Below are 115,343 nucleotides of genomic sequence, written 5' to 3'. Positions count from 1 at the left end.
CGCCATCTCCACCAACCCCTACGGCGGAGGCGGCTGGTGGTGGCACCCGGCCGGCAACGCATGGATCTGCCAGAGCCTGTTCGAGCACTACGAGTACACGCAGGACACCGCCTACCTCGAAAGGATCTACCCCCTCGTCAAGGGCGCCGTGGAGTTCTGGCAGACCCGCCTCATCACCACGACCGTCACCGACGCGTCCGGCGCCTCCCGCGAGGTCCTCATCGCCGACAGCGACTGGTCGCCCGAGCAGGGTCCGCTCGACGCCAAGGGCATCACCTACGCCCAGGAACTGGTGTGGAACCTCTTCAGCAACTACCGCACCGCCACGCAGGTCCTCGGCAAGGACACCTCCCACGGCGCGACCGTCGACGCCCTGCGCCGGCGCCTGTACCTGCCCGTGGTCAGCCCCAAGACCGGCTGGCTGGAGGAGTGGATGTCGCCCGACAACCTCGGTGAGACCACCCACCGCCATCTCTCCCCGCTCGTCGGCCTCTTCCCCGGCGACCGGATCCGCCCGGACGACTCCACGCCGAAGGACATCCTCGCCGGCACGACGGCCCTGCTGACCGCCCGCGGCATGAACAGCTACGGCTGGTCCAACGCCTGGCGCAGCCTGTGCTGGTCACGGCTGAAGAACGCGGAGAACGCCTACCAGCTCGTCATCAACAACCTGAAGCCGTCGGCGGGCGGCAGCAACGGCACCGCGCCGAACCTCTTCGACATCATGGACATGGGGGAGGGCCGCGGCATCTTCCAGATCGACGCCAACTTCGGCACCCCCTCCGCGGTGGTCGAGATGCTGGTCTACTCGCGGCCGGGGCACGTCGAGCTGCTGCCCGCGCTGCCCGCCGCGTGGGCGGCAGCGGGCTCGGTGTCCGGCGTGGGTGTCCGCGGCGGCTTCGTCGCCGACCTCAGCTGGAAGAACGGCAAGGTCACCCGGGCGACGCTGAAGAGCGTCGGCGGCCGTGACACGACCGTCGTCGCGGGCGGCTCCACACGGAAGATCAGCCTCAAGCCCGGACAGTCCGTCACCTTGCGCAACCTCGGCTGACGCGGACGCACCCCGCCTGACCGGCTGGTTCGGTCGGTCAGGCGGGGCGACGGCGCGCGGGCAGCGGCGCGGCGGCGCCGTTCGCGGCGGTCAGGACCACCCCCCGGCCGCTACCACGGCGGCACACGAGCCGCCGCGGTGCCCGCCCCGTACGACAGGTCAGCGGTCCCGCCCCGCCCGGAGGGAAAGGCGCGTGGCGGGCGGCGCCACCGCACCGGGCCGACGGGATCCGTGATGCCGCCCCGACCGCCTCCATCGCACCTCAGCCAGAGCCGGCGAGCCCAGCCCGCCGCGGACGACGAGAAGAGTGGAGATCGACGATGTCCCCCGACAAGGAAAGAACGCCAGCGGGTTTCCGGTCCCGCCGCAGGTCCCTGCATGCCGTGGCCGGCGCGCTGACCGCCATGGCGCTCACGCTCGTCCCCCTGAGTACCGCGCACGTGGCGACCGCCGCGACCCCTCCGCCGAACGGCAAGGGCACCCGGGTCAGCGCCTGGTCACCGAGCATGACCACCGGCGGTCCCTCCTTCAGCGACCAGACCCTCCGGATGGTGGTGCACAGCAGCGTCGCGGGTTCCGGCGCCCGGATCACCCTGTCCAACCGGTACAGCACCACCCCGCTCGACGCCACCGCGGTGGACGTGGCCGTCCAGGCGAGCGGCGGGTCGGCGGTGCGCGGCACCTTCCGGAACGTCACCTTCGGCGGTTCCCGCCACGTCACGGTCCCGCCGGGCGAAGAGGCGGTCAGCGATGTCGTCCCGATCTCGGTCAGCGCCGGGGAGAACCTGCTCGTCAGCCTCTACGTGCCCGGCACCACGGGCATGTCGACCTGGCACTCCGACGCGTTCGACACGACCTACATCGCCTCGGGCAACCACACCGGCGACGACACCGCCGACGCGTTCGGCACCACCACGACCTCGTGGTACTACCTGGCCGGTCTCGACGCCGTGTCGCCGACCGCGAAGGGCACCGTCGTCGCCTTCGGTGACTCCATCACCGATGGCTATCACTCCTCCACGGGCACCTACACCCGGTGGCCCGACTTCCTCGGACGCCGGCTGGAGGACCAGGCCGGCCCGCAGAGGCTGAGCGTCGTCGACGCCGGCATCGGCGGCAACCGGGTCCTCACCGACGTCCCCAACCTGTGGCAGGGGGTCAGCGCCCTCAAGCGCTTCCGGCACGACGCCCTCGGCCAGCCGGGCGTGCGGGACGTGATCCTCTTCGAAGGCATCAACGACATCGGCAACAACGCGGGCCCGGGCGGCGGGGCGCTGACGGCCGAGGACCTCATCGACGGCTACCGCACCCTGATCGACGAGGCGCACGCGGCCGACGTCGACGTCATCGGCGCGACCCTGATGCCCGACGAGGGCAACGGGTACCACACGCCCGCCGCCGAGGCGATCCGGCAGAGCGTCAACCGGTGGATCCGCACCAGCGGCGCCTTCGACGGCGTCATCGACTTCGACAAGACCATGCGCGATCCGGCGCACCCGGCCGCGCTGAACCCCGCCTACGACTCGGGTGATCACATCCACCCCAATGACGCGGGCATGAAGGCGATGGCCGACGCCATCGACCTACGGCTCCTGCGTACCTGACACAGGCAGGCGCCGGCCCGTCGGGAGGTGGCGCCCACGAGTCGGAACGGGACTCGTGGGCGCCACCATTCCGTTCCGGGGCAGCGCGGCGGGCCGCCGCCTCGGGGACGACCCGCCCACGCCGGTCAGCGCCGCTGAGCCGTCCGCGCCGCACCGTGCCTGCGTTGCCGGTGCCCGTATTCGGTGATGGCCTTCCACAGGTCGCGGCGGTCGACGTCCGGCCAGTAGTCGGGCGTGAAGTGCAGTTCGGCGTACGTGGCGTGCCAGGGCAGGAAGTTGGAGGTGCGCTGCTCTCCTCCGGTGCGCCACAGCAGGTCGACGTCCGGCAGGTCGTGAGGGTCAGATGCCGGGCGAAGTCCTCCTCGCCGATGGCGCCGGGATCCAGGTCGCCTGCCTGTGCCGCGCGGGCGAGGGCCGCGGCGGCGCGGGTGATTTCGTCCCGGCCGCCGTAGTTGAAGCAGAGGGTGCAGGTCAGGCCGGTGCGGGTGCGGGTGGTGGTCTCCTTGCGGCGCAGGGACTCGACGAGATCCGCCGGCAGTTTCTCCGAGCGGCCCGACCAGCGCAGATGCACATCCAGGGAGCGGAAGGGGTCGTCATCCAACTCGTGCCGCAGGAGACCCATGATGCCTTCGACTTCCTCCGTGTCGCGCCGCCAGTTCTCGGTGGAGAACCCGTACACGGTCAGATGGGACAGGCCGATCTCCAAGGCGCCGTAGACCATCTCGTGCAGGGCGTCGGCGCCGGCGCGATGGCCCTCGGACCGGGGCAGACCGCGGTGTTCGGCCCAGCGGCCGTTGCCGTCCATGACGATGGCCACGTGGGCCGGCATCGCCTCGACCCCGATCCGCGGGGGCCGGCAGCCGCTGGGGTGCCTCGGCGGCTGCCGGAATTCCGTCGCCCCTGGAGGCGGGCCCCCCGCCGTCCTGGGTCCGGTCGCCGTGGGCCGTCGTGGCGTGGCGGGCATCGTCACCGGGGTCAGGCTCCATGCCAGGGACGACCGGATACGGGCGGGGACCAGGACGCGGGCTCGCGCCACCGGTGAGGGACGGGCCTGGGAGCGGAGCAGGGCGGGGCCCGCTGCCTCGACGGCGTCGAGCTGGGCGAGCAGCAGACCGGTCAACGTGGTGACGGTGACGGCGGGGCCCGGGTGCATGCCGTGGGTCAGGCCGGGCTGGGTCACCCATCGGCGGGCGAGGCCGGTCAGTTCGGCGACCAGGGCCGCGGTGGCGGTGCTCCACCGGCCGTGCCCGAGGTCGTCCTCGGCCCCGGGGAACTGCTCCAGGATCTCGCGGGGGAGCAGGACCCGGTTCTCGGCCAGGTCGGCGGCCAGGTCGGTGAGGGTGTCGGTGAGCCGGGCGCCGTGGATGAACTGCTCGTAGCCCGCCTGCCGGTCCAGCCGCAGGAGCACCGGTGCGCCCGCCCGGTCGAAGAGGTCCCGGAACAGGTCGTACACGGGGGCGACATGGCCGCGGCTCCAGGCCCGCCACTGGGCCCAGTCGTCGAAGTGCCGGCGGTGCACGTCCCCGAGGGACACCACCATGCCGTCCCGGAGGCCGGACAGATCCAGATGCCACCGGGTGGCGGCGTCCACCAGGGCGAGACGAACCGGGTCGGTACTCGTCCCGGAGACCAGATCGGCCTCCAGCGCGGTGATCCAGCTCTCCGCGCGGGCGGCCCGCTCGGCATCTGTGGCATCCCGGTCGTCGATGAGATCGTCGAGGTTCGACACCGCTGCCCAGACAGCCCAGCACGCCGGGCGCAACACGCGGGGCAGCAGGCGGATGAGGGCGTACGCTCCGGGATCCTCCCCGCGGGTCACACGGCGGCAGGCGCGATAAGCGGCCCGCACGGAGGCGTCGGTGTGGCCCGCGGGCAGGGGTGCGGGCCGGTCGGCACCCGCCCCCGCAGGGTCAGCCGCCGTACCTGCCGACGTACCTGCTGCCGGCCGTAGCGGACGCCGGTTCCGACGGAGGCGTTCTCGAACTCGGGGCATGCCCATGTATGACTCCAGCTGACGACATGTGCCGGCCGACAGGTGTGGGTGCCGCGAACGTGTCAGCCGGCGGCCGGAGTACCGGCGTCGGCCGTCCGGTCCCCGCTCGCCCGGCGTGGTCCCGGCAGGGACGGCCGGCTCGCCGGTGGCAGGGCGTTGCGGGTGCGGCGGTGGAAGGCGAGGAGACCGGTCAGTGCGGCAGCGGCGAACCAGCCGGCCTGGATGGCGATGTGGTCGGGTACGCCGCTGGTGGAGAAACCCGCGGCGGTGCTGGCCTGCATGGCGCCGTAGGAGGGCAGGAAGCGGATGACGGGGCTTTCGCTTCCGGAACTGGTGATGGGGTTCTGCAGGCCGAGATCGATGATGCTCGTCATCAGGATGGCGAACATGCCCTCGACCTCCCGGCGCATCACGGCGCCGAAGCCGACCCCGAGGACGCCGTAGGTCATGGCCGCGCTGAACAGGGCCAGGGCGAGCAGGAAGGGCTGGCGCGGCGTCCAGATCAGGCAGGTGATGGCGGTGGCGTAGGCGGACACGGCGGCGGAGGCCAGGGCGAGGGCGGCGACCTTCGCCAGGACGAGATGCGTGCGGGGATAGCCGGCCATGGCCAGGCGGCGGTCGAAGTCGTGGCCGGCGAAGGTGGCGGCGAACATCATGAACCCGGTGATCAGGGTGACGGCGTTGAGCGCGCCGCTGATCTCGGTGATCTCGTTGCCGCGCGGGGCCAGCATCTCCCCGGTGGCCCGCAGCCTCATCCGGGCCGGGGAGTCGGGCATGATCAGGTACGCCAGCATGGTCCACAGCGGGATGAACACGGCGACCAGTGCCATCGCGAACCGATTGCGTACATGCTCGGTCAGCGCGTACCGCGTCGCGGTGACGAACAGCGCCGGCTGCCGCCTCATGCCGCGCTCACGGCGAGCCGGAGCTGTCCGTCCCTCAGGCGCCAGAGTTCGTCCAGCCGTTCGGCGTCGTACGCGAGATGCGAGACGACCAGGACCGAACGCCCGGCGTCGCGCAGCCGGGCGGCGAGAGCCCAGAACCGCTGGTAGGTGTCCCAGTCGAAGCCCTGATAGGGCTCGTCCAGCAGCAACACCTGCGGGTCGTGCATCAGTGCCAGGGTCAGGTTCAGTTTCTGCCGGGTCCCGCCGCTGAGCACCCCGGCGCGTACATCGGCGTACTCGGTGAAGCCCAGGACGTCCATCGCCTCCTCGGCGTGGCGCAGGTCGGACAGGCCGAAGGCGGTCCGGAAGAACTCCAGGTGCTGGCGGACGGTGAAGGCGTCGTTGAGCACGGTGTGCTGCGGGCAGTACCCGAAGCGGCCGTGGTGGCGGACGGTGCCTCGGGTCGGGCGCAGCTCACCCGAGAGGATCCTGAGCAACGTGGACTTGCCCGCCCCGTTCTCGCCGACGATCCCCACCACCGCACCGGGACGCAGATCGAAGCCGACCCCGCGTAGTACCGGACTGCGGCGGTAGGCGTGATGCACTTCCCTGACCTTCACCGGGTCGCTCCACCGGTGACGTCCAGGCCGGTCCGTACGGCGGTCACGGCCCGGACAGCCCGGCGCCCAGGACACCTCATAGCCCCTCCAGCAGGTCGGTCGTGGGTGGCCCGGCACCGCCGCGCGTGCGCGAACGGCGCGATGTGGTGGGCGAGTTGGTGCCACTCCGTCCGGGCGCCGCAATGACCGTACAGTCGGCTAAATGTCTTTTTGACGTGCCGGTCGGCTAATCCCCTCGATCGGGTGACGATACGTGTTCGACGTGTCCCAGCCCCGGCCTCGGCCGCCCACGTGTGGCCGGGGAGGGCCGCTGCCGCCTCCTGTCGACCGCAGTCACACCTGCCTCATGCCTGGTGCGGTGTTTCCACTCAGCCCCGGTCCGTGCTCAAGCCGGCCGCGAACGCGGGCCCGCCCTCCGTCCTCGCGGAGTCCGGGGCGGTCAGACCTCCGAGTCGACCGGGCGGGCGGCCGGTGCCCCGGCGCGGTCCGGCGCGGTGGCGTGGTCCGGTGCGGTGGCCGGAACGGGAAAGGTGAGCCTGCCCGCGAGGTAGGCGAAGACCGGGCCGAGCGCGTTCATCGCCACCACCGACACCCACGCCGCGTAGGGGTTGCCCGCGTGGAAGCCGAACCCGCCGAAGAAGGTGGCGAAGTAGGAGGCGAAGCCGAGGAACATGGCCGGCACCAGAGCGAGGACCCGCAGCCGGCCCGCGTACATCAGGACGCTGTTGACCACCAGGATGATCAGCGCCAGCACCGCGTCCTGTGCGATCCGGCCGCCGCCGAGGCTGCCGCCGAGGTGCTGGTCGAGCAACACGATCACCAGGGCGAAGGCCGATCCGGCCGGCATCGCGGCCCACATCCGCCGTGCCACGGCGAGGCCGGGCCCGCCCGCCAGGAAGGTGCCGGCCCAGGAGATGAAGATCGCCCAGGGCGGCAGGTCGAGCGCGGTGCCGCCGATGAACGCCGTGGTCGCGGCGAGGACGGAGGCCGCGATCTCGTGGGGGATCCGTTCACGCATGGCTCGGCTCCGTGGTGCGGCTGTTGCGGGGAAACAGCAGATCGGTGTGGCGGACGGTGCGGGCCACGACACGGCCCGACTTGATGACGGCGGTGCGGGCGGGCCGGTCCAGCAGGGCGTCGGCGACGCGCCGGGTGTCCAGGACGACCAGATCGGCGCGTGCTCCGGCGCGCAGTCCGTAGCGGTCGGCGATGCCGACGACCTCGGCCGCCTCGGTGGTGGCCATCGCGAGCACCCGCGCCAGGTCCTGAGGGCTGGACAGGTGGCTCGTCTGCGCCAGGAACAGACCGATGTCGAGCATGTCGGCGTTGCCGTAGGGGGTGAACGCGTTGCGGATGTTGTTGGAGGAGTAGGCGCAGGTGACACCCGCCTCCCACAGGTCACGCACGGGCGCGATCCCGCGCCGGACGTTGTGCGCGTCGGCCCGTCCGCCCAGGTGCATGTCGGTGGCGGGCAGCGGTACCACCGCGACGCCCGCCGCGGCGAGTTCGCCCAGCACAGCACGCCGGTCGGCGGGTTCGCGGCCGGCCAGGGACGTCATGTGGCCGAGTGCCACCCGGCCCCGCAGCCCGGACTCGACGGTCACCTCGGCTATGTACTCGGCGAGCGCGAAGCGGGGGTCCTGGGTGTCGTCGGCGAAGTCCGCGTGCAGGTCGGCGGGGACACCGAACTCCCGGGCCAGTTCGAAGACGAGGTCGACATGGCGCCGGCAGTCGTCCACGGTGGCCTCGTTGTACGTGCAGCCGCCCACGACGTCCGCGCCCGCCCGCAGCGCCTCCCGCAACAGATCGAGGGTGCCCGGAGCCTGGAGGATGCCCTCCTGCGGGAAGGCGACGACCTGGATCTCGACGGCGTCGGCGTACTCGTCCCGCAACTCCAGCATCACCTCCACGCCCAGCAGCCCGACGATGGGATCGACGTCGGGGTGTGCCCGCAGCAGCGTGGTGCCGTTGGCGATCGCGCTGTCGAGCACGGCCCGGGCCCGGTCGCGGACGGTCCGCGGTGTGAAGCCGCGTTTGAGCGCCCCGGTGACGGCGATGGCCCCGGCGAGTGTGCCCTCGGTGTCGGGCCTCTCCCGGTCCAGCAGGGCCTTGTCGAGGTGCACGTGCGACTCGATCAGACCGGGGATGACCACGCGTCCCTGACAGTCCAGTTCCTCGGCCGGTGCCGCGGCCGCGGCGAGCCCGGGTCCGACGGCGGTGATCAGACCGTCCTCGATGAGGATGTCGCAGGTGGGTTCGTCGTCCGCGAGGCGCGCGCGGCGCACTATGAGGTCGGGCATCCTTCGTCTCCTGGGGGTGGTGTCCTGCGGATGCGCGGGAACGGCGGGGCGCGTCCGCGGGGGTGCCGCGTGCTGGGCGGTGTGGTGCCGTGCGCAGCCGTCGGCGCGGAGAGCTGTGTACGGCGGTCGGCGGTCGGCGTGGTGCCGGGTACGGCGGTGCCGATCGCCTCGCGGGGTCCTGTCGTCGTCCCTCTCCGGCGACGTGCTGCGGCACTGCGTGCCGCATGGGAGCGACCCGATGTCGACGACGGGCCCAACGCCTCTGCGGCCAGGGGGTGTTCAGCTGAACGAGTAGATCGATGTGTCTGATGCCTGCGCGACGCTGCAAAGGCCGGATGGTCGGACCAGGGCCCGACCTCAGGCACCCTACGGGCGCGTCGCCACGGGAGTAAACGGACGACGGCGATGGTTACGGGCGTTTCACTTGACGGAAACAGAGAACGCGGGCGGCGACCACGTGTGAGTCGGGCCGCGCTGGGGTGTGCCGTCCGCCGAAGGTTCCTGCGCCGCCCGCCGCGGGTCCCGGTCCGCGGCGACAAGTCGTCCCGCTCGGCGTGGAGTTGGGGGCCTGGGCCGGTCCGGGCGGCCGCCTCTCGCTGCTCCGCTTCGGTCGGGTCGGGGCGGGCCGGGTGCCGGAACCGGTCTGCGCCGAGCGGCCGGCCGGTACTCCCCGACGTCATACGGAGGGTTGTCTTCCTCTTATCTCTATAGCATCATGCCGAGTCAGGACGCGATTCCTATAGGAAATGGGGTGCGGTGTGGAGGGCAGTCCGAGCAAGCCGGCCGACGAGTCACCGGGTTCCACCGGGCCGGAGCCGGTCGCGGTGGTGGGGCCCGGCTCCGTCGGGCTGGCACTCGCGTCCCGGCTCGCGCTCCAGGGACATCCGGTGACGCTGTGCGGGCGCCCCGGTTCACCCCCGGTGCCGGCGGTCACGCTCACCGACCGTCAGGGCACCCGGACCGTCGCGGTGGACTGGCAGGACGAGCCGTCCCGGGTCGGCCCGTTCCCCTGGGTGGTGGTGGCGACCAAGCTGCACCAGGGCGACGCGACGTGCGACTGGCTGGCCCGCCTGGTCGGCACCGACACCCTGGTCGTCGCCGCGCAGAACGGCGTGGAACACCGCGAACGCCTCGCCTCCCGGGTCGGGGCCGGTCAGGTCGCCCCGGCGCTGGTCCACTTCAACGCCGAACGCGGCGGCCGGGACCGGGTGGAGATCCGGCAGGACGGCCCGGGTCTGGTGGTCGGGGACGACCCGCCAGGACGCCGGGCCCGCCTGCTGCTCGAACCGACGGGACTCGGGGTGGAGACCGTCACGGACTTCACCACGGCGGCTTGGCACAAGCTGATGGTCAACGCCGTCGCCAACCCGGTCACGGCCCTGACCTGCCGACGGGTCGAGGTGTTCGGCGAGCCGTCCGTCCGGGAACTCGCGCGCACCATGCTCGGCGAGGTGTGCGCGGTGGGCCGGGCCGAGGGGGCGCGGCTCCCGGACGACGCCGTCGACGACGTCCTCGCCTGGATCGACGCCCGTCCGGCCGGCGCCGGTTCGTCGATGCTCAGCGACCGGCTGGCCGGCCGGCCGATGGAGTACGACGGGCTGCTCGGTGCCGTGGTGCGCCGCGCGCGGACGCACGGGCTCGCGGTGCCGGTGTGCACGGCGGTGCTGGCGCTCGTGTAGGCGGCCGACGAGGCGACGAGCAGGGCCTCCACCACCTGAGGCGCCCCGGCCGGAGCCCCCCGGCCGAACGGATACCGGAACAGGCCGCGGACACCGCGGCGACGAGGCAGGAAAGAAGCAGACAGCGCATGGCGAAAGTGATCAAGGCAGAGGCGTACCTCGCGGACATCGAGGTGGAGACCGTGCGTACGGACGCGGCACAGGCGTTCCTCAAGCAGGAGACCCTCTTCGTCGAACTCACGGCGGACGACGGACTGACCGGCACCGGCTACTCGTACACGATCGGCACGGGTGGCAGGGCGGTGCTCTCGATGCTGCGGGAACACCTGCTGCCCACACTCGTCGGACACGACTCCCGCGAGGTCGAGGCCGCGTGGCGGAAGATGTACGACAGCACGCGTGCCACCATGGTCGGTCCCATCACCGCGCTGGGGCTCGCCGCGGTCGACCTCGCGCTGTGGGACCTGCGCTGCCTGCGGGCGAACGAACCGCTGTGGCGGGTCGCCGGCGGCCACCGCCCGGCGGTCCCGGTGTACGACACCGAGCGTGGCTGGCTCCAGCTCGACGAGGCCGCACTGGCGGCCGGTGCGCTGGAAGCGCGTGAGCAGGGGTTCTCCGGCGTGAAGATCAAGATCGGCAAGCCCACCGCGGGGGAGGACGCGGCCCGCATCCGCACCGTCCGTGAAGCCGTCGGGCCCGGCCTGGAGATCATGGTGGACGCGAATCAGGTCTTCACCCCGGCCGAGGCCGTGCGCCGGGCCGCCCGCCTCGAACCGTACGACGTGAGCTGGTTCGAGGAACCGCTGCCCGCCGACGACGTCGCGGGCCACGAGCGCCTGGCCGCGTCGACCGCGGTGCCGGTGGCCGTCGGCGAGTCCGTCTACTCGCTCGCGCACTTCCGTGAATACCTGCAACGCGGGGCCGCGGGAATCGTGCAGCCCGACGTCTCCCGCATCGGTGGCATCACGCCCTGGCTGAAGGTGGCACACCTCGCGGAGGCGTTCGGCGCCGAGGTCTGCCCGCACTTCCTGATGGAGATCCACGTGAGCCTCGCCGCCGCCGTGCCCAACGGCCGTTTCGTCGAGTACATCCCCCAGCTGCGCGCCGTCACCACCCGCCAACTGCGGATCACCGACGGACTCGCCCAGGCCCCCGCCGAGCCCGGGCTCGGCATCGCCTGGGACCGCGACGCCATCGACGACCGGCGCGTCGCCTGAGCCCGTCGCCCCGCCCGCCGACGCGACGTCCCACCTGTCGCACCACCCGCGGCGACTCCCCGCCCGCCCCGGCTCTCAGCCCCAGCTCCCAGCCCTTGCCCCGCAGTCAGGAGGACGACGATGTCCACCAGCCTTGTCAAGGAATCCGCAGCAGCGGCCTCGACGCACCGCCGCAGAGTTCTGCTGGCCTCGCTCGTCGGCTCCGCCCTGGAGTGGTACGACTTCTACCTGTACGGCACAGCCGCGGCCCTGGTCTTCGGCAAGGTCATTTTCCCTTCCTTCGACACGACGGCCTCGCTGCTGGCCTCGTTCGGCACCCTCGCCATCGGCTATCTCGTCCGTCCGCTCGGCGGCCTCGTCTTCGGCCGCCTCGGCGACCTGGTCGGCCGCAAGAAGGTGCTCATCCTCACCCTGCTGATCATGGGTGGCTCGACCTTCGCCATGGCGTTCGTGCCGACGTACGCCACCGCGGGGGTGTGGGCCCCGATCATCCTCGTCGTCCTGCGCGCCGTCGAGGGCCTGGGCGCCGGCGCCGAGTACGGTGGCGCCGCGATCCTGGCCAGCGAATTCTCCGCACCCCGGCGACGCGGTCTGTACGGCTCGGCGCCGAGCGTCGGCGTCTACATCGGCATCCTCATGGCATCCGGTGCCTTCGCGCTCGTCACCCAGCTCCCGGAGGACCAGTTCCTGGCCTGGGGGTGGCGCATCCCCTTCGCGGCCAGCGCGGTGGTGATCGGGGTGGCCCTGTTCATCCGGATGCGGCTGGCCGAGAGCCCGGCCTTCGTCGAGGCGCAGGAGCGCACCCGGGAGGAAGTGGTCTCCCCGGTGCGGGACGTCCTCAGCTCGGAATGGCGGGCCGGCCTCGTCGTCTTCGGGTTGCAGACCGCACAGAACGTGGTCGCCTATCTCAACCTGACGTTCCTCGCCGCCTACCTCACCGGCACGTTGAAGCTGTCCAGTTCGGTCGGCCCGGTGGCCGTCACCGTCGGTACGGCCGTGACGGTCCTGACCCTGCCGGTCTTCGGCCGGCTGACCGACCGGGTGGGCCGCAAGCCGGTGGCGCTGGCGGGGGCGGTCTTCTCCGCCGTCTTCGCGTTCCCGTACTTCTGGGTCGTCGACCACGTCCGGACCCCGCTCGCCATCACCCTGGTGGTCGTGGTGAGCATGGGGATCGGTGTGGGGTGCATGTTCGCCCCGCAGGCCGCGTACTACACCGAGTTGTTCACGGCGCGCTCCCGGTTCACCGGGCTCGCTCTCTACCGGGAGATCGCGGGCGCCGTGACGGGCGGCCTGACACCGCTGATCGCGGTCGCCCTCGTCGCGGCGGCGGGGGGCCGCTCCTGGGGCGTCTCGCTCTTCGTCATCGGTGCCTGTGCGATCGGTGCCCTCGCGGTGGGTCTCGGCCCCGAGACCCGCGGCCGGGACCTCTCCGTGACCACGGTCGCCGAACTGAGTGCCTCGACCGGCACCTACCGCTGACCCCACGACAGATCCGGCGACCGGGCCGAGCCGGTCCGGGCGGCTCGACGAGCAGAGGAAGAAGCAGCATGCGCATCGACCGAACCGGCGGTCCGGGCCGGAAGGCTCCGGCCGGCGAGGGCCCCGGACCGCAGGACCGGGCGCGCGGCGCGGAGGGAGTCCGATGACCGACGACAGGAACCCCATGAGCCGGCCCTCGGCCGCCGAGTTCGACGGCAGCGTCGCCGTGGTGACCGGCGGTGCCTCCGGCATCGGCCTGGCCACGGCACACGAACTGCACGCCCGCGGAGCCCGGGTCGCCGTGCTCGACCTGGCCGTCCCGGACACCCCCGGGTCCCCCTTCCTCCACGTTCCCTGCGACGTGCGGGACGACGCCGCGGTCCGTGCCGCCGTCGACACCGTGGTGGCGCGCTTCGGGGGCCTGAACGTCCTGGTCAACAACGCCGGCATCGGTGCGCAGGGAACCGTGGAAGACAACCCCGTGGACGAGTGGCACCGGGTGCTCGACGTCAACGTGGTCGGGATGGCGCGGGTCTCCGCCGCGGCCCTGCCCGCCCTGCGCAGGGCCGCGGCGGGCGGCTCGGGGCACGCGGCGATCGTCAACATGTGTTCCATCGCCGCGACCGCGGGACTGCCCCAGCGTGCCCTCTACTCGGCCAGCAAGGGAGCCGTACTGGCCCTCACGAGGGCCATGGCCGCCGACCACCTGCATGAGGGCATCCGTGTGACCTGCGTGAACCCGGGCACGGCGGACACCCCGTGGATCCAGCGCCTGCTCGCCGCTGCGGACCACCCCGACGAGGAGAGGGCGGCCCTCGCGGCCCGCCAGCCGAGCGGGCGCCTGGTCAGTGCCGCCGAAGTCGCCCACGCCGTCGCCTATGTGGCGAGCCCCCGCTCGGGTGCCACCACCGGCACCGACCTCGCGGTGGACGGCGGCATGCAAGGGCTGCGACTGCGCCCCCGGTGACACGTGTGCGGGAACCTGGAGTGTGGCCCTCCTCAGCGAGTACCGCCCCGTCGGTCCGACGGGCGCGGGGGCGAGGTGTGCGGGCGGTGCCGCACCCGGCTGGAGCGCAGGTGTGCCGCCATCGCCTCCGCGGCCCGCTCCGGACTGCGCCTCACCACCGCGTCCAGGATCCGCTGGTGCTCGTCGATGGTGGGGCCGGCCGCTCCGGGGGCGCTGTTCAGCCGGAACATGTGCAGGTGGGCATGGAGACGGCTCACCGCGTCGGCGAGCAGGGGCCGGCCGGCCGCCCGTGCCAGCGCGTCGTGGAACTCCTGGTCCAGCAGCGCGAAGCGACGGTAGACCGAGTAGTTCTCCCCGGTGTCGGGATGGCGGCGCATCCGCTCGACGACGGACGCCAGCAGCCGCAGGTCGTCCTCGCTCGCGTTCTCCGCGGCGAGCGACGCGGCGCGGGGTTCGAGCAGCAGCCGCATCTCGAACAGGTCCGTCAGCGCATCGGGGTCGAGCAGGTCCGTGGCGCGGTAACCGGCGTTCGGGCGCTTGACGACCAGGCCGTCCGACTCCAGCCGGGCCAGCGCCTCGCGCACCGGGGTCGCCGACACATCGAGCTGACGGGCCAGGCCCTCGATGCTCACGCGGGCCCCGGGTGCGATCTCGTGGTCCATGACCATGGCCTTGACGGCTTCGTACACCCGGTCGGTCAGCACATCCTGTCGGTTCCTGTCCGTCATGCCATGGATCATAGAGAATCCGCTGCTCAGACAGTGACCGGAGGCTGCCCGGCGGGCGGCGCACGAGGCACCCGGCGCGGGCCGGTGAACGGCGGGCGGGCCGGTCCTCGCGGACCGGCCCGCCCTTCGTCCCTTCGCTTCCCGCGCTACTTGCGCTTCAGGGTGAAGTTGCTGGTGACCGTCGCTCCCTTCGTGAGCTTCACCGTCGTCATGGTCGGCTGGTAGCCGTCCTTGGCGACGATGACGGTGAGGGGGTTGTTACGGACGTCGAGCCACAGGGCGTACGTGCCGTCGGAGGCCGTGGTCAGCGTGTACGCCGAGGCCCAGCTGTCGATCTGCACCGTCGCCCCGGCCAGCGGCGCGGTGGTGCCGGTGGCGGTGGCCCCCAGGACCTTGCCGGTGATCTTGCCCCAGGTCTTGGGCGGGTTGACGTGCAGGCTGACCGGGACGCGCGGCACGGAGTAGGGCGTGTCGGTGCCCAGGCCCAGGTAGGCGGTCAGGTCACCGGGCTGGGTCACCTCGGGGACCGAGGCGTCCAGGGAGACGGTGACGGTCGCGCTCGCACCGGGCTTCAGGGTGAGCTGCTGGGTGCTCTCGCCCAGCCAGGTGACGTCGCCCGAGCCGGTCTGGTCGTAGCCGGGCAGCAGCTCGACCCTGGGCGTCGGGGTGCCGGGAGCGCTGCCCCCGCCGACCTTGTAGAAGCCGGGGGCGCCGCCGCCGCGGTACGTGGCGACGGCGGGGTTGGGAAGCGCGCTCCAGGTGCCGGACTGGGGGTCGAACGCCTGGCTCCGGTTGGTCAGCGCGTTGTTGCTGACACCGCTGGCCAGCAGCAGCCGGCCATTGGCCGCGGTGGAGGACGAACCCCACTGCGTGGCAGGCATGTCCGCGAGCTGGGACCAGCTGTCGGCGGCCGGGTCGTAGACGTAGGTGTGGGCGATGTCGTTGTTGTTCGAGCCCAGACCGCCGGCGCAGTAGAGCAGGCCGTCGATGGCGCCGCACGCCTGCCAGGAGATCGGCTCCGGATAGGCGGCGATCATGGACCAGCTGTCGGTCGCCGGATCGTAGACACTGGCGTCGGTGGTGCCGCAGGACGTGGCGGCGCAGCCGCCGACCATGTAGAGCTTGCCGTCGAGGACGGCGGTGCCGGAGGCGGCGTACGGCTTGGGCGCGGACGCGCCGGTGGTCCAGTTGTCCGAGCCGGGGTCGTAGATCTCCAGCTTCGGGTCCGGGCTGCCGGTCGGGCCCCAGCCGCCGGCGGCGTAGAACTTGCCGTCGATGAAGCCGTGCGCGGGGTCCTCGCGGGTGTCGGACGCGCTCGCCAGCTTCGTCCAGCTGCCGGCGACCGGGTCGAGGACGTACATGTCCTTGCTGTCGGCCGATCCGGTGTACCCGAAGGCCGAGTAGATCTTGCCGTCCTGGGCGCTGACGGCGTTGTCCATGATGGCGGCCGGGAAGTCCGGGGCCGCCTGCCACGGGGCCGTCGGCCGGGGCGGCGGTCGGCTTGGCCGTGCCGCCGGTGGCGTGGGCCTTGCTGGACAGCGCGGTGAAGTCGCCCTTGACGGTCTGCGGCGCGGCACCCTTGCCCTGCTGGGTGAAGCCGCCGGCCTGCTCGCCGAGCTTGACCGTGGCGGGCGCGCCGCCGGTGTTCTTCACGGTCAGGTTCTGCGTCCTTGCGCCGCCCCAGGCGACGGTGGCGGCGACGGAGGCGGGCGTGACGGTGATCTTTCCGGCCTGGAGCGTGAAGTCGGCCTCGACCGTGCGTGCTGTCGGCGCCGACCTGCACCGTCTTGTCCAGCGAGGTGTACTTGCTCTTGGCCGCGGTGAAGGTGTGACCGCCGAAGGTGGTGGAGAACAGCGAGTAGAAGCCGTCGGTGAGGTTCGGGTCGTCCGGGGTCGCCACCGTCGTGACCTGCTCGGCGGGCTTGTCCTGGCTGGTGACGGTGGCACCGGCCACGCCCGCGTCGGTGTTGGCGTCGGTCACGGTGCCGACCACCAGGGCACCCGGGGTGGGTGTGACCGCGCGGTCGCCGACGAAGACGTTGTCGACGGCCCAGAACCAGCCGAAGTGCGAGGCGAAGCGGAAGCGCAGCTGCACCGCGGGCTTGTCGGCGAAACCGGCGAGCGGGACGGTGATCCGCTGACCGGTGAGGGACGCCCCGGCGGTCCACACCTTGGTCCAGTTCGCGCCGCCGTCCGCGGTCGCGTCGACTTCGGCGGTCTGGTTGCTGAACTGCTGGTACTGCGTGTTGAACGCCAGCTCCGGGTCGTCCTTGCCGGTGAAGTCGTAGACCGGGCTCACCAGCGAGGAGTCCTGGGTGGCGGCGCCGCCGAAGTGGTCGCTGTCGGCGATGGCGAACGCGCCGTCACCGCCGGTGTGGTTGCCGCGGTTGCCGGGGTCGTCGAACTCCCAGCTGCCGGTGGTCCCGTCGGCGTTGACCACCTGCCAGCCCTCGGGCGCGGCGTCGGTGGCGTCGAAGGGTTCGGTGCTGCCGGTCTCGTCGACCCGGTACCCGGGCGTGCTGCTCGCCCACGAGTCGACGGGAACCGAGAAGCCCACGGTCTGCGCGGCGTCACCGACGTCGATCTTCTTGGTGACGGCCCGGTAGCCGGTGGTGGCCGTCGCGACGTGCAGGGTGTAGGTGTGCCCCTCGGGCAGGTCGAGGCTGTAGGAGCCGGTGGCCGGGTCGGTCCACACCGAGCCGGGGACGCCGTCCGCGGTGATCTTGGCGTAGAGCGGCCAGCCGTGGCCGGAGCCGTCGGTGACCTTGCCGGCGACGGTCCGGCTGGGCACGGGGGTGAGGGAGAAGCTCTTGGTCAGCGTGGCACCGTCGTCGACCACGACGCCGTCGGCCGAGCCGGTGGCGTAGCCGAACGCCTCGACGGAGATGTCGTAGTTCCCGGTGGGCAGCGTCAGGGAGTACGCGCCCGAGGCGTCGGTGTGCGCCACGTTGGTGCCCGCGGTGACGGTCGCCCCGCTGACCGGCTTGCCGGTGGCACCGTCGGTCACGTTGCCGGAGAGCACGCCGTGCGGACCGCTGCGGAACGCGGACAGGCCGGTGGGCGTGCCGAGGCCGGTCGGACCGTCGTAGCCGGTGGTGCCGTTGCACAGGTACGCCGGGGAGCAACTGCCGTTGCTGCCGGTGGTGATGTCGTTGATCCCGGTGCTCGCCGCGTACGGGTAGGAGTTCGGGTAGGTGCCGGCGACCGGGGTGCCGGCGACGGCGTACACGGACGCGATGATGGGCGCGGAGACGCTGGTGCCGCCGTACACCGCCCAGCCTCCGTTGCCGTAGGTCTGGTAGACCGCCACGTCCTCCGCGACGGCGGAGACGTCGGCGAGTGCCCGGTTGGCACAGCCGGTGTCGTGCTGGAAGGCCGGCTTGGGCTCGTACAGCGAGCAGCCGGAGCCGGCGAGGCTCCAGGCGGACTCGGTCCAGCCGCGCGGCGTGGAGGCGTCCCGGGTCAGCGTGGTGCCGCCGACAGCGGTCACGTACTGCGAGGCCGCCGGGTAACCGACGCCGTAGGCGTAGTCGCCCGTGGACGCGGTGATCGCGACACCCGGGTGGTTGTAGTGGGCGTCCAGCGTCGTGGTCTCGGACGGATCCTCACCGCCCCCGCCGCGGTAGTCGGTGCCGTAGGAGTTGGAGACGAACTTCGCGCCGAGCGCGACCGCCTCGTCGACCGCGGCGGAGAGGCTTTCGAAGCTGTTGTCGTCGGCCTCGACCAGCAGGATGTGCGCGCCTGGCGCAATCGCGGAGACCATGTCGAGGCCGAGCGAGATCTCCCCGGCCCAACCCGGGTCGGGGGTGGGGTAGTTCGTTCCGCCGCGCTGGTCGACCTTGCTGAAGCAGCCGTTGGCCGTGGTGCAGGCCGGCAGCCCGTACTGCGCGCGGTAGACGGCGAGGTCCGCCTCGGCGGTGGGGTCGTCGAAGGCGTCCACGATGGCGACGGTCTGCCCGCTGCCGCCGTCGGTGGGCAGGTCGTAGGCGCTCTGGAGATCACCGGCGCCGTAGCCGTTCGGTGTGTCGGCCGCCCGTATCAGGCCCTTGACCGACCTGACGTCGGTGCGGCGCTGGGCGAAGCAGGTGAAGTGATTGCGTTCGGGGACGTCGCAGGCGGACTCGAAGCGGGGGTGGCTGTCGGTGGTGGAGGTGGTCGAGGCGGGGGAGACGGAGACGGCCGCGGATCCCGCGGCCGAGACCGGTGCCTGGAGGCCGAGCACCGCCATCGCGCCCTCCAGCCGCGACGAAGCGGAGGAATACCGGGCGGACTCGCCCGAAACACCTTTGGCCGGATCGCGGTCTCGGCGGAGCACCACCGATGCGACTTCCGGCCACCCGCCCGCGGACCCCGCCACCTGTCCACCGACCCGGCCACGGCCGCCGGGAAAGCCCAGCGGCCCCGTCGGCACGCACACGTCCCATGTCCTCGACCGGGACAACACCGATTCCGGTCCACGACTGCGGTGAGCGGACAGCGGAAAGCGAAAAGCAGATGGGTGCGGCGGTCGGCCCGCACGGTCCCGAGGCGCGGGGAAAATCGCGTGGTGCGGACCGTGCCTGGCACCTGGGCGGGAAAGGCCGCGGGGCCATTGGTGTTCGGACCGTCGAAGAATTCGAACGATTCGAACGTCGTCGGCGGGGGGTGCGGGAGGATTTCCTCACCGAGGTGCTCCCGCCGATCGGATCGGCGGACGCGGGAGCACCCCGCTGCGCGTCGAAAGCGTTCATCACCCCAGTTCAGTGGCCGGCCTCGCGGTAGCCCGCCCCTGGCCGTCACCGTCTGGTCGAGCGGGCCGAACGGTCACACCGGCACCGTCCCGACCGGTTGGATCGCCGTGTTCCGTGAGTGGGGTCCCGCCCCGCCCTCGTCCTTCTTTCTATCCAGTCCCATAAGGAACTCTGGCCCCTGGGAAAAGAAAAGCCGAGCAAGTCGAAATTTCGTCAAGCAATGCGAGGGATGTTTTCCGGACTTCATGTCGCGGGGGAACCACGAAATCGTTTCGCCACATCTACGATCGCAAGCTATGACCGACATACCTCGGGACATGTCCGCCGACCGTGCGCGCTGGCAGACATGTGTCAAGCTCGCCCGCGAACTCCTCCTCGTCGGATCCGACGGCGAGGATCTCAAACTCAGCTATCTCCACACCCTGATCGACACGGGACACCTCGGCCCCACCCGCCACCCGCGCAAGAAGATCCTCGTCATCGGCGCCGGTGTCACCGGCCTCGTCACCGGCCGATTACTCAAGGACGCCGGCCACGACGTCACCATCCTCGAAGCCAACGCCAGCCGCGTCGGCGGGCGCATCAAGACCATCCGCGCCACCGAGCACCACCAGCCCTTCGACGACCCCGCCCAGTACGCCGAGGCCGGCGCCATGCGGCTGCCCGACTTCCACCCGCTGGTCCTGGCCCTCGTCGACAAATTCGGGCTCGGCCGCCGCCAGTTCTACAACGTGGACGTGGACCCCACCACCGGCAGCGGCTCCGACACCCCCGTACCGCCGGTGACGTACACCTCCTTCACCGGCCGGACCTGGACCTACGGCGACGAGAGCCCCGACTTCCGCGAGCCCGGCAAACGCGGCAACTCATGGATCCGCGCCAACCGGGTCCAGGTGCGGCGCACCGAGTACGACACCGCCCCCGAACGGATCAACGAGGGTTTCCACCTCACCGGGGACGAGGTCCGCGCGCCCGTCGTGAAGTTGGTCGACGACGCGCTGGAGAGCGTGCGCGACTACTACTCCGACGTCGTCGACGGCCGACGCGTCAACAAGCCGTTCGACGCCTGGGTCGAGGGCTGGGCCCGGGTGATCCGCGACTTCGACGGTTACTCGATGGGCGGATTCCTGCGCGACTACGCCGGGTTGAGCGACGAGGCGGTCGAGGCCCTCGGCACCCTGGAGAACATGTCCTCGCGGCTCCACCTCTCCTTCTTCCACAACTTCCTGAGCCTGGGCGACATCAACCCCACCGCCCGCTACTGGGAGATACCCGGCGGCAACTGGCGCCTGCCGCACGCCCTCCATCAGGGTCTGCGTGACGAGGTGCAGCTCGGTCACCGGGTGATCCGGCTCGAATACCACGACCCCAGCCGCGACGCCGACCCCGAGGGCACCGGTGCCGTCGGACCCGACGGGTGGGGCGTGGCCGTGCAGACCGTCGCCGAGGACAATCCCGCCGGCCCGACCCGCCTGTGGACCGCGGACCTCGCGATCGTCACCATCCCGTTCTCCGCCCTGCGCTTCGTCGAGATCGTCCCCTCGATGTCGTACAAGAAGCGCCGCGCCATCATCGAGACCCACTACGACCAGGCCACCAAGGTGCTGCTTGAGTTCAGCCACCGGTGGTGGGAGTTCACCGAGGACGACTGGCGCGAGCAGCTCGACAGCATCGCACCGGGCCTGTACGAGTTCTACCGGCAGCACACCGAGGCGGACACCGAACCGGCCATCACCCTCCCCGACCCGGACGCCGGTCTGCTCGGCGCCGCCGCCAAGAGCGCGAGCGTCAGCGAGGAGATGCGGACGCTCAACCGCAGCATGCCGCTGCGCGGGCCCGCCGTCCGTCCCGCCACCCACTGCTTCGGAGGCGGCTCCGCCACCGACAACCCCAACCGGTTCACGTACTACCCCTCGCACCGGGTCGACGGCAGCACCGGCGGGGTGGTGCTCGCCTCGTACTCCTGGTCCGACGACGCCGCCCGCTGGGACTCCATGCGGAACGCGGAACGCTACGTCTACGCCCTGCGCAACCTCCAGGCCCTGCACGGCCGCCGCATCGAGGTGTTCTTCACCGGACTGGGCGCCACCAAGAGCTGGGCCCGCGACCCGTACGCCTTCGGCGAGGCCGCCATCTACACCGCGCACCAGATGACCAGCTTCCACCTGGACGTCTCCCGGCCCGAGGGCCCGGTGCACTTCGCCGGCGAGCACACCTCCCTCAAACACGCCTGGATCGAGGGCGCCCTGGAGAGCGCCGTCCGGGTCGCCCTCGCCGTCCACCGGGCGGCCCCCGTCACCGTCCCGGGCCCGGGACACGAGGAGGGTTCATGACCGGCCCGTGCACGGTCGGCCGCTACCTCGCCCTGCGGCTGGCCGAACTGGGCATCACCCATCTGTTCGGCGTCCCCGGCAACCACCTGGGCCCGTTCCTGACCACCCTGCGGGCCGAGGGCGACATCGAGTGGGTCGGCACCCCCACCGAGGGCGGCGCGGGCCAGGCCGCCGACGCCTACGCCCGCATCCACGGCGTCGGCGCGGCGGCGGTCACCTACAGCGTCGGCGCGTTCAACCTGCTCAACGCCTGCGGCGGCGCCTACGTCGAGCAGGTGCCCCTCATCGCCGTCAACGCCTGCCCGCCGTACGAGCAGTGGCAGAACTACCGCGCCCTCGGCCTGCTCACCTCACACATGAGCACGCGTCCGGAGAGCAACCTGGACGTCTACCGGCAGGTCACCGTGGACGCGCAGGTCATCTCCAACCCGGGCCTGGCCCCCGCTCAGATCGACGCCGCGCTCACCGCGTGCCTCACCGAACGCAGGCCGGTCTACCTGGAGGTCATGGAGGACCTGTGGGACGAGCCCTGCGCCGAGCCCCGGGGCGCGATCGTCCGCGGCGAGCGGCCGTTCAGCGCGCGCAACCAGACCATGCTGGACGACGCCGTGAGCGCGATCATGACCCTGATCGCGGCGCACCCCGGTCCGGACGGCACACCCCGGCCGATCCTGTGGGCCGGTGAGGAGATCGAGCGGTACCGCCTCGGTGATCCGCTCACCGAACTGGTGGAGGTCACCGGCGTCCCGTTCTGCACCAGCCTCGGGGCGAAAGCGGTCGTCGACGAGGACCTGCCGCAGTTCCACGGCGTCTACAACGGCCGGGCCAGCCACCCGGACGTGCACCGGATCTTCAAGGACTGGGCCACCTGCCGGATCGGGCTCGGCGCCTGGTCCACGTCGAAGAACCTCGGCGGCGAACAGAGCGTCGGCACCGACTGGGTGATGGCGGCGCACGGCGGCGTCAGCGTCGGCACCTCCTACTTCCCCGACGTCCAGCTCGACCGGCTGCTGCCCGCTCTCCAGGACGCGCTGGTCAAGGGCTACGGCCCCAGCGGGCTGGCCGCCGACTACTACGCCGAGGCCCACACCCACCAGCCCGCGGCCTCCGCTGTCCGCCCGGCGGGCCTCGCCGACCACCGCGCCGCCCTGCGCACCGGCGCCGCGCCGTCCCGGAACGCCGAACGACTCACCTACGACGGCGTGTTCGACCGGATCAACCACTTCCTCGGCCTGGAGACCCGGCAGAACTGGACCGTCGTCTCCGACGCCGCGTTCTCCCTCATCGGCTCGATGAACCTGTCCCTGCCCGCCGGCGGATTCCTGTCGCAGATCAGCTGGCTGTCCATCGGCTGGTCGGTGGGCGCGGCCACCGGCGCCGCACTCGCCCCCGAGCGGGGACACGCCCGGCCGATGGTGTTCGTCGGTGACGGCGCCTTCCAGGAGACCTGTCAGGAGATCTCCACCCACACCAGGCTCGGGCTGCCGTCGGTGGTGTTCGTCATGGACAACGGACACCTCTACGGGATCGAGCAGATGCTGGTGCACCCGTCCTACTACGCGAAACCGGACACCGCGGAGCCGGGTTCCGCGGACCGGAGTTCCGCGGAGCCGGACGGTGCCGAGTCCGACGGTGCCGGCCCGGACGGCCCGGACTTCTACAACGTGCTGCACCCATGGCACTACGACCGTCTCGCCGATGTCTTCGCCGGTCCGAAGACCCCGGCGAGCGGGGTCAGCGTCGCCCACACCGTCGAACTGGACGACCTGCTGGCCCGCCTCACCGACCCGGCCGACCCGGTCAACGCCGGACCGCTGCTGGTGCGCGTCCGGCTGGACCGGCACGACTACCCGCGCGCGATGGCGTACAAGGTGCCCGGCCAGGCCGCCGCGGCGCCCTTCACCACAGTCGAAGACCAAAGGGGCAGGTAATGGCTGATCTCAACGTGCTGATCGCGTTCGACGCGGCCACGATGGTCGAGCAGTATCCGAGCGCGTCCAGGAACCCGGACGCGCCGACCCTGGTCGACGAGCGCCTGATCTACATGACGACACGCCACGACCACATCATCGGCACCTCGGGCGCCGAGCTGAACCTCCGGGCCGAACCGGGGGACACCATCCGGTGGCGGGAGACGACGCTGTCGCTCAACACCGACTACAAGGCCCTGCTGTACCGGTACGTGAGCAGCGACACCCAGCACCAGCTCATCCGGACCCCGGAGATCGAGGTGATCGACGGCGTCTACCCGATGCCGACGGAGGGGACCGAGGGCAGTCCGCAGTTCGTGACGCAGACCTACCAGGACCACTACTGGCGGACGACCGTCCGGAGGGCGGGCAAGGTCGTGTACCACTTCTACTTCCAGGTCCTGGACCGTCACCGGCAACTGAAGGGGTATTTCCAGTGGGACCCCTTCATCACCATCGACAACCCCTGACGGTCACGAGGTGAGGGTCGGCGGCCGACGCGGCCGCCGACCCGCCGGCCCTCCGCCGGGCGGGGCGGTCGCGGTGAGTCCCGCGAGCAGGGTGACCGTGCCGCGAACCCGGCCGTGCCCGTCGGCGGCACGGGCCGACCTACAATGGGGATCATGAGCCGTTGGCAGGAATTGACCGGGGGGAGTTCCGGGCAGGACTACGCCGCACGGTTCGCGGCCCTGGCCCGTGGCGGGCAGGACGTGCACGGTGAGGCACGGCTGTGCGCCGCGCTCGTACCCGTCGGGGCGCGGGTGCTGGACGCCGGCTGCGGTACCGGACGGGTCATGATCCGGCTGGCGGAACTCGGGTACGACTGCGTCGGCGTGGATCTTGACGCGTCGATGCTGGCCGTCGCGCGGCAGCAGGCGCCGGAACTGCCCTGGTTCCAGGCCGATCTGGCGACGTTCGAGCCGGACCGGCTCGGCATCGCGGCGGACTTCGCTCTCGTGGTCGCCGCCGGGAACATCTTCCCGTTGCTCAGCGCCGGCACCGAGGCGACGGTGGTCGAGCGCCTGGCCGCGGCCCTGCGCCCGGGCGGTCTGCTGGTCGCCGGCTTCGGCCTGGACGAGGCCCACCTGCCGGTGCCGCCCGGCATCACGCTGCCGGAGTACGACGACTGCTGCGCCGCGGCCGGTCTCACCCTCGTCGACCGCTTCGCCACCTGGGACGCCGGCCCTTACGACGGCGGTGGCTATGCCGTCAGCGTCCACCGCCGGTGAGGACCCGCGGAACACCTTGATCACCCGCGCCCCGGCGGCGCGCCGCCGAACCGCGGCGGATCTCGCGGGCCCGTTCAGCCCTGCGCCCCCCTGAACGACGCCAGGACCTGTCGGGCGTGTGCCGACCACCCGGCGGCCTGTGCCGGGGCGAGTGTGGCGAGGTGTTCTTCCATCTCGTGGACGGTGCGGGCGGAGCCCGCGTCGTCGCCCCTCGTGGCCTGCCAGGAGGCCAGCGCCAGATGGGCACTGGCCCAGGTGCCGAGGTGTGCGGTTCTGCCCCGTTGGAGCACGAGGACGCGCCCGTGGTCGACGGCCAGCCGGAATCCGCGGGAAGCCGCACCGTCACGCCGGCAGTTCATCGAGGAGACACCCAGCAGCATCGCTGTCCGGGCGCATGCCTCGTGCACCTCGTCCCGCGGGTGCTGCCCGGCCAGCCACAGCAGGCTGCCGCACATGTCCTCCAGCGCCTGGGACACCTGCTCCGGCTCCAGGAACGGCCTGTTCCCCGACATCAACTCGTCGCGGCGGCGGGCGAACGAGGCGAGCAGCCGGCGCAGGTGCCTCGGCTTGACGCTCCGGACCTCCGCCAGATCCGCGAGCCGCAGGTCCAGACCCCGCAGCATGAGCGAATGGGCGTCGGTGCCCAAGGACGCGGGGATCTTCGCGGCGTCGGGATGCAGGAGACCCTGCCAGCGGTAGTCGTTCTGCTCGGCGAACTGCCGCCGGGCGGTCGCCAGGGCGTGCGCCGCGCCGTCGAGGTCCCCGGACCGGTGCAGCGCGACGGACAGTGCACCGCGCAGCCGGGTCGTCTCGGCCACGAGGTCGGTGCGCCCGCCGTCGATCAGACGCTGGTAGTCCTCCAGCGCCCGGGTCGCGAGGGGCAGCGCCTCGGCGACGTGGCCGAGGCGGACCAGACCGTTGGCCCGGCGCTGGCGGGCGTCGGCGAGGCCCTGGAGCGAGCCCTCGCCCCGCCGGAAGAGGGATTCCGCCAAGGTGGCGATGGTCTCGGCCACCGCCAGCGCCTCCTCGTGCTCGCCCAGGTTGCCGAGCGCGGCGTTCAGCGTCTGCAGGCAGCCCACCCGGGCCCTCTCGTCCTGCGGCCGGGTCGACGCACCCAGCAGGTCCAGCGCGGCCCGCGCCTGTCGGCAGGCGACCTCGGGGGCCCCGCTCCTGCGGTGCAACACCGCTCGCCCGTTGCGGATCAACGACCCGACCAGGTGGGTGTCCGCGTCCTGCGCGGGGGCCGCGTCGAGGATGCGCTGCGCCTGGTCGAACTCCTCGGCGGCGGCTGCCGCGTCGCCCGCCTCCAGGAGGGCGGTGGCGAGTTTCTGCCGGGCGTCGGCCCGTTCGATGACGCAGCTCCGCTCACCTTCGGCGGCACTGACCCGGTCCCAGACCTCGACGGCCCGCCGGGCCAGGGCGACGGCGCTCCGCGGGTCCTCCAGTCCCCGGGTGAGGGTCGATTCGTGGTCGTGGGCCTTGGCCAGCTGACGGGCGTACTCCATCCGGCCGTCGCGCAGTACGGTCTCCTCCAGCACGGAGCGGGCCGACCGGTAGGCCGCGAGCGCCTCCTGGGGTCGGTCGGCATGCTCATGGCACTGCCCGGTCAGGAACAGGGCGTGCCCCAGCTCGCCGGCGAGATCGTGGTGGCCCTGCTCGTGGACCAGGGGCTCGTACCGGTCGACCGCCTCCTGGGCGTATGCCGCCTTGTCCTGCGGGCTCTCGGCCGTGCCGGCCCTGTTGAGACGGAGCCGCGCCCGGACCGCGTCCAGGTCGGGGCGGCCGGGGGAGACGGCGGCCTCGATCAGCTCGTCGGCTTCGCCCCACGAGGCAGCCGCCTCGGCGTGCCGTCCGGCCAGCTCCAACTCCCCGGCCCGGTTCGCCAGCGCCATGGCCAGGCCCTCGTCGTCGCCCGCGGTGCGCATCTCGGCGACGGCCCGCTCGAACAGCCTCAGCCGCTCGCCCGGATCGGCCACGGCGTTGGCCTTCGTACCGAGGGCCATGCCCCGGATCGTCGCCGTCTCGGACGAATCCTCCATCGTGGCCGCCGAGTCGACGATCAGGTCACAGATCTCGATCGACTCCGCGGGCGAGCCCGACAGACGCACGACGATCGCCAGGGAATGGAGCACCGTGAGCCGCAGGGCGCGGGCGTCCGCCGAATCGAGGGTCTCCAGGGCCCGGGCGCTCGCCCGGTAGGCCAGCACGGCTCCGGGCAGATCGCCCAGACCATGGCGGACCCGGGCCGACTCCGCGGTGATCAGGGCTCGCAGGTGGGCCGCATCGGGGGTGTCCACGGTGTCGAGGACGCGAGCCGCCTCGGTCAGCGCCCGCAGGTCCTCCATGGTCTGCGAGGCCCGGCTGCCCCGGCCGCTCGGCCAGAAGCGGACGGCGTCCCCCGGGTCCCGGCCGGCCGCCCGGTACGCCTGACCGAGCAGCCCCCGGGGGTCCCGCCAGGACGCCCCGCCGGGCAGTCGGCGCACATACCCACCCGTCACGGCGGGCCGTGCGCCGCCGCTCGCCGACGGCCGGGACGGAAGCGGTTCGCCGTCCAGCGTGATGCCGCATTCCCGCGCCGCCGTCCGCGTCAGGTGGTGCGCCACCTCCCGCAGCGACCCCGGGCGGTCGGCCGGGTCCGGCCGGAAGCAGGACCGCAGGAGTCCGGCCACCCCGTCCGGCATGGCGACGGGCCCGCCGGAGTCGTTCTCCCCGTGCAGGAACATCTCCAGCGCGGCCCCGGCGACGGTTCCCGAGGGCCAGGTACGGCCGCCGGTGAACATCTCCAGTACGGTCACCGCCCAGCTCCACACGTCGGCCGGCCGGCCCAGCGACCGGCCCTCCGCCTGTTCGGGGGAGGCGTAACCGGGCGTGACGCCCTCGGCGACGGCCCGCAGCGCCGGCGGCTGCTTCTCCGGGGAGTCCGCCATCACCTGCCGCAGCACCGAAGCGAGGAGTTCGCCGGCGGCCTCGTCGATACCGTCGCCGGGCCGCGCGAGGGCCCGCACGACGAACTCGGTGCCGATGACGTCCTGAGAGTCGCGTTCGGTGATCGCCGCCAGTCCGAAATCGGTGATCCTCGCGGTGGCCCGGTCGGTGAGGAGCACGTTGCCCGGCTTGGTGTCGAGGTGGAGCAGGCCATGGGCATGCGCGGCGTCCAGACCCCGGGCGGCCTCCACGGCGACCCGCAGCACGGTGTGCAGCGTCCGCCGCGGATCACCGGCGTAGAGGCGGCCGTCCGCGATCCACTCGGCCAGGGATCCCCCGCCGACGTATTCGCTGAACACCGCCATCCCGTTGCCGACGGTGCGGGTGAAGTGGCACGGGACGATGTTCGGGTGGGGCGGCAGGCTGATCCAGCGCTGCGCCTCGGTGAGGAAGCGGCCCTGCTCCACCGGATCGTCACGGCGCACGCGTTTGACCGCGTAGTGCTCCCCGGTGCGCCGGCTCACCACCAGGACCACCTCGCCGAACCCGCCGTGCCCGAGCCGCCGTTCCACGACGAACTCCCCGAGGACCGTCGTCCCCTCCTGCCACGGTCCGTCACCGCTCGCACGGGCGGACCCGGACGGCCGTCCGGAGCGTGAGCCGTAGGTCGGCATGAGCGAATCCTTCCGGGTGGGGAACGGAGGGGAGGGCGGCTGCCGCGGGTGGTCGGGGGCCTCGCCTACACGGCGGCCAGCGCCGCGCCGAACGCGGCGGCGGTGGGGAAATGGATGCGCGGGGTGTCCCGCAGGGCGTCGTCCACCACGCGGGCCAGCCGCGGCGGTACCTTCCGCCCCCGTGCGGCCAGCGGCACCGGCGGGGTGTTCCACGCGGTCAGCCAGGGGTCACGCCCCGGCGCGAAGTCCCGGGGGACCTGCCCGCTCAGGACGAAGTACAGCGACGCCGCGACCGCCCACACGTCCACATCGGGTCGGGCGTACTTGAAGTTGGCCACCTGCTGCCTGGGCATGAACGCGGGTGTCCCCGCCGACGCACCGGTGCGGGTCACTCCGCTCGCGCCGGCCAGTTCGTACGACTTGGCCAGGCCGAAATCGGCGATCTTGACCTGGAGGTCGCCGCTCCCGCCTTTCAGCAGGAGGTTGAGCGGCTTGATGTCACGGTGCACGACACCGGTGACCGGCACCTCCCGCCCCTGGGCGTCCACGGCCCCCAGCGGTGCCGAGTGCGCGTACTGGAGGCCGTCGAGCACGTCGAGGAACAGCCCGACGGCCGTCTCCGCCGGCAGCGGCCCCTGACGGCGGACGAGGTGATGCAGACTGCCGGACTCGCACAACTCCATGACGAGGAAGTACCGGCCGTCGGCGTGGCCGCTGGCCAGAGTGCGCACCACATGGGCGTGGACGAGGGCCTCCGCGGTACGCAGTTCCCGCAGGACGCGCGGGTCCGCGCGGGGCGGAGCCGACGACGCGTCACCACCGGACCGAAGGACCTTCACGGCGCACCGCTCGCCGCTCACCCGGTCGACGGCCTCGTACACCGCCCCCATCCCGCCGCGGCCCAGCGGCCGGCCGGCCGCCCACCGGTCGAGGACGAACGGCTGGCTGGTCAGGTCCATCGGCGCTCTCCTTCTCCGCGTGAATCGCAACCAACACCGCGATCCGCGCCGACTCGTATAGTAGGGGGACCCTCTTGCGGACCGGGCGCATTCGCGAACAAACCCCGCGCCGAGAGGGGAACTCGGCGTACTGCCAGGGCGGTTCAGGGAGGACCAGGAATGTCCAGGGAGCACTCGGCGGATCCGTTCAGTACCTTCCTCAACGCGACCAACCGGTCGGCCGCGTCGCCGGGGCCGGACCAGGGGCAGTCCACCCCGCCCCTGCCGCCCGTCGCGTCGTCGGTACTGCGCGCCCTGCCCGGAACGGCGCACGCGCAGGTCGGCCGGGTGGGCGGCGACCTCGGCCTGACGACGCTCCAGATCGCGGACGCCGTATCGCTGCTGGTGCGCCTGGAGTTGGTGGTGGTCGGCCGGGACGGCACCGACGACACGGTGGAACTCACCGCGAAGGGCCGGGCGTTGCTGGAGGAGCTGTAGCACCCAGGTTCGGCGGCCGACCGGAAGACGCAGCACCCGTTGGAGTACGCGGCAGGTGAGAGGGGCGCCAGATGCAGGACTTCGTGGCGGCGGGCGCGCTGGGGGCGCTGGTCGGAGGGGCGGAACTGGCGTCGCGCTATCGCGACCGCCCGTCGGCCCTGCTGGGCGTCGCCAGCGCGTGGCTCTACGTACTCCTCAACGCGGCGGCGAGCAGCGGGGTCCTGTGGGTCGTCCACGTCTTCGGCTGGAGGTTCGGGACCGCGTCCGCCGACCAGGCGGCGGCACTCCAGGTGCTCGTCTCCGGGCTGGCCGCCCTCGCTCTCTTCCGCAGCTCGTTGTTCACGGTCCGGGTCGGCGACCAGGAAGTCGGCGTCGGTCCCAACCTCATCCTCGCCATGCTCCTGGGCGTGGCCGACCGGGGTGTGGACAGGATGCGGGCCAAGGACCGCTCCCAGCAGGTCACCCGCGTCATGCGCGGAGTCCGCTTCGACAGGGCCCGCGTCGCCCTGCCGGCCTTCTGCCTGGCCCTGCTGCAGAACCTGCCCGAGCAGGAACAACGCGACCTCGCGGCGGCCGTCGAAGCGCTGGGCACCAGCGAGATGACGGACACCCAGAAGTCCTACGCGCTCGGTCTTCTCCTGATCAACATCGTCGGCCCCGAAGTGCTGCAGAGCGCCGTGGGCGCGCTCGCCGAGGAGATCAGCGAACCGGCGCCGCCGGCCGCCCGGACATCACCTCAGAGCCGTACGGGCACGGACTCGATCACCGCCTGAGCACGCGGGGGTCGCCGGACCTCAGCCTCGAAGGCCGGTGTTCTGGCGTCGGCGTGTCCTGAGCGCGGCGGCCACGAACGACGCGACCACCGGTCGGCGGTCCTGCTCGTTCCAGGCCAGCACCAGGCGGCTGGGCGGCGCGTCGGTCACCGGGACGCACACCAGACCGGCCGGGACCGTTTCGACCAGCGAACGGGGCAGCACCCCGATCATCCGGCTCACCGCGATCATCTGGAGCATCTGGGTCACGTCGGCGACCTCGGGACCGGTGCCGTCGCCCTGGGGTATTCCTCTTCCGCGGGGCAGCGTCTCACCCTCCAGGTCGGACATGAGCACCGAGGCCCGCCCGGCCAGCCGGTGCCCGGACGGGACGATGACCACGCGGTCCTCGGCGTGCAGCGACTCGTGGGCCAGGCCGTCGAGATCGTCGAAGGGTACGTAGAGCAGACCGACGTCGGCCCGGCCGTCGCGCAGGAAGTCGGTGCGGTCGGCGGGGCCGCTGAACAGGATGTCCACCCGGCGGGCGTCGGGCCGGCGGGCGTACTCGGCCAGGATCCCGGACAGCAGCCCGGCGTCGCCGCCGGGCTTGAGGACGAGCCGCAGGTGGGCCTGGACGGCACCGGCCCGCCGGGCTTCCTGGACGGCGGCGCCGACCGCGTTGAGCGCGTGCCGCCCGTGCTCCTGCAACGCCTTCCCGGCCGGGGTGAGTTCGACGTGCCGGCTGGAGCGGACGAACAACTGGACGCCGAGCCTGGTCTCGATCCGCCGGATCGCCTTCGACAGCGCCGGCTGAGCGATCGACAGCCGGACGGCGGCCCGGCCGAAGTGCAGCTCGTCGGCGACGGCGATGAAGTAACGCAGCTCTCGGGTCTCCAGCTCGATCATGCCTCCAGGTTATCGCTGAATATCGAACAGATCTTGGACGCCGTCGGCGTACGCCCTCAAGAATGGGCACATGATCAACCACACGATGATTGTCTCCTTCGACCAGCCGCTGCCCGACGCCGAGCTGGATCAGTACCTCGCGGATATCGAACGGGTGATGCTCGACAGCGGTCTCGTGCAGTCGGTCGTGGCCCGGCGCCACCTTCCGATCCCCGGCGAGGAGGCCATTCCGGCGCTGATCGCGACCGCGATCGTGCAGTTCGCCGTGGCCGACACCGACACGCTGACGAAGTCGTTCACCGCGCCCGGTCTGCACGAGCTCATCGAGCACTGGCAGGCGCGGCACCCGTACAAGGTCGCCTGGGCGAACCACGAGCCGCTGGCATGAGCGAGGTCTCCGTCTCCCGGAAGGTGGGACTGGTCACCGGCGCCGGCAGCGGGATCGGCCGTGCGACGGCGCTCCAGTTCGCCCGCAGCGGTGCGGCGGTCGCCGTGCTCGACATCGACGCGGGCACGGCGGCCGAGACCACCGAGATGATCAGGAACGACGGAGGGGAAGCGCTCGCCGTCACCGTCGACATCGCCGACGAACACTCCGTACGGGCGGCCGTCGAACGCACGGTCACCGCGTACGGCGGTCTCGACTTCGCCGTGAACAACGCCGGGACGGCCTCCCACCACCGGCGACTCGACCAGCTGACCCCGGAAGAGTTCGAGCGGGTGGTCCACGTCAACCTGACCGGGACCTTCCTGTGCATGAAGTACGAGCTGCCCCTGCTCACGGGCGGCGGCGCGATCGTCAACATCGCGTCCAACGGCGGCCTGTACGCGATCCCGCACGCCCCCGCCTACGTGGCCGCCAAGCACGGCGTTGTCGGGCTCACCAAGGCCGCCGCGGTCGACCACGCCCCGGACGGCATCCGGGTCAACGCCGTCTGCCCCGGCCCGACCCGAACCCCCATGTTCGAGGAGGTGGCGGCCGGCACCGACATGATCGCCCAGCAGGAGGCGATCACACCGCTCGGCCGGATGGCCGCGCCGGAGGAGGCCGCGGCGGCCGCGGTCTGGCTCTGCTCGGACGCCGCGTCCTACGTCACCGGGATCGCGCTGTCGGTCGACGGCGGCCGGCGGGCCTGAAGGACATCGGGGCCGGGGGACGGTGATCCGCGGGAGCCGGGCATGTGCGCCGGCCACCACGACCACGGGCTGCCCGGGGTGATCGTGGGTGATCCGGGGCCACCGGCCGAGGCCGCGCCGATGGGCGACGGCCGCCGGTGAGCCGGCCGGCCGTCGCCGGGTGGCCGCTTCGCGCGGATCATGCCGGTGCCGCTCTCCCCGCGGGGAGAGCGGCACCGGCATGATCCGTCGAGCCGTGGCGGCGCGTCAGTCCAGCGGTCCCGGCTCCGGCTTGCTCTGCTGCCCGGTCTCCTCGTGGCTGAGGAAGAGGTCGAAGCCGTCCTGCCCGGTGCCGTCCACCCGGACCGGGGCGGCCACCGGCGGGTAGCCGGAGGCGACCAGGGTGTACTCGGTGCCGGCCAGGTCCGGGAAGGAGTACTCGCCGTCCTCGCCGGTGGTACGGGTGGCGACCACGCTGCCCGCCGGGTCGAGGAGCGCCACCCGGGCGTCGGCCAGCGGCGTGCCGTTCTTGCTGCGTACGGTGCCGCGCACCACGGCGGCCGGGGCGAGGAACACGTCCTGTGCGGTCGCGATGTCCCCGACGGCCAGCGCCAGGGCGGTGGGCCGGTGACCCTCGGCGCTCACGGTCAGGACGTACTCCCCGGCGACCAGGTTGGCGAAGCGGTAGCCGCCGTCGGCACCGGTGATCGTGGAGTCGGCCACCTCTCCGTACGGGTCGGTCGCCACCACCAGGGCGCCGGCCACCGGCTGGTCGCCGGAGCGTACGGAGCCGGCCAGACCGCCGTTGCCGGCCAGCACGAGGTTGTATTCGAGGGAGAACTCGCCGACCGAGAGGGTGGCCACCTGCGGCTGGCGTCCGGTGGCCGAGCCGACCAGGACGTACGAGCCGGCGGTCGGGACGTACACCGCGTAGCGGCCCAGCGAGTCGGCGGTGGAGCGGCCGAGCTGACGCCCCGTCGGATCGATCAGGGTGACCACGGCACCCGGCACCGGTGCGCCGCCGCCGTAGGTCGACACCTGGCCGCTGACCATCACGTCGGTCGAGACCGGAAGAGGCATGGTGCTCGTGGTCCCGGGCTGGGCCGGCGGCTCGGCCGCGGCCGGTGCGGTGCGCTCGGGGGCGGCGTCGGCGGACCTGCCCGCGGCCTGCATCTGGGCCATGGGGCTGCCCTTGCGGTAGAGCGTCACCGCGAGGAGGGCCGCGGCGACGAAGAAACCGGCCGCCCACCAGTAGGAGGTGGCGTAGCTGTGCAGCGCGGCGTTGGCCTGAACCAGCGGAGTCACCGGCAGATGGTGCTTGATGTAGTCGGTCGCCGAGGACGCCGCCAGGGTCGAGAACAGCGCGGTGCCGATGGAGCCGCCGACCTGTTGCATGGTGTTGATGGTCGCGGAGGCGACACCCTGGTCCTGCGGGGCGACACCGAGGGTGGCGAGGCTCATCGCGGGCGGCATCACCATGCCGATACCGGCGCCCATCATCAGCAGGGGCGGCAGCACATCCGCGGTGTAGGTCGAGTGCAGACCGAGACCGGTGAGCCAGACCAGACCGCCGGCCGCCAGCAGCGCACCGACCGGGACGATCGGCTTGGCGCCCAGCCGCGGGACCAGCACGATCGTGGCCAACTGTGCGAACACCATCAGCATCCCGATCATCGGGAGGAAGGCAAGACCGGTCTTGACCGGCGTGTAGTGCAGTGTTTCTTGCAGGTAGTAGGTCAGGAACAGGAATATCCCGAACATTCCCGCACCGGTGACGAACACCGAGAGGAAGGAAGCCGCGCGGTTGCGGTCGGCCAGCACGCGCAGCGGCAGCAGCGGATGCTTGGCCCGGCTCTCCCGGACGCCGAAGGCGGCCAGCAGCACGACACCGGCGGCCAGGAACGCCCAGACCATCCAGTTGCCCCACGGGTGGGTCTCCGCGTTGGCGAAGCCGTACACGAGGGAGAACACACCACCCGCGGCGAGCACCGTGCCCCACAGGTCGAGGCGCGGGCTCTCGCTCTTCGAGGGACGGCGGATGAACACGGCCGCGCCGACCACCGCGAGGACCGCGATCGGCAGGTTGACGTAGAGGGTGTACCGCCAGTTCAGGTGCTCGGTCAGCACACCGCCCAGCAGCAGGCCGACGGCGCCGCCGCTACCGGCGATCGCACCGTAGACACCGAACGCCTTGGCGCGTTCCTTGGCATCGGTGAAGGTCGTGGTCAGCAGGGACAGCGCGGCGGGTGCGAGCAGCGCGCCGAACACGCCCTGCACCGCACGGCCGACGATCAGCATCGTCAGGTTCTGCGAGGCGCCGGCCACCGCGGACGCCACGGCGAACCCGATCAGACCTATCAGCAGGGTGTTCTTGCGGCCGAAGAGGTCCGCCAGCCGGCCGCCGAGCAGCAGCAGGGAACCGAACGCCAGCGAGTAGGCGGTGACCACCCACTGCCGGCCGTCGTTGGAGAAACCCAGGTCCTGCTGGGCGGACGGCAGGGCGATGTTCACGATCGTGGAGTCGAGCACGACCATCAGCTGGGCGAGGCCGATCACGCCCAGCACCAACCACCGACGCTGGGAGTGGTGGTGTTCCGCACCGTGGGCTGACGAGGACCTCGCCGGTGCGGCGTCGGCGCGCGCGTCGACAGAAGTGGATGACATGTGTGAGGTCCTCCGGAGTTACAGAATCAGTTGCGAACGAGCACCGGAAGGACCACGGTGTCCAGGAAGTGCTTGAGGTAGTCGGTGTCGGCTTCGCATCGCTCGACGAAGGGCCGGGCGAAGACCGCGCCGACGAGCATGTGCGGGAGGTAGAGGGCCGTCGGGGAGTCCGGCGCGATCTCGCCCCGGGCCACGGCCCGCTCGACGATCTCCCGCAGCATCTGCAGCTCCGGCTCGATGACGGCCTCGTGCAACGCCTCGGCCAGGTCGGGGTTCTTGTGCACGGCGGGAGCGATGACCTGGCTGAGTTCGACGTCCTTGCGCGCGCCGGTGAAACGGCGGGCCAGCTCATGGAGGTCGCCCGTCAGCGAGCCGGTGTCCAGGCTGCTGAGATCGAAGGGTTTGCAGTGCCTGAGCGCCGCGGCGACCAGTTGGGGTTTGCCCTGCCACTGCCGGTACAGCGTGGCCTTGCTGCACCGCGACCGGGCGGCGACGGCGTCCATGGTCAGGGCGTCGTAGCCGGACTCGCGCAGCTCGTCGAGAACGGCGTCGTAGAGCTCACCCTCGCGCTCGGGGGTGAGTCTGCTCCGGCGGGGCGTCGCCTCGGTCCTGGCGGCTGCCCGTATCGCGCCCATCCGACGACACCTCGCTTCTTCGTGTCCAGGGGCTGTCGATCCATTAACGGATCGAAACTGTTTCGTACTCGCCGAGCGTAGGTTCCCGATGAGTGAAATGCGAACAATCGTCTGGCTCCGAGGAGGGCGCATAGGAGCAGAAGGGGGCCCACACGTGTCGCGGCGGTGGACGACCGCGCGCATGGGGCCCGTGTTCTCCGGTTCTCCGTGGCCGTACGCCGTCGGAGAGCGTTCGGCCAGGGTGTCCGCTCTCACACGTCGCCGCTCCCGCTCGGGCAGCCGATGCCTGGGGGAACCGTGCCGGCCACCGGGTTTGCCGGCGTCCCCACACCTTCGATCCGGACCTCCACCCGGTCGCCGGGCACCAGTGGCCCCACTCCGGTGGGGCTGCCGGTGAGCAGGGCCTCGCCCGGCCGAAGGGGTGTTCGGCGGGTGACCGAGGACAGCAGCGCACCCACGTCGAAGACCGTGTCCACGGTGGACACCTCCTGGACCGCCCGGCCGCCCACCACCGTACGCAGCCGCAACGCTCCGGCGTCGAGTGCCGCGACCCTGCGTCCGGCCCGTGCGGCGCCCGGCGTGTGCGGCGCACCGGCGTGCCGACCCCGCTGGGGCACGGGCGCCGCCGGAGTTCCCCGGCGGCGCCCGTCTTCCTCAGTCCTCCACCCACATCCTGCGGACGTAGGCTTCGTGATCGTCCAGCAGGCCCGCTTCACGGTCCGGCTCGCGGACGACGGTGCCGCCGCCCTTTTCCAGCATCACGATCGAGGCGAGCAGCAGGCCGCGCAGCAGATCGTGCATGAGGACGTTCTTGGTGGCACAGCAGGTGTCGTACAGGCCCTGGGTGAACGCCTGGAACGTGCTGATGTCGACGTCCGCGCCCCCGCGTTCGTTGGGCGTCAGTCCCGTGGGCAGTTCCAGCAGTTCACCGGCCCCCGGGCGAGGGACACATAGAGTTTTCCCACCTTCAGCGCCGGGTCCCAGAGCGTCCTGGTCCGGTCGGCCGTCTCGAATTCGTAGCTCAGTGGTCCCACCTCAGTCTGATGTCCTCGTCAGGGCACTGCTCGCGCAGATGCTGGATCCGCGCCTCGACCGCCGCCCTGAACCGTGGATCGATGTCCGAGTGGGTGTAGCGGAAACCGATCGGAGCGTTCGCCCGCCGCCGGCAGCGCGGGCAAGCGCTCCGGCGGTTCCCGACCGAGCGGACCGATCAGATCCCTCTCTGCGCGGTCCCCCGCACCTGCGGCTCGTTCTCGTGCACTTTGACCTCGAACCAGGTGGTCTTCCCGCGTCCCGCCGGTGAGCTGCCCCAGGCCGCGGAGAGGGCCTCGACGATCAGTAGTCCCCGTCCCGACTCGGCCTCCACGTTGCGCGCCTCCTCATCGAGCAGCATGGTCGGCACCGGCGGGTACGGGTCGCTGTCGCGCACCTCGACCCTGATGCGGTCCGGATAGACGCGCAGCCGCAGGTCCACCTCGCTGTGGGCATGGATCAGCGCGTTCGTCACCACCTCGGAGACCAGGATCTCCATATCGTCGAGTGCCGGCAGCAGATCCCAGGTTCGCAGTACGCCCCGGAGGAAGCGACGGGCATGGGCAACGCCGTGCAGGTCGTGCCGCTGCACCGACATGCGCGCGACCCGCGCCCGGTCGCGTGAAGACCCGCCCTCGTACCGCATCAGCACCAGGGCGGCGTCGTCGCCGCGGGCCTCCGGGGAGCGGTCGCCGCCGACCATGGCGTCGGCCAGCCTTTCCAGATCCTCGCCGCCTTTGCCGGTCAGCAAGCCGGCCAACTGCTGCACCGCGGCGTCGTAGCCGAGCCGCCGCACATCCAGCAGGCCGTCGGTGAAGAGCGCGGTCACCGATCCCGGACGCAGCTCGGCCGCCGCCTCCTGATACGTGGCCGACGCATCGACCCCCAGGGGCGGCCCGGCCACCAGCTCCGGGCGCAGCACGTCGTGGCGGTGCCCGATGAGCGGCCCGGGGTGGCCCGCGCTTGCGATCGCGGCACCGCCGGTCGCCACGTCGACCCACACGCAGCAGCACGTCGCGAACAGGTCGGTGTCCAGGCCCGACAGCAGCCGATTGCTGCGCTCCAGCACGATGGCCGGGGCGTGCCCTTCGGCGGCGTAGGCCCGCACAGCGCTGCGCAGTTGGCCCATCAGTGCGGCGGCCTCCAGGTTGTGGCCCTCCACGTCGCCCACCACGAGGCCGATGCGCCCCTCGGGCAGGTTCAGTACGTCGTACCAGTCGCCGCCCATCTCCACACCCTCGGTCGCCGCATAGTAACGGGCAGTGGTGACTGCCTCGGGAATGTGCGGCAGGCCGCCGGGGAGCAAGGTGCGCTGGATTCTGCGCGTGAGAACATGCTCGACCTCGTGAGACCGGGCGCGCCCCAGGGACTGCGCGACCTGCTCCAGCATCAGGGTCAGCAGCGCGGTCTCCGCGGCCGACAGTGGTCGCCGCGCCACAGCGAACTCAATGGTGCAGCAGCCCATCACACATCCGCCGTACAGCAGAGGGAAGTAACCTCTCGCCCGCCGGTCGAGCTCGACCTTGACGTCCGGATACACCTGCGCCAACTCCGCGCCCGAGGCGAACATCCGGACCCTGGCGGTGCTGATCGTGTCGGTCTCGGGAGTGCGGCGCGACAGTGGCGTCCCCTCGATGTCGCGGACCACCTCGCGAGGCAAGCCGACCGCCCCCACCACGTGCAACCGCGCCTTCTCGGCCAAGGACAGCACCGCGGCACTGCCGCCGAAGGCCCGCACGACCCTGGTCTGCACTATCGCGAGGATGTCGGACACCTGCGCCGCGCCGGTCAGCTCCGTGGCGAGCCGCTGCAACTGGTACAGGTAGCTGCTGCGGGCTGCCGCCATCGCGACGGCTTCCCGCAGCCGCCGCCCCAGGTCCGGGTCACCGGCGGCGTGCTCCGGTTCGGCCGGGATGAACACCGGGACCACGGGGGCCGTGACGGCTTCTGCTCCCCCGGCCAGTTCCTCCAGCTCGGCGGCCAGCCGGTCGGCGACCGCCTGCAGATACTCGCGCTCCTCGTGCCGGACCGGCCGCGGTGGCACCCACCGCAGGCCGATAGTGCCGAACAGGTTCCGCGCGGTCCGGATCGGCACGGACGCCACCGCCATGGGAAACGGGATGGTGATCTGCATCGGCAGCGGCGACCGGCGAGCGCCCTCCCACATGTCGGCCTCGTCGAACACCATGAGCTTGCCCGTACGGTACGACCACGTCGTCGGCCACCACAGGTCATCAACGTTGAAGCCGGCCGCGATGCCGAAGCTCAGGGGCGAGTCCACGACCATGGACGCGGCGAGCATACGGCGGTTCTCGGTCGGGAGGTAGGCGGAACAGGTGCTCGCGCCCAGCCTGTAGTAGACGTCCAGCAGTGCGGACGCGATGGCGCCACCCTCACGCGTACCCGGTTCGATGATGCCGGACGGCGGCTGAGTGAAGGGTTCCCGGTCCATGAGATCCACTGTTCGGCTCAGGTACGGAAGATGCACTCGTAGCGGGTACACCCGTTCCGCTCAGAATAATTACATTGCGGAGTAAGATTTTCACAATCGGACAAGCGCGGCGACATTTAGGCTCATCAGTGGACACCGACTGACTAGTCCCACCTCCGCACGGCCCCCTCCAAGCGTCCGCCCGCCTTCGATGCGTTCTTCGGACCTACCGACCTGCCGCTGTGCGCGGACGGACCGACTCGGGGTCTGGTCGGGTCGTCACCGATCGCCGAGCACCAGCGCGGCCACGGCTCGCTGTATGGCGCATCAGCCGGCCGTACAAGTCGCCTTGGCCGCCTGCCCGCATCCACGACTTCCGTTGTTCCGCAGGAAGCGGGCACCTCGTCCCGATTCCGCGGGGAGACAGGCATGTTGGGGCCTCAGAAGGGCACCGGCCGGACAGGACCCCGCTACGACGACGCGGCAACCGAGAGCTTCCGGGCCGTCGCGGAAGTGGAGATCGGCACCCGCGCTCGCGGCCGAGTGGGCGGCGTCGCCCGCCGCGTCGGCGGCCACGGCCGCCTGGTCGGCGGCATCGGCGGCGAGGTCGGCACCCTTGGCGGCGTCGCGGGCGTCCTCGGCCGCCTGCCCGGCGGCAGACGCGTCGTCGGCGTCGACCGCGGCGGCGGCGGCCGCGTTGCGTGCGCGGGAGGCCGCCTGGGAGGCGCCGGACGCGGCGGCGGCCGCCCGGGAGGCGGCGTTCGCGGCGACGCGCGCCGAGTTGTTCGCGGCGTTGGCCGCGTCGATCGCCTTCTGCGCGGAGGCGGCGGCCTGGGACGCCGCCGTGGCGGCGCGCTTGGCGGCCCGCGCGGCCTTCGCGGTGTCGTCCTTGGCGGCCTCCGCCTCGGTGGCGGCCTCCAGCGCCGCGTCCTTGGCCAGCTCGGCGGCCTTGACGGCCTTGGCGGACTCGGTCCTGGCGGCCGCGGTCTGCGCGGCGGCTTCCTTGCCCGCTTCCTTCGCCTGCTGGGCCAACTGGGCGACGGTGGCGTGCTCCTGGTCCTTGGCGAGGGCGACGAACTGGCCGACCTGCAAGAACTCGGTGATGTCCGCGGCGCTGCCGCGCAGCGCGAGCTGCCCGGCCGCCCGTACGTTGGTGCCGCCGGCCCCGATGATCTGCGTGACCTGTACCCGCTCGTCCTGCTCACGCTGCGCGTACTGCGTCTCGTTGAGGAACGCCCTGACGTCCTCGGCGGAACCGGCCAGCGCGGCCCGCCCCGCGTCCTGCACATGGGGGCCGCCCGTGTCGATGATCTGGGCGACCAGGACCCGGTTGTCCTGCTCCATCGGGTCTTCCCAGCCGTCGTCCAGGAAGTCCTCCAGCGTGGCGGCGGACCCGGCCAGCGCGGTGCGGGCGGCGGTCAGCAGCTCGGGGCCGGCGACCGAGGCGAGCTGCGCGGCACTCACCCGCTCGTCCTCGAAGGACAGGTCGTCCGCCACGGCCAGGAACGCCTGCATGTCGGCGTCGGTGCCGGTCAGCGCGGCCTCGGCGGCCGCCTTGACGCCGGGACCGCCCTCTCGCCAGTGCTCGACCACCAGATCGCGGTCGCTCGCCGTCGCCTCCGCCGCGGCGACGGCGACCGGAGCCCCGGTGGCCGCACGCCCGGCGGCCGCGGCCGGTACGGGGCTGAGGAGGCCGAGGGTCAGCGCCAGGGAGAGCAGGGTCAGGGCTGTTCTGCGTCTGGCACGGGAAGATGTCCTGCCCGTATATGCCTCATGAATTATTCGATTCACTGCCTACTCGTCTCGGTTGACGACGGCCGTATGTGATGTGCCGTCGGATGGGAGAGGCGAGCACAGCTTTGGAACTCGCATGGCGAATAGGGTTTCCGTCGGCCGGGGATGCGGTCTTGAATGTCCGGCATTTCTCTGTTTTCGCGACCTTCGTGATCACCTTCCCCTTCGCCGGGAATTCCGCCTCGGTGCGTGCCGGTGCGGCTGCCAACCTGTGGTGGAGCAACGGAAGTTGTGTGTTGACGGTGAGTGTGCCGGTGGTTAGGGTATGGATCGCTTTCGCGTTTCGGCCGGACGGCGGCCTGTTTTATTACCGTCATCGGCTTTTCATGGACACGGTGGACGCTCCGTACGGACATCCCTGGAAGCGGCGGGAAATCGGTGCGCCAGAAATGCGCGGGGAAGTCGACAGTACCTGTTCGTGTAGAGGTGACGGGCCGACAGGCGCGGTCTACGGGAAACGCGCAGGAAGAGGTGTGGATATGACTCGCTCGAATTTCCGAAGAACGCTGCTGCGAGCGGCCGGGAGCGGCTTGGCCCTGGCACTGGCTCTGCTGGTCCCGGCGACGAACCCGGAAGGAACCCCCGCGGCGACGGTCGCGCAGGCGATGCCGGCGACGGTCCAGGGCGCGGCCGATGCGGGTTCGTTCGACGAATCCGAACTGTGGGATTCGACCGCCGAGGACGCCTACGCCAGTTTCCACGTACAGGGCCTCGCGGTGGTTCCCGAGGGAACCGTGCCGCCGGCCGGGGGCGGACAGGCGCTGCCCGACGACGTGGTGCTCACCTTCACCGAGGGCCGGTTCGTCACCGCGGACGGCGGGGACAAGGACCTGCTCGTCCGCCGCAGCACGGACGGCGGGCGCACCTGGTCGGCCAGTGCGCCCGTGGTGCCGGCCGAAGCGGGCCAGAGCTGGGGGAGCGCGACACCGGTCGTGGACGAGCAGACGGGCCGGGTGTTCCTCTTCTACAAGGGCTCCGCCGACGCGGACGGCGTGGGGTCCGTCTTCGTCAGGCGGAGCGACGACGCCGGGGCCACCTGGTCGGCCCCCGAGGACCTGACGTCGTTGTTCGCCGCCAACCCGTACGGATGGACACGCAACAGCCCGACCCCGGGCCACGGAATACAACTGCGCACCGGCCGGCTGCTGATGCCCGTCACCCACCGGGCCGCCACGACCGCCGCGGACGCCAACTACGGCGTCGACATGCTGTACAGCGACGACCACGGCGTCACCTGGCGGCGAAGTGCCCCGGTCCCGGTGGACACCGCCTACCCGATCAACGAGAGCCGCGTGTACGAGCGCAACGACGGATCGGTGGTCGTGGGCGGCCGGTGGGGCTCCGGCGGTACCCGCTACCGCATCACCGCGACCAGCTCCGACGGCGGAAAGAGCTGGTCGGCGCCGGTGATCGACGGCGCGGTCGCACCGTTCAACTCGGTCGACGCCGGCCTGCTCCGGTACAGCCACGGCTCGGTCGACCGGCTGCTGTTCAGCCGGCCGGACTCGTCCGCCCGGGAGAACATGACCGTCTCGATCTCCTACGACGAGGGAGCGAGCTACCGCTACAGCCGCGTGGTCGACACCGGCCCGTCCTACTACTCCGACCTCGCCCGGCTGTCCGACGGCACGATCCTGCTGGTCTACGGCAGGGACGGCAGCGACCCGAGTTTCCCCGAGCGCATCGCGATGGCCCGGTTCGACCTCGCATGGCTGACCCAGGGGCGGGACAGCCTCGCCACCGGCCCCGGTCTCACCCGGTACGACTACGAACTGGCCACCCCGGAGGCGCGCACCGACACCGGCGGGTCACCGTCGATCGTGTCCGACCCCAACGCCCTGGGCGGCAGGAGAATCGGCTACACGGCCCCCGGCGGTGCGGGCGACTACGTACAAGTCCCCTTCGACGTCGCCGAGGCGGGCACCTACGAGGTGGCCGTACGGGTTCACCGGCACCGCTACCGGGGCGTGCTGCGGGTGAGCGTCGACGACAGAGCACTGACCCAGGGCCTGATCGACCCGACGGTCCTGAACGACCTCGCGGCTCTCGACGACCCCGCGGTGCCGGTGGGCGAGGGCTACCAGGTCTACCGCCTCGGGACCGTCACCCTGGACGTCGGACGGCATACGATCCGGTTCACCCTGGCCGGCCCCGGTTACGGCGGTGACAAAGGCATCGGAGTCGATCAACTGACCCTGACCGCGGGCGGATCCGCCCCGGATGTGCCGGACGCGGTCGCGGACAACGACTTCGCCCCCGGATTCGAGACCGTCTCGGGTGCCTGGACCAGGGTGGCCGGGACCGCCGGGAATTACGGGCAGAGCTGTCACCGGCACGCCGCGAGCACGAGCGGCGCCCAGGTGCGCTTTCGGCCGGACGTGCCCATGAGCGGCGTTTACGCGGTCTCCACCTGGTACCCGGCGGACAAGACCCTGACCTCCCGCGCCTCGTACGTGGTCGAGCACGCCGAGGGCCGGACGACCGTCAAGGTGGACCAGAGTTCCGGCGGGGGCACCTGGGTCCCCCTCGGCGAGTTCACGTTCTCCGCCGGTGGCGGGGGCGCGGTCGAACTCTCGGCCGACGCCGGGCAGGAGATCGCCGCCGACGCGGTCCGCCTCTCCTACCGGGGCGCCGTGGTGGACAACGATTCGGCCGGCTACGAAGCTGTCGCGGGCGACTGGAACAAGGCGACCGGCGTCACCGGCTACTACGGGGACAGCTACCGCACCCATCCGGCGGGCACCGGCGACGCGGTGGTCCGCTGGCGTGCGGACGTGCCGGTCGGCGGAGCCTGCGAGGTGGCCGTCTGGTACACGGCGGCGAGCAACCGCGCGTCCGACGCCCCCTACACCGTCCACCACGCGGGCGGGTCCACCGTCGTCCGGGTCGACCAGCGCGAACACGGGGGCCAGTGGGTCTCGTTGGGCGACTTCAGGTTCACCGCCGGTCAGCCGGCCACCGTCGAACTGTCCGACGCCGCCGACGGATATGTCATCGCCGACGCCGTACGCCTCGTCCGCCGGTAGCGCGGCGCCGTCCCCGGACGGGACGCGGGCGGCTCCGGGACATCACACCACCACCTCGGTGCCCCGGGCCGCCCCTTCCCGGTGGATGGGGGTGCCGGAGCCGGTGAGCGGGGCGCCGGTGCCGTCGTAGCGGGTCGCGACGATCTCCGCCGCGATGGACAGGGCGGTCTCCTCGGGTGTCCGGGCACCGAGGTCGAGGCCGATCGGCGACCGCAGCCGGGCCAACTCGGCCTCGGTCAGGCCCGCTTCGCGCAGTCACCTCAGGCGGTCGGCGTGGGTGCGGTGCGAGCCCAGGGCGCCGACGTACGCCACCGGCCTGCGCAGCGCCTCCACCAGCAGCGGTACGTCGAACTTGGCGTCGTGGGTGAGCACGCACAGCACCGTGCGCGCGTCGGTCGGGGTGCGCCGCAGATAGCGGTGCGGCCAGTCGACCACGACGTCGTCGGCATCGGGGAAGCGGGCCCGTGTGGTGAACACGGGACGGGCGTCGCAGACGGTGACGTGGTGGCCGAGGAACTTGCCGATGCGCACCAGGGCGGCGGCGTAGTCGATCGCACCGAAGACGATCATGCGGGGCGGGGGAGTGCTCACCTCGACGAGCAGAGTGAGGCCACCGGGGCACTGCGTCCCGTCCTCCGACAGGCCGAGGGTGTCCGTACGGCCGATGTCCAGCAGGGCGCGTGCCTCGGCCGCCGCGGTCCGGTCCAGCCGCGGGTGCCCGCCGAGCCCGCCTTCGTGGGAGCCGTCGGCGCGCACGAGGAGAGCGGCGCCGAGGAGTTCGTCCGGACCGCGGACCACCCTGGCGACGGCTGTCGGCTCACCGCGGGCGGCGGCGGCCAGCGCGGACCGGAACACCCCTCTCAGGGATCCTCGCGTGCGGACCGGAGTGAGCAGGATGTCGATGACCCCGCCGCAGGTCAGGCCGACGGCGAAGGCGTCCTCGTCGCTGTAGCCGAAGCGCTGGAGGACGGTCTGTCCGTCCGCCAGCACCTGTTGGCACAGTTCGTAGACGGCACCTTCCACGCAGCCGCCGGAGACCGAGCCGACCGCCGTGCCGTCGTCCGCGACGGCCAGGGCGGCGCCGGGCGGGCGCGGGCGCTGCCGCTCGTGGCCACGACCGTGGCCACGGCGAAGTCCCGGCCCTCCTCGACCCAGCGGTCGAGATCCCCGGCCAGGTCAAGCATCCGGCGCCCCGCCGGTCAGGATCCGGTCGGGCCGGATCGGCAGGTCGCGGTGCCGGACTCCGGTGGCGTGCCAGACCGCGTTGGCGACGGCCGCCGCGGCACCCACGTTCCCGACCTCGCCGATGCCCTTGACGCCGACCGGGTCGTCGGGGTCCGGGCCGTCCACCCAGTACGCCTCGATGTGCGGCACGTCGGCGTGCGCGGCGATGTGGTAGCCGGCGAGATCGGCGCCGACGAGACCGCCGGTGGCCCGGTCCAGGGTCGCCTCCTCGTGCAGGGCCATGGAGATGCCCCAGATCATGCCGCCGACGAACTGGCTCCGGGCGGTCAGCGGGTTGACGATCCGGCCGGCCGCGAAGACGCCGAGCATGCGGCGCACCCGTACCTCGCCGCTCGCGGGATCCACGGCGACCTCGGCGAACTGGGCTCCGAAGGTGTGCCGTTCGCGCGGCGCCTGCTGGGCGAGACCGACGACCGCCGCGGTGGTGTCGGCCCGTGCGGTGACGCCCTGAGGCGGGACGGGTACGCCGGGGACGAGCCGTTCCCGCAGCTCGTCCGCCGCCATCCGGATCGCCCAGGCCCAGGACCGGGTGCCCATGGAGCCGCCGGCGAGGACGGCCGGTCCGAAACCGCTGTCCCCGACGTGTACCCGGACTCGGTCCGGGGCCACCGCCAGGGCGTCCGCGGCGATCAGGGTGAGCGCGGTCCGGGCTCCGGTGCCGATGTCGGCGGCGGCGATCCGTACGCTGAAGGTGCCGTCGGCCTCGGCGGTCACGGAGGCCGTGGAGGGCGCGGCCCCCACGTGGTAGGTGGCCGCGGCCGTGCCGGTCCCGAGCAGCCAGCGTCCGTCCCGGCGGACACCGGGCCGCGGGTCCCGCTCGGCCCAGCCGAACCTGCGGGCGCCGTAGCGGAAACAGGCGATCACATTGCGGCTGCTGAACGGGTTCCCGGACACCGGACCCCGTTCGGGCTCATTGCGTACGCGCAACTCGATCGGGTCGATCCCGCACCGCACGGCCAGTTCGTCGATCGCCGACTCAAGGGCGAACGAGCCCGGGGCCTCACCCGGCGCGCGCACGTACGACGGGGTCGGTACGTCGAGACGTACGACCTCGTTGGCTGTGTGGTGGGCGGGTGCGTCGTACATCACCCGGGACACCGAGGTGGCCGGCCCGACGAGGACCCGCACGGTCGAGGTCATGTTCAGCGAGCGGTGCTCCAGTGCGCGCAGCCGGCCGTCCCGGTCGGCGCCGAGCCGGACGCGCTGGGCGGTGGCGCTGCGGTAGCCGACCAGCGAGAACATCTGACGGCGGGTCAGGACCACCCGTACCGGGCGGCGCAGCAGGGTCGCGGCCATCACGGCGGCCACCTGCTGGACGCGGACCTCCCCCTTGCTGCCGAAGGCGCCGCCGACGTGTTCGGCCCTGACCTGGACGGCCGCCGGGTCGAGCCGGAACAGCTTGGCGAGGTGATCCGCGATCCAGGAGCTGCCCTGGTTGGAGTCGAAGACCTCCAGGCGGTCGCCGTCCCAGCGGGCCGTCGCCGCATGGGGCTCCATCGGGTGGTGGTGCTCCTGCGGGGTGGTGTACTCGGCGTCCAGGACGACGGCGGACGCGGCGAGTTCGGCCTCCAGGTCGCCCTTCTCGGTGACTCCGGGCCCACCCGAACCCGCCGCCGGGTAGGCGTCCGGGCGTTCGGCGGAGAACGCGATGTCGAAGGGTTCCGTGTCGTAGTGCACCACGAGCGCCTCGGCGGCCTTTCTGGCCTGCTCGGAGGTCTCGGCGACGACCAGCGCCACGGGCCAGCCCGCGTACGGCACCTGGTCGGTCTGGAAGAGGGCGACGATCGGGTCCGGCTTCGTGCCCAGTACCGGCAGGACCCAGTCGGCGTCGACCGGCAGGGCGTGCCCGTGGTGCAGGACGTCCAGCACGCCCGGCATGTCACGGACGGGACCGGCCTCCACCGAGCGGACGCGGCCGCGGGCGACGGTGGACAACACCAGCCGGCCGTGGGCGAGTTCGGCGAAGGGGACCTCCCCCGCGTAGCGCGCGGCCCCGGTGACCTTGTCCCGGCCCTCCACGCGGACGTGCGCGGTGCCGACGGACCGGGCGGCCGGTGCCGCGGTGGTCGTGGTCATCGGGTGGCCTCCTCGGCGAGTTCGGTCAGCACGGCCACCGCGAGGTTGCGCATCAGCGTCACCTTGTATCCGTTGTGCGCGAGCGGCCGTGCGGCTGCCGGCTCCGCCGCCGCGGCCGCGGCGAAGGTCTCGGCGTCCGCCGGGGCACCGGTCAGTACGCGTTCGGCCGCGCGGGCCCGCCACGGCCGGGACGCGACCGCCCCGAAGGCGAGCCGCGCCTCGCGTACGACGCCGTCGCGGACGTCGAGCGCGGCGGCGACCGAGCCGATGGCGAAGGCGTAGGAGGCGCGCTCGCGCACCTTGCGGTAGCGGGAGCCGGCGGCCGCCGGTACCGGCGGCAGCGTGACCCCCGTGATGAGCGCCCCCGGCGGCAGCGCGGTCTCCTGGTGCGGGGTGTCACCCACCGGGAGGTAGAAGTCGGCGAGCGGCAACTCGCCCGGCCCGTTGGTTGTCCGGTACGTGACGACGGCGTCGAAGGCCAGCAGCGCCACGCCCATGTCCGAGGGATGGACGGCCACACAGTGCTCGGAGGCGCCGAGGATCGCGTGGTTGCGGTGCTCGCCCGCCACCGCGGGGCAACCGCGCGGCGCACCCCCGCAGCAGTCCGGACCCATAGGTCCGGGTTATGCACCCATCGGGATCAGTCCCCTACCGGACGCCCGGGACCACGCGCAGGGTGGACACATGTCTGGCTCGACGAACACCCAGCGGACACCTGATCCCGAGACGATCCGCAAGGTGGTCAAACCCACCCCCGCGGAGCTGATGGAGGACACCGGCACGGGCCTGGACTACGGGACCCGGCCGGACCGCATGCCGGGCTTCCTCACCCCGAACGACCGCTTCTTCCTCCGCAGCCACGCGCCCACCCCACGCCTGGACCCGGTGACGTGGACCCTGCGGATCGAGGGCAGCGGGGCCCGTGAACCGGTCGCCTACACCTACGACGACCTGTGGAACCGGTTTCCGCTGGTGTCCGTGGTGCGCACCATCGAGTGCGCCGGCAACCGCCGGGTGCTGTTCGGCGAGGAGACCGGGCACCGGTTCGCCGGCACCCCGTGGGGACGCGGTGCGATCAGCACCGCCGAGTGGACCGGCGTCCGGCTGCGCGACCTGCTCGAACCGGCCGGGATCACACCCGGCGCGCGCGAGGTCATGCCGGAAGGGCTCGACGAGATCCGGGCCCGCCGTCCGATGCCGCTCGCCAAGGCATGGGCCGACGACACCCTGGTCGCGCTGGCCATGAACGGGGAGGTGCTCCCGCCCGACCACGGATTCCCGGCCCGCCTCGTGGTGTCCGGCTGGCTGGGCGCGGCCAGCATCAAGTGGCTGGGCCGCATCGAGGTCTCGGACCAGACCCTGTACGTGCCCTGGAACACCGAGGACTACGTACTGATCGGACCGGACTTCCCGGCGGCCGGGCCCGCGCTCGGCCCGGCGATCACCGGGCTCACCGTGACGAGCCTGGTCGAACTGCCCTGGCCGGCACGGCTGCGACCGTGCCCGCAGACGATCCGGGGACGGGCGTTCGCGGGGGAGAACCGGGTCGTCGGCGTCCAGTACCGGATCGACGAGGGGCCCTGGCAGGAGGCGCTGATCACCACACCGGCGACGCCGGGCGTGTGGGTGCGCTGGGAGTTCGGCTGGACTCCGGCGCCCGGCGCGCACACCGTCCGCGTACGGGCCACCGACGACCGGGGCACCACACAACCGGAGTCCAGTCCGCCGAACGAACTGGGCTATCTCCACCACTCGGTGGTGGCACACCCCGTACACGTCGCACCCACGGCGGACGGTGGGGGCCGGGACGGCACGGCACGCCGTCGGATCCGGCGCGGTGCCGGATCCGCCCCGGACGGGGCGGCCGTGCCGGGCAGCTCCCAGGCCGTCGTGGACCGGTGACACCGGCGCCCGGAGAGTGTGTCGCGGCGCGGAGCGCGGACGCTCCCGCCCGCCGTCCGCGGACGGCGGGCGGGCCGAAGTCGTCGGCGGGCGGACGCCGTTCCCCCGGCTGCCGGGGTGTCCGACCAGGGGACCGCCCTGGCGTCCCGCGGCGGCCGGAGCAAGGATGGGACCGCCATCAGGAGCGAACGTTCGAATCTGGAGCACAGCGCATGAGTACAGTCGCCGTCACGGGGGCCACCGGCAAGACCGGCCGGGTCGTGGTCGCGGAGCTGGTCGAGCAGGGGTACAAGGTGCTTGCCGTGGACGTCGCGGTGGGACCGGCCGAACGGGCGTGGGCGAGCGGACTGGGCGTGTCGCTGATGCGTGCCGACCTCACGGACTACGGCCAGGCCGTGGACGCCCTGAGCAAGGTGCGAAGCGTCGTCCACCTGGCCAACATCCCGGCCCCCGGCCTCTACCCCGCCCCGCACACCCTCACGACGAACACGGCGATGAATGACAACGTTTTCCTCGCCGCCGCGCACAACAAGCTGGACCGCGTCGTCTGGGCGTCCAGCGAGACCACCCTCGGCCTGCCCTTCGACGTTCCGCCGCGCTACGCCCCGGTGGACGAGGGCCACTATCCGCACCCCACCTCCACCTACGCCCTGTCCAAGGTCCTGGGCGAGACCGCGGCCGAGCAGATCGCCGGCTGGTCGGGCATTCCCTTCGTGGCCCTGCGCCTGTCCAACGTCCATCTCGTCGAGGACTACGCGCTGGTGCCCGGATACTGGTCCGACCCGCACGCGCGCAAGTGGAACCTGTGGGGTTACGTGGACGCGCGCGACGCGGCGCAGGCGTGCCGACTCGGCTTGACCGCGCCCGTCACGGGTGCGTCCAGCTACGTCATCGCCGCCGCCGACACGATCATGGACCGCCCCTCCGCGGACCTCCTCGCCGAGGTCTTCCCCGGGGTGGAACTGGCCCGGGAGACCGGCACGTACGAGACGCTGCTCAGTGTGGCGCGGGCCCGTGAGGTCCTCGGGTACGAGCCGCGGCACTCGTGGCGGGACCACGTGAACGGCTGAGGCGGTCCGGGACGGCGAGGGCTCCCGTCGGCGGAAGCGGAGCGGGCCGATGCCGGGAAGGCACGGCCCGCCCCGCCTTCCTTCCCGGCTCAGCAGGTGCTCGACGCGGCCTTTCCGGCGAACCGGTCCGCGAGCCACGGGACGCCCGCGGCACTCGTGCCCGTACTGGCGGCGACATGGGTGGGGATGTGGTTGCTGGTGAACTCCACCGTCACACCCAGCCGGCACCAGTCGGCGGCCAGCCGCTCGCCGACCCGGTGGGGGACGACGTCGTCCAGGACACTGTGCGAGAGCAGGACGGGCATGGCGGGCCCGCGCTCGCCGAGCCGCTGCTGCGCCACGATCCTGTCCCACGGCGCGTGCCGGAGACGATCCGTCAGCGGCCGTCCGTCCACCGTCAGGGTGCGGGATCGCAGGAACGGGTAGGCGCCGACGGCCTGGGCCGTGCACCGGTTGTCCCGCAGGTCATGGGTTACCTGCCGGCCCCGGGAGTTCAGGTACGGGTCGATGTCGACACCGTACGCGGCGCCGAGCCCGGCGAGGGCGTAGGGGAGGAGCGCGGAGTGGGCGGAGCCGTCGAGGCTGTCGGCCACCGCGTCCAGGTCCGCGGGGGGAGCGCCGACGACGGCACCCCTGACCTTCAGCTCCGGCGCGTAGGTGTGGGCGAGTTCGGCCGCGGCGGCCGCCGCCGCGCCGCCCTGGGAGTAGCCGTAGAGAGCCACCGGTCCGGACCCGGGGAGGTGCGCCGTGGTCAGACGCCGGGCCGCCCGGACGGAGTCCAGGACCGCGCGGCCCTGCGCCTCGCGGTCCAGGTAGGTGTGGACGCCGGGTGTGCCCAGCCCCTGATAGTCCGTCACCACGACGGCGTAGTCCTGGTCGAGGAGCTTCTTGATGAACAGCCCCTCGTACTCGGTGCCCTCGGCCAGTTGGCGGGAGGGGGCGCACTTGTCCGCCAGCCCCTGGGTTCCCGGGGCGAAGGCGACCACGGGAAGCGGGTTGTGCCGGGGGGCCCGGGGGACGAGCACGGTGCCGGTGACCGCGATGGGCCGCCCGGTGCGGTCGGTCGTGCGGTACATGATCCGGTTGACGTTCGCCTCGACCTCGACCGCCTTGAGGGGGTCCAGGTGGAAGGCGGTCGGCTCGGAGCGGATCAGGTCACCGTTGTGTGCGGGCAGGCGCGCGGGCGGTTCGTAGAAGTGCGGACGGTCGGCGGCGGCCGTGGCGGCGTGCGGGAGGAGGGGAAGGACCGCGGTGGCCGCGGCGACGAGTGGTGCCACGGCACGCCTGCCCAGAACACGACGGCACAGCATGAGGACTCCTCGGTCACGGGACGGGGAGATCCCACGGCTACCTGAACGGTGGTGACCGGACGAGGGACTCCGCCGGACCGTGACTCGCATGGCGCAAATAGTGCCAAAGTAGGATTTTTTCGAGTCGAGCGGGTGGCCTTGTTCTCGCTCCGCCCGCCCGGCGGATGACGCTCCCGCGCGGCGTCCGGCCGAGGTCCGGTGTCAGTGCCGGGTGGGAGACTGCCCGCCATGGTTGAACCGGACCCGAAAACGGACCTTCACCGCTATCTGCAGGACGCCCGCGAGGCCCTGCTGTGGAAGCTGGACGGACTGTCCGAATACGACGTCCGCCGCCCGCTCACACCCACCGGCACCAATCTGCTGGGGCTGGTCAAACATGTCGCCGGGGTGGAACTGGGCTACTTGGGCGACGCGTTCGGGCGGCCGTACTTCGACGGGGAGCCGCCGCCCTGGTGGTACACGGAGGACGCCGAGACCAACGCCGACATGTGGGCCACCGCTGAAGAGTCGCGGGAACAGATCGTGGAGCTGTACCGGCGGGCCTGGCAACACTCCGACCGCACGATCGAGGCGCTGGCACTGGACGCGACGGGCCGCGTTCCGTGGTGGCCCGAGGAGCGGCGCGAAGTGACGCTGCACCACGTCGTCGTACGGGTGATCGCCGAGACCCACCGGCACGCCGGCCACGCGGACATCGTGCGCGAGCTGATCGACGGGTCGGTCGGGGAACTGGAGGGCAAGGACAGCACACCGTCCGGTGGGCGGGCCTGGTGGGAGAGCTACCGGCACCGGCTGGAGCAGGTGGCACGGCAGGTCGGCGACGGCTGACGGCGCCCGCCGCCGCGACACTCGCGCGCCCGCCGGGGCGGCGCCCGGCCGACTGGCCCGGCGCGCCCGGCTGTTCAGCCGGGGCACCAGCTAGTCGTGCTCGGTTCAATACGTGATGGTGATCGGGCGGCCCGCCGCGTCGCGCTCCGGCGGGTCGGGAAGGCTGATGGAACGGGCGGTGGCGACGCGGTGGGCGGACCACGCCGCCGCGGCGGCGTCGAGGACGTCGTCCGCCGGTACGGTGTCCGCCGCGCCGAGCGCGTCGGGCAGTGAGATGCCCTGCCGGGCGAGGAGCGCGCGGCGCAGCACCTGGCCGCCCCAGCTCCGTTTGCCGTGGGCGAGCGGTGTGCCGGCCATCGCGCGGAAGGCGACCTCGGGGTGGACCTCGTGGAGCCGCTCCGGGTCGAGGGTCCAGCACTCGCGCGCGTCCAGGACCTTGGCGCGCAGGGCGAACGCCTGGCGGCTCAGTCCCTTTCCGGTGAGGTCGCGGCAGAGGGAGTTCGCCGCCGGGTGGTCCGGCACGTCCCAGACCGGCCGGGGCGGGGCCATGAAGACGCTGCTGTGCCGGGCGCCGAGGAACGCCTTCGCGGCGCGGTCGGCCGCGCGCCAGCCGGACTCCGGCAGGCCGAGCGGGATGTCGACGCCGACGGCGGCCGCTTCGGGGCAGTGCAGAAGCAGGTCGGCGAGGCGGGCGGCGACCATGCTCCCGGCGTACACGCCGTCGGTCAGCCGGATCCCGACCCACCCCTGCCGCCCACAGGCGTCGACACCCACCACATCCATGAAAGCCACCCCCGGCACGAGCGCACCCCGTCGCCCGCGACGTTAACAGGTAGGCCGGATATCGACAGTTTCGTTCTGTAAAGTCCCTGTCCTTTTGCGGGTGAGCGGTCCTACCCGCTCCTGGCTGGAGGGCCCGTGACCGCTCCGGTTTGACGGTTCTTGACGGCTTGTTTGCAAAGTTTGCTCGTATAATTGCTTGAGGCATACAAATGCGCAGGAGGGGCAGCCGGGATGAACCAACGGACCACGGCCCGGGATCCGGTACACCCGGCGAGGGACCCGACCACCCCCTGACCGTCGCCGGCGCCGCAGTGGCGTCGGCCGCAACGGCCCCGCTCCCGTACGTCAGCGAGGGCGGACGGGCCGCGTACGGCAACCACCGGCGTCCGCGGGACGCCGGCAACGAGGCGAACGAGGCGTACCCCGCCCGAATCCCGTCCCAGGACCGGAGTTTTTTCCACTCGACCTGCTGCCGGCGCGCCTCGACGACGAACTTCTGGAACGACACAACGCGCGGCACGGCCCCGGAGGCGGTCAGGGATGCCGGCGGACCAGGGAGAAACAGCACGATGAGCCATGCCGCGTCGCCGCCCCGAGTGGGGACCGCGCCCAGAACCTCACCCGGCGGACTCAGCCACCGGCAGATCCTGACCATATTGAGCGGCCTGATGCTGGGCATGTTCCTGGCCGCGCTCGACCAGACCATCGTCAGCACGTCGATCCGGACCATCGCGGACGACCTGCACGGCCTGAGCCAGCAGGCCTGGGCGACCACCGCCTACCTGATCACCTCGACGATCGCGACGCCGCTCTACGGCAAACTGTCCGACCTGCACGGCCGCAAGCCCTACTACCTCGCCGCGATCACCCTCTTCGTCATCGGCTCGGCGGCCTGCTCCTTCACCACCTCGATGGCGGAACTGGCCTGGTTCCGGGCCTTCCAGGGGCTGGGCGCGGGCGGCCTTATGTCGCTGGCGCTGGCCATCATCGGCGATGTCGTGCCGCCGCGTGAGCGGGCCCGCTACCAGGGCTACATGCTCGCGACCTTCGGCGCCTCCAGCGTGCTCGGCCCGCTCATCGGCGGCTTCCTCGCCGGCCGGGGCAGCATCCTGGGCATCACCGGATGGCGCTGGGTCTTCCTGGTCAACGTCCCCATCGGCATCGTCGCGCTGTTCGTCGTCGCCCGGGTGCTGAACATCCCGCACACCCGCCGCAACCACCGCATCGACTGGTGGGGAGCCCTCACCATCGCGATCGGCGTGGTGCCGCTGCTGCTCGTCGCCGAACAGGGCCAGGGCTGGGGCTGGACGTCGCGGAACTCCCTCGTCTGCTACGCGGTCGGCGCGGTCGGCATCATCGCCTGGATCCTCGTCGAACTGAGGATGGGCGACGAAGCACTGATCCCCATGCGGCTGTTCCGAAACGGGATCTTCAGCCTGACCAGCATGGCGGGCGTGGTCATCGGCATGGGCATGTTCGGCGGGATGCTGCTGATCCCGCAGTACCTGCAGATCGTGAAGGGCGCCAGCGCCACGAAGTCGGGCCTGGAGATGCTGCCGCTCGTGGGCGGCATGATCGTCGCCTCGGTGATCTGCGGCCAGGTGACGTCCCGGACCGGCCGCTACAAGGTTCTCCCGATCATCGGCAGCGCCCTCATGGTCGCCGCCATGCTGCTCTTCTACTACCGGGTGCAGTGGGACACGCCCCTGTGGCAGACCATGCTGTGCATGGGGGTCTTCGGCCTGGGCCTGGGCAGTTCGCTGCAACCGCTCGTCCTCGCGGTGCAGAACGCGGTACCGCCACGGGACATGGGCGTGGCGACCTCCTCGTCCACCTTCTTCCGCCAGATGGGCGGCACGGCCGGTACGGCGGTCTTCCTCTCGGTGCTGTTCTCCACCGTCACCGGGAACATCTCCTCGGCGTTCAGGTCCGCCGCGTCCACACCCCAGCTCCAGGCGGCACTGAACGACCCGGCGGTGCTCTCCGACCCGGCGAACAAGCCCGTACTGGACATGCTCGACCACCCGGGCGGCTCGCCCGGCTCCGACGTGCTCTCCGACTCCTCCTTCATCCAGTCCCTGGACCCGCGCCTGGCCCAGCCCTTCAAGGAGGGCTTCGCGAGTTCGATGCACACGGTCTTCCTGCTCGCCGCGCTGGTGGTGGCCCTCGGTTTCCTGATCATCCTGTTCATCAAGGAGACTCCGCTGCGCCAGGTCTCCGGCATAGAGGCACAGGCCGCCGCGGACGCCGCCGGCGCGGCGCCGGCGGCCGTGCCCGAACCGGCCGACCGGGCCGCCGAAGCCCCCGCGCGGCAGCCGGTGGCCGCGTTCGCGGCGGCGGGTGGCACGGACGTCCTCACCGGCGACGACGTCATCCGCGGCCGGGTGCACACCGCCGACGGCATGGGGGTGGCGAATGCCACGCTCACTCTGATCTCCCTCGGTGGGCAGCAACTGGGCCGGGCCGCCGCAGGACCCGACGGCAGCTACATCCTGGCGTCGCCGGGCTCCGGTTCGTACGTCCTGATCGCCGCCGCCGACGGACACCGGCCCCGGGCGACCACCATCGTGGTCGGTGCGGAACCGCTGGCGTACGACGTGCTGTTGACCGGTGGCGGTGGCCTCGCGGGAGCGGTCACGGGAGGGCCCGACGCCCGGCCCGTCGAGGGCGCGATGGTCGTGGTGACCGACGTCCGGGGCGAGGTCGTCGCCACCGGAAGGACCGGGAGGGCCGGTGACTTCTCCTTGGCGGATCTCACCGCCGGCGACTTCACCGTCGCCGTCAACGCCGCCGGCCATCGTCCCGCCGCCCAGCTCGTCCGGGTCGGCGAGACGGGCACCGCCCGGCTGGAGATCGCCTTGCGGACCGGGGCGCGCGTCGGGGGGACGATCCGGACGGGCGCCGGTCAGCGGCCGCTGGCGGACGCCCGGGTGACCCTCCTCGACGCGGCGGGCAACGTGGTCGGCGCCGCCGTCACGGGGGCCGACGGCGCCTATGCCTTCACCGACCTGGACGCGGGCGAGTACGCGGTCATCGCGAGCGGCTACCCGCCGGTGGCCGCCGCCGTCACCATCGGTACGGGCGACGCCGGGGACGTCGACGTGGAACTGAGCCATCCCGAGGGCTGAGGTCCAGGTGGTCGCTCGGCATCCTCGTGAGCAGCGGCGCGTCGCACTGGCGCGCCGCACCAGCGTGACGTCGCGGTGCAGGTCTCTTTCATCGACGCGCTCGGCCCGCGCGGCCCGGTGCAGGTTCCGGCCGCCGACGCGCCGCTGGGTCATGCCCGGTGCGCAGGCGTGGCCTGCGGAAAGATCCCGGGAAGCTCCACGGCCCTGACCCGGAGGCGCGTTCAGGGGCCGCCGCGGCCGCCGGCCGGACGGGCGGTCACGACGAGGGGCGGGGATCGGCGTCGTGCCGCAGCGGTGGGACGGCGGGCACTTCGGTGGCGCCCTCGATGTCGGCCCGGGTCATGCGGAACTCCTCCGGGTACGCCCGCCTGCTGGTGCGGCGGGCCGGTTCCGTGGTGCGCCAGGTGTAAAGGCAGTCCTGGCACTGGTGGACGTCCCACACTCCGGGGACGGGTGAGGTGGCGAGTCGTTCGGTGCGGGTCGCGGCGCAGCGCGGGCAGGTCGTGGTCACGGCGGGGCCTCCGGGCGGGGCGGAGCGGGCGGGTCAGCGGGTGGCGCGCAGCGCGTGCAGCTTCGCCGCCCAGTGGGGGGTTTCGGGCAGGTCGGAGACCGGTTGGGAGTAGTGGCCGCGGAGGTCGGGCGCCACCGGGGTGGTCGCGTCGATGAGGACCCGGTGGGTGATGCCGGGCGGCTGGGCGCCGGGGTCGAGACCCATGATCGGGAAGTTGGGCAGGACGACCAGGTCGCCCGCGGGGTTGACCTTGGTGGACAGCGCCCACATCACCTGGGGGAGATCGAACGGGTCGACGTCCTCGTCGACCACGATGACGATCTTGCAGTAGCCCAGGCCGTGCGGGGTGGACATGGCCCTGGTGCCGAGCGCCTTGGCGAAGCCGCCGTAACGCTTCTCGGTGGAGATGACGACGAGCATGCCGTGGGTGTGAGTGGCGTTGACGGCCTGGACCTCGGGGAACTCCGCCTTGAGCTGCTGGTAGAGCGGCACACAGGTGTTCGCGGCGGTCAGGAAGTCGACCTCGGTCCAGGGCATGCCGAGGTAGAGCGTCTCGAAGATCGGGCTGCGGCGGTGGGAGATCCTGTCGATACGGATCACGGGCATGCTGCGGCCACCGGAGTAGTGCCCGGTGAACTCGCCGAACGGGCCCTCTATCTCGCGGGCGCGCGCCAGAACGACGCCTTCGAGGACCATTTCGCTGCCCCAGGGGACGTCCAGGCCGGTGAGCGGGGCGCGCGCGATGGGGGCCGGGGCGCCGCGCAGCGCGCCGGCCAGGTGGTACTCGGACTGGTCGTAGCCGAGCGGGGTGGAGGCCACGACGGAGATGACGGGTTCGTTGCCGAGCGCGATGGCGATCGGCAGGTCCTCACCGCGTTCCTCGGCCTTGCGCAGGTGGATGGCGGCGTCGTGCATGGGGACCGGCTGGAGGCCGAGCCGGTCGCGGCCCTTGATCTGCATGCGGTAGATGCCGACGTTCTGCTTGCCGAAGTCGTCGGGGTCGACCGGGTCGCGGGTGACGACGGCGGCCTTGTCCAGGTAGAAGCCGCCGTCACCGTCGTTGAGGCGGAACAGGGGCAGTGCCCTGAACAGGTCCACCGCGTCGCCCTCGGTGCTCACCTCGGCCCACAGCGGGTTCGCGCGGCGCTCCGGTTCGACCGGGAACTCCTGCCAGCGGCGGCTGAACTCCTCCACCTGCTCCTTCGGGCCGGTGGTGGGCGGCAGGCCCAGGGCGAGGGCGTGGTTGGCCCAGGAGCCGTGCACGTTCAGGGCGATCCTGGCGTCGGTGAAGCCGGTGACGTTGTCGAAGTACAGGGCGGGGGCCGTGTCGCCCATGCGTGACGCGGCGTTGGCGGCGGCGCCGAGGTCCGGCTCGGCGGCCACCTCCTCGGTGATGTTCAGCAGTTGGCCGTGGCGTTCCAGCTCCGCCAGGAAGGAGCGCAGGTCGTCGTGGGGCATGGTCTTTCGTCCTCTCAGGCGGGTCCGCGGCCGGCGCACGGGCGTTCGGTGCGCTGGACCACCTCGGTGCCGCGGGCGTGAGCGATCCCGCTCCAGCGGCGGGCCCTCGGGGAGGGCAGGTCGAACTGGTCCAGAACGCGGGCGACGATGTGGTCGACGACGTCGTCGAGACCGGTGGGATGGTTGTAGAAGGCGGGCATCGGGGGCACCATGACCACGCCCATGCGGGACAGGGCCAGCATGTTCTCCAGGTGGACCGTGCTGAGCGGGGTCTCCCGCGGCACCAGGACGAGCTTCCTGCCTTCCTTGAGCACCACGTCCGCGGCCCGCCCCACCAGTCCCTCGGCGTAACCGGCCCGGATCCCGGCGAGGGTCTTCATGCTGCACGGGACGACGATCATCCCGTCGGTGCGGAAGGAGCCCGACGAGATCGCCGCGGCCTGGTCCGCCGCCCCGTAGGCCACATCGGCGAGTCCGGTCACGTCGCGGACCGTGTACGGGGTTTCCAGCTCGATCGTGGCGCGGGCCCACTTGCTCAGGACCAGGTGGGTCTCCACCGTGTCGAGGCTGCGCAGCGTCTCCAGCAGGCGCACCCCGAGGGGCGCGCCCGTCGCTCCGGTCATGCCGACGATCAAGCGCATGGTGACCTCGCCGCTCCCTCCGACGTTCGTACGCATAACGTTAGTGTACGAACGATTCGTAAGCACACTAACATGCGGGCATGGAGATGGAGCAGGAGTCGTCCGTTGCCCCCGGTCAGGGTCCTGGCGCAACGCGCGTCCCCGAGATGCACAGCAAGACGTTCCACCTGATGAGGCGGGTGCTCCAGGAGCACGGCGCCCACTGGCAGGGCCGGCTGCCGCACCTGACCAAACCCCAGTACGCGGTGTTGCGGGCGGTCGGCGAGCAGCCCGGCATCGAGCAGTCCGCCGTGGCCGTCTCGGCCGGCATCGACAAGGCCACCCTCGCCGCCGTCCTGCTCCGCCTGGAGCAGCGCGGCCTGATCATCCGCACCGTCGACCTCGCGGACCGGCGCCGCCGCCTGGTCCACCTCACCGAGGAGGGCGACCAGGAGATCCGCCAGACCTTCCCGGTGGCCGCCGAAGTGGACGCCGCCCTCCTGGACCGCCTCACCCCCAAGGAGCGCACGCAGCTCCAGCACCTCCTGGCCAAGCTCACCGACACGCCCTGAGTGCCCGGCGCTTGGACCGGACCGGCGACCGGAGGGGGCGGGCGTCAGGCGTGTGCCCACGGCGTTGCCGCCGTGAGCACGCGGGGGAGCGACGGGCCACGGATCAGTGAGCCGTGAGGAACCGTTCGGCACCCCAGTAGTCGGAGCCGAACCGGACCGTGGTGATCCGGACCGGGGTGGCCGAGTCGTACGCCTCGATCATCTGCTGGTTCCCGATGTACATCGCCACGTGGTAGATCGATCCGGTGCCGTTGTCATGGGCGTAGAACAGCAGATCGCCCGGCCGCAGGTCGGCTTTGCCGACCTTCCGCCCGCCCCCGTGGAGGGCCTGGGCGTCGGCGTCCCGCGGGATGTCGACGCCGTTCGCCTCGTACACCGTGGAGGTGAAGCCGGAGCAGTCCACGCCGAAGCCGGACCGGCCACCCCACAGGTAGGGCACGTCGAGGAACTTCTTGGCGTAGTTCACCAGGCCGGCGCCCGTCGGGTACGGGACGTCCTTCTCGCCGTCGTAGATGTCGACGTCCTTCGCGGAGACCCACTTCGCACCGTGGGCCGGCGTGTCCACCAGCACCGCGTCACCGGCACGGTCGAGTTCGGGCAGGCGGGTGTTGTTGCTGAGCCGCAACGACTTCGAGTGCAGTGCGCGGTCGTCGTACAGCCAGGCCGTCGTGGTGTCGTGGACCAGCGCGAACGGCCGTTTCGCGGCCGTGGCGGCGAAGTCCGGGTTGCTGGTCAGCTGCGTCTTGGGCACCCAACCCGGGTAGCCGAGCGGGTTCTTCGGGGAGGACTGGCCGGGCACCGCGATCTCGGCCCACGCGCCCCGTTCGGCCAGTACGTACACGGGATGTCCGTAGAGCACCTGGGTCTGGGTGAGGTTGTCGCCGCTCAGCCCCTTCTTGTCGGCCAGTGTCAGGCCGGCCAGCCACTTCGGCACGTCCACGGGATCGGTCAGCGCGGGCGCGTCCACCGGGCGCGGGCTGCCGGGGCTGGTCCACACGGTCGCGACGGACACGTCGACGTACGCGGTGGGCGGTGTGCCGGTCCCGGCCGGGGCGGCGGCGGCCGGCAGCGCGAACACGGTGGCCAGGGCCGCGGTCGCGGTCGCCACGGCGACCGGCCGGCCGCCGAAGCGGAGCTTCAGTGTCATCGGGATCCTTTCTCGGCGTTCACGGGATTGCCTCCGGCATCGCCGGCGAGTCCGGCGATGCCGGGTCCGGGGAGCGGGGACAGGTCGAGACGGGGCCGTTGCCGCCCCAGTCAGCCGATCGGCGGCTTCCCGGTGGCCACCCCCGCGGCACTGGTCACCACGGGCCACCTCCTGGAGGCGATCCGGCGGCAGCGATCTCGACCGGGTAAAGGTAACAAGACAAGACCTTAAAATCTGTGTGATTGTCTCCGCTCTGGCAGGCTCGGGGTGAACGCCTGTGACGGTAGGGGGCACATGCATCACGAGGAGCGGCCCACGGGCCGGGGCGGCGCGTCGGGCGGCCTGGGCCCGGTGCGGGTGGCCAGCGCCGTCGACGAGGTCGCCGACCGGCTGCTCACCGCGATAGCCCTGGGCGAGTTCAGTGTGGGCGAACGGCTGCCCACCGAGCGCGAACTGGCTCTGACGCTCAAGGTCAGCCGCCCCACGGTGCGCGCCGCCATCGCGCGCCTGCGGGAGACCGGCTGCCTGGAGGTGGTCCGTGGCCGCCTGGGCGGCCACTACGTCCGGGCCGCCCGGCCGGCGGAGTCCGCGTCGGCGACCGGCCGTCCGCTGCTGCCGCGCTGGGAACGGACGGCGGTGTTGTTCGACACCCGCGGGCTGATCGAGTCGCTGATCGCACGGACCGCCGCCGAACGCCGCGACCCGACGGACATCGAGGCCATCACGGCCGCGCTGGAGGCGTACGCCGCCGCGGCCGAGCCGACGCAGGTCCGGCGCGCCGACGCCGCGCTGCACCACGCGATCACCAGGGCGGCGAAGAACGAGCCACTGGCCGTCTACAGCCGCCAACTGCTCCATGACATCGACGCCGGATTCCCGACAGAGCCCTACCGGTGCAGTCAGACGCGGCGCGCGCTGCGCGATCACCGGGAACTGGTGGACGCGATCGTCGAGGGCGACCCCGACCGGGCGGCCACCGTGGCCCGGCGCCATGTCGCGCTCACCGGGCAGACGCTGCGCGAAGCACTGGAACACAGCGTCGACCTCGCCGAACGGGAACGGGAACAGACGCTGGGACAGGACAGGGAGCAGGGGCAGGAAGGGGAGCAGGAGCGGGGCTGCGGGAGCGGGGGCGGTCCGCGGGCCGCCACGGGGGCGGACGGGAAATCCGCGGATAGCATCCCAGCTCATGACTCTGACGGAGCGGCGCACTTCCCGGGTTCTGCTGGTTGACGACGACGATCGCCTGCTTCTGCTGTGCGGCCGCGATCCGCGCAGGCCGGGGGCGAGGTGGTGGTTCACCGTGGGCGGTGGCGTCGAGGCGGGCGAGGACTACCCCCAGGCCGCCGTGCGTGAGGTCCGGGAGGAGACGGCACTCTCTCTCGACGTCGGGCGGTTGGGTCCCGTCGTCTGGACCCGGCAGGCGATCTTCACCGTCGACGGTCAGGTCTTCGACCAGTACGAGGAGTACCGTCTCGCCCGGGTCACCCCGGGCGAGGTGCACGGGATGAACATCCGGACGGAGGAGGCCCCTTACGGACACCACTGGTGGTCGACGGCGGAGTTGTCCGGCACCGCGGAGAGCGTCCGGCCCAAGAGGATGGCGTCTTTGCTGCCCGACGTGCTCACCACGGCGGGTCTCGGCCGGAGGCCCGTGCACCTGGGCGACTTCGACGAGGACGCCGATCCGGAATAGGCGCCGGTGCCGCTCGCCGGTGCCGTTCCGTCGCCCGGCTTCCGGTCGCCGCGTGGCGGTCCACCGTGTCCGGCGACGGAGCGTTCCCGAGCCGCGCGGTCGCGGATACATCGGTCGGGTCCGTTTACATCGATGTAATTGCGGTGATGCCATAGATGCACGCCAGCTGAAACGGCCGATACTCCGGGCACTTGCGCAGAGGTGGGGAGCCGCTGATGCAACGTCAGTCCAGAAGTACCTTGCTGACCGTCCTGTTCGCCCTGCTGATCGGCTTGGTCGGTGTCGCACCGGCCCAGGCGCACGAGCCGGTGCCGCAGGCCCACGCGCCGGAGCCGGCCGCCAAGGCCACCGGCACGTTCCGGAATCCGCTGAACACGGGACCCGACCCCTTCATGGCGTACGCGAACGGGGCCTACCACCTCACCACCACGCAGGGCGGCAGCATCAAGATGTGGAGTTCGCCGTCGCTCGGCACCCTGCTCGACGCGGACCCGGTGACCGTGTGGACCGACACCGACCCCTCGCGCAACCAGCACATCTGGGCGCCCGAGTTCTACCGTTTCGGGGACCGCTGGTACCTGTACTACACGGCCGACGACGGTGTGGACGACCACCACCGGCTGTACGTCCTGGAGTCGGCGGGCGCCGATCCGGCCGGCCCCTACCACTTCAAGGCGAAGCTGACGCCGCCCAACCACGCGAACGACTATGCCATCGACCCCGGCGTCTTCCAGCACAACGGGAAGCTCTACCTGGCGTATGCGGGGATCAACCCCTACCAGCACAACGGGCTGAACATCGCCCCGATGTCCAACCCCTACACGGTCTCCGGAGACGCGGTGGCCCTGAACGCCGACGGCGGCTGCCCGGAGGTCCGCGAGGGTCCCGAGTTCCTCAACCGCAACGGCCGTACGTGGCTGACGTACTCGGCGTGCGACACCGGCAAGCCCGACTACCAGCTGTGGATGCTGTCCCTGCCGGCCGGCGCCGACCCCCTGACGCCCGGCAACTGGCAGCAGCACCCCGGCCCGGTCTTCTCCCGCGACGACGCCAAGGGGGTCTACGGCCCCGGCCATCACGCCTTCTTCCGGTCGCCCGACGGCACGCAGGACTGGATCGTGTACCACGCCAAGACCACCGGCAGCTACACCTACAGCAACCGCACGACCCGTGCCCAGCGGATCGGCTGGCACGCGGACGGCAGCCCGGACCTCGGCAGCCCGGTCGCCCTGGGCGCGACGCAGGACCTGCCGTCCGGAGACCCGGGCAACGGCAATTACTGGATCAACGACGACGGCCGCTCCAGCGGCGCCGGCCAGATCGCCTACCAAGGTGTCTGGAACTCGGGTACGGGCTGTGCCGCGCAGTGCTTCTGGAGCGACGACCACTGGAGCGACCGGGCGGGCAACACCGCGACCTTCACCTTCACTGGCACCCGGATCGCGCTGCTGTCCGTGCGGGACACCGGCAACGGCATCGCGGCGATCAGCGTCGACGGGGGCACCGAACAGCGCGTCGACTTCTACGGGTCGCCCCGGACGGGCGAGACACTCCAGTACCTCAGCCCGCGTCTGCCCGCCGGCCGGCACACCCTGCGCATCCGGGTGACCGGGGAACACAACGCGTCGTCCGGCGCGTCCTTCGTGAGCGTGGACCGGGCGGAGGTCTACACCGACTGAGGACGACCGGGGCGCCACCTGCCCGGGGCGGACGGCACAGGTACGACGGCGGGCGCACAGGCACACCGGCGGGGACTGGTCCGGGGGGCCGGCCACCGCTCCGGTCAGTACACGCTCAGGCCATGGGCGTCGAGCGCTTCCTGGATGGGCTGGTAGTAACTGACGCCACCGGCGGCGCAGCTGCCGGAGCCGCCGGAGAGGATGCCGATGACCTTGTCGCCCGCGTAGAGGGGCGCGCCGCTGTCACCGGGTTCGGAGCAGATGTCGGTCTGGATCAGCCCGTAGACGATCTCGCCGTTCCCGTAGTTGATGGTGGCGTTCAGCCCGGTGACCCGGCCGCAGCTGACGCCGGTCACCGCGCCCCGCCGGCAGACGCTCTGGCCGACGTAGGCGGTCGCGGTGCCGGTGACGTCGACCGTGCCGATGGTGCCGGGGTGCGGCACGGAGGTGTCGGCGTAGCGGACCACACCGAAGTCGTCACCGGGGAAGCTGCTGGCCGTGGTGGGCCCGATCACCGTGGTCAGGGCCGATGTGGTGTACCACGTGGGCAGGCCGTCGGTGCAGTGGCCCGCGGTGACGAAGTAGTACGCGGAGCCGGCCTGCACATTGACCCCCGCGGTGCACCGGCGAGCGGAGGAGTAGACGCCGTCGCCGCCCGCGAGGAGGGGACGGAGCCGGCCGCCGGTCCGTTCGACGCCGACCGCGCCGCCGAGGCCGCGCAGCCTGGCCAGATCCGCGTCCGTGACACCGGAATCGGCGAGGACGTGCGTCGTGCCGGTGCTCTCGTCCACGATCCACGCCGTCCCGGCGATCCCCAGGGACTCGACGGCCGCGGCCCCGGCGACGTGCGCACCGGCGTGGGGGGAGTGCGGCGGCGCCGGTACCGGACACCGCGAAGCCGCCCACGACGAACAGACTGAGCAGGAAACGCCCCAGGGCGCCACGGCGTGCTCTCATCACCCAAGTCCCCCTCGGGAGAATCCGGTCAGGCAGGGGCACGAGCCGTCGCCCATTGTGCCGGGGCGCCGCTTCGCCGGACAGACCGTCTTCGGCCGTGCCGCCGGAGCAGGGAGGCAACGCATGGGGCTTCCGTCACCGGTCGGGGGTGAACGCGACGCCCGCGCGGCAGAGCACGTTGGCGAAAAAGCTGTCCTCGCCGGTGCGCACCGCGAACTTGACGTTCCTGACCCGTTCCTTGAACGCGTCGTGGGTGACGGGTTCGGGTTCGAGCCCGAGGGAGCGCAGCGCGGCGTGGACGGCGGGATTGGCTACCCGGACCTGGTCGGTCACCCAGCTGTGCTCGACCACGATCTGTCCCAGCACCGTCTCGGCGACGTCCAGGAACGAGGGCCGGCCGTACCGGTAGCCGAGATCCACGAGGGGAGTGCCGGGCGCCAGGGGCAGCCCGGCGTCACTGATCACGAAGGTGTCGGTGTGCCGCAGACCGGCGATCAGGCCGGCCAGTTCCTGATGGATGATGCCGCCGCGTAGCACGGGTACCACTCCTTCCTGCCACTGCGGATGACGGTGTGTCACGGCCGCCGCCCCGGGTGAGGACGGTCCGCCCGGGGACGGGACGGCGCCGGCCACCGGGTCGCCCGCGGGCCGGCCCGGCCGGTCATCGCCTCGGCCGGTGGAGCCGGGTCAGGCATGTACGGACCCTTCGACAGCGCCGGTGATCAGCCCGGCCAGTTCGTCGCCGGTGGTGTCGCCGACGCTCCGCCGGGCGGCGGTACGCCCTCGCCGCAGCACGTACGCGGTGTCCGCCACCCGCAGCACCTGCGCCATGTCATGGCTGATCAGCAGCACGGTCACGGCCGCCTCGCGGAGCCGGCGGATCAGCTCCTCCACGGCGGCCGGCTCCCGCACGCCCAGTGCCGCGGTCGGTTCGTCCATGATCACCAGAGTGCGGCCCCAGTTGGCCGCCCGGGCGATGGCGATGCTCTGCCGCTGGCCGCCGGACATCCGCCGTACCAGCACCGCCCCGTACTCGCCGGCACACGGCGTGTACGGAGGCCGCGGAGCGGCAGGCCGTACACCGGGCCCGCGAGTGGGGGCGGGTCCGGTGTACGGCCTGCCGGCGGGCTGCCGTCAGCAGGCGCCCTCGTCCTGCCAGGGTCCCCACTCCGAGGCGCCGGGCACCTCGTTCTGGGTCCACCACTTGGCCTTCCAGTCGTGCTTGTCGTACGAGACCTCGTCGCCGCCCACGTAGGCGGTGGCCGAGTTCCAGGCCGGCTTGCACGAGGTGCCCGGCGGCGTGGGGGTCGGGGTCGGGGTGGGCGTGGTGGAGGGCGGCGTGACTCCGGCGAACTGCACCGAGTACTTCGCGAAGTCCCAGGCGTTCTGCGCCACGCTGGAGCAGGTCCCGGACGTGCGGCCGCCGTTGTCGACCGGCGTGCACGGGCGGTCGCGGTTGAGCGACCAGAAGGTGAAGCGGTCCATGTGGTGGCTGGTGGCGTAGTCCAGCACGGTCTGGAAGTCGGACTGGGCGAAGTACTCGCCGGTGTCGCTGCGGCCGTTCATCCCGGAGAAGCCCTCGTGGGCGTAGGCGGTCGCCTGGTCCCAGCCGAAGGTGGACTGAAGGATCGTGTTGAAGTCGGTGAGCGCGCCGGTCTGGCTCGCGGCGCCGTTGAACCCGCCGTCGAAGGGCATGATGGAGAAGTTGTTCGGCGTGAACCCCTGCGACTTGGCCTCCAGCAGCATCTGCTTGCCGAACCAGCCGGTGCCGTCGGCCGTGCCCGCCGTGGTGACGGAGACGTAGAGGCCGGGGTTGTTCTGCTGGAGGATCTTCGCCGCGCCGATCTCGTTCTTGATCGCGGCGGTGTTCTCGTACTCGGGCTCCTCCAGGTCGAAGTCGACGGCGCGCAGGTTGTACTTGGTGATGACCTGCTGGTAGGCCGCGGCGGTGGAGGCCGGGTCGGAGCAGGTCTGGCCGAGCTTGGTGCCTCCGTAGCCGCCGATGGAGACGGAGACGTCGCCGCCCTTGGCCCGGATCCTGTCGATCACCGACTGCACCGCGGTGTCCGAGGACACCGGGGCCGTGCCGCCCCACGTGGGCGAGCAGCCGCCGCCGTTGGGGGCGAGGACGAACGCGAGCTGGAAGGTCTTCAGGCCGGTGGCGTCCATGATGGCCGTCGCGTCCGGCGGGTCGTTGTCCAGCGGCATCAGATAGGGGGCGGCGGCGTACCAGCGGTCGCTCAGCGCGGCTGTCGCGCCCGCGGCGTCACCGGCGACGAGCGCGGTCGAGCCCGCCGTCGCGAGCGCGACGGCGGCAGCCGCTCCCAGACATGCGTGAAGACGTCTCACTGCTGCCTCCAAAGGGGGTGGGGGAGTCGCCCCAGCCTCAGTGAGGTGTTGAGTTCACGTCAATGGTCTGGACTAGACCAAAGCAGCTCTTTGGACTAGACCATGCCTGCGCTTTACCGTCGCCGGACGGACGGGTCCTGGGCCGGGCCCGCCCGGGAATGGGACCGCGGGTGACGTTGTTGTGGCGGACGTGGCAAGGCGGCTGGCATGGACGGAACAACGTCGCCGCCGCCCGTGGAAAGGAGGCCGCATGGCGCGCAGCACGGTGCGTCCCGTCGTGACGCTGAAGTCGACGGCGGGCACCGGCGTCACCTACGTGACCCGCAAGAACCGTCTCAACGACCCCGACCGGGTGGTCCTGCGCAAGTACGACCCGGTGGCGGGGGAGCACGTCCCGTTCCGCGAAGCCCGCTGAGCGGCGGCCGGACGGAACGGAAGGCCGGGCGGAACAGAAGGAGGACACGGTCATGAAGGTCAGGAAGTCCCTGCGGTCCCTGAAGTCCCAGCCGGGCTCGCAGGTGGTACGGCGACGGGGTGTGACCTACGTCGTCAACAAGAAGAACCCGCGTCTCAAGGCCCGCCAGGGCTGACGAACGCGTCGGAAAGCCGGTACCGGCCCCTCCCGCGGCTGCCGTCGTGGGAGGGGCCGGCGCGTTCCCGCTCGCCCGCGGCAGCGCGGGCGGGGTGATCAGAGGGCGGCGCAGGCGTCGCCGATCGCCTCGTCCAGGATCGCCAGCCCGAGCGAGATCTCCTCCTCGGTGGCGGTCAGCGGCGGTGCGATCCGGAAGACCCCGCCCATGCCGGGGAGCTGGACGATGTTCATGTGCAGGCCCAGTTCGAGGCAGCGCCGGGTGACCCGGGCTCCCAGCTCGTCCGTGCTCCGCCCGCTCTCGCGGTCGACGGCGAGTTCGAGCCCGGCCAGCAGGCCCCGGCCGCGGATGTCGCCGACCACCGCGTGGCGCCGGGCGATGTCCCACAGCCCGTCGCGGAGGAACCCGCCGAGCGACCGGGCACGCTCGTCGAGCCGGCCGGCGGTCAGGACGTCCAGGACGGTGTTGCCGACCGCGGCCACCAGCGGGTCGGCGACGTGCGTGGTGAAGAACAGGAAGCCGCGCTCGTGCGCCTCGTGCTCGATCTCCGGGCTGGTGACCACGGCCGCGAGGGGCAGGCCGGCGCCGAGCGTCTTGGACAGGGTGAGGATGTCGGGGACGACACCGTCGCGCTCGAACGCGTACCAGGTCCCGGTGCGGCACAGACCGGTCTGGGCCTCGTCGAGGATCAGCAGCATGCCGCGCTCCCGGCACTTGACCTGCAAGGCGGCGAAGTACCCGGCCGGCGGCTCGATGACGCCGCCGGAACTCAGGATCGGTTCGACGATGCACGCGGCCAGGCTGCCGGTCGACTGGGCGTCGATCAGGTCGAAGGCGAAGTCCAGCTGGCGGCGCCAGTCCAGCGAGCCGTCGGCCGTGGTGAAATCGGGCCGGTAGGTGTTCGGCACCGGGATGGCGAAGTTGCCAGGGGCACCCGGGCCGTAGCCCTTGCGGCCGGCGCTGTACGTGGCGGACGCCGCCGCCTGCGTCATGCCGTGCCAGGACCGGGCGAACGAGACGATCTCGTGCCTGCCGGTGACGAGCTTGGCCATCCGGATGGCGGCCTCGTTCGACTCCGCTCCGGTGGTCAGGAGCAGCACCTTCTCCAGTGGCTCCGGCAGGGTGTCGGCCAGGCGGCGGGCCAGGTCCACCACCGGACGGCTGAGCATGCCGCTGTAGAGGTGGTCGAGGGTCGCGACCTGCCGCTGGACGGTCTCGACGATCGCCGGGTGCGAGTGCCCGAGGATCGCGCTCATCTGGCCCGAGGTGAAGTCGAGGATCTTCCGGCCGCCCGCGGTGTACACGAAGCTTCCGGCGGCACGGTCGATGATCTCGGGGCTGAAATCGCCGCCGTAGCGGATGAGGTGCCGGTCGGTGTCGGCCCAGAAACTCTCGGCGAACGACAGGTCGGCGGTTGCGGCGGTCAGGTCCTTCGGAGCAGCCATGCCGCGACGGTACGACGCGTTCGAGCAACACGTCCATCTCACATTTCCGGCTTTCCTGTTCGGTGGAACCGCACAACAATGTGAGGGTGATGAATCCCTGGAGGCTGCGACTGCTGAGCCAGCTGGACGCGCTGGGCACCGTCCGGGCGGTCGCCCAGGCCGCCAGCCTGAGCCCGTCGAGCGTGTCCCAGCAACTCGCCGTGCTGGAGGCCGAGACCCGCACCCAGCTGCTGGAGCGCACCGGCCGCCGGGTCCGGCTCACCTCGGCCGGACTGATCCTCGCGCGGCGGGCGCGGGCGATCCTCGACCACATGGACAGCGTCGAGGCGGAGCTGCGCGGATTCGGCGAGGAGCCGTCCGGGCTGGTGCGGCTCGGCGCGTTCCAGAGCGCGATCCACACCCTGGCCGTCCCGGCAGTCTCCCGGCTGGCGCAACGGCATCCGCACCTCGACGTCGAACTGCTCGAACTGGAACCGCACGAGAGTCTGCTCGCGCTGCGCAGCGGCGAAGCGGACGTCGTCATCACGACCACGGACTTCGACGAGCTGCCGCTCGGGCCCGACCTCGACCTCGTGCAGCTGGCCACGGACCCGGTCCTGCTGGTGGTGCCGCACGGGCATCCCGCGGCCGGACGCGGCCCCGTGGACCTCGCCGCCTGCGCGGACGAGCCGTGGGCGTTCGACATGCCCCAGTCGTACATGGCCGGTCTCGCGCTGCGGCTGTGCCGGCAGGCAGGGTTCGAGCCGCGCGTGGTGTGCCGGTTCAGCAACTACCTGATGACGCTGCAACACGTCGAGGCCGGGCTGTCGATCACGCTGCTGCCGGGCCTCGCGGTCGACCGCCGGTACCGGGTCACCACGAGGGAACTCGCCGCACCCGTGACCCGCACGATCACGGTGGCGACCCGCCGCGGCGCACCGCCCCGCGCCGCGGTGCACGCCGTGCTGGACGCGCTGCGCCACCAGCCGTCCCCACCGCTCCCGGACCGTGAGTGACCGGGCGGGTCACCCGGCCTCCTGACCCGCTCGCCGGCCTCCCGGCCCTTTCGCCGCCCGGCGGACCTCATGGGCGCCGCCCGCATCCGCACGCCTCCGACACCTCGTGCGAGACACCTGGACAAGCCACCGGGGGCGTGCTGTCATGCCAACTGCCGCTGTTTTCAACGTTGTACAAGGTTCTCAAGGCTCAGGTGGACCCGCCCCCTCTTCGTCTCTGGAGCCGCCGTGCATCCCTCTTCTCCTCGCAGACACCGTGCCCCGACCAGACGGCACTTCCTGACCAGTACCGCACTCGCGCTCAGCGCCACCGCACTGGCCGGGCGGCTCGGACCCGCCGCCGTGGCCCAGGACCGGGGCACGGCGCTCGCCCCGGTCGCCTTCACCCGGCTCGCGCCCGGCAGCATCACCGCACGTGGCTGGCTGGCCGGGCAACTGAGGCTCCAGCTCGACGGGTTGTGCGGCCGCTACGAAGGCCGCTCGCACTTCCTGGACTTCGACGCCACCGGCTGGGTGCACCCGGACAACGACGGCTGGGAGGAAGTGCCGTACTGGCTGCGCGGCTATGTGCCGCTCGCCGTCGCCACCCGTGACCCGGCCGCGCTGGACACCGTCCGCCGCTGGCTCGACGCCGTCCTCGCCACCCAGCAGAGCGACGGCTTCTTCGGCCCGCGCAAGCTGCGCACCGCCCTGGTCGGCGGCCCCGACTTCTGGCCCTTCCTGCCCCTGCTGATGGCGCTGCGCACCTGGCAGGAGTACTCCGGCGACCAGCGGGTGATCCCGTTCCTCACCCGCTTCATGGCCTTCATGAACGCCCAGGGCGAGGACGCGTTCAAACACAGCTGGATCTCCTACCGGTGGGGCGACGGCCTGGACATCGCCCTGTGGCTGTACGACCGCACCGGCGACGCCTTCCTGCTCGACCTGGCCGACAAGATGCACACCCACGGCGCCGACTGGACCGACAACATTCCGACGGCGCACAACGTCAACATCGCCCAGGGCTTCCGCGAGCCCGCCCAGTACGCCCGGCGCGCCGGTTCGGCCGAGCTGACCCGGGCCGCGTACCGCACCTACGACTCGGTGCTCGGCAGCTACGGCCAGTTCCCCGGCGGCGGCTTCGCGGGCGACGAGAACTACCGGCCCGGCTTCGGCGACCCCCGGCAGGGCTTCGAGACCTGCGGCATCGTCGAGTTCATGGCCAGCCACGAACTCCTCACCCGCCTCACCGGCGACCCGGTGTGGGCGGACCGCTGCGAGGACCTGGCCTTCAACATGCTGCCCGCCGCCCTCGATCCGCAGGGCCGGGCCATCCACTACATCACCAGCGCCAACAGCATCGACCTCGACAACAGGGTGAAGTCCGAGGGCCAGTTCCAGAACGGCTTCGCCATGCAGTCCTTCCAGCCCGGCGTCGACCAGTACCGCTGCTGCCCGCACAACTACGGCATGGGCTGGCCGTACTTCAACGAGGAGCTGTGGCTCGGCACCCCGGACGGCGGCCTGGCCGCCGCCATGTACGCCGCCTGCCAGGTCACGACCACCGTGGCGGACGGCGTGCCGGTCACCGTCACCGAGGACACCGACTACCCGTTCGACGAGACGGTCAAGCTGACGGTGTCACCGTCACGGAAGGTCTCCTTCCCGCTCCAGCTGCGCGTCCCCGGCTGGTGCGCGAACCCGCGCGTCACGGTCAACGGCCGTGCGGTGACCGCACGGCCGGGACCCGCGTTCGTACGGATCGAACGCACCTGGTCGGCCGGTGACGTCGTGGTCGTGCGCCTGCCCCAGCGCACCACCCTGCGCACCTGGCAGGCCCAGCACGGCGCGGTCGGCGTCGACCACGGCCCGCTCACCTACTCCGTCCGGATCGGCGAGGAGTACGTCCGCTACGCCGGCACCGACGCCTTCCCCGAGTACGAGGTCCACGCCACCACCCCCTGGAACTACGGTCTCGTCGCCGGCACCACGCCCGAGTTCACCCGCGAGGGAGGACCGCTCCCGGCCAACCCCTTCACCCACAAGGGCACCCCGGTGCGCATGACCGCGAAGGCCCGCCGCATCCCCGAGTGGATCGGTGACGACGAGCACGTCGTCACCCCGCTCCAGCAGAGTCCCGCCCGCAGTGCCGCGGCCACGGAGACCGTCACCCTCGTCCCGATGGGCGCCGCCAGACTGCGCATCACCGCCATTCCGACCACCTCGCCCGACGGCCACCCCTGGACACCGGAGCCGGCCTTCCGGCGCGTGCAGAACAAGCACAGCGGCAAGGTCCTCGCCGTGGACGGCATGTCGACGGCCGACAGCGCGCGGGTGGTCCAGTTCGACAACACACCGACCGGAGACCACGCCTGGCAGCTCCTGGACCGGGGCGACGGCTGGTACGCGATCCGCAACGGGCACAGCGGCAAGGTGCTCGGCGTCGACGGCATGTCCACCGCCGACAGCGCGATCGTCGTCCAGTTCGACGACAACGGCACCGACGACCACCTGTGGAAGCTCGTCGACAACGGCGACGGCTGGTTCCGCGTCCGCAACAGGCACAGCGGCAAGGTCCTGGGCGTGGACGGCATGTCGACGGCCAACAGCGCCCAGGTCGTGCAGTTCGACGACAACGGCACCGACGACCACCTCTGGAGACTCCTGTGAACCGCGGGCCGCTGCGCCGGTGGACCACCATGGCGGCGGGCACCGGCCTGCTGGCCACCGCGGTCGTCTGGTCCGGCCAGGCCGCCGCCGGACCGCAGGGCGGCCCGAGCGTTTCGACGGTACGGTCCGGAGCGGCCCGGTTCGAGGTCCTCTCACCCACCCTCGTCCGCACCGAGTACGCGGACGACGGCGGCTTCCTCGACGCGCCCACCTTCAACGCCGTAGGCCGTGACGACTTCGCACCGACACCCTTCACGTCGACCACGTCCGACGGCTGGCTCACGCTCAGGACGAGCGCCCTGACCCTGCGGTACAAGGTGGGATCGGGCCCGTTCAGCACCGACAACCTCACCGTCGCGGTCACCGCGGGAGACCACCGGGTGACCGCGACCCCCTGGCGGCGCGTCGTCTGCACCACCGGCGCGCTCTGCGAGGCGGAGGACCTGTCGTACGACGGCATCACGACCGCCACCGACCACAAGGGCTTCACCGGCACGGGCTTCGTCGCCGGTTTCGACAACCAGGGCGACACGCTGACCACGGACGTGGACGTCAGCACGGCCGGCTCCTACACACTCGCCACCCGCTACGCCAACGCGGGCGGCGGGGACGGGAAGTACGAGACACGGACGCTGACCCTCTCGGTCGACGGGACGGACCGGACGCTCAGGCTGCCGACCACCGCGAACTGGGACACCTGGAACGTGGCATCGCTTCCGGTGCAACTCGCCGCGGGCCGGCACTCGGTCGTCCTGAAACGGGCGCCCACCGACTCCGGCCAGGTCAACCTCGACAGCCTCGCGCTGCTGGGCGCGGACGCCGGATATCCACCACCCTCCGCCAAGGCGGCCGTGGACTGCCGCTTCGGCACCGGCTGCGAGGCCGAGGCGGGCCGCACCACGGGCTCGGCGGTCGTGGCGGCCGACCACGAGAACTTCGCCGGCCGGGGCTTCGTCGCCGAACTCGGCCAGGGCTCGGCCCTGTCCGCGCCGGTGACCGGGATCCCCGCCGACGGCGCGTACACCCTGCACCTGCGCTACGCCAACGGCCTCGGCGGCGACGGCCGGCACGAGACGCGGACGGCGACCGTCGCGGCGGGCGGCGCGGAGCAGGAGGTGTCGCTGCCCGCGACCGACGGCTGGGACACCTGGAGCACCGTGTCCGTTCCCGTCCGGCTCAAGGCGGGCGCCGACACCCTCACCCTGCGCTGCCCGGACGCGACGAGCTGCCACGTCAACGTCGACACACTCGCGCTGACCCGGCCCGGGGAGCCCGCCCCGCCCGCCCACCTGGCGCTCGGCGGCTACCGCCGCGGCCTCGACGGCGTCGACGGCGACCGGGGCAGCGTGCGGACCACCCCCGGGCTGCTCCACCAGGACGGCTGGTACCTGCTCGACGACACCCCGTCAGCGGTGTACGACGCGGCGCACCGGACGCCGCCCGGCCCCCGGCCCGACCACCACGGCCGCCCCTACCAGGACGGCTACGTCTTCGGCTACGGCCACGACTACGACCAGGCGCTGTCCGATCTGGCCACGCTGACCGGGCCGAGCGAACTGCTGCCCCGCTGGGCCTACGGCGTGTGGTACTCGGAGTACATGGACCGCACCGCGGCCGACTACCGTGACACCGTCCTGCCCGCCTTCCGCGCCGAGGGCGTCCCGCTGGACGTCCTGGTCGTCGACACCGATTACAAGTCCCCCCACACGTGGAACGGCTGGGAGTTCGACCGCACCAAGTACCCCGATCCCGAGGGCTTCTTCGACTGGGCCGCCGCACAGGGCCTGCACACCACCCTCAACATCCACCCCAGCATCCTCGGCACCGACCCGCAGTTCCCCGCGGCCATGGCCACGGCCAACAACAAGCTGAAGAACGCCGGCTGCTGGTCCGCACCCGGCGGCACACCCTGCTACACCTTCGACTTCGGCGACCCGGACCAGCTCAAGGCGTACCTGGACCTGCACCGCACCTTCGACCAGCAGGGCAACGACTTCTGGTGGCTGGACTGGTGCTGCGACGGCTCCCGCTCCTCGCTGCACGGCGTCACCCCCGACGCGTGGATCAACCAGCAGTACGCCACGACCGCCGACGCGGCCGTCGGCCGGGGATTCGTCCTCTCCCGCGCCTACGGATCACTCCAGACCGGCGTGTACAGCGGCCCCACGGGCCTGGCCACCGGCCCCTGGGCGGACAAGCGCACGACCGTCCACTTCACCGGTGACACCTCGTCCACCTGGGGCACCCTCAAGGCCGAGGTCGGCTACACACCCGGCGAATCGGCGGCCACCGGGATGTCCGCGATCAGCCATGACATCGGCGGCCACAACGACACCACCGGGCTGGAGGGATCGGAGACCTACACCGTCGACGGGAAGACGTACCACACCAAGAAACTGCCCGACGACATGTACGCCCGGTGGGTCCAGCTGGGCACGTTCCAGCCCATCGACCGGCTGCACGGCGCGCACAGCGACCGGCTGCCCTGGCAGTACGGCCCCGCGGCACGGGCCTCGGCGGACAAGTTCCTGCGCCTGCGCGAGCAACTCGTCCCGTACACCTACACGCTCGCGCAGGAGGCGAGCACCACGGGCGTCCCGGTCGTGCGGCCGACGTACCTGGAGTACCCGGACGAACCCTCGGCCTACACGGCGGCGGACACCGAGTACTTCTACGGACCGGACATGCTCGTCGCGCCGGTGACCGACCCCGGCAGCACGGCGAGCACAACGGTGTGGTTCCCGCCGGGCCGGTGGACCGACTACTTCACCGGCGAGGTCTACGAAGGCGGCACGACCCAGCGGGTCACGGCCGGCCTGGACACCATGCCGGTGTTCGTCAGGGCGGGCGGGATCGTCCCGACCCGGACCGACGCCACCGACGCGACGTCATCCCTGACCAGGGCCACCCTGACCATCGCCACCGGTGCGTCCGGTTCCTGCCGCCTGTACGAGGACGACGGCACCACGGCCATGCCCTCGCGGAGCGCGCGGACCACGATCCGCTACACCGAGTCCGACCGCGAGCACACCGTACGCATCGGCCCGGCTTCCGGAGCCTTCCGCGGACAGGCGGCCGAGCGGGAGTGGACCGTCACGTTCCGCGGTGTCACCGAGGCCCCCCGCACCGTCTCGGCCGACGGCGGCTCCCTGTCCCCGCACACCTACGCATGGAGCAGCGCGCAGCACACGTTGACGGTCGAACTCCCCGCCCACAGCGTGCGTACCCCGGTCACCCTGACCTACCGGTGACGCCGCACCGGCGTCGGGGAGACCTGACGGCCGGCGCCCCGAACCAGGCTCGGGGCGCCGGCCGGCTCCGTCTCCCGGTACGCGGTCAGCCGGCGGACCGGTTCTCCTGCGCCGCTTCCTGGAAGTCGACGACCGCTTCGCCGTACGACCTCGCCCAGTGCGTGAGGACGTTGATGGGCTCGACGAGCGTCCGGCCGAGGTCGGTCAGGCTGTACTCGACCCGTGGGGGCGCCTCGGCATACGTGTGGCGGTCGACGAGACCGTACCCCTGGAGCCGGCGCAAGGTCTGGGTGAGGACCTTGCGCGAGATGCCGCCGATGAGTTCGACGAGTTCGCCGTGCCGACACGGCTTGCGGCTGAGCGCGAACACGACCACGACGGCCCATTTGTCGGTGATGATCTCGACCGCCAGCCGAGTGGGGCAGTCGGCGAGGAACACGTCTCCCGCTGAACTCATGGATTCGAACGTTACCAGAAGGTACCTGCCGGTTCCGTAGCGTCTGTGTTCAGGGCGTTCAGGGCGGTCAGGGCGGTCAGGGCGGTCAGGGCGTCCGCGCAGGTCGTGACCGCGGACGGCAGGACGCGCGGGCCGGGTCCGCCCTGCCCCCTCACCTGTTGTGACACCACGCGAAGGAAGCACGCCATGAGTTCGCCGCACACGAAGACCTACGTACTCGTTCACGGTGCCTGGCACAGCGGGCAGATCTGGGACCGGGTGGTCCCGCTGCTGGGCCGGGCCGGACACCGGGTGTTCGCGCCGTCGCTGACCGGCCACGGCGAGAAGGCACATCTGCTCGGTCCCGAAGTGGGCCTCGACACACACGTCGACGACGTCGTCGCCCTCCTCGCCGAAGAAGACCTCACCGACGTGGTGCTCGTCGGGCACAGCTACGCCGGCCTGGTCGTCTCGGCGGCGGCCGACCGGGTCCCGGAGCGGATCGCCCGTCTGGTCTACGTCGACGCTCTGGTCCCGGTCGACGGCGAGAGCACGATCGACGTCCTGCCCGCGACCCAGTTCATGATCGACCAGGCCGCGGGCTCCGACACTCCCTGGCGTATCCCGCCCATGCCCGAACGGCCCACGCCGGCGGGACTGTTCGGGATCACCGACCCGGCGGACATCGCCTGGGTGCGCACGCTGCTGTCCGACGAATCGGTGCGCTGCTTCCAGCAGCCGGTCCGACTGCACAACCCGGCCACGGACGCGATCCCCCGGACGCACATCCACTGCACCGGCGACAAACCGGCGGACTTCGTCCGGCGTGCCGTCCCCGCCCGCCAGCCCAACGGCACCCCGGCACAGGTGTGGGAGGTGCCGACCGGCCACGACTGCATGGTCACCGCGCCCGCCGACCTCGCCCGTCTCCTGCTCGCGGCCGGCTGACCCGCTCGCCGCCGCGCCCCTTCGGCGCCCCGTTCGGACGATCCGCACGACGGCGCGGATCGTCCGAATGGCCCGCCCGCCAGCGCGCCGCCTGGACCCGGCAGGGACTCTTCGGACGTACTGGCCAGATCGGCCCGCACCGGCTGGAGGACCCGTTGAGAGAACCGCGCCCCGTGACCGCCCCGGTCGCCGCCGACGCTCCGCGTGCCGCGGCGCACGTAAGCCCCTCCGGCGGCAGAAGGACGACGACCGGCGGGAGCCCGCGGCCCGCACCGGCGGCCCGCGCGACCACCCGCGGCGGCGGCTGAACCCGTGGACGGCCTCACACACCCCGCCCACCACCGACGGCTCCACGACGTCCTGTGGCTGCTCCTGCCCGTGGCGGTGGTGGCCGGCCTCGTGTGGTTCGGCAGGGTGCACACCCCCGACTACCAGACCGGCCTCTTCGGGCAGTACGCCGACGACGCCAGGCGGCTGAAGGCCCAGCTCGGCTCCGCGCTCCTGTGCCTGGCGCTGATCCAGGTGATCCTCGCCCTCTGGATCTACGGCCGCCTGCCCGCGCTGCGCGCCGCACCGCACCGGATCCACACCACGCACCGCGTCATCGGCCTGCTCGCCTTCCTCGTCTCCCTCCCTGTCGCCCGGCACTGCATCACCGCCTACGGCGTCCAGTTGACCGACGCCCGCCGGGCACTGCACTCGCTCACCGGCTGCTTCCTGTACGGGGCCTTCGTCGCCAAGGTCGTCGTGGTCCGCCACCGCCGCTGGCCGGGTTGGGCACTACCCCTGGCCGGCGGCGTCCTCGTCACCGTGATCGCCCTGATCTGGTACTCGGCCCCCCTGTGGTACCTGAACGGCCACCAGGCACCCGGGCTGTGAGCGGCCGGCGGGCCGGCTCGCCGTTCAGGTCCGGCGTGCGGCCCACACGGTGCGTTCGGTGCGTACGGCCAGATCGTCCCGGCGCAGGATGCTGCCGGGGCCGTCGGTGTCGAGGAGCCGGTCCAGCGCGGCCAGATCCTCGGCCGGGAGGGCGTCGACGACGGTGGCGCGCATGCGCCCAAGACTCCTGAGGGCGTAGCGGCCCACCGCCGCGGAACGGGCCTGGCCGACGCTGACGGCGACCGTGCGTTCGTCCTCCAGTGAGAAGCCGGCGGCGGTCAGCCGGGGGCCCCAGTCGGCACCGCGGTGCGGCACGTGCTCGGCGTGGTGGCGCTCGCTCGCGGCGTGGCAGCGCTCCTCCAGGCCGGGCCGGTCCGCCGGAGCGTCGCCGGGCAGGAACCGGGGGAACCCGGCCAGTTCGACGATCGCGCACAGCCCGCCGGGCAGGAGCAGGTCGTGGATCTGCCGCAGGGTGCGGTCCGGGTCGGCCATGTGGTGCAGGGAGGCCGACGCCCACACCAGATCCGGCGTGCCGAGGTCCGGCCAGTCCGCGTCGAGATCGGCCTGGACGGTGCGCACGCGATCGGCCACACCCGTCGCGCATGCCTTCTCCCGCAGGCGGTGCAGGTGACCGGCCGAGGAGTCGACGGCGGTCACATGGGCCTCGGGGAAGCGTGCGAGCAGGGCGAAGGTGCCCGTGCCGGTCCCGCAGCCGAGGTCCACCAGCCGCGCGGGGGGCGACTCGACGGGCAGCCCGGCGACGAGGGACGCGTTGTGCTCGGCCAGCACCTCCGCGTCCAGGTCGAGCAACTCCGCCTGGCCGTCGCCGTGGTCCCCGGGCCCGTGGTCCGGACCGGGCTGGTGGGCAGGGTGCACGCCCTGGGCGTGCTCGGTGTGCGTCATGGATGCACAGTAGGAAGGCCATGCGCGCCGTGCACGCTGTCTTGCGTATACGGCAAAAAGGTGGCCGCGTGCACGGCTGGACACGCAACCGGCGCGGGCGGTCTCCGATCAGCCTGAGGGCGCTACTTTGCGGCGGCGCCCTCGTCGGCCCGGTGCCCGCGGCGGGCGTCGCGGTCGAAGATGCCCAGGATCTCGCACGGGCCGCCGTCGGCGCCGATGGCGTGCGGCAGCATGGTGGGGAACTCGGCGGCCTGGTCGGTCTCCACCCGGAAGCGACGGTTGCCCAGCAGCAGGAGAGCGGTGCCGGAGAGCACCACGAGCCATTCCCGGCCGGGATGGGCGCGCAGCCGTGACGGACTGTCCGGTGGCGGGCTCGTCATGCGCTGCCGCACGACGGTCATCCCGGGATCCGATCGCACCGGCCAGCGCATCAGCCCGTGGGCCGTGTCGATCATCGGGTGGGAGACCACGTCGTCGGTGGCCGTCTCGACCAGCTGGTCCAGCGAGGTGTCCAGGGCGCGGGCGAGGGTGACGAGCTGGTCAAGGGCCAGCCGGCGCCGGCCGTTCTCGATCCGGCTGAGCGAGGACTGGCTGAGCTTCGCGCGGCTCGCCAGTTCTTCCAGGGACCAGCCCTGTGCCACCCGCAGGGCGCGGATCCGTTTGCGTACGAGGCTGTCCAGCTCACCATCTTCTTGCGTCATAGGCATCAACCTATGCCCTCATCGCAAGCAGCGCCTACCGTCGTCGTACCGGGCCCCGTGATCGGGACCCGTTCGCACGACCGAATGGGACCGACGCGGCCCGCGCCGCCGCACAGCCCGGCGCCGCTCAGGCCCGAGCGGCCACCCCGCACGACGGCCACGACACCGTCGTGCCGGCCACGACGGCCGGCCGTCGCCGCGGCGCCTGCCCCGGCGGGGATCGCCCCGCCTTCCCGAGAGGACAACAGAGGACATCATGAGTACGAACCTGCCTGCGCGGGCGCACGTCGCCGACCCGGGCGGTGGCACCGACACGACGGTCACGGACGCGCGCCGGCGCCGCTCGATCCTGGTCGCGGTCTGTATCGCGCTGATGGCGGTCATCGCCTCGGTCTCCGGCCTGAACGTCGCCCAGCCGGACCTCGCCGTCGCCTTCGGCGCCTCCCAGAGCACCATCTTGTGGATCATCAACATCTACACCCTCAGCCTGGCCGCACTGCTGTTGCCGCTGGGCGCGGTCGGCGACAGGTGGGGCCGCAAGCCGGTACTCCTCGCGGGCCTGACCGTGTTCGGTGCCGCGAGCGCGCTGGCGGGTCTTGCCCCGTCGGCCGAGGTCATGCTCGCCGCACGCGTCCTCAGCGGAGTGGGCGCGGCGATGATCATGCCGGTCACGCTGGCCGTCATCACGTCCACCTTCCCGGCGGCGGAACGCGGCCGGGCGATCGGTGTGTGGACCGGGGTCGCCGGTGGCGGTGGCATCCTGGGCATGTTCCTGTCGGCCGCCCTGGTCGACCTGGCCAGTTGGCGCTACCTGTTCGTGCTCCCCGTGGCGCTCGTCGTCGTCGCCCTCGTCATGACGCTGCGCTCCGTTCCGAACTCGCTGGAGCGGGCGCCGCACTCCTTCGACACCGTCGGTTCGCTGGCCTCCGTCGTCACGGTGGTCGGGCTGATCTTCTTCCTCCAGGAGGGCCCGGAGCGCGGCTGGACCGCGCCCGCCACCCTGGTGGGCCTCCTCGTCGGAGCTGCGGGTGCCGTGGGCTTTGTGTCCTGGGAGCTGCGCCGCCGCGCTCCGCTGCTGGAGGTACGGCTGTTCCGTGAGCGTGGACTGGCGAGCGGCTCGGTGGTGTTGCTGGCGGTCTTCGGTGTGCAGGCGGGCATCTTCGTCGTCCTCTTCCCCTTCTTCCAGGCCGTCCTCGGCTGGTCGGGGCTGCTGTCCACGGTGGCGCTCATGCCCATGGCCGTACTGATGATGGCGGCCTCCGGCCTCGCTCCGCGCCTGGCCGAGCGCGTCGGGGCCCGCACGACCATGGCGACCGGGATCCTCCTCGCCGGTGCGGGCCTGGCCCTGATGGCGATCCTGGTCTCCGTCGACGGCGGCTATCCCGCGGTCCTGCCCGGCATGCTCGCCATGGGCATCGGCATGGGCCTGTCGATGACCCCCTCCACCGAGGCCATCACCGGCTCCCTTCCCCGCGAGCGCCAGGGCGTCGCCTCCGCGCTCAACGACGTCACCCGCGAATTCGGCACCGCGCTCGGTGTCGCCCTGCTCGGCGCGCTCCTGTCGGCCGGCTACCGCGGCGCCATCGACTCCCGGCTCGACGGCGTTCCCCGGGGCACCGCCGACACCGCCCGCGAAGGCATCGCCAACGCCCTCGAAACCGCCCACGGCGCCGGCCCGCACGCACCGGCGCTGATCCGGGCCGCACAGCAGTCCTTCGTCGACGGCTGGCAGACGGCGATGTGGACCGGGGTCGCCGTCATGGCCGCACTGTTCCTCTACGTCGTCACCCTGGGCCCCCGGCACCAGGCCCGCGCGGCCGCGAGCGACACGGAACCCGCGGACGCCACCGTGGCGTGAGGCGGTGGCCGCCCGACGGGATGCGCGGGCGCCCGGACCACGGTGACCCGACCCGACCCGCCTCGCGTGGCCGTGACCTGCCTCGTGCGTACGTGACCCGCCTCGTACGCATGTCACCCGCCTCGCGCGAACGAGCGGACACCGGCCGAGGCCGGGCCCCTCCCGGCGGAGCTGCTCGTCTGCCGCCGGAGCGAGGCCGGCCGGTCGGCAGGGCGAGGCCGTCGCCCTGCCGACCGGCCGGGCACCGGCCTAGCGCTTCCGGTGGGACTCCGCCGCGCAGGCGAGGTCGCGCGCTGGTCGTTCCCCCGTGGTCAGGAACGTCGTCACCGCGTTCTTCGCGCACGCGTTCTCGCCGAACGGGTAGACACCGTGGCCGCCCTGGTCGGCCGTCACCATCCGGGCCCGGTCACCGAGGGCCCGGCGCAGCTCGCGGGCGCCGGCCAGCGGCGTGCCCGGGTCGCGCAGGTTCTGCACCATGAGGACGTTCGACGGGCCGCGGTCGCCGATGTGCACCGGCGGCTCCACCTGGTCGGTCGGCCAGAACGCGCACGGCCCGATGTTCGCCGTCATCGCCCCCAGCATCGGGTAGCGGAGCCGGTCGACCGCGACGTCGCGCCGGTAGGTCCGCACCGACTGCGGCCACCGCGAGTCACCGCAGATCACGTAGAACCGGCTGGACATGGCGTTGTCCAGGTCCGTGGGGGGAAGCCCGGGGGACGTGGGCACCGGCTTGTCCTCGTCGAGCGCCTGCCAGGTCGCCGCGAGAGAGGGCAACTGCGCGTCGCTGTAGAGCAAGCTGAACGTGGCCCCGCGGAACACGGTGCCGTCGAAACCCTGAACCGGTTTCCTGTCCAGCCGCGCGGCGAGGTCGTAGTACTTCGCGGTCACCTGCCCTGGGGTGCTGCCCAGGCCGTACTCCGGATGGGCGGCGGCGTACGCCGCGAAGTCCGGGAAGCGGTCCTGCATGCCGCGGGCGAACCTCCGCATGGCGGTGACGTCGTAGCCGCCGGGGCCCAGGCTGCTGTCGAGCACGATCCGGTCGCTGTGCTGCGGGAACAGCGTCGTGTACACCGCGCCCAGGTAGGTGCCGTAGGACACGCCGTCGTAGGAGAGCTTCGGTTCGCCGAGCGCCGCGCGGATCCGGTCCATGTCGCGTGCGGTGTTCGCGGTGGTGATGTAGGGCCGCAGCCAGGCCGTGCGCGACGTGGCGCACTGCTCGGCGATGGTCTTCGCGTACGCGGCCTGCTCGGTGAGGTCGGCCGGGGTGTTCGGGGGCGGCGGGAAGTTGCCCCGCGCTTTCTGTTCCTCCGTCAGATCACATGTCACCGGTGCGCTGTGTCCGACGCCGCGCGGGTCGAAGCCGATCACGTCGTAGGTGTCCCGCACGCTCTGCGGCAGCGAGTCGCCCAGCGTCAGCAGGGCGGGGAAGTCCAGTCCGGTGCCGCCGGGGCCGCCCGGATTGGTCAGCAGCACGCCGCGGCGCCGCTCCGGCTTCTTGCTCGCCAGGCGGGATATCGCTATCTCGATCTTCCTCCCTTCCGGATGCCGGTAGTCCAACGGGACCTCGACCGTCGAGCACTCCAGGCCGGGCAGGGTGACGTCCGCCGGGCACGGCCCCCAGGTCACGGTCGTCGGTGGCGTCGTCGCCGACGCCTGCGGAACTCCGGCGAGCGCCATCGCGGCCACGGCGAGGAGAAGGGAGAAGGATTTGCGCATCTGACTTCCTCTTGGACGACGCACCACGGCGTCGGGATCAACGGACGGAAGAAGGACGGGTCGTGAGGGTGACGCGACACGCCCTAGCAGTTCATGCGGATCAGGGTGTCGATCTGAGCGGGGTTGTAGAGGTCGAGGGCGGCGAGGGCGAGTGCGCGCCGGGCGAAGTCCTCGCCCTGCGGTGCGTCGGCGCTGAGGTCCTGGAAGCTCGGGAACGCGGTGAGCATCTCCTTGACGGCGGGTGCCTGGCGCATGCGTTCGGCGAGGTCCTGGCAGGTCTGTTCGTCGGCGTCGGCGGGCAGCCGCTCGAACTCGGTGAGCGCGGGGTCCGGTTCGTACGTCCGTATCGTGTCCGCGTAGGCGTCGAGCGCCGGCCGGCCGAGCACCTGGGCCATGACGACCGCCAGCGACCGCTCGCTCTCCGGGACGTCCGCCCCGGCGACGGCCTCGCCCAGAGGGGACGGCAGGTCGGTCGGCGCGGCCCGGTGCAGGATCAGGGCGATCTCCGCGCGGGTCCGTTGCAGCCGCTCGATGGTCGCGGCCAGTTCGGTGTCGAGATTCCGGAGCGCTTCCTCGGGATGCTCGTCGGTGTCACCCAACTCGGCGATCTGGGCGAGGGAGAGCCCGAGCCCGGTGAGGCGTTTGATCCGCACCACCCGCACGAGGTGGGCCACACCGTAGCTCTTGTAGCCGTTGGCCCGGCGTTCGGGCTCGGCCAGCAGACCGACCTCGTGGTAGTGCCGTATCGCCCGCAGCGTGGTGCCGGCGAGCTCGGCGAGTTGACGGGTGCTCCACGCCACGGCATCCCCAGACCCAAGGTTCCGCGCGACGCGGACGCGTCGGCGAGGCCCACTTAAAACCATGCCGCTACGGCATGGTCAAACCGGCTGCTCGCTTTCGGCCGCCGGCCGGAGCGGACGGCGCGCCCGCGGTGCCCGCCGCGCCGCGTCCCGGCGCGCAGGCGGCGCTCACGGGCAACCCCTCGGGCGGCGCTTCGGCCGCACCGGGCGGGGGCGCGGCACCCGGGTGCTCACGGGACGGACGGGCCGGTGATCGGACGTCCCTCGGCGTCGTACGGCCAGACGTTGGGGACACAGCCGTGCATGCCCTTGATCTGCTGCATCATCGCGGGGGCCGGCCTGCCCCGGCCCGGGCAGGTGACATGGCCGTGGCCGAGGAAGTGCCCCACCTCGTGGTTGATGATGAGCGCCCGGTAGGCGGTGACGTCGTCCGCGTAGACGGGGGTCGCCAGCTCCCAGCGTTTGAGGTTGACCATGACGGTGTGGGAGACCGTGCAGTTGACCTCGCCGCCGGTGTCGAGACCGTACCGTCCGCAGATGTCGTCGACGGTGCCGGCGGTGGCGATCTTGACCGCGAAGTCGGCGGTGCCGCCGGAGACCCGCTGGAACGCCGAGTGCCCGTCCGCCGTCCAGCCGCGCGGATCGCTCAGGATGCGCTCCACCTCATGGGCGGCGTCGGCGGGGGAGACCGGTATGCCGTCCTCCACCTCGACCCGGTAGCGCAGCACGGAGCCCGTGCCCGTCTTCCCGCTCGTGCCGGTCGCGGTGACGAACGTTCCCGGGCCCTCGTCCGGGATGCCGGGCGGGGAGGAGGAGGCGGACGCCCGGGGCGCGGCCGGCGGGCTCGACGTCGCCGTGGCGCCCGGGTCCGGCGCCGACGGCCCGGGGGAACGCTCCGCCCGCGGGGCGAGTCCGGCCCGTACGCCGGAACCGGTCCCCGCCGCGGACCGTCCCGCGTCGGACGACGTCCAGGCCACCACCGCACACCCGGCGGCCGCGAGCACGGCCGCCGCCACCAGACCACCCGTCAGCCCCCGCCTCCCGCCTCTCCTCCCGCGGTGCCGCTTCCCGCTCCGCGCCGCGGCGTGCGCGGAACCCCTCCGGCGGCGACGGGAAGGGGGTGGATCTCCTTGGTACGCAGTCACGGTCGTTCACGGTGTGGCCGCCATGTGATCGAGTCTGGCCCGTGCGGTAACGAGTCGATAACGCCCGCTCTCGACCTGCATATATGATCAATCGGTAACAGTTTTCCGCCCGGGCGGGCGGCCCTTTGGATACTGAGTCCATGCCACGTGTACTGCTGATCGAAGACGACCGCGCCGTCCGCGAGGGCGTCACCCTCGGGCTGCGTCGGCAGAGCCATGACGTCCTCGCCGCCGGGACCGGTGAGGAGGGGATGGACCGGCTGCGGTCCTTCCGGCCGGACATCGTCGTCCTCGATCTGATGCTGCCCGGCATGACGGGCCTGGAGGTGTGCCGCGGCATACGGGTCCTCGACCAGACCCTGCCGATCATCATGGCGACCGCGCGGGGCGACGAGGTGGACATAGTCGTCGGTCTGGAGGCGGGCGCGGACGACTACGTCGTCAAGCCGGTGCCGGCCCGGGTGCTCGACGCCCGCATCCGCGCGGTCCTGCGCCGGGCCGGCGGGACGGCCGCCGGCACCGCCCTGCCGAAGATCGACAGCTACGGGGACCTGACCATCGACCGGGCCGGCCTGACCGTCACGCTGAACGGCGGGCCGATCGCACTCGCCCCCTCCGAACGGCGGCTCCTGCTCACCCTGTCCGCCTCACCCGGCCAGGTCTTCAGCCGGCAGCAACTGCTGGAGGCGGTCTGGGAGCACGACTACCACGGCGACGCCCGTCTGGTGGACGCCTGTGTCAAACGGCTGCGCACGAAACTGGACGAGCCGCCTCGCGCACCCCGCTACATCCACACCGTCCGCGGATTCGGCTACCGCTTCGCCGCCCGATGAGGGCCCGTCGGCTGCGCGGCCTGCGCCCACGGCTGGTGGTGGCCTTCGGGCTCGTCGCCGCCGTCGCCGCGGCCACGACCGGTGCGCTGACCTTCAGGGAGGCGCGCACCGGAGTGCTCCAGCAGAGCCAGGACGCGGTGATCAGGCAACTGCGCACCCAGGTCGGCCAGCTCGCCGACGGACTCTCCTACCCTCCCGGCCGGCAGACGTTGCAGCGGTTCGCGTCCGGCCTGGCGGACACCGAAGCGCAGGGGCACTGGCGGGTGCTGGTCACGTTCCGGGAGAGAAGCGCCTCCTCCGTCGCCGGGGACCCCTTCACCGAGGTGACGCCGGCCGTGCGGGAGGCCGTCGCATCCAGCCGGGCCACCGTCTTCCAGCGGGTACGCGGGGACGGGCACACCTCACTGGTCGTCGGCATGCCGGTCACCTTCGACGCACCGGGCGAGGGGCAGGTGCTCTCCGGGGTCCAGGTGTTCCTCGTCGTCCCGCAGGCCGTCGAGCAGGCGTACGTCGACGCCCTGGTCACCGCCGTCGAACGCGCCATGGTGGTGGCACTCGCCCTCGCCGTGGTGCTCGCGCTGCTGGCCGCGCGCGGGGTACTGCTGCCGGTGCGGGCGCTGCGGCACGCCACGCGCAGCATCGCCGAGGGCCGTCTGGACACCCGGCTCGCGGTCAACGGCTCCGACGAACTCGCGGATCTGTCCGACACGTTCAACGAGACGGCCGCCGCGCTGGAGACATCGGTGGCGGAGCTGCGGGAGATGGAGGCCAAGGCCCGGCGTTTCGCCGCGGACGTCTCGCACGAACTGCGCACCCCGCTGGCCGCCATGTCCGCGGTCACGGACGTCCTCGACGAGGACGCCGCCCGGCTGGATCCGGACACGGCCACCGCGGTACGGCTGATCAGCGCGGAGACCGTGAAACTGGCCCGCCTCGTGGACGACTTGATGGAGATCTCCCGCTTCGACGCGGACGCGGCGGTCCTGCACCTGGACGAGATCGACCTCGCCGAGTCCGTCCGGCGTACGCTCGCCTCCCGCGGCTGGTCCGACTCGGTGGAGACCCGCCTGCCGGCGCCCGACACGGTGCGCGCACACGTCGACCCGCGCCGCCTCGACGTGGTCGTGGCCAATCTGATCGGCAACGCCCTGCGGCACGGTGCCCGTCCGGTGCGGGTGAGCCTGCACACGCGCGGTACCACCCGGACCGGGCGCCAGGCGGTCATCGAGGTGTGGGACAGCGGGCCCGGCATCCCCGCCGACGTGCTGCCGCACGTCTTCGAGCGGTTCTACAAGTCGGACACCGCGCGAGTCCGCTCCGAGGGCAGCGGGCTCGGCCTCTCGATCACCGCCGAGAACGTGCGGATGCACGGGGGCACGGTCCGCGCGGCGAACCATCCGGCGGGCGGCGCCCTGTTCACCGTGGAACTCCCGCTGCGGCGGGACGGCCTGCCCGAGGAGGACCGGTCATGAGGGCCACCCACCGGGTCCCGCTGCTGATCGCGTCGGCGATGTTCGCGCTGTCCGCCTGCGGGATCCCCGAGACCGGGGTGGTGCAGGCCGGCGGCCCGGCGAGCGGGATCGCACCGAGGACACCGGTCTACTTCGTCCGGGGCGGGGCGCTCGTCGCGGTGCCCTTCCCCACCGACCGGCCCGGAGACGCCGAGGCGGCCCTGGGGCTGCTCTTCGGCGGCCCGGCCCCGGTGGACGCCTCGGGGTCGCTCACCAGCGAGGTACCGTCGGCCCCGACCACCGCGGTGCGCCTGGCGACCGCGGCACCGAGAGCGACCCCGCCGGACGGCCCGACCCCGCCGGACGGCCCGACCGTGTCGGTGCGGGGCGACGCGCTCGCGATCCGGCTGCCGGCCGGCCTCGGCACGGTGTCCCGCCTCGGGACGGAACAACTGATCTGTACGGCCGCCGCAGCGCACCGCATCGGGAACCCGGCCGGCGGCACCGTGACCGTGACGGTGTCCGGCGACGGCGGCCGGCACGCCGAGGGGACGGACAGGAGCTGCCCCGACGTGTGAGCGCGGAGCCGTACCACCCGGCCGAGGCCGAATGCCCGCCGCGTGCCTTCGCCCCCTCCCGCCCCCGCCGTCCTGCCCGGGACACCGCGCCGTCGTCCGGGTCCCAGTCCGTGCCCCGGACCCGACCCTGAGACGTCCGTGGTGCTGCAGGACGCCCCGGACAGCCGGGCGGCCGAGGACACGATCGAGGCGCTGCGGGACGCCGTCCACCGGGCCGGCGGCTCGGACACCCTGGTCGGGGGCACCACGGCCGAGACCCTGGACACCCGGCGGGCCGCCGGCCGCGACCTGCGGACCGTCGTCCCGGTCGTGCTGCTGGTCGTCCTCGTCGTCCTGATCGCCCTCCTGCGCGCCCTCGTCGCCCCGCTGCTGCTCCTGGCGACGGTGGTGCTGTCGTACGCCGCCGCCCTCGGCGCCTCGAACCTGCTCTTCGAACACGTCCTGGGCTTCGCGGGCGTCGACTGGTCGATCCCGCTGATGGGCTTCGTGTTCCTGGTGGCGCTCGGCATCGACTACAACATCTTCCTCATGCACCGCGTGCAGGAAGAGACCGCGCGACTCGGTCACGCCCGCGGTGTCCTGGAGGGCCTGACCGGCACCGGAGGCGTCATCACCTCCGCCGGCATCGTCCTGGCGGCCACCTTCGCGATCTTGGCGGGCCTGCCCCTGGTGACGATGGCCCAGATGGGCGTCCTCGTCGGCCTCGGCATCCTCCTGGACACCTTCCTGGTCCGTACGGTCCTGGTCCCCGCGCTGGCCCTGGACCCGGGCCGCCCGTTCTGGTGGCCGGGCGGCCTCTCCCGCGGCCCGGACCGACCCGACGGCGACGCCTCCGCGAGCACCGCCACCACGGCCCGGGACCCTGCCCACGAAGTGGCCCAGGACCGGAGAGCAGGGGACGACCTCACGCCCGTCCCGGTTTCCGTCCCGTCCGCGCATGCCCGGACGCCTCGGGGCCGGTCAGTCACCTCGGGCCGGGGGAACGTCCACGCCGGCCGCGTGCTCGGCGAGTCCGCTCGCCATGGCCTGCATGAAGCGGCGGAGATACCACTGGAAGAACCAGCGCATCCCCGGGCGAGCCAGGTACGTACCGTGCCAGTGGATCCTCGTGCCGCCATCGGGCAGCCCGTGCAGTTCGACAGCGGCCCGGTAATCGGCCATCTGCGGATTCTCCACGCCCTCGTACGCGAACCGAGTTCCTGACGTGAGAGCGGTTATCCGCTCCTTGGTGACGGTCTTCCCCGTACGGAAGGCCCGGGTCGCCCCGACGCCGTCCCGTCCGTCGGGCGAGAGCCCCTGCGACTGACCCGTCTCCAGCGCCTCGACCCGCGACCACGCGGGCCAGCTCCGCGGGTCGAGCAACAGCGCCCACACCACGCTCGGCGGCGCCGTCGTCTCGGCTGTGACGTCGTACGACTGCATTCCAGAACTCCTCACGCCGTACGGCCCGAACGCGTCCTTGAACGCGCGCACCGGGCCGGCCGGCCCCGTGCCCTCGCCGACGGCTGCGCTGCCGACGGCGAGAGCTGTCGATCATGCGGCAACCCTATGCACGGGCCGGCGCCGATCCCATGCGCGAGATTGCGGCACGACGGTCAGGGATTGCGGTAGACGGAAGGGCGGGCTCCGGTGTGTCGGAGGAAGGCGGCCGACAGAGCGCCGGCGCTCGCGAAGCCGCACCGCCGCGCGATCTGCGCGACGGCCAGATCGCTGTGGCGCAGCAGCCGTTTCGCCTCCTCGATCCGCAGCCGGGTGAGGAACCGGTACGGCGTCTCTCCGGTGGACTCCCTGAAGACCCGGACGAAGTGGTAGACGCTGAGGTGCACCTCAGCGGCGAGCTCGGCCAGGGTGACCGGATCGGCCAGCCGGTCGCGCATCATCGCGACGGCCGCGCTGACACGCGCGTCCTCCCGCGCCGACGCCCGAGAACCGGGCAGCCCCGCATGCCGGGTGAGCAGGTGCACGCTCAGGAAGGCGGCCGCGGACTCGGCGTACATCTCACCGGCCCCGTCCGGCGAGCCGACCGTGCGCACCGCTTCCTCGACCAGCGGGTCCCCCGCGGCCAGGGACGCGGCCATGGCCTCGTAGTCCACCGCACGGCCACCCAACTGCGCCGCGGCCGATTCGACGGTGTCGCGCGGAAGATGGATCTGAACGCTCCGCATCGATCCGTCCCCGCGGTAACGGCGAACGACGGCTTGACCCGGAATCCCCATCTCGACCCGCCCCGGCACCCAGGCGTAACGGCGCCGCCGGCCGCCACTTCGCACCTCCATCGTCGCCCGCCCCGCGACCGGCAGCACCAGGTGCAGATCGGCTGCGCCCGGTATCTCCAGCTCCTCGGCAACGGGGACGTGCTCGAACCGCTGCACGAGCAAGGACTCCCAGCCGGAGACCTCCCAGCTGCAGTACGTCCGCCGGACGTAGCGAGCCATGTCGAAACCGGCGTAGGGCTGGAGATCGAAGCGAACGGAGTCGAACACCATGACACCGAGGCTACCGATCGTCCTGGCTCCCGGAGCGTCCGCTTCCACACCCTCGGTCACGAGGATGCCCCGGCACGCCGGCTCAGTCGCGGATCTCGACGTGTGCGAGGAGGTCGCCCCGGCCGCCCTCTCTGAGGTGGGGGACACCGAGACCGGCCACGCGCATGGTCTGGCCGTTGCGGATGCCCCGCGGGATGCGGATGGTGTGGCTGCCGTCCAGTGTCCCGACGGGGAGAGTACCGCCCGTCGTCGCCAGGGCGCGCGGCACGGTCAGGGTGCGGTGCAGGTCGTCGTCCGTCCGCCGGAAGACGGGATGCGGGCGCTCCAGGAGTTCGAGATAGAGGTCCGCCGCCTCACCGCCGCCGGGCCCGGCCTCTCCCTCGCCGCCCAGTTGGATCCTGGTGCCGTGGTCGACACCCGCCGGGATCTTGACGGTGAGCGTCCGGCGGGAGAGGACACGTCCGTCTCCGGCGCATTCCGGACAGGGATGGGGCAGGAGCGTGCCGTACCCGGCACACTTGCGGCAGGGCGACGACGGGCCGGTCCTGCCGAGGGAACTGCGCCAGGTCTTCCCGGCGCTGCCGCGTCCGTCGCAGACGTCGCACTTCTGGGGGCGGGTGCCCTGCGCCGTACCCGAACCCGAGCAGGTCGGACACATGATCGCGGTGTCCACCACGATGTCCTTGGTCGTGCCGAACACGGCCTCGGACAGGTCGAGTTCGACACGGATCATGGCGTCCCGGCCGCGGCGGGTTCGCGGCCGGGGGTAGTCCTGCTCCGTTTCCGTGCCCGTCCCCGTGCCGGTGCCGGTGCCCGTGCCCGTGCCCGTGCCGGTTTCCCACTCGGTCTGCGTCCCGGGATCCGGATCCGGGTAGGGGGGCCCGGCCTCGGCTGTGGCCTCCGGCTCCGGAGCCGCCTGCCGCGCACCGCTCCCGGGCCGCGCGTGTCCGGTCGCCGACTTCCCGAACAAGCCGTCCAGGACGTCCGCGAAGGGCTGGCTCTCCGATGCGGCCGTGGTCCGGGCGGACGTCCCGGGGCCGGGCGGGACGTCCGCCTGCGGTGCGGGCGGGACCTCGGTGTCCCGCTCCCGCTCGGCTACCGTCCGGGCCACGGTCACCTGGTACTCCAGGTCCGCCCACATCCGAGGCCGCTGTCTCGCTCCGGAGCGGTGCAGGTGCTCGTACACGTAGTCGTACAACTCGGTGACGGTGATCCGGCCGTCCCGGTTCAGATCGGCGGCGCCCGTACGCAGCCCCTCGATCAGCGCGCCCGTGAAACGCGAGGGCTGCGGCACCTTGGATTCGACGCGCTCGCCCTCCCAGGCGTACTCGGTCCGGCTGGTCGCGGTCAGAACCGCTATGCCGTGCCCGCCGAGTTCGTCGCGTACGTGGATCCGGTCGTCCCCCTTGGCGCCGGGCAGGAAGGCTCCGCTGTAACAGCAGTCGAGGAGGACGATGATGGTACGGGCCCGGCAGCGCTCCATGCGGTCGCGCAGGAAGCCGGCCGGGATCGCGGTGGAGGCGGGCAGGTCGCGGTCCGTGTCGCGGGTGGCGAAGTACAGCCGGCCGTCGTCGTCCTTGATGCCGTGGCAGGACACGTGCAGCAGGAGCAGGTCGTCGCGGCTGCGGTCCCGGAAGAAGCGCTCCAGCGCGCGCATCGCCTCGTGCGCCCGGACATCCTTCAACTGCTCGGTGTGGAAGCCGCCGATGCGGGGGTCGTCGAGCACGCCGGCGAGACCCGCGCAGTCCTGGCCGGGGGAGCGCAGGGTGCTGAGCGTGCGGTCGTCGTACGTTCCGGTAGCGATGAGGAGGGCGTCCCTGCGGCCCGTGCCGAGGGGGAAGTCGGTCATCGGGTCACTCCTGAACGGCGGGCGGTCCCGCGGCACCCGCCGGAAGTCCCGCCGTGGCGTCGGATCCGGCCGGGCTCCCGTCGCCCCTGCTCCGCGTCCGAAGCTCCGCCACGAAGGCGTCCAGCACCTGTTGCTGCTGCTGCGCCGAGGCGTGATCCAGCTCAAGGGTACGGCCGTCGACGTCGACCTTGACCGTGCGCACGGGGCGGTTGCGCATCCAGGTCTCCAGCAGGCGCAGCGCGGGCCGCAGGACGGCCGGGGCGAGACTGACGACGAGGGCGCCGACCGCGATGAGTTCACCCGGCTTGGCGCCCTCCGGCACCGCTCCGTCCGAACGTGCCACCCGTACGTCGGCCACGTCCAGTTCGAGCAGTTGTCTCCTCAACTCCCATGTGAGCTGGTCGAGTTCGTCCTGATCCACGTCGGCCGCACCGGTCATCGCCAGGCGCACACTGCTGGTACCACTGGTACCGTCGGCTGTCGCCATCTATTCCCCCTGTTCAACAGCGGCCTCCAGTGTAGAGGCGAACGCCGGTGCGGGAGGGGGCAGTTGGCGGCGCGGGGCGGTCGGGGGTGGAGGACAGGGGCCTGCGCCGGGTGCGGGCCGGGCCGCACCACTGCCCTGCCAGATGCGCCAGCCATGGATGTCCGGGGTGCATGCGCTCCAGCCACCCGCCGAGAACGTCGCGCCGCGCCAGCAGGGCCTTCCCCTCTCGGCGTCGCCCGCGGGGCAGGAGAGACGGCCTGACCAGGACCGGCCCCGCTGACCGTCGGTCAGAAGGCATGCGATCGTGGGTCCCTGATGCCGTGTCCGGCGTCGACGGCCGGAAAACAGCTGAAAAAGCGGAAATCGACGCTTGTCCGGATCCGGCTCAGAGTACAGCGGAAGGTGATGCGACGGGCGCAGGCCGCGCACGGCCTGCGCCCGTGTTCAGGGGGAAGGGGAAGGGGCGTCCGTACGGGCGGATCAGTGGGCCGGGGCCTCGGTGATCGTGACCTCCTCGATGCTCCGCTCGATCTCCTCGGGCCGGGACGCGGTGCCCTTGGCCCAGTAGTAGATGGCCAGGGAGAAGGCCGCGATCACCAGGATGTCCCACCACAGGCCGATGTGGCCCTGTCCGCCGAAGCCGCCCTGCCAGGAGATCAGGCCCATGCCGGCCAAGTAGGGCGGCAGCCACTGGGCAGCCCGCCAGTCCAGTCGGGGCGCGTCCGGCAGGTCCTTGCTCCTGGCGTACCAGGCGTAGCCGCCGAGCAGCGCGTAGCCGAGGACGATCGCCACGCCCAGCCGCCACAGCGTGTCCCAGCCGGACCAGTAGATGATGAGGTTGGCCACCACGAAGGACAGCGGCGAGATCACCTTGCCGCCGGGCAGCCGGTAGGGGCGTTCGTGGCGCGGAAGCCGTTCGCTGAAGACGCCGTAGGCCAGCGGAGCACCGGCGTACATCAGGACGCTCGCGGAGGTGATGAAACTGACCAGTTGCTGCCAGCTCGGGAAGGGGAGGAAGCAGACCACGCCGGTCACGAAGGAGATGATCAGGCCGAACCACGGCACACCGCGGGCGTCGGTCTTCTCGAAGACCTTGGGCGCGTAGCCGTTCTTGGACAGGCCGTAGGAGACGCGCGAGGTCGCGGTGGTGTAGATCAGGCCGGTGCCGCCGGGGGAGATCACGGCGTCGATGTACAGCACCACGCTCAGCCAGCCGAGGCCCACCACCGTGGCCAGACCGGCCCAGGGGCCGCTGATGCCCGGGAAGTCGAGCTTGGCCCAGCCGTGCGCGAAGGAGCCGAGCGGGAGTGCGCCGATGAACACGACCTGGAGGAGTACGTAGATGACCGCGCCGATGGCGACCGAGCCGAGGGTGGCGCGGGGCAGGTCGCGTTTCGGGTCACGGCTCTCGCCCGCCAGCTGGATCGCCTGCTCGAAGCCGAGCAGGGCGAAGATGATGCCGCTGGAACTGATGGCGCCCAGCACACCCTTGGCGCCGAACGGTGCGAAGCCGTGGGCGGTGAAGTTGTGCGGGTGGAAGTTGCCCACCGCGATGATGAAGATCGTGGCCAGCGGTACGGCGATCTTCCACCAGGTGGCCGCGCTGTTGGTGTGGGCGAGGATCCGCACGCCGAGGAAGTTGACCAGGACGAACACGGCCATCAGGACGACCGCGACGGTGAAACCGCTGGTCGTCAGGGTGCCGTCGGCGTGCTGGAAGCCCTTCGCCCACTGCCAGTGTCCGGCGTAGCCGATCATGGCCTCGACCTCGATCGGGGCCACGGTCGCCGCTTGCAGCCAGGAGAACCAGCCGAAGGACATGCCGGCCAGGCCGCCGAAGGCGTAGTGCGGGTAGCGGGCCGTGCCGCCCGCCACCGGGAACATGCCGCCGAGTTCGGCGTGCACGAGTGCCAGCAGGACGATGGCCACCGCGCCGATAAGCCAGGAGATGACCGCTGCGGGACCGGCCATCACGACGGCCTTCTCGGCCCCGTAGAGCCAGCCGGACCCGATGATGGAACCGACCGAGGCCCACATCAGTCCGATCAGACCGACGTCCCGCCGCAGGGAGGTGCGGCCCTGGGCGACGTCGGGGGCTGCATGGTCAAGGTTCACCACGTCAAGCGACCTCTCACTATCTGAATGCCGAATTAACGCTCAATGGCCGCTCAGACTAGGAATCGGGCTCGCTCGGCAGAAGACCGCAGCCTGCGATTTGACCCTTCCATGGATGATTCTTTTGCGCAGGTTTTGCACAGGTCAGGCCGGGTTCCGGAATGCCTGTATTCAGTCGAGGAATGTAAGAAGAAGGTGAGACTTGGCGGGTCGGCCGGAGTTTTTGGCGGGGCGCTCAGGGCTGCGGCCGCCTCACCGCAACTGCATCTTGATGCGGTCCGGGGAGGACCAGCCTTCGTGGGCGGGCACCATGAAACAGACGCCGAGCCGCACCTCGGCGAACAGCCACCGGCCGTCCATGCGGCGGTACACGTCGTCGAACCGCCCGGACACCAGGATGCTCTCTCCCCGGTACACCGGCTTGGCCTCCAGGTAGCTGATGCCGGTGGCGCGGTCGGGGTCGCGCTCGTCCAGGCGCACGTCGTGCGCGTGGACGAACTGCTTGACGAACGGCGGCTCCGTGGGGGACGGGCTGCCGGTCACCCCGGCGGTGGCCGCGCCGAAGAACGCCGCGATCTCGTCCCGGCCGCGAGGGGTTTTAGGTGCTCGTAGTCCATCACCGCGTCGTCGGTGAACAACTCCGCCGCGTGCTCCTCCCATGCGTTGCTGTTGATCAGTTCGTGGTAGCGGTAGCGGAGCCGGTGCAACGCCTCGATGTCCTCCAGCCGTGCCAGCCGGCGCTCGATGTCCACGAGCCGCGTCGCGTCGGAATCGGTCATGATGGCCCCTTTCCCTTTTTCTGCCAGTCATCCGCCTCGCCTGGCCGCGCGGACCGCGCGAGTCGCGCCGATTGCGTCGGCATCGTCGACGTCGTCGGTCGTGTCGGCGTCGTCGGTCGTGTCGGCCGGAGACCGGGTACCGGCGGCGGCGCGGATGACATTCCCAGTCAATTCGGTCCGGCGGCGGACCTGAAGGACCGATCCGGTCCTCATCCATACCCGCGCGGTATGGGTCGGACCGGTCTTGGTGACCCTGCGCAGAGTACGTCCAGCAGGAGCAGTCACATCCTGTCCCGGGCGGGCGTGAAAATGATCTGATGACAGCGGATACCGAGTGTCCCTCCAGGCGACGCCCGACCAGGCGTCGAACGGCCGGCCGGCCGTGCTGCGCGCGCACCACGGCCGGCGGGGGGTCACCCACACGCCGACAAAGGACTCATCCTTATGGAATATCGCCATCTCGGCCGTAGCGGCCTCGTCATCAGCGAGATCGCGTACGGAAACTGGCTCACGCACGGGTCGCAGGTGGAGGCCGAGCAGGCCGCCGCATGTGTGCGTGCGGCACTTGAGGTGGGCATCACCACGTTCGACACCGCCGACGTCTACGCCGGCACGCGGGCGGAGGCGGTGCTGGGCGAGGCGCTCAAGAACGAGCGCCGCGAGGGACTGGAGATCTTCACCAAGGTCTACTGGCCCACCGGACCCGGCCGCAACGACCGGGGGCTGTCCCGCAAGCACATCATGGAGTCGATCGCCGGCTCGCTGCGTCGTCTGCAGACCGACTACGTGGACCTGTACCAGGCACACCGGTACGACGTGGCCACGCCGCTGGAGGAGACGATGGAGGCGTTCGCCGACGTCGTCCACTCCGGCAAAGCCCTTTACATCGGAGTCTCGGAGTGGCCCGCGGAGCAGATCCGGCGCGCGCACGCCCTGGCGCGCGAGCTGCACATCCCCCTGGTCTCCAACCAGCCCCAGTACCACGCCCTGTGGCGGGTCATCGAGGGTGAGGTCGTGCCCACCTGCGAGGAACTGGGCATGGGCCAGGTGGTGTTCTCGCCGATCGCGCAGGGAGTGCTGACGGGCAAGTACGAGCCCGGTCGGCAGCCCCCGCAGGGGTCGCGGGCCACCGACGAGAAGGGCGGCGCCGACACGATCGCGCGCTGGCTGCGCGAGGAGGTGCTGGAGGCCGTCCAGCAGCTCAAGCCGCTGGCCGCCGAGGCCGGCCTCTCATTGGCGCAACTCGCGGTGGCCTGGGTGCTGCAGAACTCCAATGTCTCCGCGGCCATCGTCGGTGCCTCGCGCCCGGAGCAGGTCGTGGAGAACGCCAAGGCGTCCGGCGTGGTCCTGGAGAAGGACCTGTTGGCCCGTATGGAGGAGATCCTCGCACCCGTCGCCGTCACCGACCCCAAGCGGGTCCACGACAACGTGCCGCTGCGCAGCGTCTGACCGGGTCTGCCCGTCCCCTGCGGGGCACCGCCGTACGACTCGGCGGTGCCCCGCAGGCGTGTGTTCCTCATCGCTGCCGCTGCCGCTGCCGTTGCCGCCGGGCCGTGCCGTCGCCACCGCCGACGCCGCCCGTCGGCGGCCGTCATCCGCGGTCCGTCGGCGGCCGGCCGCCGACGGGCTCCGGCTCGGCGGCCCAGCCCACGGAGACGATCAGGCCCTGCGGCAGTGTTCTCGGGCCCCGTCCGGTCAGGATCCGTGGTCGTCGGACCTGGCCGGGGTGGCGGTCGAACCGTACTTCCGGGGCAGCGCGTCGCCCGGGACGACCAGTTCGTCGATGCCGGTGGCCTCGCCGGAGACCGCGGCAAGCTCACCGCCCAGCGGCTCCACCGGCCGCCTCCCGGGCCGGCGGTCGAGCCGGGCCGTCAGCAGCGAGGCGACGGCCGCGACGACACAGGCGGCCACCGCGAACCAGAACGCGATCACCAGGCCCTTGTGGAACGGGCCGGAGATCAGATGCGGGAAGTACTCCTTGCTGGTGAGCGTGCGCCCGCCGTCCGGCAGCCCGGCAAGGTGTCCCCCGAGCAACTGCTGGAAGGGGTTGTAACCCAGGAACGCGGCGAACAGCACGGCGATCGGCGGCAGCTGCGACAACTGCGTGGCCTCGCCGGCCGGAACGCCCTGCTGGACCAGGCCGGTCTGCATGGTGTGCGGCAGGGTGTGCGAGAGCCCCGCGACCATCAGGCTGAAGAAGATGCCGATGGACAGCACCATCGAGGAGTTCTGGAACGTCGCGGTCATCCCGGCGCCGACGCCCCGCGACTCCGCGGGGACCGCGTTCATGATCTCGGCGCGGTTGGGCGAGGCGAACAGCCCGGAGCCCAGGCCGTTCACCAGGATGAGCAGCGCGAAGACCCAGTAGTCGAAGTCGGTGGGCAGCCCCATCAGGGCGAGGAAGCTCACGGCGGTGAGCAGCGCGCCGCCGACGGTGAAGTACCGGGGGCCCACCCGGTCCGACAGATAGCCGGACAGCGGCGCCGACAGCAGGAAGCCCACGGTCAGCGGAATCATGTAGATGCCCGCCCACAGCGGCGTCTTCTCGAAGTTGTAGCCGTGCAGCGGCAGCCAGATGCCCTGCAACCAGATGATCAGCATGAACTGAAGCCCGCCCCTGCCCAGCGCGGTGAGCAGGCTGGCGATGTTGCCCGCGGTGAACGCCCGCAGCCGGAAGAGCGAGAGCCTGAAGAGCGGTTCGGCGACCCGCTGCTCGATGACGACGAACACCCCGAGGACCAGCACGCCGCCGATGAGCGCGGCGAGCACCCAGGGGTTGGACCAGCCCATGGTGCTCGATCCGTACGGCTGGATGCCGTACGTGATGCCGACCAGTACGGAGATCAGGCCCACGGCGAAGGTGATGTTGCCCCACCAGTCCATGCGGGCCCTGCGGCGCACGCCGGTGTCATGCAGCTTGAGGTACGCCCAGATGGTGCCGAAGACGCCGAACGGCACCGAGACCAGGAAGATCATCTTCCAGTCGACCGGCGCGAGCACCCCGCCCAGGATCAGTCCCAGGAACGAGCCGGCGATCGCCGCGATGGAGTTGATCCCCAGGGCCGTGCCGCGCTGCTTCGCGGGGAAGGCGTCGGTGAGGATCGCGGTGGAGTTCGCGAACAGCAGCGCGCCGCCGATGCCTTGCAGGACCCGCCAGGCGATGAGCCACATCGCGCCCGCGCTGCCGTGCATCCAGGTCACCGAGAGCATGATCGAGCACACGGTGAACGCCGCGAAGCCCATGTTGTACATGCGCACCCGGCCGAACATGTCGCCCAGCCTGCCGAACGTGACCACCAGGACCGCGGTGACCACCATGAAGCCCATCAGCATCCACAGCAGGTAGCTGGTGTTCGACGGGTCGAGCGGATCGAGGTGGATACCGCGGAAGATGTCGGGCAGGGCGATGAGGACGATCGACTGGTTGATCATCACCATCAGCACGCCGAGCGTGGTGTTGGAGAGGGCGATCCATTTGTAGTGCGGTCCGGGTCCTGCGGCCCGCCGCGGCTGCCTTGAGGTGCTGTCGGCTATGGCCACTGCTGCGATTCCCCATCCCCTCCCCGCCGCGGCAATCGCCGGGGAAAATCGTTGGTTGTTGCAGGTAACTTTAGCCGGGGAGGGACACGGCCGCGCTTCCTGAGGGGCCGACGGTGTCGGGGCCGTGGAAGGTCGTCCCGTGGTGGAATTTCTGTGCGCGGGCACCTCGATCGCGGCATAAGGGTGATGTGCGGCACTCTGATCGCGGGATGGGTGCCGTTCTCGACCGCGGGGACAGGGCCGCGCGCCGCGATCCCGCCCCCGGTGCGGAAGCTCGGCTCCGGGCCCGGCCTTGCCCGCGGGCGTCGGAGACCTTCGACCACACCTCCGTCCTTCGGTTCCCGGAGCGGGTGACCGACGTGGCCGAGCCGGACGTCAGCGGGACTGGCGCCGCGGCGTCACCGGTGACCTCACCTCCGCGCCGCGGATGTCCGGGCCGCGCCGTTCCGCCCCCGAGCCGCCGCAGCCCGCAGCCCGCAGCCCGGAGTCCGCAGCCCGGAGTCCGCTACGGCCTCGCCCCGTACGAGGCGGCGCACCTGCCGCTGCCGAGCGCACCCGCCCGGCAGACCCCGCCCCGTCAGGAACGGGGAAACCGCCCGCGGACCTGACACAGCACCAGGAATCGCTTCGGCCCGGTGCCCTTCCGGTGACGCCTCCGGGTTGATCCGCGCCGGTCCCGGCCACGGGATGCCGATCCTGGCCAGGGGGTGCCGGTCCCGGCCGGTGCCTGCCGGTCCCGGCCAACGGGGACGGCGTGCGACGGCCGCTGGTCATTCCCGGGCGCGGTGGACGACGCGACACCTGCCGCCGCTGCCGAACCCGTCGGCTCCCGAGGGCGAGTGAGGATCACCGGACGTACGGCAGGACGACATGAGAATTCCCCCGAGTGGTGTGGTGGTTCCCTCGTGGCGGGCGTGTCCGTGCGGCTGATGTGGCCACTGGCGCGCGCCGGGGTGCCGGACCACTTATACCCATACCCCCTAGGGGAAACAACATCCTGACCGTGCGGCGGCGGGAGCCGGCCCGGCCGCCGCGCCGCCCCGGAGGGCGCGGGTCGGCCAGGTGCCTGCGGTTCGTGCCCTGCCCCACATGCCTGATGGCGGCGGTGCCGGTGTGGGATTTCCACACAAGTGACACGCGCGCCTCCGCTATTACCCCTCCTCTGGAACCGTGATCTTCGTTTTTGTCCCCATTGACAAGAGCTACCCCCGTAGGGTTTTCTCTGCACGGTCGCAACAGAGCACACGTCGGTGCCGGTCGATCACCAGCCACAGCAGCTCGCGTCATCCGCACCAGCCGGGGCTCCGGAATGGGAGACGGACGTCTGATCGTGCCGGGGTGCTGCAACTCACCGACGAACGTGGCGTTCGGTTGAAGATGGGGGACGGCAAACGATGGAGACAGCGATGATGCATGTACCGATCGCGTCCGGATACCGCAGCGTATGAGCGTATCGCCGCACCTTTCCACCGCGGCCGATGACCTCACCCACTCGATTTCCTAGGGCCGACCGGGCCCATTTCCGCGCGGCCGTTCGGCGCTCCCGCCAGAACTCACCGGAGCGATGAGCCAAGCCGCTCGTTCCTTTCGATTCCCGTAATCAATTGTCGGATTCATACTCAGCGACTCGGCCTGCTGCCTGAACGCATCCCGGGTCGGCGCAATTCTCGGCGTGCATTTCGGCATGCCTTCGAAGCGCTGACGGGCAGTCGGCGTTCTCCGCACCCGCACTGGACGAGAGGACACATGGACACCATCGGGAAGCCGCTCATACATGATCGCTTTGCCGCCGTGGCGGCCGCTCGGCGCGACGCGACGGCGGTCGAACACGACGGCCGCCGGATCGGCTACGCCGAACTCGACAGACGGGCAAACCAACTCGCCCACCGACTGCAGACTCTCGGGGCCGGACGCGGCTCGGTGGTCATGGTCCACCTGGAGCGTTCCATCGACCTCGTCGTGTCGTTCCTCGCGACCCTCAAAGCAGGGGCGGCCTACCTGCCCGTGGAACCAGGTCTCCCCGACGACCGGATCGCGGCCTACGTCAAGGAGACGGGCTGCGCGGTCGCCGTCACGCGTTCCGGCAGCGAGCACCGGTTCGCCGGACTCTCGGTGGCGACCCTGTGCGTGGACGCCGACGACACCGCGGAATTACCCACCGGCCCGCCCCCGACCGGCGTCGCGGCCTCGGACACCGCGTACATCATCTACACCTCCGGTTCCTCGGGCTCCCCGAAGGCCGTGCGGGTCGGCCACGCCTCCCTCGGCTACCTGTGCCGGAGCGTGAACGAACGGTACGGCGTCGGACCGGACGACCGGGTCCTCCAGTTCGCCGCGCTGTCCTTCGACACCTCCATCGAGCAGATCCTCAACACGCTGCTCAACGGGGCGACACTCGTCCTGCCCGAGTACACCTGGGCGCCGAGCGAACTGCCCGAGCGGCTCGTGTCGCTCGGCGTGACGATCATGGACCTGACCCCGCCCTACTGGCGTGCCTTCCTCGCCGAACTGGCCCGCACCCCGGCCGACCTGCCGGTGCGGCTCACCATCGTGGGCGGCAGCGCGGTGCACGCCGAGGACTGCCGGACCGCCCTGCGGCTGATGCCCGGCTCCCGGCTGGTCAACGCCTACGGGCTGACCGAGACGACGATCACCTCGTGCACCATGGAGATCACCCCGGCGGTGCTGCCGGCCCAGGGTCCCGCGCCCGTCGGACGGCCGCTGCCGCAGACCGTCGTACACGTGCTGGACGAGGACCTGAACCCCGTCCCGCCACGGCAGCACGGCGAGATCTACCTCGGCGGACCCGGCGTCGCGCAGGGCTACCTCGGCGACGAGGCCCGCGGCGGACGGCGATTCCGCACCCTGCCCGGAGCGGCGGCGGGCACCGGACCCGTGTACCGCACCGGCGACCTCGGCGGCTGGACGGCCGACGGCAACCTCGAAGTCGTAGGACGGGCCGACCGGCAGATCAAGGTCCGGGGATTCCGCATCGAGCCGGCCGAGATCGAGGCGGCCCTGTCGGCGCACGACCTCATCGACGACGCCGCGGTGACGGCCTTCAGCCACAAGGGCGAAGCACAGATCGCCGCCTATTTCACCGCGCGGCACACCCCCCACCGGCTCGACCCGGGCGAACTGCGCGCCTTCGCCGCCCGCCACCTGCCCGCCTACATGGTCCCGGCCAGGTTCGTGCAGCTCGACGAGATGCCGGTGACGGCGCACGGCAAGATCGACCTCGCCGCCCTGCCCGAGCCGTCGCAGCTCCCGGCGGCCGGTCCGACGGCCGACGGCGGGGCACCCGCCACGAGTCTGGTCGAGCGTGCCGTGGCCGGCCTGTGGTGCCAGGTGCTCGACGTCGATTCGGTCGAACCCGGCGACAACTTCTTCGACCTCGGCGGGAACTCGATACTCGCCGCCGAGCTCCTGGCGAAGGCCAGGGCCTCGCTCGGCATCCTGATCACCCAGGTGCGTCCCCTGATCCGGCTCCTCCTCGACGACGCGACCCTGCGCGGCTTCGCCGCGGCGGTGGAATCGGCCCGAGCCGGCACACTCGGCGCGGACACCGCGGCCCAGGCCGACTTCGGCGCCGACACGGCCGTCGGCGTACCGATCCAGGCCCGGCCCACGGACGAGACGTCGTGGGCGGACCCCTCCCACGTCCTCCTCACCGGAGCCAGCGGCTTCCTCGGCAGCTACCTGCTGCGGGACCTGCTGGCGACCACCGGCGCCACCGTGCACTGCCTGGTGCGCGCCCGCGACGCCCGCCACGCGATGGAGCGCATCCAGAGCACCGCACGGCGCTACCTGGACGACGACCTGGACGAGCACCGCGCGTCCGGACGGATCTGCGCCGTTCCCGGCGACCTGGACCAGCCGCGACTCGGCCTCTCGGACCAGGATTTCGACCACTACGCGAAGACCGTCGACGTCATCCACCACCCGGGCGGGCTGGTCAACTTCATCTACCCGTACTCCCACATGCGCCCCACGAACGTCGAGGGCACCCGGGAGATCATCCGGATGGCCGGACGCTACCGGAACATTCCCATCCACTACGTCTCCACCATGGCCGTGATCTCCGGCTTCGGCACCGCCGGGGTCCGGCACGTCACCGAGGAGACACCCCTGGCCCACCCCGACCGGCTCTCCGTCGGCTACGTCGAGAGCAAGTGGGTGGCGGAGAGGCTGCTGCTGAACGCGGCCGAGGAGGGACTGCCGGTCGCCATCTACCGGGCCGCCGACATCTCCGGCGACCGGGTCACCGGGGCCTGGAACACGGCGACCGAGATGTGCGCGATGAAGAAGTTCATCGTCGACACCGGGACCGCGCCCATCGCCGAACTCCCGCTGGACTACACGCCGGTCGACTGCTACTCGGCCGCACTGCTGCACATCGCGTCGAGCCGGCTCCCCGCGGGCGAGGTCTACCACCTGACCAACCCCGGAAAAGTGAACGTCTCCCTCCTCGTCGAGCGGCTGCGCGCGCACGGCCACACGATCCGGGAGATCCCCTGGGAACAGTGGACCGACGGCATCGTGAAGACCGCGGTCGAACAGCCCGACCACCCCATGACGCCCTTCGCCCCGCTGTTCATCGACCGATGCTCCACCGGCGAGATGAGCGTCGCCGAGATGTACCTCGAAACGACCTTCCCCGTCTTCTCCCGGCACAACGTCGAGCACATGCTGCACGGCAGCGGAATCGAGATCCCGCCCGTGGACGCGGACATGCTCGACCGTTACATCCGGTACCTGACCTCCATCGATTTCCTGTGAGGCGGCCGTGTACATCCGAACGCCGGCCCGTACCGGCAGCTCATGGGAATCGCTCGACGTCGTCGGCGCTCCCGCGGACGGCCCCGTCGCCTTCGGCGGAGACCTGGGCCCACGGTCCCTGCTCGCCGCCTACCAGCGGGGCCTGTACCCCTTCCCGGCCGGCACGGCCGAACAGCGCATCGTCAACGAGCTGATGTACGAGGCCCAGGTCGAGGCGGGTCTCGTGAAGGTGATCCCCGGCTGCGACGAACCCTTCTCGATCGCCTGGTGCGCACCGGATCCGCGGCCCGTCATCCGCGTCGGACAGACCCGGTTGCAGCGCAGCCTGCGCCGCCAACTGCGCACCAGGAGCGACTGGACGACGACCGCGGACGCCTGCTTCGAGCAGGTGGTCCGCCGGTGCCGCGCGGACCGCACCGAACGCTGGCTCACGGACGACCTGCTGCGAGGTCTGTGCCTGCTGCACGAGCTGGGCCACGCGCACAGCGTCGAGGTCTGGGACGGCGACGAACTGGTCGGCGGCACCTACGGCGTCCGGATCGGCGCCGTGTTCAGCGCCGACTCCCAGTTCACCCGGTGCAGCGGGGCGGGCAAGACCGCGGTCGCCGACCTGACCCGACGCTTCGCCGAGGCCGGCGGACTGGCCGTCGACGTTCAGCGCGACGGCGAACACGTCCGGCTCCTGGGCGCCCGCCCGATACCCCGGCGGCAGTACATCGGCCTGCTGGCTCAGCGGCCGGAGAGCCGGCCGCTGAGCACGGAGCGACTGCCCGCCCGCCGCCTCGCCGAGTGACGGCCACGACCACGCCCGCCGACGGGAGAGACCCATGTCCGCTACCGCCAGCAGCACCAGCACCGATCTGCGGGTGATCAGCCTCGCCGACAGACCCGAACTGGAAGAGGCGATGATCACCATGGAATCGTCGTGGCCCGCCTACATCCGCCCCGAACCGCTCCTCGTGGACTGGGCGTTCGACGCCCACGCCGCGCACCAGCTCGTCGTGGTCGACGAACAGGACGAGGTCGTCGCCCGAGCCGCCAGCGTGCCCTTCGCCTGGGACGGCGACCCCGACCACCTGCCGGACGCCGGCTGGGACGAGACGCTGCGCCAGTGCCTGTCCGACACCCGGGCCGGCCGGGAACTCACCGCCCTGTGTGCGCTGGAGATAGCCGTCGTCCCGGACCGCCGTGCGCAGAACCTGTCCGCGTACACGCTGCGGGCCCTCGCCGACCACGCGCGCGAGCGGGGCTTCCGGCATCTCGTCGTCCCGGTCCGCCCCAGCCGCAAGCACCAGCACCAGGAGCTGCCGCTCGCCGACTACCTGGCACTGAGGCGGCCCGACGGGCTGCCCGAGGATCCCTGGCTGCGCGTGCACATGAGGGTCGGCGGCGAGGTACTGAAGGTGTGCCCGGCGTCCATGACCGTCTCCGGAAGCCTCGCGCAGTGGCGCGAGTGGACCGGGCTTCCCCTGGACGCCGACGGTCCGGTGGAACTGCCCGGCGCCCTGACCCCGCTCACGGTGAGCACCACGCACGACTACGCCGTCTACGTCGAACCCAACGTCTGGGTCAGACACCACCTCACCGGCCGCCGGCCATGACGACGCCACGCCCGGAACCCAGCACACCGGACGGCTCCGCACACCGGACGGCTCCGTAACCCGGACCACTTCGCACACCTGCTGAAGACACACCTTGACCGACACACCTTGACCGACACACCTTGACCGACACACCTTCAGCGACACCGACGACAAGGAGTACGACCTCCCATGAGCAGCACGACTCCCCAGGACGTCCTCGCCACCGGGAAACTGAACCTCCGCGCGGCCCTGATCGAGCGGATCGGCGGATACATGACGGCGCACGCGATCGGTGTGGCCACGGAACTCGGGCTCCCGGACCTGATCGGAACCGGCTCCCGCACCGGCGCGGAACTGGCCGCCACGACCGGCACCCACGAACCGTCGCTCCGACGCCTCCTGCGCACGCTGGTCGCCGTCGGCATCGCCGAGGAACCCGAGCCGGGGCGTTTCACGCTGACCGGCATCGGCTCCCAGCTGCGCGCCGACTCCCCTGACTCCCTCCACAACTTCGCCAGGATGTTCTGCCACCCCATCTTCCTCACGTCCTGGCAGAGCCTGCACCACACCGTCAGCACCGGCGAACGCGCCTTCGACCACGTCCACGGGATGGGCGTCTACGACTGGCTGGCCCAGCACGGCGAGACCAGCACGCTGTTCAACGAGGCGATGAGCGAGGAGTCCAGGATCTCCGCCGGGCAGCTCGCCGCGGGATACGACTTCCCGGCGACCGGCACCGTGGTGGACCTCGGCGGCGGTGACGGCACCCTGCTCACCGCGATCCTGACGGCCCGGCCCGAGCTGCGGGGTATCGTCTTCGACAGCCCCAGCGGCGTGGCCGAGGCGGCTGCGGCCCTCGGCAAGGCCGGCCTCTCGGACCGCTGCGACGTCCGGGCCGGTGACTTCTTCCAGTCCGTGCCGGGCGAGGGTGACCTCTACATCATCAAGAGCGTCTTCCAGGACTGGGGTGACGACGAGGCACGCGCCATCCTGCGCACCGTACGGGCCCACATGCCCGCGGCGGCCACCCTGCTGATCGTCGGCACCTTGCTGCCCGAGACCGCGGACACCGCCGTGCCCGTCGCCTACTTCACCGACATCAACATGATGGTCATGACCGGCGGCCAGGAGCGCACCGAGGGCGAGTTCCGGGCGCTGCTCGCGGAGACCGGGTTCACCGTGCGGTCGGTCGGGCTCGGGCAGGCCGGGCCGCTGTCGGTCATCCAGGCCGTCCCCACGGCCGCGGCATGACGGCGGAACAGACGCCGGAGCAGCAGGCCGACCGGACGACGGCCCTCCGGCCGGGTTTCGCCGCCGGGCTGTTCCTCGGCCGGGCGGCCACGGACCTCCTCACCCTTCCCGAGGGCGATCCACGGCGCCTGGCGGAGGCGGAGGAGCGGTTCCTGTCGCGGCTGCGCGCCTTCTGCGAGAAGGAGGTGGACAGTGCCGCGATCGAGCGCGACGACCGCATCCCCGACGACGTGGTCGAAGGACTCAAGGACCTCGGCGCGCTGAGCATCAAGATACCCAGGCGGTACGGAGGGCTCGGGCTGTCCTCCGTCTGCTACCACCGCGCACTGATGATCACCAGCACGACGCATCCGGCGCTGAGCGAACTGCTCGCCGCCCACCAGGCCATCGGGCTCGCCCAGCCGGTCCTGCTGTTCGGGACCGACGAGCAGAAACGCGAGTTCCTGCCGAGGTGCGTCCGGGAGATCTCCGCCTTCGCCCTCACCGAGGCGGACATCGGCAACGACCCGTACCGGATGCGCACCACGGCCGTCCACGACCCGGCCACGGACAGCTACGTGCTCGACGGTGTGAAGATGTGGACCACCAACGGGGTGGTCGCCGACCTGCTGGTGGTGCTGGCGCTCGTGCCCGCGCCGGGATCCGACGACGGCAGGATGACGGCCTTCGTCGTCGAGTCCGACTCGCCCGGGGTGACGGTCGAGCACCGCAGTTCCTTCCTCGGCCTGCGCGGCCTGGAGAACGGCTGCGTCCGCCTGCACCGGGTGGTCGTCCCGGCACGCAACCGGATCGGCGCGGAGGGCGAGGGACTGACCGTCGCCCTGCGCGCCCAGGACACCGGACGGCTTTCGCTGCCGGCGGTGTGCGCCGCCGCGGCGAAGTGGAGCCTGAGGATCGCCCGGCAGTGGAGCGCGGCCCGGGTGCAGTTCGGCCGGCCCATCGGCCGTCATGACGCGGTCGCAGGCAAGCTGTCGTTCATCGCGGCCACCGCGTTCGCCCTGGAGGCGATGGTCGAGGTCATCGGCCGGCGCGCGGAGCGGGCCGGCACCGACACCCGGCTGGACGCGGAGCTGGCCAAACTGTTCGCGTCGGAGCAGGCATGTGCCGTCGCGGACGAACTCGTACAGATCCGGGGCGGTCGCGGCTACGAGACGGCCGAATCCGCGGTCGGGCGCGGGGAACGCGGGATACCGGTCGAACAACTGCTGCGCGACACCAGGGCCGGCCGCATCTTCGACGGCTCCAGCGAGGCGCTGCGCGCCTTCCTCGCCCACGATCTGATCGACCTCCACCGCTCCGCCCCCCAGGAGCCAGTGCCCGACGGCGGCCCGGCGCGCCACGGCGGCGGCCCCCTGGGCGGTCACCTGGCGTTCGTCGAACGGACCTGCCGGCGGCTGGCCGGCGAACTCGCCCTGGTCGCCGGTGGCCCGGCAGCCGGACTCGACGAACGCCAGCGGTTCTTGGGCCGGATCGTGGACGCCGGCGCCGAGTTGTACGCGATGAGTGCCGGCTGCGTCTACGCCGAGGCCCTCGGCGGCGCCGACTCCGCCGCCGGACGGCTCGCCGACGCCTTCTGCCGTCAGGCCCGGCTGCGGGTCGCTCACCTGCTGGACCGGCTGGCCGACAACACCGACGAGGCGGACCGGGAGACCGCGGCCGGCGTACTGGCGGGCCACCACGTCTGGCTTGAGGACGGGGTGCCGGACCCCTCCACCGACGGGCCGTGGATCGCCCGGCCGGAGCCCGGACCCGCGACCGGCCCGAACCTGCGGCGGGTCATCCGGCCGACCGGCGCGGCGGCCACCGCGCGAACCACCGACGGACCGGTGAGGAGGGCTCGGTGAACACCGTGCCGGATGTCCTCGCGGCAGCGCGGGAACGCATCTCGGCGGAAGCCCGCCCCAACCGTTTCCTCGACGTGCTGGAACGTGGCCGCGTGCCCGGGGAACGGCTGCGGCAGCTCGCCGGGGAGCTGTATCACCTCGTGGGCAGTGACCGCCGCAGCTTCGCGTTGCTCGCGACCCGCTTCCCCTCCGCTCCGGCGGGAGAGCTGTACCGGGCCATGGCCGAGGGCGAGGCCGAGGCACTGAGCCTCCTCCTCGACTTCACGACCGCGCTGGGCCTGCGGGAGGGGGAACTGCGTGCCTACGAGTCCCAGCCGGCGGCCCAGGCGTATCCGCGCCACCTGGCGCGATCCGCACGGTCCGGCGGTTGTGGCGAGGTCGCCCTCGCCCTGCTGGCGAACGTGGCGGAGTCCGGCGAGACCTACACCCGCGTGGCCGACGCGCTGGCGTCCCGGTACGGCTTCGAGGAACGGGCGCTCGGACATTTCCGCTTCTTCGCCGAGACGCCGCAGCCCCTCCTGGACCGGGCGGCGGCCACGCTGGAGCACGGGCTGGCCGGTGGAGACGACCCGGGCGCCGCGCTGCGCTGCGCCCTGACCGTGCACTCGTTGGAGGCCGACTTCTGGAACTGCCTGGCCCGTGACCTCGACCCCGGCTGACCTCGTCGAAGTCCCGGCAACGGAGGACCGGTTGGCTTGACACCCATACCCCCTACCCCTATTTTTCTAGCGCTACCCCAAGGGGGTATGCCCACGCGTGTGCGACCGGGCCTCGGGCACGGCGGCGCCGCGGGTCTCGACGAGGAGAGGAGTACCGATGTCTACGGCAGGAACTCGGCAGTTACGAGCGGGGGGCAAGGAGTGGGCGGCGCTGGGCCTGCTGGTCCTCCCCGCGCTCCTGCTGTTCATGATGTTGACCATCCTGTTCCTGGCCATCCCCTACCTCGCGGCGGATCTGCGGCCGAGCAGCGCGCAGACCCTGTGGATCCTGGACATCTACGGCTTCCTGATGGCCAGCCTGCTGGTACTGATGGGCACCGTGGCCGACCGCTTCGGGCACCGGAACCTGCTGATGGTCGGGGCCGTGCTGTTCGGTGCGGTCTCGGTGGCGGCCGCCTTCACGGACTCCCCGGCGCTGATGATCGTCTGGCGCGCCCTGCTCGGTATCGCCGCCGCCATGCAGATGCCCACCACACTCGGCCTGATCTTCACGATGTTCCAGGACCCGAAGCAGCGGGGGGTCGCCATCGGCACCTGGGCGGCGGCCATCTCGGCCGGCGTCGCGCTCGGCCCCCTGCTCAGCGGCCTGCTGCTCGAAATGTTCTCGTGGCGGGCCACCTTCCTGGTCGCCGTCCCGGTCATGGCGGTCGTGGCCATCGGCGCGCCGCTGCTGCTGCCGGGCCACCAGGGACCGAGGAACGGCAGGCTCGACCTGGTCAGCGCGTTGCTCATGCTGCTGACGCTGCTGCCGCTGATCTACGGCGTGAAGTCCTTCGCCACCACCGACTCACCGGCGCTCTCGGCACTGTCCGTCGTGGTCGGAGTGGTCTTCGGCGCCGGGTTCGTCTTCCGCCAACTGCACACCGCCGAGCCGCTCCTGGACGTCCGCCTCTTCAAGAACCGCACGGTCAGCGGGGCCCTCGGCGTCTTCATCCTCTCGGCCATGGGCCTGGGCGGCGTGTATCTGATGTTCACCCAGTACCTGCAACTGGTGAAGGCGCTGTCGCCGCTCAGGACCGGCGTCGCGATCCTCCCGGCGGCCCTCGTCCTGATCGTGGTCGCCATGCGCGCCCCGATCCTCGCCCGCCGGATCAGGCCCGGCAACGTGATCGCTGCGGGCCTGGCCGTACAGGTGGTCGGCTACATCTTGTTCACCCAGATCGACAGCACCACCGGTCTGCCCTGGGTCATCGCGGGCTTCATCGTCCTGTATCCGGCGGTCTCTCCGTCCATGGCGCTGACCACCGACCTGGTGGTCGGCTCGGTACCGCCGGAGAAGGCGGGCGCGGCCGGCGGTCTGGCCTCGACCGTCAACGATCTCGGCATCTCCCTCGGTGTGGCGATCATCGGCAGCATCGGGGCCGCCACCTACCGCAGCGGCGTCGCCGACACACTGCCCGGCGCCCTGCCGGACGAGGCGAAGTCGGCCGCCCGGCAGAACCTCGACGGAGCCGTGGCCGCCGCGCAGGACCTTCCCGCCCGCGTCGGCGGCGAGTTGCTGCGGGTGGCCAGGGAGGCGTTCACGACCGGGCTCAACGTCGCCGCCGCCACGGCCGCGGTGATCGCCGCGGTGAGCGCCGTCGTCGCGGCCGTGGCGCTGCGGCACGTACCGCCGACCGGCTCGCCCGCACCCGCCGGCCAGGGCGCCGAGGCGAGCGCCGCCGAGCCGGTCTCCACCGCGGAGGCCGACTGAATGACCGGCACAGCGACAAGACACCGAAACAAGTGATCACAGCCGGACGCGACGGCTGGGCCGGCTCCGCCGCTCCCGCCGCCGCGTCCGGCCCTCATCAGGAGGCACGCAGTGATTCCCTTCAGCGCAACTCCGACCGAGACGATGCAGAGCGAGGGCGGCCGGTGCATGTACGCACAGGTCGAGCACCTGCGCTCGCTGGGACCCGCCGTCCCCGTGCACCTGCCCGAAGGGGTGGGAGCGTGGTCGGTGTCCCGTGGAGACGTCGTCAGGAAACTCCTGACGCATCCCGGCGTCTCCCGGAACCTGAAGAAGACCGTGCCCGGTTACCGGCCCGGCTCCGTCCCCTGGCTGTCTCCGTGGGTCGACCTGGACTCCATGGCCACCACGGACGGACGCGAGCACGCGCGGCTCCGCAAGCTGATCACCCCGGCCTTCACCCCCCGCCGGGTGGAGAAACTCCGTTCCCACATCGAGGCGGACGTGACCGCGCTCCTGGACGAGCTGGCCGCACGGGACGCGGACGAACCGGTCGACCTGCACCAGGAGTTCTCCTACTGCGTGCCGACCCAGGTGATCTGCGACCTCTTCGGCATCCCGGACGACCAGCGGCCCGAGGTGCTGCGCGTGTTCCGCGCGGTGGCGAGGACCGGCCTGTCGGAGGAGGAGTCGGTCGCCCTCTACGAGGACCTGGTGGCGGCGATGCACCTCCTGATCGCCACCAAGCGGCACACACCGGGGGACGACCTGACCAGTTTCCTGCTCACCGCACGCGAGGAGGGCGAGGAGTCACTGAACGAGCACGAACTGGTGTCGACCCTGCTGCTGATGATCGGCGGCGGCAGCCAGACGACCATCAACCTCATCGACCACACCGTCCGCGAACTGCTCGGCCGCCCCGGCCAGCTCGCCCTCCTGCGCGCCGACCCGGCCCGCTGGGACGACGCGGTCGAGGAGTCCCTGCGCGTGCACTGCCCGGTGATGCATCTGCCCATGCGCTGGGCCGCCGAGGACATAGACCTCGGCGAAGGGGTGGTCATCCGGGCCGGCGACGCCATCCTGATCTGCTACGGCGCCCACGGCCGGGACCCGCAGGTGCACGACGATCCCGCCGCCTTCGACATCGACCGCGCGGACAAGGACCACCTCGCCTTCGGTCTCGGCGCCCACTTCTGCCCCGGCTCGCATCTCGCCCGGCTCGAAGCGCGGATCGCGCTGCCCGCCCTGTTCGACCGGTTCCCGCGGCTGACTCTCGCCGTCGAACCCGAGGACGTACCGCCCGGGAACACCTTCATCGGCAACGACATCTCGTCGCTGCCCGTGTTCCTGCGGCACCGGTGACCGCCCGCCGCGGACCACATGCGCCACGGGCCGTGCGGCACGTCCGCCGCGGCGCCGGCACACCATACGGTCACCCACGGAAAGGTCTCCCATGGCGATCGAAGAGAGCCTGATCGACCGGACGGCACATCTGCTGAACGAGGCCCGGTATCTGAACCTGGCCACCACCTGGGACGGCACCCCCTGGGTGGCCACCCTGGAGTACGCGTGGTTCCCCGATCCGCTGCACTTCGTCTTCGGTTCGTCCACCGGCTCCCGCCACAGCAGTGACATCCGCTCCCAGCCGCTGGTGGGCGGTTCGGTGTTCGTCAGGGAGGGCGCGGCCGGGGTGGCCGTCTCGTCCGTCGACGGAGCGCAGTTCACCGGCCGCTGCACGGAGATCGCGCCCGAACAGCTGGACGCGTACCACGCGCCGTTCTACGAGACGGTGTTCCCCGACGCCCGGCAGCGGACCGAATGGCAGCTGCCGCCAGAGCTGTTGCAGGCGCCCGCGCCCCACCGTCTCTACCGGATCGAGGTCGAGCACTGGTGGCTGATCGACACGCGCACCTGGGCCGAGGACCGCGTCGACCGCCGGATCGAGCTGCCGTTGGACGCCGGGACGCAGGCCCGGCTGTCCGCTCGCAGGCGAGTCAGGACGGCGTTCGGCTGACCTGCCCGCCCGGACGGTGCGCGGGGAGCGGGTGAACCGGCCGGGCCTGCCGACGGGGGGGTAGGAACGGGCCCGGCCGGATCGCACCCCGCGCGCGGGGAGCGCTTCGCGGGACCGCGTCAGGCGGCGCGGCCGGTCAGCTCGTACCCGGCGTCGTCGACGGCCTTGGCGATCAGGGTGTCATCGGGGCCCTCCTTGGTGATCACCGTGACCCGGCCGGTGTCCACGTCGACGTCGACGGACAGCACGCTGTCGACCCCGCCGACGGCTTCCGTGACCGCCGCCTTGCAGTGGCTGCACGTCATGCCTGACACCGCGTAGGTGGTGCTGACGCCGTCGGAGACGGACTCGCCGGTCGCGTCGGAGTGGCAGCTGCCGTCGGGGGTGCAGCAGGACGACATGGGTTTCCTCCTGGAGTTGAGCAGAGACTTGGCGGCGGCCCGTTACCCCTGGAGGGTGAGGGTATTCATTACGGCCCTCCGGGTGTGGCGCCCGTAATACATATACCCCCTACCCCTATACGGGAGCAAGGTCCCCGCACTCCCGTCGGCGCATCGGCACCGCCCGGATCCGCCTCGACCGCGGGGCGGCGGGGGAGGGTTCGACGGGGCCGCTGTGCGCCCGGTCCGCGGGGCCGTCGGCGGGCGGCCCCGCGGCGGCACCGGGAATCCCCGGTGCTCCGCGGTCCGTAGCGGCAGTTCCCCCCGGGTCCCTTCTGCCGTCGGCCGCGGGTGGTTCGTACCGGTGGCGGGTATCTTTTAAGGGGGAGCTCGCCGCAGGGGGCGACCCTCGGTGGAGGGAAGGAAAGCGGAGGCATGGCGGGCCAGAAGAAGCACAAGGATGACGTGATGATGCGGCTGCGCCGCATCGAGGGCCAAGTACGCGGGCTGCAACGCCTGGTGGCGGAGGACACCTACTGCATCGACGTCCTCACCCAGGTGTCGGCGGTGACCCGCGCGCTGCAGTCGTTCGCACTGCAGATGCTGGACGAGCACATGGCCACCTGCGTGAGCGACGCGGTCGCCGAGGGCGGTGCCGAGCGGGAGCAGAAACTGAAGGAGGCGTCCGACGCCATCGCGCGGCTCGTGCGTTCATGACCGCACGGCCCGCGTCGGAAAGCTCCGGGGCGCGCGTCGGGATCGTGTTCCCGTAACCGGACTCGGCGCCGCTCGCCCTCCCGTGGATCCGGCCGGCCGAGGCCATTCGCCGCCCACGGCCGCTCCTGCCGCCCCGTGGGCCGCTCTTGCCCATTCTTGGCGTGTCCACAACCATGGCAGGGTCGGTCGGCACAGCCAGCCCCGGGAGGGCAGATGCGTCCCAGCCTCAGCAGGCGAACCATCCTGACCGCGACAGCGGCGAGCGGCGCGGCGGTACTGGGAACGACGGGACCGGCCGAAGCGGCCCCACCGCAGGACAAGGACCGGCGCCCGCCCGCGACGGCCCAGCCGCCCAGCCGTGAACTGCGCACCTTGCTCGCGGAGATCGATCCGGCCCGCATCGAGGCGACGGTCCGCAGACTCGTCTCCTTCGGCACCCGGCAC

General features: G+C 71.7%; 85 protein-coding genes and 10 pseudogenes (2 of these 95 cut by a window edge). 47 read left to right on the top strand and 48 right to left on the bottom strand.

Annotated elements, in window-relative coordinates; translation table 11 throughout:
- Together ACFY2B_RS20375 and ACFY2B_RS20370 are read left to right on the top strand one after the other, a co-directional pair.
- Positions 1-1,051, top strand: partial view of a glycoside hydrolase N-terminal domain-containing protein gene (locus tag ACFY2B_RS20375; protein WP_390764488.1) — the final stretch only. 1,367 nt of this gene lie to the left of the window's left edge; the window shows 1,051 of its 2,418 coding nt (coding positions 1,368-2,418); its start codon lies off the left edge, out of view; it ends in the stop codon at positions 1,049-1,051.
- Positions 1,052-1,371: 320 nt separating this feature from the next.
- Positions 1,372-2,655 (top strand): SGNH/GDSL hydrolase family protein, encoded by a 1,284-nt coding sequence (locus ACFY2B_RS20370; RefSeq protein WP_390764487.1) that lies wholly within the window; start codon positions 1,372-1,374, stop codon positions 2,653-2,655.
- Positions 2,656-2,780: 125 nt separating this feature from the next.
- On the opposite strand, the pseudogene uppS reads toward ACFY2B_RS20370, so the two are convergent.
- The 5 genes and pseudogenes from uppS to ACFY2B_RS20345 form a co-directional block, all read right to left on the bottom strand.
- Positions 2,781-4,648: pseudogene (gene uppS, locus ACFY2B_RS20365) on the bottom strand (polyprenyl diphosphate synthase).
- Positions 4,649-4,710: 62 nt separating this feature from the next.
- On the bottom strand, positions 4,711-5,553 hold the full coding sequence (locus ACFY2B_RS20360) for an ABC transporter permease (RefSeq protein WP_390764486.1): 843 nt from the start codon (positions 5,551-5,553) through the stop codon (positions 4,711-4,713).
- Positions 5,550-6,152 carry an ABC transporter ATP-binding protein gene (locus tag ACFY2B_RS20355; RefSeq protein ID WP_390764485.1) on the bottom strand — a complete coding sequence of 201 codons (603 nt, stop codon included), beginning with the start codon at positions 6,150-6,152 and terminating at the stop codon, positions 5,550-5,552. The genes ACFY2B_RS20360 and ACFY2B_RS20355 overlap by 4 nt, the downstream gene beginning before the upstream one ends.
- A 439-nt stretch (positions 6,153-6,591) precedes the next feature.
- Positions 6,592-7,170 carry a DUF1097 domain-containing protein gene (locus ACFY2B_RS20350; RefSeq protein ID WP_390764484.1) on the bottom strand — a complete coding sequence of 193 codons (579 nt, stop codon included), beginning with the start codon at positions 7,168-7,170 and terminating at the stop codon, positions 6,592-6,594.
- Positions 7,163-8,452, bottom strand: a complete 1,290-nt coding sequence (locus ACFY2B_RS20345; RefSeq protein ID WP_390764483.1) for an amidohydrolase family protein — start codon at positions 8,450-8,452, stop codon at positions 7,163-7,165. The genes ACFY2B_RS20350 and ACFY2B_RS20345 overlap by 8 nt, the downstream gene beginning before the upstream one ends.
- 758 nt (positions 8,453-9,210) lie before the next feature.
- Here ACFY2B_RS20345 and ACFY2B_RS20340 point away from each other — a divergent pair.
- The 4 genes from ACFY2B_RS20340 (at position 9,211) to ACFY2B_RS20325 (ending at position 13,794) form a co-directional block, all read left to right on the top strand.
- Positions 9,211-10,131 carry a 2-dehydropantoate 2-reductase gene (locus tag ACFY2B_RS20340; RefSeq protein ID WP_390764482.1) on the top strand — a complete coding sequence of 307 codons (921 nt, stop codon included), beginning with the start codon at positions 9,211-9,213 and terminating at the stop codon, positions 10,129-10,131.
- 128 nt (positions 10,132-10,259) lie between these two features.
- Complete coding sequence (locus ACFY2B_RS20335; protein ID WP_390764481.1) at positions 10,260-11,348, top strand: mandelate racemase/muconate lactonizing enzyme family protein; 1,089 nt, start codon at positions 10,260-10,262, stop codon at positions 11,346-11,348.
- Between the two features lie 120 nt (positions 11,349-11,468).
- Positions 11,469-12,827: an MFS transporter gene (locus ACFY2B_RS20330; RefSeq protein ID WP_390764480.1), complete on the top strand. Its 1,359-nt coding sequence runs from the start codon at positions 11,469-11,471 to the stop codon at positions 12,825-12,827.
- 163 nt (positions 12,828-12,990) lie between these two features.
- Positions 12,991-13,794, top strand: a complete 804-nt coding sequence (locus tag ACFY2B_RS20325) for an SDR family NAD(P)-dependent oxidoreductase (RefSeq protein ID WP_390764479.1) — start codon at positions 12,991-12,993, stop codon at positions 13,792-13,794.
- Between the two features lie 32 nt (positions 13,795-13,826).
- Here ACFY2B_RS20325 and ACFY2B_RS20320 read toward each other — a convergent pair whose 3' ends face one another.
- The 4 genes and pseudogenes from ACFY2B_RS20320 to ACFY2B_RS20305 all read right to left on the bottom strand — a co-directional run.
- Positions 13,827-14,522 (bottom strand): GntR family transcriptional regulator, encoded by a 696-nt coding sequence (locus ACFY2B_RS20320; protein ID WP_390764478.1) that lies wholly within the window; start codon positions 14,520-14,522, stop codon positions 13,827-13,829.
- A gap of 146 nt (positions 14,523-14,668) precedes the next feature.
- Positions 14,669-15,559 carry a carboxypeptidase regulatory-like domain-containing protein gene (locus tag ACFY2B_RS20315; protein WP_390764595.1) on the bottom strand — a complete coding sequence of 297 codons (891 nt, stop codon included), beginning with the start codon at positions 15,557-15,559 and terminating at the stop codon, positions 14,669-14,671.
- A gap of 48 nt (positions 15,560-15,607) precedes the next feature.
- A pseudogene (locus ACFY2B_RS20310) lies at positions 15,608-15,883 on the bottom strand (hypothetical protein); the annotation flags it as partial.
- 728 nt (positions 15,884-16,611) lie between these two features.
- Positions 16,612-18,285: pseudogene (locus ACFY2B_RS20305) on the bottom strand (carboxypeptidase regulatory-like domain-containing protein); the annotation flags it as partial.
- A gap of 1,263 nt (positions 18,286-19,548) precedes the next feature.
- Here ACFY2B_RS20305 and ACFY2B_RS20300 point away from each other — a divergent pair.
- The 4 genes from ACFY2B_RS20300 (at position 19,549) to ACFY2B_RS20285 (ending at position 24,784) form a co-directional block, all read left to right on the top strand.
- Positions 19,549-21,585 (top strand): flavin monoamine oxidase family protein, encoded by a 2,037-nt coding sequence (locus ACFY2B_RS20300; RefSeq protein ID WP_390764477.1) that lies wholly within the window; start codon positions 19,549-19,551, stop codon positions 21,583-21,585.
- Positions 21,582-23,516 carry a thiamine pyrophosphate-binding protein gene (locus ACFY2B_RS20295; protein ID WP_390764476.1) on the top strand — a complete coding sequence of 645 codons (1,935 nt, stop codon included), beginning with the start codon at positions 21,582-21,584 and terminating at the stop codon, positions 23,514-23,516. The genes ACFY2B_RS20300 and ACFY2B_RS20295 overlap by 4 nt, the downstream gene beginning before the upstream one ends.
- Positions 23,516-24,025 (top strand): inclusion body family protein, encoded by a 510-nt coding sequence (locus ACFY2B_RS20290; RefSeq protein WP_390764475.1) that lies wholly within the window; start codon positions 23,516-23,518, stop codon positions 24,023-24,025. Before ACFY2B_RS20295 ends, ACFY2B_RS20290 begins: the two co-directional genes overlap by 1 nt.
- Before the next feature lie 153 nt (positions 24,026-24,178).
- Positions 24,179-24,784: a class I SAM-dependent methyltransferase gene (locus tag ACFY2B_RS20285; protein ID WP_390764474.1), complete on the top strand. Its 606-nt coding sequence runs from the start codon at positions 24,179-24,181 to the stop codon at positions 24,782-24,784.
- Positions 24,785-24,858: 74 nt separating this feature from the next.
- Here ACFY2B_RS20285 and ACFY2B_RS20280 read toward each other — a convergent pair whose 3' ends face one another.
- Together ACFY2B_RS20280 and ACFY2B_RS20275 are read right to left on the bottom strand one after the other, a co-directional pair.
- The gene (locus ACFY2B_RS20280; RefSeq protein WP_390764473.1) at positions 24,859-28,383 is read right to left on the bottom strand and encodes a protein kinase; all 3,525 of its coding nucleotides are present in this window, start codon (positions 28,381-28,383) and stop codon (positions 24,859-24,861) included.
- Positions 28,384-28,448: 65 nt separating this feature from the next.
- Positions 28,449-29,342 (bottom strand): serine/threonine-protein kinase, encoded by an 894-nt coding sequence (locus tag ACFY2B_RS20275; protein ID WP_390764472.1) that lies wholly within the window; start codon positions 29,340-29,342, stop codon positions 28,449-28,451.
- 159 nt (positions 29,343-29,501) lie between these two features.
- Between ACFY2B_RS20275 and ACFY2B_RS20270 the strand changes: the two genes are divergently transcribed.
- Both ACFY2B_RS20270 and ACFY2B_RS20265 read left to right on the top strand, forming a co-directional pair.
- Positions 29,502-29,819: a hypothetical protein gene (locus tag ACFY2B_RS20270; protein ID WP_390764471.1), complete on the top strand. Its 318-nt coding sequence runs from the start codon at positions 29,502-29,504 to the stop codon at positions 29,817-29,819.
- A 71-nt stretch (positions 29,820-29,890) separates the two neighbouring features.
- Positions 29,891-30,592 (top strand): hypothetical protein, encoded by a 702-nt coding sequence (locus ACFY2B_RS20265; protein WP_390764470.1) that lies wholly within the window; start codon positions 29,891-29,893, stop codon positions 30,590-30,592.
- A gap of 21 nt (positions 30,593-30,613) precedes the next feature.
- On the opposite strand, the gene ACFY2B_RS20260 is transcribed toward ACFY2B_RS20265, so the two are convergent.
- On the bottom strand, positions 30,614-31,477 hold the full coding sequence (locus ACFY2B_RS20260) for a LysR family transcriptional regulator (protein ID WP_390764469.1): 864 nt from the start codon (positions 31,475-31,477) through the stop codon (positions 30,614-30,616).
- 70 nt (positions 31,478-31,547) lie between these two features.
- On the opposite strand from ACFY2B_RS20260, the gene ACFY2B_RS20255 reads away from it, so the two are divergent.
- Together ACFY2B_RS20255 and ACFY2B_RS20250 are read left to right on the top strand one after the other, a co-directional pair.
- Positions 31,548-31,865, top strand: a complete 318-nt coding sequence (locus ACFY2B_RS20255; protein WP_390764468.1) for a hypothetical protein — start codon at positions 31,548-31,550, stop codon at positions 31,863-31,865.
- On the top strand, positions 31,862-32,614 hold the full coding sequence (locus ACFY2B_RS20250) for an SDR family NAD(P)-dependent oxidoreductase (protein WP_390764467.1): 753 nt from the start codon (positions 31,862-31,864) through the stop codon (positions 32,612-32,614). Before ACFY2B_RS20255 ends, ACFY2B_RS20250 begins: the two co-directional genes overlap by 4 nt.
- Positions 32,615-32,860: 246 nt before the next feature.
- Here the strand turns inward: ACFY2B_RS20250 and ACFY2B_RS20245 are convergent, their stop codons facing one another.
- From ACFY2B_RS20245 to ACFY2B_RS20215, 7 genes and pseudogenes are all read right to left on the bottom strand, one after another.
- The gene (locus tag ACFY2B_RS20245; RefSeq protein ID WP_390764594.1) at positions 32,861-33,646 is read right to left on the bottom strand and encodes a collagen binding domain-containing protein; all 786 of its coding nucleotides are present in this window, start codon (positions 33,644-33,646) and stop codon (positions 32,861-32,863) included.
- A 108-nt stretch (positions 33,647-33,754) separates the two neighbouring features.
- Positions 33,755-35,257, bottom strand: a pseudogene (locus tag ACFY2B_RS20240) (MFS transporter); the annotation flags it as partial.
- A 26-nt stretch (positions 35,258-35,283) separates the two neighbouring features.
- Complete coding sequence (locus ACFY2B_RS20235; protein WP_390764466.1) at positions 35,284-35,892, bottom strand: TetR/AcrR family transcriptional regulator; 609 nt, start codon at positions 35,890-35,892, stop codon at positions 35,284-35,286.
- 251 nt (positions 35,893-36,143) lie between these two features.
- Entirely contained in the window at positions 36,144-36,509 is a 366-nt protein-coding gene (locus ACFY2B_RS20230; protein WP_390764465.1) for a fumarylacetoacetate hydrolase family protein, read from the bottom strand.
- A gap of 37 nt (positions 36,510-36,546) precedes the next feature.
- Positions 36,547-36,813 (bottom strand): DUF6086 family protein, encoded by a 267-nt coding sequence (locus tag ACFY2B_RS20225; protein WP_390764593.1) that lies wholly within the window; start codon positions 36,811-36,813, stop codon positions 36,547-36,549.
- A gap of 289 nt (positions 36,814-37,102) precedes the next feature.
- Positions 37,103-39,376, bottom strand: a complete 2,274-nt coding sequence (locus ACFY2B_RS20220; protein WP_390764464.1) for a SpoIIE family protein phosphatase — start codon at positions 39,374-39,376, stop codon at positions 37,103-37,105.
- A gap of 306 nt (positions 39,377-39,682) precedes the next feature.
- Positions 39,683-41,146 carry an ALF repeat-containing protein gene (locus tag ACFY2B_RS20215; protein WP_390764463.1) on the bottom strand — a complete coding sequence of 488 codons (1,464 nt, stop codon included), beginning with the start codon at positions 41,144-41,146 and terminating at the stop codon, positions 39,683-39,685.
- 482 nt (positions 41,147-41,628) lie between these two features.
- Here ACFY2B_RS20215 and ACFY2B_RS20210 point away from each other — a divergent pair, with 482 nt between their 5' ends.
- On the top strand, positions 41,629-44,175 hold the full coding sequence (locus ACFY2B_RS20210) for an exo-alpha-sialidase (RefSeq protein WP_390764462.1): 2,547 nt from the start codon (positions 41,629-41,631) through the stop codon (positions 44,173-44,175).
- A gap of 42 nt (positions 44,176-44,217) precedes the next feature.
- On the opposite strand, the pseudogene ACFY2B_RS20205 reads toward ACFY2B_RS20210, so the two are convergent.
- From ACFY2B_RS20205 to ACFY2B_RS20195, 3 genes and pseudogenes are all read right to left on the bottom strand, one after another.
- Positions 44,218-45,359: pseudogene (locus ACFY2B_RS20205) on the bottom strand (XdhC family protein).
- Positions 45,352-47,496, bottom strand: a complete 2,145-nt coding sequence (locus ACFY2B_RS20200) for a xanthine dehydrogenase family protein molybdopterin-binding subunit (protein ID WP_390764461.1) — start codon at positions 47,494-47,496, stop codon at positions 45,352-45,354. The pseudogene ACFY2B_RS20205 and the gene ACFY2B_RS20200 overlap by 8 nt, the downstream one beginning before the upstream one ends.
- Positions 47,493-48,077, bottom strand: a pseudogene (locus ACFY2B_RS20195) (FAD binding domain-containing protein); the annotation flags it as partial. The pseudogene ACFY2B_RS20195 and the gene ACFY2B_RS20200, both read right to left, overlap by 4 nt.
- 103 nt (positions 48,078-48,180) lie before the next feature.
- Here ACFY2B_RS20195 and ACFY2B_RS20190 point away from each other — a divergent pair.
- Together ACFY2B_RS20190 and ACFY2B_RS20185 are read left to right on the top strand one after the other, a co-directional pair.
- Positions 48,181-49,398 (top strand): sulfite oxidase, encoded by a 1,218-nt coding sequence (locus ACFY2B_RS20190; protein ID WP_390764460.1) that lies wholly within the window; start codon positions 48,181-48,183, stop codon positions 49,396-49,398.
- Positions 49,399-49,610: 212 nt separating this feature from the next.
- Positions 49,611-50,468, top strand: coding sequence for an NAD-dependent epimerase/dehydratase family protein (locus ACFY2B_RS20185; protein ID WP_390764459.1), 858 nt, complete (start codon positions 49,611-49,613; stop codon positions 50,466-50,468).
- Between the two features lie 89 nt (positions 50,469-50,557).
- On the opposite strand, the gene ACFY2B_RS20180 is transcribed toward ACFY2B_RS20185, so the two are convergent.
- A complete protein-coding gene (locus ACFY2B_RS20180; RefSeq protein WP_390764458.1) occupies positions 50,558-51,778 on the bottom strand; it encodes an alpha/beta fold hydrolase in 1,221 nt (406 codons plus the stop codon).
- A 228-nt stretch (positions 51,779-52,006) separates the two neighbouring features.
- Here ACFY2B_RS20180 and ACFY2B_RS20175 point away from each other — a divergent pair, with 228 nt between their 5' ends.
- Complete coding sequence (locus ACFY2B_RS20175) at positions 52,007-52,606, top strand: DinB family protein (protein ID WP_390764457.1); 600 nt, start codon at positions 52,007-52,009, stop codon at positions 52,604-52,606.
- 105 nt (positions 52,607-52,711) lie between these two features.
- Here ACFY2B_RS20175 and ACFY2B_RS20170 read toward each other — a convergent pair whose 3' ends face one another.
- A complete protein-coding gene (locus ACFY2B_RS20170) occupies positions 52,712-53,389 on the bottom strand; it encodes a DUF429 domain-containing protein (protein WP_390764456.1) in 678 nt (225 codons plus the stop codon).
- Between the two features lie 569 nt (positions 53,390-53,958).
- On the opposite strand from ACFY2B_RS20170, the gene ACFY2B_RS20165 reads away from it, so the two are divergent.
- The gene (locus tag ACFY2B_RS20165; RefSeq protein WP_390764455.1) at positions 53,959-56,517 is read left to right on the top strand and encodes an MFS transporter; all 2,559 of its coding nucleotides are present in this window, start codon (positions 53,959-53,961) and stop codon (positions 56,515-56,517) included.
- A 256-nt stretch (positions 56,518-56,773) separates the two neighbouring features.
- Here ACFY2B_RS20165 and ACFY2B_RS20160 read toward each other — a convergent pair whose 3' ends face one another.
- The 3 genes from ACFY2B_RS20160 to ACFY2B_RS20150 are packed head-to-tail and all read right to left on the bottom strand — an operon-like array spanning position 56,774 to position 59,127.
- On the bottom strand, positions 56,774-57,028 hold the full coding sequence (locus ACFY2B_RS20160; protein WP_390764454.1) for a non-oxidative hydroxyarylic acid decarboxylases subunit D: 255 nt from the start codon (positions 57,026-57,028) through the stop codon (positions 56,774-56,776).
- A gap of 33 nt (positions 57,029-57,061) precedes the next feature.
- Entirely contained in the window at positions 57,062-58,486 is a 1,425-nt protein-coding gene (locus ACFY2B_RS20155; protein ID WP_390764453.1) for a non-oxidative hydroxyarylic acid decarboxylases subunit C, read from the bottom strand.
- A 14-nt stretch (positions 58,487-58,500) separates the two neighbouring features.
- Entirely contained in the window at positions 58,501-59,127 is a 627-nt protein-coding gene (locus ACFY2B_RS20150; RefSeq protein ID WP_390764592.1) for a non-oxidative hydroxyarylic acid decarboxylases subunit B, read from the bottom strand.
- 80 nt (positions 59,128-59,207) lie between these two features.
- Here ACFY2B_RS20150 and ACFY2B_RS20145 point away from each other — a divergent pair, with 80 nt between their 5' ends.
- The gene (locus ACFY2B_RS20145) at positions 59,208-59,678 is read left to right on the top strand and encodes a MarR family winged helix-turn-helix transcriptional regulator (protein ID WP_390764452.1); all 471 of its coding nucleotides are present in this window, start codon (positions 59,208-59,210) and stop codon (positions 59,676-59,678) included.
- Between the two features lie 103 nt (positions 59,679-59,781).
- Here the strand turns inward: ACFY2B_RS20145 and ACFY2B_RS20140 are convergent, their stop codons facing one another.
- Positions 59,782-60,825, bottom strand: a complete 1,044-nt coding sequence (locus ACFY2B_RS20140) for an NlpC/P60 family protein (protein ID WP_390764451.1) — start codon at positions 60,823-60,825, stop codon at positions 59,782-59,784.
- Between the two features lie 294 nt (positions 60,826-61,119).
- Here ACFY2B_RS20140 and ACFY2B_RS20135 point away from each other — a divergent pair, with 294 nt between their 5' ends.
- The 3 genes from ACFY2B_RS20135 (at position 61,120) to ACFY2B_RS20125 (ending at position 64,200) form a co-directional block, all read left to right on the top strand.
- Positions 61,120-62,058, top strand: a complete 939-nt coding sequence (locus ACFY2B_RS20135) for a FadR/GntR family transcriptional regulator (RefSeq protein WP_390764450.1) — start codon at positions 61,120-61,122, stop codon at positions 62,056-62,058.
- Positions 62,015-62,521, top strand: coding sequence for an NUDIX hydrolase (locus ACFY2B_RS20130; protein ID WP_390764449.1), 507 nt, complete (start codon positions 62,015-62,017; stop codon positions 62,519-62,521). The genes ACFY2B_RS20135 and ACFY2B_RS20130 overlap by 44 nt, the downstream gene beginning before the upstream one ends.
- A gap of 215 nt (positions 62,522-62,736) precedes the next feature.
- Positions 62,737-64,200, top strand: a complete 1,464-nt coding sequence (locus tag ACFY2B_RS20125; protein ID WP_390764448.1) for a family 43 glycosylhydrolase — start codon at positions 62,737-62,739, stop codon at positions 64,198-64,200.
- A 104-nt stretch (positions 64,201-64,304) separates the two neighbouring features.
- On the opposite strand, the gene ACFY2B_RS20120 is transcribed toward ACFY2B_RS20125, so the two are convergent.
- The 4 genes from ACFY2B_RS20120 to ACFY2B_RS20105 form a co-directional block, all read right to left on the bottom strand.
- Entirely contained in the window at positions 64,305-64,991 is a 687-nt protein-coding gene (locus ACFY2B_RS20120; protein WP_390764447.1) for a S1 family peptidase, read from the bottom strand.
- A gap of 301 nt (positions 64,992-65,292) precedes the next feature.
- Positions 65,293-65,694 (bottom strand): D-ribose pyranase, encoded by a 402-nt coding sequence (gene rbsD, locus ACFY2B_RS20115; RefSeq protein WP_390764446.1) that lies wholly within the window; start codon positions 65,692-65,694, stop codon positions 65,293-65,295.
- A 150-nt stretch (positions 65,695-65,844) separates the two neighbouring features.
- Positions 65,845-66,165, bottom strand: coding sequence for an ATP-binding cassette domain-containing protein (locus tag ACFY2B_RS20110; protein WP_390764445.1), 321 nt, complete (start codon positions 66,163-66,165; stop codon positions 65,845-65,847).
- A gap of 126 nt (positions 66,166-66,291) precedes the next feature.
- Positions 66,292-67,506 (bottom strand): chitinase, encoded by a 1,215-nt coding sequence (locus ACFY2B_RS20105; protein WP_390764444.1) that lies wholly within the window; start codon positions 67,504-67,506, stop codon positions 66,292-66,294.
- Positions 67,507-67,756: 250 nt separating this feature from the next.
- Between ACFY2B_RS20105 and rpmG the strand changes: the two genes are divergently transcribed.
- On the top strand, positions 67,757-67,921 hold the full coding sequence (gene rpmG, locus ACFY2B_RS20100) for a 50S ribosomal protein L33 (RefSeq protein WP_390764443.1): 165 nt from the start codon (positions 67,757-67,759) through the stop codon (positions 67,919-67,921).
- A 52-nt stretch (positions 67,922-67,973) separates the two neighbouring features.
- Positions 67,974-68,096 carry a type B 50S ribosomal protein L36 gene (gene ykgO, locus ACFY2B_RS20095; protein ID WP_376537589.1) on the top strand — a complete coding sequence of 41 codons (123 nt, stop codon included), beginning with the start codon at positions 67,974-67,976 and terminating at the stop codon, positions 68,094-68,096.
- A 98-nt stretch (positions 68,097-68,194) separates the two neighbouring features.
- On the opposite strand, the gene ACFY2B_RS20090 is transcribed toward ykgO, so the two are convergent.
- Positions 68,195-69,541: an aspartate aminotransferase family protein gene (locus tag ACFY2B_RS20090; RefSeq protein WP_390764442.1), complete on the bottom strand. Its 1,347-nt coding sequence runs from the start codon at positions 69,539-69,541 to the stop codon at positions 68,195-68,197.
- Positions 69,542-69,630: 89 nt separating this feature from the next.
- Between ACFY2B_RS20090 and ACFY2B_RS20085 the strand changes: the two genes are divergently transcribed.
- The 3 genes from ACFY2B_RS20085 to ACFY2B_RS20075 all read left to right on the top strand — a co-directional run bounded on the left by ACFY2B_RS20085 (position 69,631) and on the right by ACFY2B_RS20075 (position 76,436).
- Positions 69,631-70,536 (top strand): LysR substrate-binding domain-containing protein, encoded by a 906-nt coding sequence (locus tag ACFY2B_RS20085; RefSeq protein WP_390764441.1) that lies wholly within the window; start codon positions 69,631-69,633, stop codon positions 70,534-70,536.
- Between the two features lie 228 nt (positions 70,537-70,764).
- Entirely contained in the window at positions 70,765-73,185 is a 2,421-nt protein-coding gene (locus ACFY2B_RS20080; protein ID WP_390764440.1) for a beta-L-arabinofuranosidase domain-containing protein, read from the top strand.
- 29 nt (positions 73,186-73,214) lie between these two features.
- Positions 73,215-76,436, top strand: coding sequence for a TIM-barrel domain-containing protein (locus ACFY2B_RS20075; RefSeq protein ID WP_390764591.1), 3,222 nt, complete (start codon positions 73,215-73,217; stop codon positions 76,434-76,436).
- An 85-nt stretch (positions 76,437-76,521) separates the two neighbouring features.
- On the opposite strand, the gene ACFY2B_RS20070 is transcribed toward ACFY2B_RS20075, so the two are convergent.
- Positions 76,522-76,893 carry a winged helix-turn-helix transcriptional regulator gene (locus ACFY2B_RS20070; protein WP_390764439.1) on the bottom strand — a complete coding sequence of 124 codons (372 nt, stop codon included), beginning with the start codon at positions 76,891-76,893 and terminating at the stop codon, positions 76,522-76,524.
- Positions 76,894-77,079: 186 nt separating this feature from the next.
- Between ACFY2B_RS20070 and ACFY2B_RS20065 the strand changes: the two genes are divergently transcribed.
- Both ACFY2B_RS20065 and ACFY2B_RS20060 read left to right on the top strand, forming a co-directional pair.
- The gene (locus ACFY2B_RS20065) at positions 77,080-77,820 is read left to right on the top strand and encodes an alpha/beta hydrolase (RefSeq protein WP_390764438.1); all 741 of its coding nucleotides are present in this window, start codon (positions 77,080-77,082) and stop codon (positions 77,818-77,820) included.
- A gap of 312 nt (positions 77,821-78,132) precedes the next feature.
- Positions 78,133-78,699, top strand: coding sequence for a DUF6529 family protein (locus ACFY2B_RS20060; protein WP_390764437.1), 567 nt, complete (start codon positions 78,133-78,135; stop codon positions 78,697-78,699).
- Between the two features lie 24 nt (positions 78,700-78,723).
- On the opposite strand, the gene ACFY2B_RS20055 is transcribed toward ACFY2B_RS20060, so the two are convergent.
- Both ACFY2B_RS20055 and ACFY2B_RS20050 read right to left on the bottom strand, forming a co-directional pair.
- Positions 78,724-79,602: a class I SAM-dependent methyltransferase gene (locus tag ACFY2B_RS20055; RefSeq protein WP_390764436.1), complete on the bottom strand. Its 879-nt coding sequence runs from the start codon at positions 79,600-79,602 to the stop codon at positions 78,724-78,726.
- Between the two features lie 122 nt (positions 79,603-79,724).
- Entirely contained in the window at positions 79,725-80,303 is a 579-nt protein-coding gene (locus ACFY2B_RS20050; protein ID WP_390764435.1) for a helix-turn-helix domain-containing protein, read from the bottom strand.
- A gap of 256 nt (positions 80,304-80,559) precedes the next feature.
- On the opposite strand from ACFY2B_RS20050, the gene ACFY2B_RS20045 reads away from it, so the two are divergent.
- Positions 80,560-82,161, top strand: coding sequence for an MFS transporter (locus ACFY2B_RS20045; RefSeq protein WP_390764434.1), 1,602 nt, complete (start codon positions 80,560-80,562; stop codon positions 82,159-82,161).
- A 249-nt stretch (positions 82,162-82,410) separates the two neighbouring features.
- Here the strand turns inward: ACFY2B_RS20045 and ACFY2B_RS20040 are convergent, their stop codons facing one another.
- From ACFY2B_RS20040 to ACFY2B_RS20030, 3 genes are all read right to left on the bottom strand, one after another.
- On the bottom strand, positions 82,411-83,877 hold the full coding sequence (locus ACFY2B_RS20040) for an alpha/beta hydrolase (protein WP_390764433.1): 1,467 nt from the start codon (positions 83,875-83,877) through the stop codon (positions 82,411-82,413).
- Positions 83,878-83,960: 83 nt separating this feature from the next.
- Positions 83,961-84,677, bottom strand: coding sequence for a MerR family transcriptional regulator (locus ACFY2B_RS20035; RefSeq protein ID WP_390764432.1), 717 nt, complete (start codon positions 84,675-84,677; stop codon positions 83,961-83,963).
- A 230-nt stretch (positions 84,678-84,907) separates the two neighbouring features.
- Complete coding sequence (locus ACFY2B_RS20030) at positions 84,908-85,693, bottom strand: DUF3152 domain-containing protein (protein WP_390764431.1); 786 nt, start codon at positions 85,691-85,693, stop codon at positions 84,908-84,910.
- Positions 85,694-85,962: 269 nt separating this feature from the next.
- Here ACFY2B_RS20030 and ACFY2B_RS20025 point away from each other — a divergent pair, with 269 nt between their 5' ends.
- The 4 genes and pseudogenes from ACFY2B_RS20025 to ACFY2B_RS20010 form a co-directional block, all read left to right on the top strand.
- The gene (locus tag ACFY2B_RS20025) at positions 85,963-86,655 is read left to right on the top strand and encodes a response regulator (RefSeq protein ID WP_390764430.1); all 693 of its coding nucleotides are present in this window, start codon (positions 85,963-85,965) and stop codon (positions 86,653-86,655) included.
- Complete coding sequence (locus ACFY2B_RS20020) at positions 86,652-88,127, top strand: ATP-binding protein (RefSeq protein ID WP_390764429.1); 1,476 nt, start codon at positions 86,652-86,654, stop codon at positions 88,125-88,127. The genes ACFY2B_RS20025 and ACFY2B_RS20020 overlap by 4 nt, the downstream gene beginning before the upstream one ends.
- The gene (locus ACFY2B_RS20015) at positions 88,124-88,684 is read left to right on the top strand and encodes a hypothetical protein (protein WP_390764428.1); all 561 of its coding nucleotides are present in this window, start codon (positions 88,124-88,126) and stop codon (positions 88,682-88,684) included. Before ACFY2B_RS20020 ends, ACFY2B_RS20015 begins: the two co-directional genes overlap by 4 nt.
- Positions 88,685-88,822: 138 nt before the next feature.
- Positions 88,823-89,530 (top strand): annotated as a pseudogene (locus ACFY2B_RS20010) (MMPL family transporter); the annotation flags it as partial.
- A 114-nt stretch (positions 89,531-89,644) separates the two neighbouring features.
- Here the strand turns inward: ACFY2B_RS20010 and ACFY2B_RS20005 are convergent.
- From ACFY2B_RS20005 to ACFY2B_RS19975, 7 genes and pseudogenes are all read right to left on the bottom strand, one after another.
- Entirely contained in the window at positions 89,645-90,106 is a 462-nt protein-coding gene (locus ACFY2B_RS20005) for an SRPBCC family protein (protein ID WP_390764427.1), read from the bottom strand.
- Positions 90,107-90,279: 173 nt separating this feature from the next.
- The gene (locus ACFY2B_RS20000) at positions 90,280-91,170 is read right to left on the bottom strand and encodes a helix-turn-helix domain-containing protein (protein ID WP_390764426.1); all 891 of its coding nucleotides are present in this window, start codon (positions 91,168-91,170) and stop codon (positions 90,280-90,282) included.
- 91 nt (positions 91,171-91,261) lie between these two features.
- Positions 91,262-91,960 (bottom strand): annotated as a pseudogene (locus ACFY2B_RS19995) (DnaJ C-terminal domain-containing protein); the annotation flags it as partial.
- Positions 91,961-92,311: 351 nt separating this feature from the next.
- A pseudogene (locus ACFY2B_RS19990) lies at positions 92,312-93,019 on the bottom strand (caspase domain-containing protein); the annotation flags it as partial.
- Positions 93,020-93,023: 4 nt separating this feature from the next.
- A complete protein-coding gene (locus tag ACFY2B_RS19985; protein WP_390764425.1) occupies positions 93,024-93,506 on the bottom strand; it encodes a hypothetical protein in 483 nt (160 codons plus the stop codon).
- A gap of 480 nt (positions 93,507-93,986) precedes the next feature.
- Entirely contained in the window at positions 93,987-95,624 is a 1,638-nt protein-coding gene (locus ACFY2B_RS19980) for an APC family permease (RefSeq protein WP_390764424.1), read from the bottom strand.
- Between the two features lie 249 nt (positions 95,625-95,873).
- A pseudogene (locus ACFY2B_RS19975) lies at positions 95,874-96,400 on the bottom strand (nuclear transport factor 2 family protein).
- A gap of 444 nt (positions 96,401-96,844) precedes the next feature.
- Here ACFY2B_RS19975 and ACFY2B_RS19970 point away from each other — a divergent pair.
- Positions 96,845-97,849, top strand: a complete 1,005-nt coding sequence (locus tag ACFY2B_RS19970) for an aldo/keto reductase family protein (protein WP_390764423.1) — start codon at positions 96,845-96,847, stop codon at positions 97,847-97,849.
- Positions 97,850-98,095: 246 nt separating this feature from the next.
- On the opposite strand, the gene ACFY2B_RS19965 is transcribed toward ACFY2B_RS19970, so the two are convergent.
- Positions 98,096-99,940, bottom strand: coding sequence for an MFS transporter (locus tag ACFY2B_RS19965; RefSeq protein ID WP_390764422.1), 1,845 nt, complete (start codon positions 99,938-99,940; stop codon positions 98,096-98,098).
- Positions 99,941-101,686: 1,746 nt separating this feature from the next.
- Between ACFY2B_RS19965 and ACFY2B_RS19960 the strand changes: the two genes are divergently transcribed.
- From ACFY2B_RS19960 to ACFY2B_RS19920, 9 genes are all read left to right on the top strand, one after another.
- Positions 101,687-104,719, top strand: coding sequence for an amino acid adenylation domain-containing protein (locus ACFY2B_RS19960; protein WP_390764421.1), 3,033 nt, complete (start codon positions 101,687-101,689; stop codon positions 104,717-104,719).
- Positions 104,720-104,726: 7 nt separating this feature from the next.
- The gene (locus tag ACFY2B_RS19955; RefSeq protein ID WP_390764420.1) at positions 104,727-105,512 is read left to right on the top strand and encodes a leucyl/phenylalanyl-tRNA--protein transferase; all 786 of its coding nucleotides are present in this window, start codon (positions 104,727-104,729) and stop codon (positions 105,510-105,512) included.
- A 34-nt stretch (positions 105,513-105,546) separates the two neighbouring features.
- Entirely contained in the window at positions 105,547-106,320 is a 774-nt protein-coding gene (locus tag ACFY2B_RS19950) for an N-acetyltransferase (RefSeq protein WP_390764419.1), read from the top strand.
- A gap of 171 nt (positions 106,321-106,491) precedes the next feature.
- A complete protein-coding gene (locus tag ACFY2B_RS19945) occupies positions 106,492-107,553 on the top strand; it encodes a methyltransferase (protein WP_390764418.1) in 1,062 nt (353 codons plus the stop codon).
- Positions 107,550-109,397 (top strand): acyl-CoA dehydrogenase family protein, encoded by a 1,848-nt coding sequence (locus tag ACFY2B_RS19940; RefSeq protein WP_390764417.1) that lies wholly within the window; start codon positions 107,550-107,552, stop codon positions 109,395-109,397. Before ACFY2B_RS19945 ends, ACFY2B_RS19940 begins: the two co-directional genes overlap by 4 nt.
- Positions 109,394-110,056: a hypothetical protein gene (locus tag ACFY2B_RS19935; protein ID WP_390764416.1), complete on the top strand. Its 663-nt coding sequence runs from the start codon at positions 109,394-109,396 to the stop codon at positions 110,054-110,056. The genes ACFY2B_RS19940 and ACFY2B_RS19935 overlap by 4 nt, the downstream gene beginning before the upstream one ends.
- Positions 110,057-110,213: 157 nt before the next feature.
- On the top strand, positions 110,214-111,809 hold the full coding sequence (locus ACFY2B_RS19930) for an MFS transporter (RefSeq protein ID WP_390764415.1): 1,596 nt from the start codon (positions 110,214-110,216) through the stop codon (positions 111,807-111,809).
- Between the two features lie 111 nt (positions 111,810-111,920).
- Positions 111,921-113,150, top strand: coding sequence for a cytochrome P450 (locus tag ACFY2B_RS19925; RefSeq protein WP_390764414.1), 1,230 nt, complete (start codon positions 111,921-111,923; stop codon positions 113,148-113,150).
- Between the two features lie 91 nt (positions 113,151-113,241).
- Positions 113,242-113,802, top strand: a complete 561-nt coding sequence (locus tag ACFY2B_RS19920) for a pyridoxamine 5'-phosphate oxidase family protein (protein ID WP_390764413.1) — start codon at positions 113,242-113,244, stop codon at positions 113,800-113,802.
- A 119-nt stretch (positions 113,803-113,921) separates the two neighbouring features.
- On the opposite strand, the gene ACFY2B_RS19915 is transcribed toward ACFY2B_RS19920, so the two are convergent.
- Complete coding sequence (locus tag ACFY2B_RS19915; RefSeq protein WP_376537075.1) at positions 113,922-114,203, bottom strand: heavy-metal-associated domain-containing protein; 282 nt, start codon at positions 114,201-114,203, stop codon at positions 113,922-113,924.
- 414 nt (positions 114,204-114,617) lie between these two features.
- On the opposite strand from ACFY2B_RS19915, the gene ACFY2B_RS19910 reads away from it, so the two are divergent.
- Positions 114,618-114,899 (top strand): metal-sensitive transcriptional regulator, encoded by a 282-nt coding sequence (locus ACFY2B_RS19910; RefSeq protein ID WP_376537077.1) that lies wholly within the window; start codon positions 114,618-114,620, stop codon positions 114,897-114,899.
- 213 nt (positions 114,900-115,112) lie between these two features.
- A protein-coding gene (locus tag ACFY2B_RS19905; protein ID WP_390764412.1) for a M20/M25/M40 family metallo-hydrolase crosses the window boundary here: on the top strand, positions 115,113-115,343 show its 5' portion. It continues 1,185 nt past the right edge of the window; only the first 231 of its 1,416 coding nucleotides appear in the window; the start codon lies at positions 115,113-115,115; its stop codon lies off the right edge, out of view.

The sequence above is a fragment of the Streptomyces sp. NPDC001270 genome, assembly GCF_042896695.1.
Lineage (GTDB): Bacteria > Actinomycetota > Actinomycetes > Streptomycetales > Streptomycetaceae > Streptomyces.
The sequence above is the reverse complement of the archived record's forward strand: the minus strand, read 5'-3'. Positions and strand labels throughout refer to the sequence as shown.

What these genes read in the sequence shown, in the direction of transcription:
- ACFY2B_RS20370 (WP_390764487.1), top strand. Translation starts at nt 1,372, where the DNA reads ATGTCCCCCGACAAGGAAAGAACGCCAGCGGGTTTCCGGTCCCGCCGC.
- ACFY2B_RS20360 (WP_390764486.1), bottom strand. Translation starts at nt 5,553, where the DNA reads ATGAGGCGGCAGCCGGCGCTGTTCGTCACCGCGACGCGGTACGCGCTG.
- ACFY2B_RS20350 (WP_390764484.1), bottom strand. Translation starts at nt 7,170, where the DNA reads ATGCGTGAACGGATCCCCCACGAGATCGCGGCCTCCGTCCTCGCCGCG.
- ACFY2B_RS20345 (WP_390764483.1), bottom strand. Translation starts at nt 8,452, where the DNA reads ATGCCCGACCTCATAGTGCGCCGCGCGCGCCTCGCGGACGACGAACCC.
- ACFY2B_RS20335 (WP_390764481.1), top strand. Translation starts at nt 10,260, where the DNA reads ATGGCGAAAGTGATCAAGGCAGAGGCGTACCTCGCGGACATCGAGGTG.
- ACFY2B_RS20330 (WP_390764480.1), top strand. Translation starts at nt 11,469, where the DNA reads ATGTCCACCAGCCTTGTCAAGGAATCCGCAGCAGCGGCCTCGACGCAC.
- ACFY2B_RS20325 (WP_390764479.1), top strand. Translation starts at nt 12,991, where the DNA reads ATGACCGACGACAGGAACCCCATGAGCCGGCCCTCGGCCGCCGAGTTC.
- ACFY2B_RS20320 (WP_390764478.1), bottom strand. Translation starts at nt 14,522, where the DNA reads ATGACGGACAGGAACCGACAGGATGTGCTGACCGACCGGGTGTACGAA.
- ACFY2B_RS20315 (WP_390764595.1), bottom strand. Translation starts at nt 15,559, where the DNA reads ATGATCGCCGCCTATCCGGAGCCGATCTCCTGGCAGGCGTGCGGCGCC.
- ACFY2B_RS20300 (WP_390764477.1), top strand. Translation starts at nt 19,549, where the DNA reads ATGACCGACATACCTCGGGACATGTCCGCCGACCGTGCGCGCTGGCAG.
- ACFY2B_RS20295 (WP_390764476.1), top strand. Translation starts at nt 21,582, where the DNA reads ATGACCGGCCCGTGCACGGTCGGCCGCTACCTCGCCCTGCGGCTGGCC.
- ACFY2B_RS20290 (WP_390764475.1), top strand. Translation starts at nt 23,516, where the DNA reads ATGGCTGATCTCAACGTGCTGATCGCGTTCGACGCGGCCACGATGGTC.
- ACFY2B_RS20285 (WP_390764474.1), top strand. Translation starts at nt 24,179, where the DNA reads ATGAGCCGTTGGCAGGAATTGACCGGGGGGAGTTCCGGGCAGGACTAC.
- ACFY2B_RS20280 (WP_390764473.1), bottom strand. Translation starts at nt 28,383, where the DNA reads ATGCCGACCTACGGCTCACGCTCCGGACGGCCGTCCGGGTCCGCCCGT.
- ACFY2B_RS20275 (WP_390764472.1), bottom strand. Translation starts at nt 29,342, where the DNA reads ATGGACCTGACCAGCCAGCCGTTCGTCCTCGACCGGTGGGCGGCCGGC.
- ACFY2B_RS20270 (WP_390764471.1), top strand. Translation starts at nt 29,502, where the DNA reads ATGTCCAGGGAGCACTCGGCGGATCCGTTCAGTACCTTCCTCAACGCG.
- ACFY2B_RS20265 (WP_390764470.1), top strand. Translation starts at nt 29,891, where the DNA reads ATGCAGGACTTCGTGGCGGCGGGCGCGCTGGGGGCGCTGGTCGGAGGG.
- ACFY2B_RS20260 (WP_390764469.1), bottom strand. Translation starts at nt 31,477, where the DNA reads ATGATCGAGCTGGAGACCCGAGAGCTGCGTTACTTCATCGCCGTCGCC.
- ACFY2B_RS20255 (WP_390764468.1), top strand. Translation starts at nt 31,548, where the DNA reads ATGATCAACCACACGATGATTGTCTCCTTCGACCAGCCGCTGCCCGAC.
- ACFY2B_RS20250 (WP_390764467.1), top strand. Translation starts at nt 31,862, where the DNA reads ATGAGCGAGGTCTCCGTCTCCCGGAAGGTGGGACTGGTCACCGGCGCC.
- ACFY2B_RS20245 (WP_390764594.1), bottom strand. Translation starts at nt 33,646, where the DNA reads ATGGTCAGCGGCCAGGTGTCGACCTACGGCGGCGGCGCACCGGTGCCG.
- ACFY2B_RS20235 (WP_390764466.1), bottom strand. Translation starts at nt 35,892, where the DNA reads ATGGGCGCGATACGGGCAGCCGCCAGGACCGAGGCGACGCCCCGCCGG.
- ACFY2B_RS20220 (WP_390764464.1), bottom strand. Translation starts at nt 39,376, where the DNA reads ATGGACCGGGAACCCTTCACTCAGCCGCCGTCCGGCATCATCGAACCG.
- ACFY2B_RS20210 (WP_390764462.1), top strand. Translation starts at nt 41,629, where the DNA reads ATGACTCGCTCGAATTTCCGAAGAACGCTGCTGCGAGCGGCCGGGAGC.
- ACFY2B_RS20200 (WP_390764461.1), bottom strand. Translation starts at nt 47,496, where the DNA reads ATGACCACGACCACCGCGGCACCGGCCGCCCGGTCCGTCGGCACCGCG.
- ACFY2B_RS20190 (WP_390764460.1), top strand. Translation starts at nt 48,181, where the DNA reads ATGTCTGGCTCGACGAACACCCAGCGGACACCTGATCCCGAGACGATC.
- ACFY2B_RS20185 (WP_390764459.1), top strand. Translation starts at nt 49,611, where the DNA reads ATGAGTACAGTCGCCGTCACGGGGGCCACCGGCAAGACCGGCCGGGTC.
- ACFY2B_RS20180 (WP_390764458.1), bottom strand. Translation starts at nt 51,778, where the DNA reads ATGCTGTGCCGTCGTGTTCTGGGCAGGCGTGCCGTGGCACCACTCGTC.
- ACFY2B_RS20175 (WP_390764457.1), top strand. Translation starts at nt 52,007, where the DNA reads ATGGTTGAACCGGACCCGAAAACGGACCTTCACCGCTATCTGCAGGAC.
- ACFY2B_RS20170 (WP_390764456.1), bottom strand. Translation starts at nt 53,389, where the DNA reads ATGGATGTGGTGGGTGTCGACGCCTGTGGGCGGCAGGGGTGGGTCGGG.
- ACFY2B_RS20165 (WP_390764455.1), top strand. Translation starts at nt 53,959, where the DNA reads ATGAGCCATGCCGCGTCGCCGCCCCGAGTGGGGACCGCGCCCAGAACC.
- ACFY2B_RS20155 (WP_390764453.1), bottom strand. Translation starts at nt 58,486, where the DNA reads ATGCCCCACGACGACCTGCGCTCCTTCCTGGCGGAGCTGGAACGCCAC.
- ACFY2B_RS20150 (WP_390764592.1), bottom strand. Translation starts at nt 59,127, where the DNA reads ATGCGCTTGATCGTCGGCATGACCGGAGCGACGGGCGCGCCCCTCGGG.
- ACFY2B_RS20145 (WP_390764452.1), top strand. Translation starts at nt 59,208, where the DNA reads ATGGAGATGGAGCAGGAGTCGTCCGTTGCCCCCGGTCAGGGTCCTGGC.
- ACFY2B_RS20140 (WP_390764451.1), bottom strand. Translation starts at nt 60,825, where the DNA reads ATGACACTGAAGCTCCGCTTCGGCGGCCGGCCGGTCGCCGTGGCGACC.
- ACFY2B_RS20135 (WP_390764450.1), top strand. Translation starts at nt 61,120, where the DNA reads ATGCATCACGAGGAGCGGCCCACGGGCCGGGGCGGCGCGTCGGGCGGC.
- ACFY2B_RS20130 (WP_390764449.1), top strand. Translation starts at nt 62,015, where the DNA reads ATGACTCTGACGGAGCGGCGCACTTCCCGGGTTCTGCTGGTTGACGAC.
- ACFY2B_RS20125 (WP_390764448.1), top strand. Translation starts at nt 62,737, where the DNA reads ATGCAACGTCAGTCCAGAAGTACCTTGCTGACCGTCCTGTTCGCCCTG.
- ACFY2B_RS20110 (WP_390764445.1), bottom strand. Translation starts at nt 66,165, where the DNA reads ATGTCCGGCGGCCAGCGGCAGAGCATCGCCATCGCCCGGGCGGCCAAC.
- rpmG (WP_390764443.1), top strand. Translation starts at nt 67,757, where the DNA reads ATGGCGCGCAGCACGGTGCGTCCCGTCGTGACGCTGAAGTCGACGGCG.
- ykgO (WP_376537589.1), top strand. Translation starts at nt 67,974, where the DNA reads ATGAAGGTCAGGAAGTCCCTGCGGTCCCTGAAGTCCCAGCCGGGCTCG.
- ACFY2B_RS20090 (WP_390764442.1), bottom strand. Translation starts at nt 69,541, where the DNA reads ATGGCTGCTCCGAAGGACCTGACCGCCGCAACCGCCGACCTGTCGTTC.
- ACFY2B_RS20085 (WP_390764441.1), top strand. Translation starts at nt 69,631, where the DNA reads ATGAATCCCTGGAGGCTGCGACTGCTGAGCCAGCTGGACGCGCTGGGC.
- ACFY2B_RS20075 (WP_390764591.1), top strand. Translation starts at nt 73,215, where the DNA reads ATGGCGGCGGGCACCGGCCTGCTGGCCACCGCGGTCGTCTGGTCCGGC.
- ACFY2B_RS20070 (WP_390764439.1), bottom strand. Translation starts at nt 76,893, where the DNA reads ATGAGTTCAGCGGGAGACGTGTTCCTCGCCGACTGCCCCACTCGGCTG.
- ACFY2B_RS20065 (WP_390764438.1), top strand. Translation starts at nt 77,080, where the DNA reads ATGAGTTCGCCGCACACGAAGACCTACGTACTCGTTCACGGTGCCTGG.
- ACFY2B_RS20055 (WP_390764436.1), bottom strand. Translation starts at nt 79,602, where the DNA reads ATGACGCACACCGAGCACGCCCAGGGCGTGCACCCTGCCCACCAGCCC.
- ACFY2B_RS20050 (WP_390764435.1), bottom strand. Translation starts at nt 80,303, where the DNA reads ATGACGCAAGAAGATGGTGAGCTGGACAGCCTCGTACGCAAACGGATC.
- ACFY2B_RS20045 (WP_390764434.1), top strand. Translation starts at nt 80,560, where the DNA reads ATGAGTACGAACCTGCCTGCGCGGGCGCACGTCGCCGACCCGGGCGGT.
- ACFY2B_RS20040 (WP_390764433.1), bottom strand. Translation starts at nt 83,877, where the DNA reads ATGCGCAAATCCTTCTCCCTTCTCCTCGCCGTGGCCGCGATGGCGCTC.
- ACFY2B_RS20025 (WP_390764430.1), top strand. Translation starts at nt 85,963, where the DNA reads ATGCCACGTGTACTGCTGATCGAAGACGACCGCGCCGTCCGCGAGGGC.
- ACFY2B_RS20020 (WP_390764429.1), top strand. Translation starts at nt 86,652, where the DNA reads ATGAGGGCCCGTCGGCTGCGCGGCCTGCGCCCACGGCTGGTGGTGGCC.
- ACFY2B_RS20015 (WP_390764428.1), top strand. Translation starts at nt 88,124, where the DNA reads ATGAGGGCCACCCACCGGGTCCCGCTGCTGATCGCGTCGGCGATGTTC.
- ACFY2B_RS20005 (WP_390764427.1), bottom strand. Translation starts at nt 90,106, where the DNA reads ATGCAGTCGTACGACGTCACAGCCGAGACGACGGCGCCGCCGAGCGTG.
- ACFY2B_RS20000 (WP_390764426.1), bottom strand. Translation starts at nt 91,170, where the DNA reads ATGGTGTTCGACTCCGTTCGCTTCGATCTCCAGCCCTACGCCGGTTTC.
- ACFY2B_RS19985 (WP_390764425.1), bottom strand. Translation starts at nt 93,506, where the DNA reads ATGGCGACAGCCGACGGTACCAGTGGTACCAGCAGTGTGCGCCTGGCG.
- ACFY2B_RS19970 (WP_390764423.1), top strand. Translation starts at nt 96,845, where the DNA reads ATGGAATATCGCCATCTCGGCCGTAGCGGCCTCGTCATCAGCGAGATC.
- ACFY2B_RS19960 (WP_390764421.1), top strand. Translation starts at nt 101,687, where the DNA reads ATGGACACCATCGGGAAGCCGCTCATACATGATCGCTTTGCCGCCGTG.
- ACFY2B_RS19950 (WP_390764419.1), top strand. Translation starts at nt 105,547, where the DNA reads ATGTCCGCTACCGCCAGCAGCACCAGCACCGATCTGCGGGTGATCAGC.
- ACFY2B_RS19945 (WP_390764418.1), top strand. Translation starts at nt 106,492, where the DNA reads ATGAGCAGCACGACTCCCCAGGACGTCCTCGCCACCGGGAAACTGAAC.
- ACFY2B_RS19940 (WP_390764417.1), top strand. Translation starts at nt 107,550, where the DNA reads ATGACGGCGGAACAGACGCCGGAGCAGCAGGCCGACCGGACGACGGCC.
- ACFY2B_RS19930 (WP_390764415.1), top strand. Translation starts at nt 110,214, where the DNA reads ATGTCTACGGCAGGAACTCGGCAGTTACGAGCGGGGGGCAAGGAGTGG.
- ACFY2B_RS19920 (WP_390764413.1), top strand. Translation starts at nt 113,242, where the DNA reads ATGGCGATCGAAGAGAGCCTGATCGACCGGACGGCACATCTGCTGAAC.
- ACFY2B_RS19915 (WP_376537075.1), bottom strand. Translation starts at nt 114,203, where the DNA reads ATGTCGTCCTGCTGCACCCCCGACGGCAGCTGCCACTCCGACGCGACC.
- ACFY2B_RS19910 (WP_376537077.1), top strand. Translation starts at nt 114,618, where the DNA reads ATGGCGGGCCAGAAGAAGCACAAGGATGACGTGATGATGCGGCTGCGC.